This window comes from Streptomyces aurantiacus JA 4570 (assembly GCF_000414115.1).
In the GTDB taxonomy this organism is placed as follows: Bacteria; Actinomycetota; Actinomycetes; order Streptomycetales; family Streptomycetaceae; genus Streptomyces; species Streptomyces aurantiacus_A.
Map to the genome: position 1 here is coordinate 1 of NZ_AOPZ01000412.1, position 103,069 is coordinate 103,069.

Annotated in this window: 94 protein-coding genes; 50 read left to right on the forward strand and 44 right to left on the reverse strand. The window is 70.4% G+C overall.

What is annotated here, in order from left to right:
* On the forward strand, nucleotides 1–867 hold an 867-nt coding region (locus tag STRAU_RS31995), incomplete at its 5' end, for a M24B family metallopeptidase (protein WP_037663314.1).
* 21 nt (nucleotides 868–888) lie between these two features.
* Here STRAU_RS31995 and STRAU_RS32000 read toward each other — a convergent pair.
* The gene (locus STRAU_RS32000) at nucleotides 889–1,416 is read right to left on the reverse strand and encodes a carboxymuconolactone decarboxylase family protein (RefSeq protein WP_397893144.1); all 528 of its coding nucleotides are present in this window, start codon (nucleotides 1,414–1,416) and stop codon (nucleotides 889–891) included.
* Between the two features lie 47 nt (nucleotides 1,417–1,463).
* Between STRAU_RS32000 and pdxR the strand changes: the two genes are divergently transcribed.
* Nucleotides 1,464–2,948 (forward strand): MocR-like pyridoxine biosynthesis transcription factor PdxR, encoded by a 1,485-nt coding sequence (gene pdxR, locus STRAU_RS32005; RefSeq protein ID WP_016644560.1) that lies wholly within the window; start codon nucleotides 1,464–1,466, stop codon nucleotides 2,946–2,948.
* Between the two features lie 25 nt (nucleotides 2,949–2,973).
* On the opposite strand, the gene STRAU_RS32010 is transcribed toward pdxR, so the two are convergent.
* The gene (locus STRAU_RS32010; RefSeq protein ID WP_016644561.1) at nucleotides 2,974–3,417 is read right to left on the reverse strand and encodes a winged helix-turn-helix transcriptional regulator; all 444 of its coding nucleotides are present in this window, start codon (nucleotides 3,415–3,417) and stop codon (nucleotides 2,974–2,976) included.
* A gap of 107 nt (nucleotides 3,418–3,524) precedes the next feature.
* On the opposite strand from STRAU_RS32010, the gene STRAU_RS32015 reads away from it, so the two are divergent.
* The gene (locus STRAU_RS32015; RefSeq protein ID WP_016644562.1) at nucleotides 3,525–4,346 is read left to right on the forward strand and encodes an NAD(P)H-binding protein; all 822 of its coding nucleotides are present in this window, start codon (nucleotides 3,525–3,527) and stop codon (nucleotides 4,344–4,346) included.
* Between the two features lie 24 nt (nucleotides 4,347–4,370).
* On the opposite strand, the gene STRAU_RS32020 is transcribed toward STRAU_RS32015, so the two are convergent.
* Nucleotides 4,371–4,889 carry an ATP-binding protein gene (locus STRAU_RS32020; protein WP_037663317.1) on the reverse strand — a complete coding sequence of 173 codons (519 nt, stop codon included), beginning with the start codon at nucleotides 4,887–4,889 and terminating at the stop codon, nucleotides 4,371–4,373.
* A gap of 239 nt (nucleotides 4,890–5,128) precedes the next feature.
* Here STRAU_RS32020 and STRAU_RS32025 point away from each other — a divergent pair, with 239 nt between their 5' ends.
* The 9 genes from STRAU_RS32025 to STRAU_RS32065 all read left to right on the forward strand — a co-directional run bounded on the left by STRAU_RS32025 (nucleotide 5,129) and on the right by STRAU_RS32065 (nucleotide 15,391).
* Nucleotides 5,129–5,983 (forward strand): hypothetical protein, encoded by an 855-nt coding sequence (locus tag STRAU_RS32025; protein WP_016644564.1) that lies wholly within the window; start codon nucleotides 5,129–5,131, stop codon nucleotides 5,981–5,983.
* A gap of 205 nt (nucleotides 5,984–6,188) precedes the next feature.
* Entirely contained in the window at nucleotides 6,189–6,923 is a 735-nt protein-coding gene (locus STRAU_RS32030) for a YcnI family copper-binding membrane protein (protein ID WP_016644565.1), read from the forward strand.
* Nucleotides 6,924–6,995: 72 nt separating this feature from the next.
* Nucleotides 6,996–7,691, forward strand: coding sequence for an SCO family protein (locus STRAU_RS32035; RefSeq protein WP_016644566.1), 696 nt, complete (start codon nucleotides 6,996–6,998; stop codon nucleotides 7,689–7,691).
* Complete coding sequence (locus STRAU_RS32040) at nucleotides 7,688–8,284, forward strand: copper chaperone PCu(A)C (RefSeq protein ID WP_016644567.1); 597 nt, start codon at nucleotides 7,688–7,690, stop codon at nucleotides 8,282–8,284. Before STRAU_RS32035 ends, STRAU_RS32040 begins: the two co-directional genes overlap by 4 nt.
* A gap of 16 nt (nucleotides 8,285–8,300) precedes the next feature.
* Nucleotides 8,301–10,310: a copper resistance CopC/CopD family protein gene (locus STRAU_RS32045; protein ID WP_016644568.1), complete on the forward strand. Its 2,010-nt coding sequence runs from the start codon at nucleotides 8,301–8,303 to the stop codon at nucleotides 10,308–10,310.
* A gap of 5 nt (nucleotides 10,311–10,315) precedes the next feature.
* Nucleotides 10,316–11,575, forward strand: a complete 1,260-nt coding sequence (efeB, locus tag STRAU_RS32050; protein ID WP_016644569.1) for an iron uptake transporter deferrochelatase/peroxidase subunit — start codon at nucleotides 10,316–10,318, stop codon at nucleotides 11,573–11,575.
* Nucleotides 11,576–11,652: 77 nt separating this feature from the next.
* On the forward strand, nucleotides 11,653–12,588 hold the full coding sequence (gene pheA, locus STRAU_RS32055) for a prephenate dehydratase (protein ID WP_016644570.1): 936 nt from the start codon (nucleotides 11,653–11,655) through the stop codon (nucleotides 12,586–12,588).
* A 668-nt stretch (nucleotides 12,589–13,256) separates the two neighbouring features.
* Nucleotides 13,257–14,546, forward strand: coding sequence for a serine--tRNA ligase (serS, locus tag STRAU_RS32060; RefSeq protein ID WP_016644571.1), 1,290 nt, complete (start codon nucleotides 13,257–13,259; stop codon nucleotides 14,544–14,546).
* Nucleotides 14,543–15,391 carry an HAD family hydrolase gene (locus STRAU_RS32065; protein ID WP_016644572.1) on the forward strand — a complete coding sequence of 283 codons (849 nt, stop codon included), beginning with the start codon at nucleotides 14,543–14,545 and terminating at the stop codon, nucleotides 15,389–15,391. Before serS ends, STRAU_RS32065 begins: the two co-directional genes overlap by 4 nt.
* 479 nt (nucleotides 15,392–15,870) lie before the next feature.
* Here the strand turns inward: STRAU_RS32065 and STRAU_RS32070 are convergent, their stop codons facing one another.
* From STRAU_RS32070 to STRAU_RS32090, 5 genes are all read right to left on the reverse strand, one after another.
* Entirely contained in the window at nucleotides 15,871–16,119 is a 249-nt protein-coding gene (locus STRAU_RS32070; protein ID WP_037663354.1) for an SGM_3592 family protein, read from the reverse strand.
* Nucleotides 16,120–16,208: 89 nt separating this feature from the next.
* Nucleotides 16,209–16,931, reverse strand: a complete 723-nt coding sequence (locus STRAU_RS32075; protein ID WP_016644574.1) for an ABC transporter permease — start codon at nucleotides 16,929–16,931, stop codon at nucleotides 16,209–16,211.
* Between the two features lie 11 nt (nucleotides 16,932–16,942).
* Nucleotides 16,943–17,854 carry an ABC transporter ATP-binding protein gene (locus tag STRAU_RS32080; protein ID WP_016644575.1) on the reverse strand — a complete coding sequence of 304 codons (912 nt, stop codon included), beginning with the start codon at nucleotides 17,852–17,854 and terminating at the stop codon, nucleotides 16,943–16,945.
* A 2-nt stretch (nucleotides 17,855–17,856) separates the two neighbouring features.
* A complete protein-coding gene (locus STRAU_RS32085; protein ID WP_016644576.1) occupies nucleotides 17,857–18,738 on the reverse strand; it encodes an ABC transporter permease in 882 nt (293 codons plus the stop codon).
* Nucleotides 18,728–19,771: an ABC transporter ATP-binding protein gene (locus STRAU_RS32090; RefSeq protein WP_016644577.1), complete on the reverse strand. Its 1,044-nt coding sequence runs from the start codon at nucleotides 19,769–19,771 to the stop codon at nucleotides 18,728–18,730. Before STRAU_RS32090 ends, STRAU_RS32085 begins: the two co-directional genes overlap by 11 nt.
* 304 nt (nucleotides 19,772–20,075) lie before the next feature.
* Here STRAU_RS32090 and STRAU_RS32095 point away from each other — a divergent pair, with 304 nt between their 5' ends.
* The 8 genes from STRAU_RS32095 to STRAU_RS32130 all read left to right on the forward strand — a co-directional run bounded on the left by STRAU_RS32095 (nucleotide 20,076) and on the right by STRAU_RS32130 (nucleotide 27,878).
* Nucleotides 20,076–20,927: a M24 family metallopeptidase gene (locus tag STRAU_RS32095; RefSeq protein ID WP_037663319.1), complete on the forward strand. Its 852-nt coding sequence runs from the start codon at nucleotides 20,076–20,078 to the stop codon at nucleotides 20,925–20,927.
* Nucleotides 20,924–22,705 (forward strand): SDR family oxidoreductase, encoded by a 1,782-nt coding sequence (locus STRAU_RS32100; RefSeq protein WP_016644579.1) that lies wholly within the window; start codon nucleotides 20,924–20,926, stop codon nucleotides 22,703–22,705. The genes STRAU_RS32095 and STRAU_RS32100 overlap by 4 nt, the downstream gene beginning before the upstream one ends.
* The gene (locus tag STRAU_RS32105; protein ID WP_016644580.1) at nucleotides 22,702–23,631 is read left to right on the forward strand and encodes a metal-dependent hydrolase; all 930 of its coding nucleotides are present in this window, start codon (nucleotides 22,702–22,704) and stop codon (nucleotides 23,629–23,631) included. Before STRAU_RS32100 ends, STRAU_RS32105 begins: the two co-directional genes overlap by 4 nt.
* Before the next feature lie 29 nt (nucleotides 23,632–23,660).
* Nucleotides 23,661–24,647 (forward strand): MerR family transcriptional regulator, encoded by a 987-nt coding sequence (locus STRAU_RS32110; RefSeq protein ID WP_016644581.1) that lies wholly within the window; start codon nucleotides 23,661–23,663, stop codon nucleotides 24,645–24,647.
* Nucleotides 24,648–24,826: 179 nt separating this feature from the next.
* Entirely contained in the window at nucleotides 24,827–25,375 is a 549-nt protein-coding gene (locus STRAU_RS32115) for an RNA 2'-phosphotransferase (protein WP_016644582.1), read from the forward strand.
* 28 nt (nucleotides 25,376–25,403) lie between these two features.
* Nucleotides 25,404–25,850, forward strand: a complete 447-nt coding sequence (locus STRAU_RS32120) for a hypothetical protein (RefSeq protein WP_016644583.1) — start codon at nucleotides 25,404–25,406, stop codon at nucleotides 25,848–25,850.
* Between the two features lie 119 nt (nucleotides 25,851–25,969).
* The gene (locus tag STRAU_RS32125) at nucleotides 25,970–26,872 is read left to right on the forward strand and encodes an LLM class flavin-dependent oxidoreductase (protein ID WP_016644584.1); all 903 of its coding nucleotides are present in this window, start codon (nucleotides 25,970–25,972) and stop codon (nucleotides 26,870–26,872) included.
* A gap of 139 nt (nucleotides 26,873–27,011) precedes the next feature.
* Nucleotides 27,012–27,878, forward strand: coding sequence for an HAD hydrolase family protein (locus STRAU_RS32130; protein WP_016644585.1), 867 nt, complete (start codon nucleotides 27,012–27,014; stop codon nucleotides 27,876–27,878).
* Between the two features lie 96 nt (nucleotides 27,879–27,974).
* Here the strand turns inward: STRAU_RS32130 and STRAU_RS32135 are convergent, their stop codons facing one another.
* The 6 genes from STRAU_RS32135 to hisC all read right to left on the reverse strand — a co-directional run bounded on the left by STRAU_RS32135 (nucleotide 27,975) and on the right by hisC (nucleotide 38,786).
* A complete protein-coding gene (locus tag STRAU_RS32135) occupies nucleotides 27,975–29,039 on the reverse strand; it encodes a M23 family metallopeptidase (protein WP_037663322.1) in 1,065 nt (354 codons plus the stop codon).
* Between the two features lie 141 nt (nucleotides 29,040–29,180).
* A complete protein-coding gene (locus STRAU_RS32140; protein ID WP_016644588.1) occupies nucleotides 29,181–30,995 on the reverse strand; it encodes a GAF domain-containing sensor histidine kinase in 1,815 nt (604 codons plus the stop codon).
* Nucleotides 30,996–31,128: 133 nt separating this feature from the next.
* Nucleotides 31,129–34,725, reverse strand: a complete 3,597-nt coding sequence (cydD, locus tag STRAU_RS32145) for a thiol reductant ABC exporter subunit CydD (protein WP_016644589.1) — start codon at nucleotides 34,723–34,725, stop codon at nucleotides 31,129–31,131.
* A 45-nt stretch (nucleotides 34,726–34,770) separates the two neighbouring features.
* Complete coding sequence (gene cydB, locus STRAU_RS32150; protein WP_016644590.1) at nucleotides 34,771–35,775, reverse strand: cytochrome d ubiquinol oxidase subunit II; 1,005 nt, start codon at nucleotides 35,773–35,775, stop codon at nucleotides 34,771–34,773.
* A gap of 15 nt (nucleotides 35,776–35,790) precedes the next feature.
* Nucleotides 35,791–37,335, reverse strand: a complete 1,545-nt coding sequence (locus STRAU_RS32155) for a cytochrome ubiquinol oxidase subunit I (protein ID WP_016644591.1) — start codon at nucleotides 37,333–37,335, stop codon at nucleotides 35,791–35,793.
* A gap of 362 nt (nucleotides 37,336–37,697) precedes the next feature.
* A complete protein-coding gene (gene hisC, locus STRAU_RS32160; protein ID WP_016644592.1) occupies nucleotides 37,698–38,786 on the reverse strand; it encodes a histidinol-phosphate transaminase in 1,089 nt (362 codons plus the stop codon).
* 495 nt (nucleotides 38,787–39,281) lie between these two features.
* Between hisC and STRAU_RS32165 the strand changes: the two genes are divergently transcribed.
* The 3 genes from STRAU_RS32165 to STRAU_RS32175 all read left to right on the forward strand — a co-directional run bounded on the left by STRAU_RS32165 (nucleotide 39,282) and on the right by STRAU_RS32175 (nucleotide 43,298).
* Nucleotides 39,282–40,403 carry a LacI family DNA-binding transcriptional regulator gene (locus STRAU_RS32165; protein WP_037663325.1) on the forward strand — a complete coding sequence of 374 codons (1,122 nt, stop codon included), beginning with the start codon at nucleotides 39,282–39,284 and terminating at the stop codon, nucleotides 40,401–40,403.
* 601 nt (nucleotides 40,404–41,004) lie between these two features.
* Nucleotides 41,005–42,195: a metallophosphoesterase gene (locus STRAU_RS44125; RefSeq protein WP_397893177.1), complete on the forward strand. Its 1,191-nt coding sequence runs from the start codon at nucleotides 41,005–41,007 to the stop codon at nucleotides 42,193–42,195.
* A gap of 212 nt (nucleotides 42,196–42,407) precedes the next feature.
* Nucleotides 42,408–43,298 (forward strand): hypothetical protein, encoded by an 891-nt coding sequence (locus STRAU_RS32175; protein WP_016644596.1) that lies wholly within the window; start codon nucleotides 42,408–42,410, stop codon nucleotides 43,296–43,298.
* Between the two features lie 171 nt (nucleotides 43,299–43,469).
* Here STRAU_RS32175 and STRAU_RS44990 read toward each other — a convergent pair whose 3' ends face one another.
* The 3 genes from STRAU_RS44990 to thiC all read right to left on the reverse strand — a co-directional run bounded on the left by STRAU_RS44990 (nucleotide 43,470) and on the right by thiC (nucleotide 46,883).
* A complete protein-coding gene (locus STRAU_RS44990; protein ID WP_472980061.1) occupies nucleotides 43,470–44,201 on the reverse strand; it encodes a vWA domain-containing protein in 732 nt (243 codons plus the stop codon).
* A gap of 29 nt (nucleotides 44,202–44,230) precedes the next feature.
* Entirely contained in the window at nucleotides 44,231–44,974 is a 744-nt protein-coding gene (locus tag STRAU_RS44995; RefSeq protein WP_016644598.1) for a TerD family protein, read from the reverse strand.
* A gap of 121 nt (nucleotides 44,975–45,095) precedes the next feature.
* Nucleotides 45,096–46,883: a phosphomethylpyrimidine synthase ThiC gene (thiC, locus tag STRAU_RS32185; protein WP_037663328.1), complete on the reverse strand. Its 1,788-nt coding sequence runs from the start codon at nucleotides 46,881–46,883 to the stop codon at nucleotides 45,096–45,098.
* 218 nt (nucleotides 46,884–47,101) lie between these two features.
* On the opposite strand from thiC, the gene STRAU_RS32190 reads away from it, so the two are divergent.
* Nucleotides 47,102–48,493 carry a YibE/F family protein gene (locus tag STRAU_RS32190; protein WP_052029380.1) on the forward strand — a complete coding sequence of 464 codons (1,392 nt, stop codon included), beginning with the start codon at nucleotides 47,102–47,104 and terminating at the stop codon, nucleotides 48,491–48,493.
* A gap of 114 nt (nucleotides 48,494–48,607) precedes the next feature.
* Here the strand turns inward: STRAU_RS32190 and STRAU_RS32195 are convergent, their stop codons facing one another.
* From STRAU_RS32195 to STRAU_RS32210, 4 genes are all read right to left on the reverse strand, one after another.
* Nucleotides 48,608–49,042, reverse strand: coding sequence for an SsgA family sporulation/cell division regulator (locus STRAU_RS32195; RefSeq protein WP_037663329.1), 435 nt, complete (start codon nucleotides 49,040–49,042; stop codon nucleotides 48,608–48,610).
* A gap of 101 nt (nucleotides 49,043–49,143) precedes the next feature.
* Nucleotides 49,144–49,857, reverse strand: coding sequence for an IclR family transcriptional regulator (locus STRAU_RS32200; RefSeq protein ID WP_016644603.1), 714 nt, complete (start codon nucleotides 49,855–49,857; stop codon nucleotides 49,144–49,146).
* Nucleotides 49,858–50,199: 342 nt separating this feature from the next.
* A complete protein-coding gene (locus STRAU_RS32205) occupies nucleotides 50,200–50,415 on the reverse strand; it encodes a DUF5326 family protein (RefSeq protein WP_016644604.1) in 216 nt (71 codons plus the stop codon).
* A 205-nt stretch (nucleotides 50,416–50,620) separates the two neighbouring features.
* A complete protein-coding gene (locus tag STRAU_RS32210) occupies nucleotides 50,621–50,938 on the reverse strand; it encodes a cupin domain-containing protein (RefSeq protein WP_016644605.1) in 318 nt (105 codons plus the stop codon).
* Between the two features lie 71 nt (nucleotides 50,939–51,009).
* Here STRAU_RS32210 and STRAU_RS32215 point away from each other — a divergent pair, with 71 nt between their 5' ends.
* The 5 genes from STRAU_RS32215 (at nucleotide 51,010) to STRAU_RS32235 (ending at nucleotide 54,825) form a co-directional block, all read left to right on the forward strand.
* Nucleotides 51,010–51,390 carry a phage holin family protein gene (locus STRAU_RS32215; protein WP_016644606.1) on the forward strand — a complete coding sequence of 127 codons (381 nt, stop codon included), beginning with the start codon at nucleotides 51,010–51,012 and terminating at the stop codon, nucleotides 51,388–51,390.
* A gap of 8 nt (nucleotides 51,391–51,398) precedes the next feature.
* The gene (locus STRAU_RS32220; RefSeq protein ID WP_016644607.1) at nucleotides 51,399–51,935 is read left to right on the forward strand and encodes a low molecular weight protein-tyrosine-phosphatase; all 537 of its coding nucleotides are present in this window, start codon (nucleotides 51,399–51,401) and stop codon (nucleotides 51,933–51,935) included.
* Entirely contained in the window at nucleotides 51,932–53,161 is a 1,230-nt protein-coding gene (locus STRAU_RS32225; RefSeq protein WP_016644608.1) for a cystathionine gamma-lyase, read from the forward strand. The genes STRAU_RS32220 and STRAU_RS32225 overlap by 4 nt, the downstream gene beginning before the upstream one ends.
* 216 nt (nucleotides 53,162–53,377) lie before the next feature.
* Nucleotides 53,378–54,283, forward strand: coding sequence for a LysR family transcriptional regulator (locus tag STRAU_RS32230; RefSeq protein WP_016644609.1), 906 nt, complete (start codon nucleotides 53,378–53,380; stop codon nucleotides 54,281–54,283).
* A 59-nt stretch (nucleotides 54,284–54,342) separates the two neighbouring features.
* Nucleotides 54,343–54,825: an NUDIX domain-containing protein gene (locus tag STRAU_RS32235; protein WP_016644610.1), complete on the forward strand. Its 483-nt coding sequence runs from the start codon at nucleotides 54,343–54,345 to the stop codon at nucleotides 54,823–54,825.
* A gap of 37 nt (nucleotides 54,826–54,862) precedes the next feature.
* Here the strand turns inward: STRAU_RS32235 and STRAU_RS32240 are convergent, their stop codons facing one another.
* Nucleotides 54,863–56,536, reverse strand: a complete 1,674-nt coding sequence (locus STRAU_RS32240; RefSeq protein ID WP_259300040.1) for a globin domain-containing protein — start codon at nucleotides 56,534–56,536, stop codon at nucleotides 54,863–54,865.
* Nucleotides 56,537–56,910: 374 nt separating this feature from the next.
* Nucleotides 56,911–57,582, reverse strand: a complete 672-nt coding sequence (locus STRAU_RS32245) for an HAD family hydrolase (protein ID WP_016644613.1) — start codon at nucleotides 57,580–57,582, stop codon at nucleotides 56,911–56,913.
* A 76-nt stretch (nucleotides 57,583–57,658) separates the two neighbouring features.
* Here STRAU_RS32245 and STRAU_RS32250 point away from each other — a divergent pair, with 76 nt between their 5' ends.
* Both STRAU_RS32250 and STRAU_RS32255 read left to right on the forward strand, forming a co-directional pair.
* On the forward strand, nucleotides 57,659–58,240 hold the full coding sequence (locus STRAU_RS32250) for a hypothetical protein (protein ID WP_016644614.1): 582 nt from the start codon (nucleotides 57,659–57,661) through the stop codon (nucleotides 58,238–58,240).
* 5 nt (nucleotides 58,241–58,245) lie between these two features.
* Nucleotides 58,246–59,124 (forward strand): GNAT family N-acetyltransferase, encoded by an 879-nt coding sequence (locus STRAU_RS32255; protein ID WP_016644615.1) that lies wholly within the window; start codon nucleotides 58,246–58,248, stop codon nucleotides 59,122–59,124.
* Between the two features lie 183 nt (nucleotides 59,125–59,307).
* On the opposite strand, the gene STRAU_RS32260 is transcribed toward STRAU_RS32255, so the two are convergent.
* Together STRAU_RS32260 and STRAU_RS32265 are read right to left on the reverse strand one after the other, a co-directional pair.
* Nucleotides 59,308–59,736 (reverse strand): GlcG/HbpS family heme-binding protein, encoded by a 429-nt coding sequence (locus STRAU_RS32260; protein ID WP_016644616.1) that lies wholly within the window; start codon nucleotides 59,734–59,736, stop codon nucleotides 59,308–59,310.
* A gap of 57 nt (nucleotides 59,737–59,793) precedes the next feature.
* A complete protein-coding gene (locus tag STRAU_RS32265) occupies nucleotides 59,794–61,005 on the reverse strand; it encodes an MFS transporter (protein ID WP_016644617.1) in 1,212 nt (403 codons plus the stop codon).
* Nucleotides 61,006–61,196: 191 nt separating this feature from the next.
* On the opposite strand from STRAU_RS32265, the gene STRAU_RS32270 reads away from it, so the two are divergent.
* Nucleotides 61,197–61,655 (forward strand): MarR family winged helix-turn-helix transcriptional regulator, encoded by a 459-nt coding sequence (locus tag STRAU_RS32270; RefSeq protein ID WP_016644618.1) that lies wholly within the window; start codon nucleotides 61,197–61,199, stop codon nucleotides 61,653–61,655.
* Between the two features lie 42 nt (nucleotides 61,656–61,697).
* Complete coding sequence (locus STRAU_RS32275; RefSeq protein WP_016644619.1) at nucleotides 61,698–62,150, forward strand: GNAT family N-acetyltransferase; 453 nt, start codon at nucleotides 61,698–61,700, stop codon at nucleotides 62,148–62,150.
* Between the two features lie 96 nt (nucleotides 62,151–62,246).
* Here the strand turns inward: STRAU_RS32275 and STRAU_RS32280 are convergent, their stop codons facing one another.
* Together STRAU_RS32280 and STRAU_RS32285 are read right to left on the reverse strand one after the other, a co-directional pair.
* Entirely contained in the window at nucleotides 62,247–63,620 is a 1,374-nt protein-coding gene (locus tag STRAU_RS32280) for a serine hydrolase domain-containing protein (RefSeq protein ID WP_016644620.1), read from the reverse strand.
* A 199-nt stretch (nucleotides 63,621–63,819) separates the two neighbouring features.
* Complete coding sequence (locus tag STRAU_RS32285) at nucleotides 63,820–64,794, reverse strand: helix-turn-helix transcriptional regulator (protein ID WP_016644622.1); 975 nt, start codon at nucleotides 64,792–64,794, stop codon at nucleotides 63,820–63,822.
* 158 nt (nucleotides 64,795–64,952) lie between these two features.
* On the opposite strand from STRAU_RS32285, the gene STRAU_RS32290 reads away from it, so the two are divergent.
* Nucleotides 64,953–65,348: a RidA family protein gene (locus tag STRAU_RS32290; RefSeq protein WP_016644623.1), complete on the forward strand. Its 396-nt coding sequence runs from the start codon at nucleotides 64,953–64,955 to the stop codon at nucleotides 65,346–65,348.
* 62 nt (nucleotides 65,349–65,410) lie between these two features.
* Here the strand turns inward: STRAU_RS32290 and dnaB are convergent, their stop codons facing one another.
* Nucleotides 65,411–66,886 carry a replicative DNA helicase gene (gene dnaB / locus STRAU_RS32295; RefSeq protein WP_037663332.1) on the reverse strand — a complete coding sequence of 492 codons (1,476 nt, stop codon included), beginning with the start codon at nucleotides 66,884–66,886 and terminating at the stop codon, nucleotides 65,411–65,413.
* Between the two features lie 460 nt (nucleotides 66,887–67,346).
* Here dnaB and STRAU_RS32300 point away from each other — a divergent pair, with 460 nt between their 5' ends.
* Entirely contained in the window at nucleotides 67,347–68,684 is a 1,338-nt protein-coding gene (locus STRAU_RS32300; protein WP_037663367.1) for an MATE family efflux transporter, read from the forward strand.
* Nucleotides 68,685–68,835: 151 nt separating this feature from the next.
* On the opposite strand, the gene rplI is transcribed toward STRAU_RS32300, so the two are convergent.
* The 4 genes from rplI to rpsF all read right to left on the reverse strand — a co-directional run bounded on the left by rplI (nucleotide 68,836) and on the right by rpsF (nucleotide 70,595).
* On the reverse strand, nucleotides 68,836–69,282 hold the full coding sequence (gene rplI / locus STRAU_RS32305) for a 50S ribosomal protein L9 (protein ID WP_016644626.1): 447 nt from the start codon (nucleotides 69,280–69,282) through the stop codon (nucleotides 68,836–68,838).
* 18 nt (nucleotides 69,283–69,300) lie between these two features.
* Nucleotides 69,301–69,537: a 30S ribosomal protein S18 gene (gene rpsR / locus STRAU_RS32310; RefSeq protein WP_003949403.1), complete on the reverse strand. Its 237-nt coding sequence runs from the start codon at nucleotides 69,535–69,537 to the stop codon at nucleotides 69,301–69,303.
* Nucleotides 69,538–69,608: 71 nt separating this feature from the next.
* Nucleotides 69,609–70,205, reverse strand: coding sequence for a single-stranded DNA-binding protein (locus tag STRAU_RS32315; RefSeq protein WP_016644627.1), 597 nt, complete (start codon nucleotides 70,203–70,205; stop codon nucleotides 69,609–69,611).
* A 99-nt stretch (nucleotides 70,206–70,304) separates the two neighbouring features.
* Nucleotides 70,305–70,595 carry a 30S ribosomal protein S6 gene (gene rpsF, locus STRAU_RS32320; RefSeq protein WP_016644628.1) on the reverse strand — a complete coding sequence of 97 codons (291 nt, stop codon included), beginning with the start codon at nucleotides 70,593–70,595 and terminating at the stop codon, nucleotides 70,305–70,307.
* Between the two features lie 265 nt (nucleotides 70,596–70,860).
* On the opposite strand from rpsF, the gene STRAU_RS32325 reads away from it, so the two are divergent.
* The 3 genes from STRAU_RS32325 to STRAU_RS32335 all read left to right on the forward strand — a co-directional run bounded on the left by STRAU_RS32325 (nucleotide 70,861) and on the right by STRAU_RS32335 (nucleotide 73,575).
* Nucleotides 70,861–71,172: a hypothetical protein gene (locus STRAU_RS32325; RefSeq protein WP_037663335.1), complete on the forward strand. Its 312-nt coding sequence runs from the start codon at nucleotides 70,861–70,863 to the stop codon at nucleotides 71,170–71,172.
* A 170-nt stretch (nucleotides 71,173–71,342) separates the two neighbouring features.
* Nucleotides 71,343–72,464 carry a lipid II:glycine glycyltransferase FemX gene (locus STRAU_RS32330; protein WP_037663337.1) on the forward strand — a complete coding sequence of 374 codons (1,122 nt, stop codon included), beginning with the start codon at nucleotides 71,343–71,345 and terminating at the stop codon, nucleotides 72,462–72,464.
* Nucleotides 72,465–72,543: 79 nt separating this feature from the next.
* A complete protein-coding gene (locus tag STRAU_RS32335; RefSeq protein ID WP_016644631.1) occupies nucleotides 72,544–73,575 on the forward strand; it encodes an alanine racemase in 1,032 nt (343 codons plus the stop codon).
* Between the two features lie 128 nt (nucleotides 73,576–73,703).
* Here the strand turns inward: STRAU_RS32335 and STRAU_RS32340 are convergent, their stop codons facing one another.
* A complete protein-coding gene (locus STRAU_RS32340) occupies nucleotides 73,704–75,257 on the reverse strand; it encodes a glycosyltransferase family 87 protein (protein ID WP_078621666.1) in 1,554 nt (517 codons plus the stop codon).
* Between the two features lie 142 nt (nucleotides 75,258–75,399).
* The gene (locus tag STRAU_RS32345) at nucleotides 75,400–78,111 is read right to left on the reverse strand and encodes a transglycosylase domain-containing protein (RefSeq protein WP_078621668.1); all 2,712 of its coding nucleotides are present in this window, start codon (nucleotides 78,109–78,111) and stop codon (nucleotides 75,400–75,402) included.
* 375 nt (nucleotides 78,112–78,486) lie between these two features.
* On the opposite strand from STRAU_RS32345, the gene STRAU_RS32350 reads away from it, so the two are divergent.
* From STRAU_RS32350 to STRAU_RS32365, 4 genes are all read left to right on the forward strand, one after another.
* Nucleotides 78,487–79,173 (forward strand): PadR family transcriptional regulator, encoded by a 687-nt coding sequence (locus STRAU_RS32350; RefSeq protein ID WP_016644635.1) that lies wholly within the window; start codon nucleotides 78,487–78,489, stop codon nucleotides 79,171–79,173.
* A gap of 59 nt (nucleotides 79,174–79,232) precedes the next feature.
* On the forward strand, nucleotides 79,233–80,315 hold the full coding sequence (locus tag STRAU_RS32355) for an inositol-3-phosphate synthase (protein WP_016644636.1): 1,083 nt from the start codon (nucleotides 79,233–79,235) through the stop codon (nucleotides 80,313–80,315).
* Nucleotides 80,316–80,430: 115 nt separating this feature from the next.
* Entirely contained in the window at nucleotides 80,431–81,687 is a 1,257-nt protein-coding gene (locus STRAU_RS32360; protein WP_016644637.1) for an MFS transporter, read from the forward strand.
* Nucleotides 81,688–81,818: 131 nt separating this feature from the next.
* Nucleotides 81,819–82,313 (forward strand): LppU/SCO3897 family protein, encoded by a 495-nt coding sequence (locus STRAU_RS32365; RefSeq protein ID WP_016644638.1) that lies wholly within the window; start codon nucleotides 81,819–81,821, stop codon nucleotides 82,311–82,313.
* Nucleotides 82,314–82,463: 150 nt separating this feature from the next.
* On the opposite strand, the gene STRAU_RS32370 is transcribed toward STRAU_RS32365, so the two are convergent.
* Nucleotides 82,464–83,939: a CCA tRNA nucleotidyltransferase gene (locus STRAU_RS32370; RefSeq protein ID WP_016644639.1), complete on the reverse strand. Its 1,476-nt coding sequence runs from the start codon at nucleotides 83,937–83,939 to the stop codon at nucleotides 82,464–82,466.
* A gap of 226 nt (nucleotides 83,940–84,165) precedes the next feature.
* Here STRAU_RS32370 and STRAU_RS32375 point away from each other — a divergent pair, with 226 nt between their 5' ends.
* The 7 genes from STRAU_RS32375 to trxA all read left to right on the forward strand — a co-directional run bounded on the left by STRAU_RS32375 (nucleotide 84,166) and on the right by trxA (nucleotide 94,662).
* Nucleotides 84,166–86,607, forward strand: coding sequence for a DUF6049 family protein (locus STRAU_RS32375; RefSeq protein ID WP_016644640.1), 2,442 nt, complete (start codon nucleotides 84,166–84,168; stop codon nucleotides 86,605–86,607).
* Between the two features lie 47 nt (nucleotides 86,608–86,654).
* Entirely contained in the window at nucleotides 86,655–89,426 is a 2,772-nt protein-coding gene (murJ, locus tag STRAU_RS40900) for a murein biosynthesis integral membrane protein MurJ (protein WP_016644641.1), read from the forward strand.
* Between the two features lie 118 nt (nucleotides 89,427–89,544).
* A complete protein-coding gene (locus tag STRAU_RS32385) occupies nucleotides 89,545–91,257 on the forward strand; it encodes a protein kinase family protein (protein ID WP_016644642.1) in 1,713 nt (570 codons plus the stop codon).
* Nucleotides 91,258–91,299: 42 nt separating this feature from the next.
* Entirely contained in the window at nucleotides 91,300–92,064 is a 765-nt protein-coding gene (sigM, locus tag STRAU_RS32390; RefSeq protein WP_016644643.1) for an RNA polymerase sigma factor SigM, read from the forward strand.
* On the forward strand, nucleotides 92,061–93,149 hold the full coding sequence (locus STRAU_RS32395; RefSeq protein ID WP_016644644.1) for an anti-sigma factor family protein: 1,089 nt from the start codon (nucleotides 92,061–92,063) through the stop codon (nucleotides 93,147–93,149). Before sigM ends, STRAU_RS32395 begins: the two co-directional genes overlap by 4 nt.
* 166 nt (nucleotides 93,150–93,315) lie before the next feature.
* A complete protein-coding gene (gene trxB, locus STRAU_RS32400; protein ID WP_016644645.1) occupies nucleotides 93,316–94,281 on the forward strand; it encodes a thioredoxin-disulfide reductase in 966 nt (321 codons plus the stop codon).
* A gap of 48 nt (nucleotides 94,282–94,329) precedes the next feature.
* Complete coding sequence (trxA, locus tag STRAU_RS32405) at nucleotides 94,330–94,662, forward strand: thioredoxin (protein ID WP_016644646.1); 333 nt, start codon at nucleotides 94,330–94,332, stop codon at nucleotides 94,660–94,662.
* Nucleotides 94,663–94,758: 96 nt separating this feature from the next.
* Here the strand turns inward: trxA and STRAU_RS32410 are convergent, their stop codons facing one another.
* The 9 genes from STRAU_RS32410 to rpmH all read right to left on the reverse strand — a co-directional run bounded on the left by STRAU_RS32410 (nucleotide 94,759) and on the right by rpmH (nucleotide 101,775).
* Nucleotides 94,759–95,376, reverse strand: a complete 618-nt coding sequence (locus STRAU_RS32410) for a GNAT family N-acetyltransferase (RefSeq protein WP_016644647.1) — start codon at nucleotides 95,374–95,376, stop codon at nucleotides 94,759–94,761.
* A gap of 347 nt (nucleotides 95,377–95,723) precedes the next feature.
* A complete protein-coding gene (locus STRAU_RS32415; protein ID WP_037663343.1) occupies nucleotides 95,724–96,842 on the reverse strand; it encodes a ParB/RepB/Spo0J family partition protein in 1,119 nt (372 codons plus the stop codon).
* A complete protein-coding gene (locus STRAU_RS32420; RefSeq protein WP_078621670.1) occupies nucleotides 96,839–97,915 on the reverse strand; it encodes a ParA family protein in 1,077 nt (358 codons plus the stop codon). The genes STRAU_RS32415 and STRAU_RS32420 overlap by 4 nt, the downstream gene beginning before the upstream one ends.
* A gap of 296 nt (nucleotides 97,916–98,211) precedes the next feature.
* Entirely contained in the window at nucleotides 98,212–98,928 is a 717-nt protein-coding gene (gene rsmG / locus STRAU_RS32425) for a 16S rRNA (guanine(527)-N(7))-methyltransferase RsmG (RefSeq protein ID WP_016644650.1), read from the reverse strand.
* Between the two features lie 98 nt (nucleotides 98,929–99,026).
* Nucleotides 99,027–99,542, reverse strand: coding sequence for a Jag family protein (locus STRAU_RS32430; RefSeq protein ID WP_016644651.1), 516 nt, complete (start codon nucleotides 99,540–99,542; stop codon nucleotides 99,027–99,029).
* A 14-nt stretch (nucleotides 99,543–99,556) separates the two neighbouring features.
* A complete protein-coding gene (gene yidC / locus STRAU_RS32435) occupies nucleotides 99,557–100,885 on the reverse strand; it encodes a membrane protein insertase YidC (RefSeq protein WP_016644652.1) in 1,329 nt (442 codons plus the stop codon).
* A gap of 3 nt (nucleotides 100,886–100,888) precedes the next feature.
* Nucleotides 100,889–101,248 carry a membrane protein insertion efficiency factor YidD gene (gene yidD / locus STRAU_RS32440; protein WP_016644653.1) on the reverse strand — a complete coding sequence of 120 codons (360 nt, stop codon included), beginning with the start codon at nucleotides 101,246–101,248 and terminating at the stop codon, nucleotides 100,889–100,891.
* A complete protein-coding gene (gene rnpA, locus STRAU_RS40905) occupies nucleotides 101,245–101,616 on the reverse strand; it encodes a ribonuclease P protein component (protein ID WP_078621672.1) in 372 nt (123 codons plus the stop codon). Before rnpA ends, yidD begins: the two co-directional genes overlap by 4 nt.
* 21 nt (nucleotides 101,617–101,637) lie before the next feature.
* Complete coding sequence (rpmH, locus tag STRAU_RS32450; RefSeq protein ID WP_016644655.1) at nucleotides 101,638–101,775, reverse strand: 50S ribosomal protein L34; 138 nt, start codon at nucleotides 101,773–101,775, stop codon at nucleotides 101,638–101,640.
* Nucleotides 101,776–102,152: 377 nt separating this feature from the next.
* Here rpmH and STRAU_RS32455 point away from each other — a divergent pair.
* Nucleotides 102,153–103,069, forward strand: a 917-nt coding sequence (locus STRAU_RS32455) for a chromosomal replication initiator protein DnaA (RefSeq protein WP_472980060.1), incomplete at its 3' end; no start/stop codon positions are given.

The following is a 103,069-nucleotide window of genomic DNA, read 5'->3' on the forward strand; positions in this document are numbered from 1 at the left end:
GTCACCGCCGAGCGCGACGAGGAGCTGCGCGTCTTCCTCTCCGAGGCCCGTCTCGTCAAGGACGAGTTCGAGGTCGGCGAGCTGCAGAAGGCCGTGGACTCCACGGTGCGCGGCTTCGAGGACGTGGTGAAGGTCCTCGACAAGGCCGAGGCCACCTCCGAGCGCTACATCGAAGGCACCTTCTTCCTGCGCGCCCGCGTCGAGGGCAACGACATCGGCTACGGCTCCATCTGCGCCGCGGGCCCGCACGCGACCACCCTGCACTGGGTGCGCAACGACGGCGCCGTGCGCTCCGGCGAGCTGCTCCTGCTCGACGCGGGCGTGGAGACGCACACGTACTACACGGCGGACGTCACCCGCACGCTGCCGATCAACGGCCGCTTCAACGAGTTGCAGAAGAAGATCTACGACGCCGTGTACGAGGCCCAGGAGGCCGGCATCGCGGCGGTCAAGCCGGGCGGCAAGTTCCGTGACTTCCACGACGCCGCGCAGCGCGTGCTCGCCGAGAAGCTGGTCGAGTGGGGGCTCGTCGAGGGCCCGGTCGAGCGCGTCCTGGAGCTGGGGCTGCAGCGCCGCTGGACGCTGCACGGCACCGGCCACATGCTCGGCATGGACGTGCACGACTGCGCGGCCGCCCGCCGCGAGTCGTACGCCGACGGCACCCTGGAGCCCGGCATGTGCCTGACCGTCGAGCCCGGTCTGTACTTCCAGGCGGACGACCTGACCGTGCCGGAGGAGTACCGCGGCATCGGCGTGCGCATCGAGGACGACATCCTCGTCACGGAGGACGGCAACCGGAACCTTTCCGCCGCGCTGCCCCGGCGGTCCGACGAGGTCGAGCTTTGGATGGCCCGCCTGAAGGGTTGATGTCGGCCGGGTGCGCCGGGGCTAGCCCTGGCGCTCGTCCGTCCCGGCGACCTTCGCGGTGCTCAGGGCGATGCGGTTCCAGGTGTTGATGGCAAGGATCAGGCCGAGGACATGGCCCAGCTCGGTCTCGTCGAACTGGGCGGCGGCCTCCGCGTACACCCCGTCGGAGACGCCCGCGTCGGCGACAAGAGTGACCGCGTCCGTCAGGGCGAGAGCAGCCTGCTCCTTGGCGGTGAAGAAGTTCCTGGCCTCGCGCCAGACGGCCACCATGTGCAGCCGGTCCTCGCTCTCGCCCGCCTTGCGGGCGTCGTTGGTGTGCATGTGCAGGCAGTACGCGCAGCCGTTGAGGTGCGAGGCGCGGATCTGGATCAGCTCGACCAGGGCCGGGTCGAGGCCCGTGCGGGCGGCGGCGTCCAGGCCGATGACGGCCTTGAAGACCTTCGGGGCGGCCTTGGCGAAGTCGATGCGGGCGGTGGCCTCGGTGGCCTCGGCGTGCGTGGTGTGCGTGGAGTGCGTCGTGTGCGTCGTGTGCGTCTCGGTGTTCGTCATGACCATGAATCTAGGCGCCGGAAAGACCTTGGGTAGGGTGCATTTCCATGGCGGAATCATGGGTCAATTCGGCAGACGCGGCGGATGAGACGGCGTCGGCGGAGCGCGTCGGCAGTGATCTGCATCTGGAGCTCAGCGGCGAGGGCAGCCGCCGGGCCGCCCTGATCCGCGCGCTGCGGGCGGCGGTCCAGGACGGCCGCCTGGCCCCCGGCACCCGGCTGCCCCCGTACCGCTCCCTGGCCGCCGACCTCGGCGTCGCCCGCAACACCGTCGCCGACGCCTACGCCGAACTGGTCGCCGAAGGCTGGCTGACCGCCCGGCAGGGCTCGGGCACCCGCGTCGCCGACCGCGCCGCGCCCCCACCGCGCGCCCGCATCCCCAAGCGCTCCCCCCACACCCCCGCGCGCCCCGCCCACAACCTCGTCCAGGGCCAGCCGGACGCCGGCTCCTTCCCGCGTGCCGCCTGGCTGGCGGCCGCCCGGCGCGCCCTCACCGCCGCGCCCAACGAGGCGTTCGGGCCGGGCGATCCACAGGGCCGTATCGAGCTGCGCCGCGCGCTCGCCGGATATCTGGCGCGCGTCCGCGGCGTACGGACCGACCCGGACCGGATCGTGGTGTGCTCCGGCTTCGCGCACGCGCTGCGGCTGCTGTTCGGCGGGCCCGGTGGCGGCGCGGGCGGCGGGGTGCTGCGCGGCCCGGTCGCGGTGGAGGCGTACGGACTCGGCTTCCACCGCTCGCTCCTGGACGCCGCCAAGGTACGTACGGTGCCGCTGTCCCTGGACGAACACGGCGCTCGGGTGGAGGAGTTGGCCCAGGTGGCGGGCCCGGTCCGGGCGCTGCTGCTCACCCCCGCGCACCAGTTCCCGACCGGCGGCCCGCTGCACCCCGCGCGCCGCGCCGCCGCCGTCGACTGGGCCCGCACGCGCGACGGCCTGATCCTGGAGGACGACTACGACGGGGAGTTCCGCTACGACCGCGAACCCGTCGGCGCCGTCCAGGGACTGGACCCCGAACGCGTCGTGTACATCGGCTCGGTGAGCAAGAGCCTGTCGCCCGCCGTCCGGCTCGGCTGGATGGTGCTGCCGGAGCACCTGGTCGGCGCCGCCGTCACCGCCAAGGGCCAACGGGAGGCATGGGTGAGCGTGCCCGACCAGCTCACCCTCGCCGACCTCGTCGACTCCGGCCACTACGACCGGCACGTCCGCCGCATGCGCCAGCGCTACCGGCGCCGCCGCGACCACCTCGTCGCCGCCCTCGCCGAACGCGCCCCGCACATCACCGTCACCGGCATCGCGGCCGGCCTGCACGCCGTGCTCCGCCTTCCGCCCGGCACGGAGGCGTCCGCGGTGAAGGCCGCCGCGTGGCAGGGGGTCGGCCTGGAGGGCCTGTCGGACTACCGGCACCCGGCCGCGGCCACGCACGCGCCGGACGGCCTCGTGGTCGGGTACGCGACACCGCCCGAGCACGCGTACGCGGCGGCCGTGGACGCTCTGTGCCGGGTGCTGCCGCCTTCGGGGGAGGGGGAGTTGTGAGGCGTACGGCCGCGCGTGCGGGCGCTCAGCGGGTGGCGCCGGCCTCCGCCTGAGCGGCGCGCCCGTCGTACGCCCTGCGTGCCGCCGCGATGTCCGGGCGGTGGGCGATCGACCAGTCCGCCAGGGTCTTCACCAGGTGGGTGAGGCTGTGGCCCAGCTCCGTCAGTTCGTACTCGACCTGCGGCGGGACGGTGGGGTGCACCGTGCGCTTCACCAGGCCGTCGCGCTCCAGGCGACGCACCGTCAGGGTGAGCATGCGCTGCGAGATGCCGCCGTGGATGCGGCGCTGGAGCTCCTTGAACCGCAGGACTCCGGAGGCGAGTTCGACGACTACGTAGACCGACCATTTGTCGCCGAGCCGGTCGAGCACGTCCCGGACGCCGCACTCGTCCTGCGGTGTCTCGCAACTGATCACCGGCTCGCCCTCGGCCGCGCCGGGGGTGGTTATCGCCGTGTGCCCTGCTGACATCAGAGTGCCTCCTTACGTGATCGTCCGCGGGTGATCACGATGGTGGTGGGCCCGGCGAGCACCGCCGCCCGCTCCCATGGAACCCAGAACGACGGGGGAACGTTCCCATGCTCATGATCACCGGCGCCACCGGCGCGCTCGGCAAGCTCGTCACCGCGCGCCTCTCGGACCGCGAGGACGTCGTGGTCGGCACCCGCACGCCCGGGCCCGGCGGGCGGCGCGTCGACTTCGACGACCCGTCGTCCCTGGACTTCACCGGCGTCGACACCCTGCTCGTCATCTCGGCGGGCGCGGCCGAGGACGACGTCGTCACCACCCGGCACGAGGCCGTGATCTCCGCCGCCGAGAAGGCGGGCGTCGGCCACCTCGTCTACACCAGCCTGAGCGGCGACGGCGACCACCTCACGTACGCCCTCGCGCACCGCTGGACCGAACGCCGTCTGCGCCGCTCCACGCTGAACTGGACGGTGCTGCGCAACGGTCTGTACGCGGAGTTCCTCGCCGCCGTCGCCGCGCCGGGCCCGGACGGCACGATCGCCGCGCCGCTCGGCGACGGCCGCCTCGCCGCGGTGGCCCGCGAGGACCTCGCCGACGTCGCCGTCCGCGTGGCCACGGACCCGGCTCCGCACGCGGGCCGCACCTACGAACTCGTCGGCGAACACCCCCTGGGCGGCACCGACCTGGCCCACGCCGTCGGCGGCCACTACGAACCCGGCACCCTCGCCGCGACCCGCGAGGCGATCACGGCGGCCGGTCAGGCCCTGCCCTTCCAGATCCCGATGCTCCTGAGCACGTACTCCGCGATAGCGGGCGGCTTCCTGGACGGCACGAGCATCGAGAACAACCAGCTCCGCACACTGCTGGGCAGAGCACCGCGTCCCGCACTCGACGTCTACGTGGAGGAAGTTTTGAGCCCGTCCGGCGTTTGAGGACGAGCAGGCCGCAGGCCGCGATCAAACGGCGAGCGGCGCCCCCTCACGCCACTTGAGAACCTTGTCGAAACTGATCACCGCGCCGCCGCGCCCAGGCTTGTTGCCGACGTCCACATGGTCGGCGAGCTCCCGGATGAGACACAGGCCGCGCCCGCTCTCGGCGTTCTCCGAAGGCATCGCGGGCATCGAGGGCGCGAGGGCCGCGGGGACCGGGCGCCGGGCGCGGCGGCGCCCCCGGCCCCGGCGGGTCGACATGACGACGCGGCCCGGGGGGAACCCGGGGCCGGAGTCGGCGACCTCGATGCGGCACTTCTCGCCGTCCAGATACGCCGTGACCCGATACGCGCCGCCGGGCGCACCGGGGGCGGCCGCCCCACCGTGCTCCACGGCGTTGGCGCATGCCTCGGTGAGCGCGAGCGACAGGTCGTAGGAGACGTCGGGGTGCACCCCCGCGCTCTCCATCGTGCCGATCAGCAGGCGCCGGGCGAGCGGAACGCTCGCAGCTTCGCGCCGCAAATGGAGTGACCACCAGATGCTCATGCTCCAGCCTCCTGGCTGCGGCTCGACATACCGATACGTATTGCCGCGCCTGCTCGCGAATAAGCGCCCACTTGACGTGATGCCGCCCATACGGCGGACGCGGCGGCGGGCCCGTCCGGTGTAGACGAGTACCCCTCGTGAAGGGGCGGAACCGGGCGGAACGGCGCGGACCGGCCGGGGCGGGACCTTGCGGACCTGCCGTAGGTGACGGGTAAGCCTGGTGCGATGATGGCCCCGCCATGACTGCCCCCCACGAGCGCCAGGCGCGCACCGGAGCCGACCTCCGGCTGCTGCGGGCCGCGATGTTCGCCGCGGTCTGCGTCGTGCTGTCCGCGGGGGGCCATGTACTCGCCTCGTGTGCCGCCGTCCCCCTGTGGACGCTGGCCGTGGCCTTCCTCGCCGTGCTCGCCGTCGCCGCGCCCCTCGCCGGGCGCGAGCGGTCGCTGCCGGGCATCGCGGGGGCACTCGCCGCCGGTCAGCTCGCCCTGCACGCCCTGTTCGGCCTCGGCCAGCAGCACGGCACGGCCATGGCGTCGGCCAGCGCGGGCGGTTCGGACGCCGCCTCGCTCGTCGAGCGCGCGGCCCGGATCGCGTGCGGCGCGAGCGCGGCGACGATCACTCCCGTCCAGGCCCGGCAAATCCTCCGGGGCGCCGGTCTCGAACCCTCGGGCGGCGCCCACGCGGCCCACGGCCACGCCGGGAGCGAGGCCGCGGGGCACGCCGCGACGGGCTCGATGCCGGGGATGGACCCGGCGGCCTCGCTCCTTCCGACCCTGCCGATGCTGCTCGCGCACGTCCTCGCGGCGCTCGCCGCGGGCTGGCTGCTGCGCCGCGGCGACCTCGCGCTGGCCCGTCTGGTGCGGCTCTCGGCCCAGGGGGCGTATGGAGTCGCCGAGGCCGCGCTCGTACGTTCCCTGCGTGCGGCCCTCGCTCTGGTACGAGTGCTGCGCGCCGGGCTCCCCGGCGCACCCCTGGCGGGCCCGGTGCGCGCCGCCCGCACCCTCGTACCGTCCCGGCTCCGCACCGCCACGCTCCAGGACACGGTGATCCGGCGCGGTCCGCCCGCGCCCGCCGACCTCGCGCTCGCCGCCTGACGCGGACCGCTCCCGTTCCCAGGGGAGCGGGTGCCGCGTGGCGCACCCGCACGCACGCGCGCGTGGCCGCACGGCCCGCCGCACCGCGTCCCCTTTCCGAACACCACAGTGCGTACGGCCGTATCACCGTTCACCGCGGGCACGCCGCCCGTGTCACCACGGGCACGACCGCCGTGCCCGCCTGCCGAAACTGGAGCATTCCGCCATGAAGTCCCTGACCCGCGCCTCCGTCGTCGCCGGCACCGCCGCCTCCGCCGTCCTGCTGCTCTCCGCCGTCCCGGCCTTCGCGCACGTCAGCGTGAGCCCCGAGGGCGAGGCCGCCAAGGGCGGCTACGCGACCGTCAACTTCAAGGTCCCCAATGAGCGCGACGACGCCTCCACCACCAAGCTGGAGGTCACCTTCCCCGCCGACCAGCCGCTCGCGTCGGTGATGACGGCGCCGGTCCCCGGCTGGAAGGCGAAGATCACCAAGACCAAGCTGAAGAAGCCGATCGAGATCCACGGCGAGAAGATCGACGAGGCCGTCTCCAAGGTCGTGTGGACCGCCGACGGCAAGGGCATCGAGCCCGGCACCTTCCAGAAGTTCCCGCTGTCCCTCGGTCAGCTCCCCGAGGACGCCGACCAGATGGTCTTCAAGGCCCTCCAGACGTACAGCAACAAGGAAGTCGTGCGCTGGATCGAGCCGCAGCAGAAGGGCGCGGAGGAGCCGGAGTTCCCGGCGCCCGCCCTCGCGCTGACCGCCGCGTCCGAGGACCACCACGGCGGGGCCGCGTCCGACGACAAGGCCAAGGCCGACGCGAAGTCCGGCGGCAAGGAAGAGAGCGCCTCCGACAGCGACAGCAGCGACACCACCGCCCGCACCCTCGGCATCGTCGGCATCGTCGTCGGCGCCGCGGGCGTGGCCTTCGGCGTGCTCGCGGGCCGCCGCCGCAACGCCTGAGCCGCCCGCGGGACGCGCCGTCGGCCCCGGCCCCGGCGCGTCCCGGCCTCCTCACATCTGGGACATTTTCGTATGCGCAAGTTGAGCAAGCAGACCACGAAGACGCTCACCGCCGCCGCGCTCCTGACCGCGGCCGCCCTCACGCTCACCGCGTGCGGTTCGGACGGCGGCGACAGCAAGAAGAAGGTCGCCGACGTGTCGGTGGAGCCCGGATCGGACAAGGCCGCGACGGTCATCGACCAGCCGTTCAAGAAGCCGGACCTGGTCCTGACGGACACCCACGGCAAGAAGTACGACCTGCGCGAGCAGACCAAGGGCAAGCCGGTGCTCCTCTACTACGGCTACACCAACTGCCCGGACGTGTGCCCGCTGACGATGAGCAACATCGCGGTCGCCAAGAAGAGCCTTCTACAGAAGAAGGCCGTTTCGAAGGCGGAGCTCGACAAGCTCCAGGTCGTCTTCGTCACCACCGACCCCGAGCGGGACACCTCGAAGGAACTGGGCAAGTGGCTCAAGGCCCAGGACCCCGAGTTCATCGGCCTGACCGGTGACTTCCCGACCATCCAGGGCAGCGGCCGCACCGTCGGCATCAACATCGAACCGTCCAAGAAGCTCAAGAACGGCAAGATCGAGTCGATGCACGGCACGCAGGTCATCGCCTTCTCGCCGAAGTCCGACGCCGGCTATGTCGTCTACAACGGCAAGGACGCCACGTCCAAGGACTACGAGCAGGACCTCCCCAAGATCCTCAAGGGACAGAACCCGTGAACCACCGCACCACCCGCCGCCGTCGCCTCCTGACCGGCGGCGCCATAGCGCTCACCGCGGGTCTCGTCCTCGCGGGCTGCGGCGACGACGACTCCAGCAAGGCCGACAAGCCCGAGCAGGTCTCCTCCGGGGACGCCGCCAAGAAGCCCGAACTGTCGGTCGGCGGCGCCTACATCCCCGCCCCGGCGATGGCCGACATGGCCGGCGGCTTCTTCACGGTCACCAACAAGGGCGGCGCGGACAAGCTCGTCGGCGCCTCAAGCCCGCTCGCGGGCAGCGTCACCCTGCACGCCACCGTCGGCTCCACGATGAAGGAGCGGAAGTCCTTCGACGTGCCCGCGAACGGCAAGCTCGCCTTCGCCCGCGGCGGCAACCACATCATGCTCGAAAAGCTCAAGCACAAGCCGGAGCAGGGCGACAAGGTGGAGGTCACCCTCCGCTTCGAGAAGTCGAAGCCGATCACCGTCCAGGTGCCGGTGAAGGCCGCGACGTACAACCCGGAGAGCGCCTCGGACCAGCGGTCCGAGGGCTCCGAGCACGACACGAGCAACACGAAGCCCCACTCCACCACCGACAAGCACTCGTCGCACTGAGGGGACTGAAGAGTTGATGCGGACCACCGCTCCCCGCCCGGGGCCGGTTTCCCTGACCGGGTACGGGCGCCTGCTGCTCGTCGCCGTCGCCCTGATCGGCGCCGTCCTCGGCTCCGTGCTCGCCGCCGCGGCGCCCGCCGGCGCGCACGCCGCGCTGACCGGGAGCGACCCCAGGCAGGGAGCGGTGGTCGACAAGGCACCCGCGCAGGTGTCGCTGACCTTCTCCGAGAAGGTCGCCATGTCCGACGGCTCGGTACGCGTCCTCGACCCTGCGGGCAAGCGCGTCGACACCGGCAAGACCAGCGACCTCGGCTCGAACAGTTACGGCGTGAAGCTGAAGCCGGGCCTGCCCGACGGCACCTTCACCGTCGCCTACCAGGTCGTCTCCGCCGACAGCCACCCCATCTCCGGGGCCTTCACCTTCTCCATCGGCGCGCCCTCCGACACCAAGGTGTCGCTGTCCGACCAGGAGGTCGGCGGCGGAGTCGTCGGCGCGCTCTACGGCATCGCGCGCTACGTCTCGTACGCCGGATTCACCGTCGTCGTCGGCGGTGCCGCGTTCGTGCTCGCGTGCTGGCAGCGCGGCGCGGGGGTGCGGCCGCTGCAGCGGCTCGTGGTCGGCGGGTGGCTCGCGCTCACCGGGGCCACGCTGGTGATGCTGCTGCTGCGGGCGCCGTACACCGGGTCGGGCAAGCTCGGCGACGCCTTCGACCTGGCCAAGCTCGGCGACGTACTCCAGACCAAGACCGGCGCCGCGCTCGTCTCACGGCTGCTCCTTCTCGCGGCCGCCGCGCTGTTCATCGCGGTGCTCTTCGGGGCGTACGAGCGGCGCGAGGACGCCAAGGAGAAGCGGGACCTCGCCTTCGGCCTGGCGATCGGCGGCAGCGTCGTCGCCATCGGCATCGCGGCGACCTGGGCGCTCGCCGAGCACGCCTCGACCGGCATCCAGGCCGGCATCGCGATGCCCGTCGACGTCCTGCATCTGCTGGCCGTCGCGGCCTGGCTCGGCGGGCTCGCGGCACTGCTGCTGTGCCTGTACCGCGCGCCGCTGATCGACGCCGCTGCCGTACGCCGTTTCTCGCGCGTCGCGTTCGCCAGTGTGGTGACGCTGGCGGCGACCGGCCTCTACCAGTCGTGGCGGCAGGTCGGCTCGTGGACCGCGCTCGTCGAGACCCGGTACGGGCAGTTGCTGCTCGTCAAGATCGGGCTCGTCGCCGTCCTCGTGGGCGTCGCGTCGGTGTCGCGGCGCTGGACCGGCCGGATCGCGGGGGAGGCCGGTGGGCTGACGCCCGAGGCGGCGGCCGCGGCGGTCGTCGAACAGCGGAAGGGCACCGCCACCCCCGCGCGTACGGCCGGTTCGGCCGGGTCGACCAAGAAGAAGAAGCCGGTCGCCGTGGCGCACGCCTCCAAGACCGGGGCGTCGGCGGACACCGGCGGCCCGGGCGCCGACGACGGGAAGAGGTCCGCGCAGCTCGCCCGGCAGCAGGCCGCCATGGACTCCGCCCGCCAGAAGCGGATCCGCGACGCCGACCCGCACCGCTCGGGCCTGCGCCGCTCGGTGTTCACCGAGGCGGGCGTCGCCGTCGTCCTGCTCGCCGTCACCACGATCCTGACCAGCACCGAGCCCGGTCGCACCGAGGAAGAGGCCAAGAACGCCTCGTCCGCGTCGGCGCAGCGGCCCGCGGGCCCCGTCAAGATCAAGATCCCGTTCGACACCGGCGGCCAGGACGGCAAGGGCGACGTGCGCCTGGAGCTCACGCCCGGCCGTACCGGCAGCAACGACCTGCACGTCTTCGCGAACCGGCCCAACGGCAGCGGCTTCGACATCCCCGAGGTGAAGGTCTCCTTCACCCTCAAGTCCAAGGACGTCGGCCCGCTGCCGGTCGCCCCCGACCGCATCGCGACCGGACACTGGAGCGCGAGCGGCGTGCAGATCCCGATGGCCGGCAAGTGGCAGGTCAAGGTGACCGTGCGCACCTCCGACATCGACCAAGTGACCCTCGACAAGAACGTGCAGATCGGCTGACCCTCATGGCGGACCACACCATTTCGCGACGGCGCCTGCTCGGCACGGCGGGCGCCACCGGCCTCGCCCTCGGCGCGGCGGGCAGCGCCGCCGGATACGCGGTCGCGTCCTCGGACTCGGCCGACGGCTCCGGCGCTTCCGGGGCGGCCCTGACGACCCTCGGCACGGACGAGGTGATGTTTCACGGGAAACATCAGCCGGGGATCACCACCCCCGTGCAGTCCCGCGGTCACCTGATCGCCTTCGACCTCGCGGCGGGCGCCGGGCGCAAGGAGGCGGCGGCGCTGCTGCGCCGCTGGTCGACCGCGGCCGCGCGGCTGATGGCGGGCAAGCCGGTGGACGGCGCGGGCCCGGACACCGACATCGCGCGCGACGCGGGCCCCTCCGCGCTCACCGTCACCTTCGGCTTCGGCCACGGCTTCTTCGGCCGCACCGGCCTGGAGAAGCAGCGCCCGGCCGCCCTCGACCCGCTGCCCGACTTCTCCTCCGACCGCCTCGACAAGTCCCGCAGCAACGGCGACCTGTGGGTGCAGATCGGCGCGAACGACCCGCTCGTCGCCTTCCACGCGCTGCGCGCGCTGCAGAAGGAGGCCGGTTCGGCGGCGAAGGTGCGCTGGCAGATGAACGGCTTCAACCGCTCGCCCGGCGCCACCGCCCGCCCCATGACGACCCGCAATCTGATGGGCCAGATCGACGGCACCAACAACCCGAAGCCGTCCGACGACGACTTCAACAAGCGGATCTTCGTGCCCGAGAAGCCGGACGGCGCCGACCCCGCCTGGATGGCCGGCGGTTCCTACGCCGTCGTACGCCGCATCCGGATGCTGCTCGACGACTGGGAGCGGCTCGCCACCAAGGCCCAGGAAGACGTCATCGGCCGCCGCAAGACCGACGGCGCGCCGCTGACCGGCGGCACGGAGACCACCGAGATGGAGCTGGAGAAGACCGGCGCCGACGGCAAGCTCGTGGTCCCCCTCAACGCCCACGCCCGCATCACGCGCCCCGATCAGAACGGCGGTGCCGCGATGCTGCGCCGCCCGTTCTCGTACCACGACGGCTTCGACGCCAAGGGCGAGCCGGACGCGGGGCTGCTCTTCGTCTGCTGGCAGGCGGATCCGCTGCGGGGCTTCGTGCCGGTGCAGCGCAAGCTCGACCGCGGGGACGCGCTCTCGGAGTTCATCCGGCACGAGGCGAGCGGGTTGTTCGCGGTGCCGGGGGGCGCGGGGGCCGGGGAGTACGTGGGGCAGCGGCTGCTGGAAGGGTGAGCCGGGGCGGGTACGGCGCGGGCTTCGCTCCGTGAGACGCGTGAGCCGCGTCTCACGCCGCGCATTAGGGTGACGGTATGTCGGCGACGCGCTACACCTACCTCGGCCCCGAGGGCACCTTCACCGAAGCGGCCCTGCGCACCCTGCCCGAGGCGGCCACCCGGGAGCTGGTCCCGATGGTGTCCGTCCCGGCGACGCTGGACGCGGTGCGCTCCGGCGAGGCCGCGGCGGCGCTGGTGCCGATCGAGAACTCGGTGGAGGGCGGCGTCACCACGACCGTCGACGAGCTCGCCAAGGGCGAGCCGCTGATGATCTACCGCGAGGTCGTCCTTCCGATCGCCTTCGCGCTGCTGGTGCGCCCCGGCACCCAGCTCAAGGACATCAAGACGGTGACCGGCCACCCGGTGGCCCAGCCGCAGGTGCGCAACTGGCTCGGCGCCCATCTGCCGGACGCGCTGTGGGAGTCGGCGGCGTCGAACGCCGACGGCGCGCGGCTTGTGCAGGAGGGGCGGTTCGACGCGGCGTTCGCGGGCGAGTTCGCCGCGGCGACGTACGGCCTGGAGCCACTGGTCACCGAGATCCACGACGCGGCCAACGCCGCGACCCGGTTCGTGCTCGTGGGCCGGCCGGCCCGGCCCGCTGCGCCCACCGGCGCGGACAAGACCTCCCTGGTGATCTGGCTCGGCGACGACCACCCCGGTGCGCTGCTCGAACTGCTCCAGGAGTTCGCGGTGCGCGGCGTCAACCTGATGCGGATCGAGTCCCGGCCGACCGGGCAGGGCATCGGCAACTACTGCTTCAGCGTGGACGCCGAGGGCCACATCACCGACCGCCGCGTGGGCGAGGCGCTGATGGGCCTGAAGCGGATCTGCCCGAAGGTGCGCTTCCTCGGGTCCTATCCGCGCGCGGGCGTGGCGTCCGAGGACGTCCGGCCGCAGCGGCCGGGGACCACCGACGCGGAATTCATGGCGGCGTCGGACTGGCTGGCGCGCTGCCAGGACGGCCGGTTCTGAGCGTTCACCGGCACTTCAGATCGTTCGCCGACGCTTCATCTGCCCTCTCCCGGAGGTTCTCCGGGGCTCCCGACGGTCTTCGGCGTGGCCGAAACCCCGGTACTACCTGCAGATTTACGTTGTCCACAGAAGTTATCCACAGGTGCCCTTCTCGATCTGGGGACAAGTCGACAACGAAGCGCGACATCGTCGACAAAGCGGCTCTCAGCGCTCAAGTACGTCCACAGCCCCGCACGTCACCCCTGTCCACTCTTTTCCATTGATCAACTCTTTGGAGTTAACCATTTCCACTCGAAAGTTGGCTCGGAGAGGGTTTGGGGCAGGAATCCGCCGACGTACGGAGGAGATTCAGAGCGGCCTCTTCCGGCATCCACAGATCTTTCGCACAGCCTGTGGATAACTTTCCGGTAGAACCCATTCCTGTGGACAACCGGGTCCCCAAGTCCCGTTTCCCACAAGGGGATCGAGTCAAGGCGGCTGGATAGTTCTGCCCCGTTTCGGGGAATCGTGTCCGCTTTATTGACCCTCCGAACGGGCGGCGCTCTCCGGCCACCCGGACGTCATCCCGGCGTCACTCCAAGGAATTCCCATTCCGACAAAACGGGCATAACGCCTGCATGGTGAATATCAAGTCGTGGGCCGGAACCGGGCGACGGTAGCCTTGAGGGGTGATTGACCTTCGCCTGCTCCGTGAGGACCCCGACCGTGTCCGCGCTTCTCAGCGCGCCCGTGGAGAGGACGTCGGCCTCGTCGACGCCCTGCTCTCCGCCGACGAGCGGCGCAGGTCGTCCGGCCTCAGCTTCGACGAGCTCCGCTCCGAGCAGAAGGCGCTTGGCAAGCTCATCCCCAAGGCGTCCGGCGACGAGAAGGCCGAGCTCCTGAAGAAGGCCGGCGAGCTGGCCGCCGCGGTCAAGGCCGCGAACGCCGCGCAGGACGAGGCCGACGAGGAGACCAAGCGCCTCCTCCTCCAGCTCGGCAACCTCGTGCACGAGGACGTGCCGGTGGGCGGCGAGGAGGACTTCGTCGTCCTGGAGACGCACGGCACCATCCGCGACTTCGGCGCCGAGGGCTTCGAGCCCAAGGACCACCTGGAGATCGGCGAGGCGCTCGGCGCCATCGACGTCGAGCGCGGCGCGAAGGTCTCGGGCTCCCGTTTCTACTACCTGACGGGCGTCGGCGCGCTGCTCGAACTGGCACTGGTCAACGCGGCGATCGCGCAGGCCACGGAGGCCGGCTTCATCCCGATGCTGACCCCCGCCCTGGTGCGCCCGCGCGCCATGGAGGGCACCGGCTTCCTCGGCCAGGCCGCCGAGAACGTGTACCACCTGGAGAAGGACGACTACTACCTGGTCGGCACCTCCGAGGTCCCGCTCGCGGCGTATCACATGGACGAGATCATCGACGCCGACAAGCTCCCCCTGCGGTACGCCGGGTTCTCACCCTGCTTCCGCCGCGAGGCCGGCACCTACGGCAAGGACACCCGCGGCATCTTCCGGGTGCACCAGTTCGACAAGGTCGAGATGTTCTCGTACGTCGCCCCGGAGGACGCCGAGAACGAGCACAAGCGGCTCCTCGACTGGGAGAAGCAGTGGCTGACCGGCCTGGAGCTGCCCTTCCAGGTGATCGACGTCGCCTCCGCCGACCTGGGCGCCTCGGCCTCCCGCAAGTTCGACTGCGAGGCGTGGATCCCCACCCAGGGCAAGTATCGCGAGCTGACGTCCGCGTCGAACTGCGACAGCTTCCAGGCCCGCCGCCTGTCCGTGCGCATGCGCGAGGAGCAGGGCGGCAAGAAGGCCGTCCAGCCCCTCGCGACGCTGAACGGCACGCTGTGCGCGGTGCCGCGCACGATCGTGGCGATCCTGGAGAACCACCAGCTCGCCGACGGTTCCGTGCGCGTGCCGGAGGTTCTGCGGCCGTATCTGGGCGGACGAGAGATCCTGGAGCCCCTCGCCAAGTGAGCACCGTCTCCCCCGTCGGAACCGGCCCGTCCGAGAGCGGCCGCCCGGCCTTCCCGTACCCCCTCGTGGCGACCGACCTCGACGGGACGCTCCTGTCGCCCGACGACACGGTCTCGACGCGCACCCGTGCCGCGCTCACCGCGGTCACCGCGGCGGGCGCGGCCCACATCGTCGTCACCGGCCGCTCCGTCGCCTGGACCCGGCACATCCTGGACGACCTCGGCTACGACGGTCTTGCGGTGTGCGGCCAGGGCGCGCAGGTGTACCACGCGGGCGAGCACCGGCTGCTGACCTCCGTCACCCTCGACCGGCAGCTCGCGGGCCTGGCCCTCGCCAAGATCGAGGCGGAGATCGGCCCGCTGGCGCTCGCCGCGAGCCGCGACGGCCTGGAGGGCGAGGTCCTGGTCGGCCCCGGGTACGTGGTCCAGGACGGCCCGCTCCCGGTCATCCCGTTCACGGACGTCGCGGACCTGTGGGCGGCGCCGCTCAACAAGGTGTACGTCCAGCATCCCGGGCTCGGCGACGACGCGCTGGCGGCCGTGGCGCGGGAGGTCGCGGGCGATCTCGTCGGCGTGACGATGGCGGGCGAGGGCATAGTGGAACTCCTGCCGCTCGGCCTGACGAAGGCGACGGGCCTGTCCCTCGCCGCACGCCGCATCGGCGCGAAGGCCGTGGACACGATCGCCTTCGGCGACATGCCCAACGACATCCCGATGTTCGCCTGGTGCGCCCACGGCGTGGCCATGGCCAACGCCCATGAGGACCTCAAGGCGGTCGCGGACGAGGTGACGGCCTCCAACGAGGAGGACGGGATCGCGGTGGTGTTGGAGCGGTTGCTGGCCTAGGGCCTTGAGCGGGTCCCGCCGCGGGCAGTACGCGTAGCCGCTGTGGGCAGCCGGACCCGTCACCGTCGGCCGCTACCGCTGTGGGCAATCGTCCCGCAGGGCGGGACGGGTGGGCACAGCCCCGGCCTACAGCCACTGTCCCGTGGACGTACACAAAGGCCGGACCCAAGGGCACGGGAATGTTCCCGTAACCCCCAGGCCCGGCCCAGTGCAACGTTGGGTGGGCGGCCCGCGCAGCGAAATGTGCGCGCTCGAAGCGGCCGCCCCGGGCGGTCCCCCGTGGCGCGGCTCAAACGGAGTGCGGTGACTACTCCGGAGCCTGCCGCGGTTCGCCCTGCCGGGAGCACGACGGACTGTTCATGAACAACGCCGGCTCCTCTCCCAGAAGGTGAGCGCCGGGACGGACCCGGCGCGCGGTGACTTCTCCACTCTGCCGAGCACCGGCGCCGTACGCCACCGAATTTCCCGGGGGGCCGGGCCTACTTGCGGCGCCGCCTCTTCCTGCGCCGGCTGAAGAACCACCCGGCGGGCGGCTCGTCGGATCGCCAGGGCTGGGGCTCGGGCGCCCGGTCCCGCCAGCGGGCGGAGAGCATGCGGGCCCGGGCGGACGGCTCGGCGGCCTCGGCGGAACGTATGAAGTCGTCGTCGAGAACCACCTCGTCCCAGGCCCCGTCCCCGGCGCCCTCCGCGCCCGCGGGCTCCTCGTCCCGACCGTCGTCCGATGCCATCGCGGCACCTCCCAGCCACTGCTGAAGCATCCCCCTCCCACCAGTGTCCTGGTGGGAGGGGGAAGACGCCGTCAAGACGGCAGGACGGCCTACTCCTCGCCGGCCAGCGTCAGCGTCCGCAGCTTCTGCCCGGCGAACCAGGTGGTCCCGGCCGTCACGACGATCAGCAGGATCACCGCGACGGGCAGGCCGACGTCGGAGGTGACCAGGTCACCGCCGTCCGCGGCCTTGTGGGCGACGGCCAGCGACCACTGCTGGACGCTGAGCGTGCGCGCCCCGGAGACCAGCGACCCGAAGAGCGCCTCCCACACGAGGGCGTACACGAGGCCGAAGACCACCGCGTGCCGCGTGATGGTGCCGAGGAGCAGGAAGATCGCCGCGTACGCGATCGAGGAGACAAGGGCGGCGATGGTGTAGGCGACGGCGACCTGCTGGCCGTTGCCGTTCAGGATCATGCCCGCGATGAACGTCGGGACCGCCGAGAACGCCATGGTGACGGCGATGGCGACGGTGAGCTTGGTGACGATGATCGTGGGCCGTTTGACCGGCTTGGACAGCAGGTAGAGCACCGAGCCGTCGTCGATCTCGGGGCCGATCGCACCGGTGCCGGCGATGACGCCGATGATCGGCACCATGGTGGCAAGCGCGAAGCCGCCGAGCAGGTCGGAGGCGACCTGGTCGTCGGCGCCGCTGAGGGCGCGTACCGCCGCGGAGATGACGATCAGCAGCAGCGGCAGGGCGAAGAGGATCAGTGCCCGGCGGCGGCCGAGCAGGGCCCGGTAGGTGAGCCGGGCGACAGTGGGGTCGTACACGGTGGCTCCCTTCAGGCCGCGACGAGATAGGAGAAGACCGACTCGAGCGACTCGTCCGAGGGCGAGACGGTCATCAGCCGGATGTCGTGTTCGCGGGCGATGCGTGGCAACAGGGTGGTGAAGCGACCGAAGTCGACGGCCTGGATGCGCAACGCGCCCTCCTTGAGGTCGACTTCGATGCCCGCGGTCGACGGGTCGGCGATCAGCGCGGCCGCGAGTGCGCGGTCGTCGCTGGAGCGCACCAGGTAGCGGTGCGGCCGGTCCGTCATCAGGCGGCGGATCTTGCGGAAGTCGCCGCTGGCCGCGTGGCGCCCGGCGACGATCACCTCGATGTGCGAGGCGAGCTGTTCGACCTCTTCGAGGATGTGCGACGAGAACAGGACGGTGCGTCCTTCGTCGCCCATCTTGCGCAGCAGCTCCATGAGTTGCATGCGCTGGCGCGGGTCCATGCCGTTGAAGGGCTCGTCGAGCAGCAGCACGGACGGCTCGTGGACGAGCGCGGAGGCCATCTTCACGCGCTGCTTCATGCCCTTGGAGTACGTCGAGATCTTGCGGTCCTGCGCGTACTCCATCTCGACCGTGGCGAGGGCCTTCTGGGCGGCCTTCTTGCCCAGGCCGTGCAACTCGGCGTTGGCGACGACGAATTCGCGGCCGGTGAGGAAGTCGTACATCCCCTCGCGCTCGGGGACGATGCCCAGGTGCTTGTAGATGGTCTCGTTGCGCCAGGTGGGCTTGTCGTCGAGCGTGACGGTGCCGGTCGAGGGGGCGAGGAAGCCGCCCATCATGCTGATGAGGGTGGACTTCCCGGCGCCGTTCGGGCCGAGCAGGCCGGTGACTCCGGGGCTGATCGTCATCGTGATGTCGTTGACCGCCACCACGTTGCCGAACCAGCGGGATACGTGGTCGATGCTGAGGGACGTCATTTTCAGAGCCCGGCCTTTCGGTAGCGGCGCAGCAGGGCGGCGTAGCTGCCCGCGATGAGGGCGAGGACGACGAGGACGTAGACGGCGCCCGCGCCGGCCGAGGGGCCTTCCTTGCCGGGGAAGGCCGAGGTGGCGCCCAGGAAGGCGGTCTGTATGCCGTCGATGAGCGTGATCGGCGAGAACAGGCCGAGCCAGCTGATGGCTTCGGAGCTGCCCTGTTCGTGCGCGATGGCCTGGACGGTGGACACCGCTCCGTAGGAGATGGTCAGGACGGCGATGACGGCGGCGATGCCGAAGCCGCGGCGCGGGGTGACCGCCGAGATGACCAGCGCGATCCCGGAGAAGAGGACGGAAAGCAGTGCTACGGAGACCAGTCCTTGGGCGAAGCCCTTCGTCTGGTCCGCGAAGTCAAGTTTGGCGAGCAGTGCTCCTACGTAGAGCACGACCAGCGGGACGGCCGTCAGGATGAACAGCGCGCTGGAGAGTGCCGCGAACTTCGCGCGTACGTAGTCGACGCGTTCGATGGGGCGCGAGAAGTACAGCGGCACGGTCTGGAACCGCAGGTCCCTGGAGACGGTCTGCGGGGCCTGGGCGGCCAGGTAGAGGCTGATGACGGCCTGGAGCACTATGGCGTAGCGCGTGTAGTCGATCGGCAGGTCGTTGGCCTTGGTGGCCACGGCGACCGCGACCATGATCAGCGCGGGGGCGCACATCACCCCGAAGAGGATCATCGGCAGGACCTTGGACTTGGCCGAGCGGCCGAGGCCGTAGGCGCCGCGCAGGCTCTGCGAGAACAGCGACCGGGTGGCGTACGCGCGGCCCAGGCGCGGTCCTTCGTAGTGCCGGTAGCCGATGTTGTGGATCTGGGTGGAGTCAGCGGGCATCGCGGGCGCCTCCTGTCTGCTCGGCGGCGGCCGCGGTGGCCGCCCAGGCGGCGGCGCGCTCGGAGGGCGCCTCGTGGCCCGGGGCCGGCTCACCCTGTTGTTCGTCGTTGCTGCGGAAGACCTCCGCGATGTGGTGCCTGCGCTGTTCCATGCGGACCAGGCCGAGGCCGAGATCGGCGACCACGTCGCGTACGAGGTCGTACGTCTCCTCGCCCTCTGCTTCGAGCAGCACGGTGTGCCCGGCGCCGGGCAGGCCGCCGCCGTCGTCCTGGGTGGCCACGCCGCGGCCCTGCAGCGCCTTGCGCAACGCGCCGGTGCCGTCGGGGTGTTCGTCGCTGTCGGTGACCTCGACGGCGAGGGTCGTCGTGGTCTGGGTGAAGTCCGTGGTGGAGCTGGAGCGCAGGAGCTTGCCGCCGTCGATGACGACGACGTGGTCGCAGGTGCGTTCCAGTTCGCCCAGGAGGTGCGAGGTGACCAGGACGGAGATGCCGAAGTCGGTGTGCACGCGCCGGATCAGGCCCAGCATCTCGTCGCGGCCGACCGGGTCGAGGCCGTTGGTCGGCTCGTCGAGGAAGACCAGCTGCGGGTCGTGCACCAGCGCCTGGGCGAGCTTCACGCGCTGCTTCATGCCGGTCGAATAGCCGCCGATGGGGCGATAGCGCTCTTCGTAGAGCCCGACATGGCGCAGGGTGTCCGCGGTGCGTTCGCGCGCGGCGGCAGGCGGCAGGCCCGACATGCGCGCCATGTGGACGACGAACTCGGTGGCCGAGACGTCCGGCGGCAGGCAGTCGTGCTCCGGCATGTAGCCGACGCGCTCGCGGATCTCGCCGCCGCTGGTGGCGACATCGAGGCCGAGCACGGCGGCGCGGCCCTCCGTGGCGGGGGACAGACCCAGCAGGATCTTGATCAGTGTGGACTTGCCGGCTCCGTTGGCTCCGACGAGTCCGGTCACACCGGGCCCGATATCCATGGAGAGCCGGTCAAGCGCGGTCACCCTCGGGTACCGCTTGCTCAGGCTTTCGGTCGCGATCACAGTCACGGTTCGAACGTAGTGGCGCGGACCACACCGGGGCGTCAGCCCTGAGGCTCGATCGCCGTCACTCTCGAGTATTACGGGCCCGTAGGGGTCGTCCGGAAGTCGACCCCTGAGGGTTCCCCCGGCTGCCCCCTCGGGGAACTTCCGGACCTGTCCCGGACGGTCGTGCAGAACTATTGACGCAGCCGCCATGCATTGTCACATTCATCAGTGTCAAGTTACGAGCGCGTACGGCGATGGTGCGGTGACTCCCGCTGCGGGCGGGGGCTGCCGGGCCGGCGGACACGGGACGGACGGTGGCATGACCTCAGCAGTGAAGGGTGAACTCTCCGCGGAGCTGCGGGGGTTCCAGCAGGTGCAGGCCCTCGCGTACGAATGCGCGGAAGCGGTCGCCGCCCAGCTCAGGCCGGGGGTGACGGAGCGCGGGGCGGCGCGGATGCAGCGGGAGTGGCTGCGGGCGCGGGGGGTGCGGGACTGGTTCCATCTGCCCTTCGCCTGGTTCGGGGACCGCACGGCGTTCGTGAACTTCCGGATACCGCTGCAGTTCTTCCCCACCAACCGCCGCCTCGAGCCGGGGATGCCCTTCATCCTCGACATGGCCCCGGTCTTCAAGGGATATACGGCCGACATCGGATATTCGGGCTGTCTCGGCCTCAACCCCGTGCACGACAAGCTGCTCGCCGACCTGGAGGCGCACCGCGAGCTGATCCTGCGCGAGGTGCGCGAGCGCCGCCCGCTCCGCGAGATCTACGAGAGCGTGGACCGCCTCATGGTCCGCCAGGGGTATGCCAACCGCCACCGCGCGTATCCCTTCGGCGTGATCGCGCACAAGGTCGGCCGGGTCAGGGAGCGCCGCCTGTCCCCGCACGTCTTCGGGTTCGGCACGCAGTCCCTGAAGGGCCTCGCGAGCGACGCGCTGCACGGCCACCGGGACGGCTGGTCCCCCCTGTGGTCGCCGTACAAGTTCTCCGACCACCCGCCGCAGCCGGGCCTGTGGGCGGTCGAGCCGCATCTGGGCTTCCGCGGCACGGGCGCGAAGTTCGAGGAGATCCTGGTCGTCACCGACTCCAGGGACCCGGACGAGAGCGCCTTCTGGCTGGACGACGATCTGCCGCATGTGCGGCGCTGGGCCGAGGAAAGGGCTGCCGCATGACCACCGTGGATCTCTTGGGCGCGCGTGAGCGCTGGGTGCGCACGGGCGACGTGGAGCTGTGCGTCGCCGAGCTGGGTGACGCCGGGCGGCCCACGGTGCTGCTCGTGCACGGCTATCCGGACTCCAAGGAGGTGTGGTCCGAGGTCGCCGCGCGCCTGGCGGAGCGCTTCCACGTGGTGGTGTACGACGTGCGCGGGCACGGCAGGTCGACGGCGCCCAAACCGCTGCGCGGCGGCTTCACGCTGGAGAAGCTCACCGACGACTTCCTCGCGGTCGCGGACGCGGTCAGCCCGGACAAGCCGGTGCACCTGGTGGGGCACGACTGGGGCTCGGTGCAGGCATGGGAGTTCGTGACGGTCCGGCGCACCCAGGGCCGCATCGCGTCCTTCACCTCGATGTCAGGACCGTCCCTTGACCACTTCGGGCACTGGATCAAGAAGCGCATGACCAGGCCCACGCCCCGGCGCGCGGCCCAACTGGCGGGCCAGGGCGCCAAGTCCTGGTACGTGTACATGCTGCACACCCCCGTCCTGCCCGAGCTGGCCTGGCGCGGCCCGCTCGGCAAGCGCTGGCCGAAGATCCTCCAGCGCCTGGAGAAGGTCCCCGCCGACGGCTATCCCACGCTGTCGCTGCCCTCGGACGCCGCGCACGGCGCCTGGCTCTACCGCGACAACGTCCGCGCCCGCCTGCGCAGGCCCCGCGAGGACGCGTACGCCCACGCCCCGGTGCAGCTGATAACGCCCACCGGCGACATCTTCCTCTCCGAGAGCCTCTACGACGACTTGGAGCTGTGGGCCCCGCAGTTGACCCGGCGCAAGCTTCCGGCCAAGCACTGGGTGCCGCGCACCCGCCCGGACCAACTGGCCGCGTGGATCACAGAGTTCGTGACGACCCACGAGGACGGCGGTCCGACGGCCCTGGCGAGCGCGGCGGCCCCGGCCCCGGGGAAGTACGCCGAGCGGTTCTCGGGCCAGCTCGTCCTGGTCACGGGCGCGGGCAGCGGCATCGGGCGGGCCACGGCCTTCGCGTTCGCCGAGGCGGGCGCGCGGGTGATCGCCGTCGACCGGGACGCGGAGGGCGCGGCGCGCACGGCGGAGCTGTCCCGTCTCGTCGGCGCCCCGGCGGCCTGGGCCGAGACGGTCGACGTGAGCGACGAGCAGGCCATGGAGAAGCTCGCCGAGAAGGTCGCCACGGAGTACGGCGTGGTGGACGTCCTGGTGAACAACGCCGGCATCGGCCTCTCCGGCTCCTTCCTCGACACCAGCGCCGAGGACTGGAAGAAGGTCCTCGACGTCAACCTGTGGGGCGTCATCCACGGCTGCCGCCTCTTCGGCAAGCAGATGGCCGAGCGCGGCCAGGGCGGGCACATCGTGAACACCGCGTCCGCGGCGGCCTATCAGCCCTCCAAGGCCCTCCCGGCGTACAGCACGTCGAAGGCCGCCGTCCTCATGCTCAGCGAGTGCCTGCGCGCGGAGCTGGCGGGCCAGGGCATCGGGGTCTCCGCGATCTGCCCGGGCTTCGTGAACACGAACATCACGGCGACGGCCCGCTTCGCCGGAGTCTCCGCCGACGAGGAGAAGCGCCGCCAGAAGAAGTCCGCCCGCCTGTACGGCCTGCGGAACTACCCGCCGGAGAAGGTCGCCGACGCCGTGCTGCGCGCCGTAGTCCGCAATCAGGCCGTCGTGCCGGTCACCCCGGAGGCGCGCGGCGCCCACCTCATGTCCCGCTTCACGCCCAAGGCCCTGCGTGCGATAGCCCGATTGGAGCCGCCGCTGTGAGCACGGAGAACGACACCGCACCCCCCGAGGAGCACTACGCGATCGTGCCGCGCCGGGTCTCGTTCGACTGGGACAGGACACCGCTGCACTGGATACCGGACGAGCCCACCGCCACACACGTCATCAACGTCCTGCACCTGCTGCTCCCGGCGGGGGAGCGGTGGTTCGTGAAGGTCTTCAAGGAGGGCCTGCCGCTGATCACCGACCCGGTGCTCCTGAAGGACGTCAAGGGCTTCATGGGGCAGGAGGCCACGCACAGCGTGCAGCACGCGCACGTGCTCGACCACCTGGCGGCGCAGCGCCTGGACACGGCCGACTTCACGAAGTACGTCGACCTCCTCTTCGAGAAGCTCCTGGGCGAGGAGCCGCCGCTGGGAGCGCCGATCCCGACGCAGGAGTGGCTGCGCTTCCGGCTCGCGATCGTCGCCGCCATCGAGCAGTTCACGGCGGTGCTCGGCGACTGGGTGCTGGACGCCGACGGGCTCGACCGGGCCGGGGCGGACGAGGTCATGCTCGACCTGCTGCGCTGGCACGGCGCGGAGGAGGTGGAGCACCGCTCGGTCGCCTTCGACATGTACCAGCACTGCGGCGGCTCGGGAGCGTCGCGGTACGCCCGCCGGATCACGGCCATGGGGATCACGGCGCCCGTGATGCTCTATCTGTGGATCTGGGGCAGCGCGTATCTCATCCGGCGCGATCCGCAGCTCGCGGGCCGGTTGCGGCTCTCCCTCGGCGAGTTCAACCGGGCGATCGGGAAGGGCCTGCTGCCCGGCTGGCGGGAGCTCGGCGCGGCCGTACCCCGCTATCTGCGGCGGTCGTACCATCCGTCGCAGGAAGGCTCGCTGCGCAAGGCCGTCGCGTATCTGGCGGAGTCGCCCGCGGCGCGGGCCGCCGCGGCGGTGGCGGCACGCGCGGCCATCGCCTAGTAGGCAGCGTCGGCGTCAGGAGGGGGAGCGTGGAGGACAGGTCGGCCACGGAGCCGCACAGCACAGAGCGGCGCGCGGAGTACCGCATAGAGGACCTCGCCCACCACAGCGGGGCCACGGTGCGGACGATCCGGGCCTATCAGGACCGCGGCCTGCTCCCCCGGCCGGAGCGCCGCGGCCGGTCCAATGTGTACGGGGACGCCCATCTGGCCCGGCTGCACCAGATCGCCGACCTGCTCGACCGGGGGTACACCCTGGCGTCCATCAAGGAGCTCCTGGAGGCGTGGGACGCGGGGCGCGGCCTGGGCGGTGTGCTCGGCCTGGTCGCGGAGGTCGACGGCCCCTGGACGGACGAGAAGGCCGACCGGATCACGCGGGCCGAGCTGGACGCGGCGTTCGGCGGCACCCCGGACGACGTGGCGGTGGCGGACGCGATCGCGCTCGGAGTGCTCGAACCGCTGCCGGGCCGCGACGACGAATTCCTGGTGCCGAGCCCGCAAGAGCTGGCGGTGGCCGCAGAGTTGCACGCGGCGGGCGTGCCGCTGTCGGCCATCTCCGGGCATCTGCGGGAGTTGAGGGGACAGGTCGAGCACATCGCGGCGCGTTTCCTGGAGTTCACCAATGAGCATGTCTTCGCGCGCTATCTCGGCCATCACCCGCCGAGCGAGGCGGACGCGGCGGAGGCGGCCGCGCTCGTCCGGCGCCTGCGGCCGCTGGCCCAGAAGTCGGTCGACGCCGAACTGGCCCGCGCGATGCGGATGTTCGCCACCCGGCATCTGCGCCGCCACCTCGACGCGGAGGAACCTCTCCAGCACGGAACCCAGGGCGCCGAGCCGCAGCACGTGGCGCTGCCCGCCGACACAATGCGGGCAGTTCAGGAGCTGGTTGGGCGGGAGAACGCCGCCGCGTTCATCGCCGCGGCCGCCGAACGGGAGGTACAGAGCAGGACATTGGACGCATTGGCCTCAAGTCACCTTGAAGACAAACAAATTGCCCAAATACCGCCGACGGACTGAGAGTTGTCCACAGAATTGTCAACGAGCCTGTGGATAACCGGACTTGGCTGTGGATCAAACCTGTGGGCCGGATTTCCTCGATGAAAAGTCGGCACCCGGGCGGTGGCAGAAAAACAAGTGCGCGGAGAACGGCGGACCGCGACGCTGAGGAGATGCAAGAAGCACACCCGCCGGGCGGAATGGACGACCGGCGCACCGTGAAGGTGTCGAAATACCTGTCGAAGCACCTGCGCCATCAGCCCGAGCGGATCGGGATCACGCTCGACGACGGCGGATGGGTGGACATCGGCACGCTCATCGCGGCCGCCGCGGCGCACGGTTTCCGCTTCACCCGCGCCGAGCTCGACCACGTGGTGGCCGTGAACGACAAGCGGCGCTTCGCGGTCGAGGGCGACCGGATCCGCGCGAGCCAGGGCCACTCCGTCGAGGTGGACCTCCACCTGCCGGCGGCGACCCCGCCCGCGTACCTCTACCACGGCACGGTCGCCCGCCACCTGCCCGCGATCCGCGCCGAGGGGCTGCGCCCCATGAACCGGCACGCCGTGCACCTCTCGCCCGACCGGGACACGGCGACGCGGGTGGGGGCCCGGCGCGGGCGGCCGGTCGTGCTGTCCGTCGACGCGGGCGCGATGCACCGCGACGGCCACCTGTTCCAGGTCAGCGCCAACGGCGTCTGGCTCAGCGCCGCCGTACCACCTGGCTATCTGCGCTTTCCCGAATCCCGCTGAACCTCGCGGCCAGGCATGATCGGGAGCCATGGAGCATCTGCACAGCACCGAGGCCGCCGTCGGCGCGCTGCGCGCGATCGCGGGCGAGTACGAGCGGGAGATCACCGTCGCCCATGACATAGGCGCCGACCGGACCTCCCGCCGGAGTGCCGCGGGCGTGGGCGTGACGACCGACGCGGACGGCTCGCTGCCGCACGAGGCGTTCGTGGAGCTCGGCGGCTCACCGCGGATCTCCGTCCGCCTCTATCCGGACGACGACGCGTTGATCGCCGTCGAAGGCGTCGAGTGCCACGACGTGCCGCGCGACTCGGTGCCCGCGTTCGTGCGGTCGGTCCTCGGCGGCCTCGCGTACGTCAAGGGGCGCCGCTTCCCGCCGGGCTACTGGCTGATCGTGCCGCTGCCCGGGGACGAGACGTACAAGGAGCTGATCCCCATGATCTCGCTCACGCCGTGGCTGAACGCCAGGGTGCGCTGAGCCCGGGGCGGGCGGTGGGCGGGTCCCCGCCGAGCGGTGGGCGGGGTGACCGGCTCCCGGGCACCCCACCGGGCGGTGGGCGGGACGGTCGGCTCCCGGGCCCCCGTACGCTCGATGGCATGAGTCTGCGTCTGAGCACCGTGATCCTGCCCGTCCGCCGCTGGCACGAAGGCGGCAAGGAGCGCTGGCAGCGCGCGGAGGATCTTGGCTTCCACACCGCCTACACCTACGACCACCTCTCCTGGCGGACCTTCCGCGACGGCCCCTGGTTCGGCGCGGTGCCCACGCTGACGGCCGCCGCGGCCGCGACCGAGCGGATCCGGCTCGGCACGCTCGTCACCTCGCCGAACTTCCGGCACCCGGTGACGCTCGCCAAGGAACTGATCACCCTCGACGACGTGTCGAACGGCCGCGTCACGCTGGGGATAGGCGCGGGCGGCAACGGCTTCGACGCCGCCACGCTGCGCCGCGCCGACGAGGAACCCTGGACACCCCGTGAACGCGCGGACCACTTCGGAGAGTTCCTGCCGCTGCTCGACCGGCTGCTCACCGAGGACTCGGTGACGTACGAGGGCGAGCGCTACGCGGCGTACGAGGCGCGGAACATCCCCGGCTGTGTGCAGCGCCCGCGGCTGCCGTTCGCCGTGGCCGCCACCGGCCCGCGCGGTCTGCGGCTCGCCGCGCGGCACGGGCAGGCGTGGGTCACGACGGGCGACCCGAAGGTCTCGGAATCGGGCACCCCGGAGCAGTCCCTCGAGGCCATCCGCGGCCAGGTCGGCAAGCTCGGCGCGGCCTGTGCCGAGATCGGCCGCGACGTCGACGGGCTCGGCAAAGTGCTGCTCACCGGCTTCACCCCGGACCGCCCCCTCGACTCCTTCGACGCCTTCGTCGACTTCGCGGGCAGCCACGCGGAGCTGGGCTTCGACGAGATCGTCCTGCACTGGCCGCTGCCCGGCACGGACTTCGCGGCGGACGAGAAGGTCTTCGAGCGCATCGCGACGGAAGCGCTCGCTCAGCTCTGAGGGCGAGGTGCGCCGCGGCTGTCCTGACCAGGGCAGCCGCGGGTAGCCCGGGGTGCGGCAGGGGCGCACGGGTGTGTGACGCACTCAGATGTGCGCCCCGCCACACACCCGTGCGCGCATATGCGGGACAATCGCGTACGTGACCTCAACCACCCCTCGGCCCCGGACCCCGGCCTCCTCCGTCCCGCCCCGGCTGATCGCCACGGACCTGGACGGCACCCTGCTGCGCGACGACAAGTCCGTCTCGGAACGCACCGTCGCCGCGCTCGCCGCCGCCGAGGCAGCCGGTATCGAGGTCTTCTTCGTGACCGGGCGCCCGGCCCGCTGGATGGACGTCGTCAGCGACCACGTGCACGGCCACGGCCTGGCGATCTGCGGGAACGGCGCCGCGGTGGTCGACCTGCACGGCGGGCCCGGCGGGCACCGCTTCGTGAAGGTGCGGGACCTGTCGCCCGCGACCGCCCTCGACGTCGTCGGCATCCTGCGCGCGGCCGCGCCCGGTACGTCGTTCGCGATCGAGCGGACCGGCGGGGTGCACCACGAACCCGCCTATCCGCCGCTGCACCTGGACCCCGCGGTCGGCGTGGCGCCCGCCGAGAAGCTCCTCACGGCCGAGTCCGACGGCGCCGACCAGCCCATCCTGAAGGTCCTCGCCCACCACCCCGACATCCCGCCGGACGCCTTCCTGACGCTGGCCCGGGTGGCCGTGGGCGCGCGCGTGGAGATCACCCGGTCCAGCCCGACCGCGCTCCTTGAGATCAGCGGCCCCGGTGTCTCCAAGGCCAGCACGCTCGCCCTGTGCTGCGCCGAGCGCGGCATCAGCCACGAGGAAGTCGTCGCCTTCGGAGACATGCCGAACGACGTCGAGATGCTCACCTGGGCCGGCGTCTCGTACGCGATGGGCAACGCCCACGCGGACGTCGTCGCCGCCGCGTCCGGCCGCACCGTCGCCAACAACGAGGACGGCGTGGCGGTGGTCATCGAACGAATACTGGCGCAGCGCTGAGCGCTTCGCTGGATGTGCGGTGATGACCCCTGCGGGCCGGTGGGGGCTGGTCGCGCCCACGCGGCGGAGCCGCACATAGGCAGAGCCCCACACCCCTCAGAGGTCGACTCCCCGCTCCGCCAGCCACTTCACCGGATCCACGCCCGAACCCAGGTCCGGGGTGACGCGTGCTTCGAAGTGCAGGTGCGGGCCCGACGAGTTGCCGGTGGTGCCCGCCTGGCCGACCCACTGTCCGGCGCGCACCCGCTCCCCCTGGTCGACGGCGGCCGACGCGAGGTGCGCGTACTGCGTGTAATAGCCGTCCTCGTGGCGCACCACGACCTCGATGCCGAAGCCGCCGCCGCACGCCACCCGCTCCACCCGCCCGGCGCCCACCGACCGCACCGGGGCGCCGATGTCGACGGCGAAGTCCTGCCCGGTGTGCCGGCCCGCCCAGCGCTCGCCCGCGCTGTCGAAGCCCGCGGACAGGTCGTACGTCTCCAGGGGTGACACCCACGCGCGCGTGGACGACGATTTCGGCCGCGCGAGCCGCACGGCGCCCCGGCACCGACCCGCCGCGACCGACTGGTCGGCCTCGCCCTGCAGCGTCCACCGCGCCGTCTCCAGCTTCTCCTCGATGCCCCGCTTCAGGCTCGCGAGCCGCGCCGTGTGCCGGTCGAGCACGCCCCGGGCACGCTCGGCGGACCGCCTGGCGGTGTCGAGCCTGGCCGCGGCCCGCCGGGTCCGGTCGACGGCGTTGGTGACGGCGAGGTCCGCCTGCCCCAGGAGGCGCCTGCCGCGCAGCAGTTCGTCGGGGTCGTCCGCGAGCAGCAGCCGCGCGGTGAGCGGCATCCCGCCGCCGGTGCGGTACTGGGCGCCGGCCATCCGGCCCAGATCCTTGTGCAGCACGGCGACCTGGCCCTGCTCCTTGGTGAGCAGCCGGTCGAGGCGCGCGACGCGGGCGCGCTGCACGTCGGCCGCCCGCTGCCCGGCCTCGTACCGCAGGGCGGCCGTCTGCGCCTCCTCGTAGAGCCGCGCCACGTCGGCGCCCACGCTGTGGCCGTCGGGGCCCGCTCCGGGGTTCCCGTCGCCCTCCTCGGCGGCGACGGACCGGGGCGCGGAGAGGGCGACGACGGCGCACAGCAGGACCGGCACTACGAGCGGGCGGCGGGACAGACGCATGTCCCGGATCGTTGCCCCCACGCGCGCGGCACGCCCGGAGAACTCGTACGCGTGGGGGGCCGGGTGACCCGTACGGGGCACGGGGATACCGCCGAACAGGGCCCCCGGAACCCCGGCCCCTCAACGAGCGTCCCCCGGACCTCAGTACGGCGCCTGCCACACCACCGTCGTACCGCCGCCGTCCTCGCCGATGCCGGGCCCGTACCAACTGTCGCCGCCCAGCGACTCCGCGCGCCGTTTGAGGTTCTTCAGGCCGCTGCGGCGACCGCCCTCCGCGATGCCGACGCCGTCGTCGGCGACGGTCAGGCGTACGCCCCGCTCGCCGTCCGGCAGGATCAGCGTGGAGTCGACGACGACGTCGATGCGGGCGGCCTGCGCGTGCCGGAAGGCGTTCGACAGGGCCTCGCGCAGCGCCGCGATGAGGTTCTTGCCGGTGAGCTCCCCGACGACCGTGTCGACGGGGCCCACGAAGTGGTGCGAGGGCTTGAAGCCGAGCGGCACGGCCGCCATGTTGATCTCGCGCAGGACGCGGGTGCGCAGCCCCGCGGGCGCCTCGGCGGGCCCCTGCTGGAGCGCGAAGATCGCCGTGCGGATCTCCTGGATCGTCACGTCCAGCTCGTCGACTGCCTTGCCGACGCCCCGCTGCACCTCCGGCACGACGGACCTCCGCTGGGCGCTCTCCAGCATCATCCCGGTGGCGAAGAGCCGCTGGATGACGAGGTCGTGCAGGTCGCGGGCGATGCGGTCGCGGTCTTCGTAGACGGCGAGCCGTTCCCGGTCGCGCTGTGCCTCGGCCATCATCAGCGCAAGGGCGGCCTGCGAGGCGAACTGGGCGGCGAGGGTCCGCTCGGCCTCCGTGAAGGGGCGTGCCCCGCGCGCGCGGGGCGTGACGAGCGTCCCCAGGACCCGGCCGTCGCTCTGCAGGGGCAGCAACATGGCGGGTCCGTAGCTCCGCGCGAGGTCGGTCATGATGCGCGGGTCGGTGGCCGCGTCGTCGATGAACACGGCCTGCCCGTCGAGGAGATCGGCGATGATGCGGCTCTCCGGAGGCACCGCCACGCCGAGCGCCCCGATGGGCTCGTCCGAGGACACGGCGACGATCTCCATGCCGCCCTCCTCGTCGGGCAGCAGCACGATCCCGGCCGCCGAGTCGGCCAGATGCCGCGCCTGCTCGGCGACGACCGCGAGCGCGTCCTCCGCGTCGGAGCCGGAGAGCAGCGCCGTGGTGACCGCCACGGAGCCGTCGATCCACCGCTCGCGCTGCTTGGCGGCCTCGTACAGGCGCGCGTTGCCGATCGCGATGCCGGCCTCCGTGGCGAGCACGCGCACCATGTGCACGTCGTAGTCGCTGAACTCGCCCCCGCCGCGCTTCTCGGTGAGATACAGGTTGCCGAAGATCTCCCCCTGGACCCGGATCGGCACCCCCAGGAAGCTGCGCATCGGCGGGTGGTGGGCGGGGAAGCCGCAGGAGCGCGGGTCGGTGGCGAGGTCGGCGAGGCGCAGGGCCTCCGGCTGGTGGATGAGCGCGCCGAGCAGCCCGCGGTGGCCGTCGGGGAGGCGTCCGATGCGGGTGGCGGTGGCCTCGTCGATGCCGGTGTAGACGAAGTCGGAGAGCCCGTTGCCGTCTTCGGAGACGACGCCGATCGCCGCGTAGCGGGCGTCCGTGAGCTCGGCCGCGGTCTCGCAGATGCGGTCCAGGGTGGTGTGCAGTTCGAGCCCGGTGCCGACGGAACGCATCGCCTCCAGGAGCTGCGGTACGCGCGCGGTCAGCTCGGTGGAAAGACCCTGGAGGCTGCGGGTCGCCCGTGCCGCCGCCTCCGCCGAGTCCGGGGCGGCCTCCGCGCCCGGAACGCGGCCGGCGCCCGACGGGCCCTTGAGGGTGCCTTCCGCTCCCGGGACGACCTCAGGGGTGCCTTCGGGGCGCGGGACGGGAGCGGAGGCCGGGGGGACGGGCATGCCCCGAGCGTAGTTAGTCCGATTTGCCAGGGAAAGTCGAGCCTTCACGGGGCCCCGGGGAGCGCGGCGGGCCGCGGCGCCGTCGTGGACCATCCGCCTCAGCCGCCCGCCGCGCTCCCCGGGGCCGCCGTCGTCAGCCTCCGACCCCGGTCAGCAGATCCGCCGCCGACTCCCGCTCCCGCATCCGCCGCAGCGGCCCGTCGACGGCCACCAGCTCCGCGTACGTACCGCGCTGCGCCACCCGCCCCTCGTCCAGGACGAGCACCTCGTCAACTTTGTCGAGTCCGGCCAGACGGTGCGTGATGAGCACCGTCGTACGGCCTTCGGTGGCCGCGAGCAGGTCGGCGGTGAGGGCGTCGGCCGTCGGCAGGTCGAGGTGTTCGGCGGGCTCGTCGAGTACGAGGACGGGGAAGTCGGCGAGCAGCGCGCGGGCCAGCGCGAGCCGCTGCCGCTGGCCTCCGGAGAGGCGTGCTCCGTGCTCGCCGACGAGCGTGTCGAGCCCGTCGGGCAGGGTCCGGACCCAGCCGTCGAGCCGTGCCTCCGCGAGCGCGCCGTACAGCTCGTCGTCGCCCGCGCCCTTCCGCGCGAGCAGCAGGTTCTCGCGCAGGGAGCTGTCGAAGACGTGCGCGTCCTGCGCGCACAGCCCGACGAAGCGGCGCACGGTGTCGCCGTCGAGCGCCGACACGTCCGTGCCGCCCAGCGTGTACGTCCCCTCGTGCGCGCCCAGGAAGCGCAGCAGGACGTGGGCGAGCGTCGTCTTGCCGGACCCGGACGGGCCGACGACGGCGACGCGGCGGCCGCGCTCCAGGGTGAGGGTGACGTCCGCGAGGGCGTCCCGCTCCTGGCCCTCGTAGCGGGCCCGCAGTGCCTCCAGGCGCAGCGGGAAGGGCGTCCGCGGGGGCTCCGCGAGCGCGGCGGGGGCCGGGACGGGTTCGGCTGCGTCCAGGACCTCGTGGACCCGCTCGGCGCTCTTCTTGACGCGCTGGCGGTACTGCACGGCGAGCGGCAGCCCCATCACCGCCTCGAACGCGGCGAGCGGGGTGAGGACGACGACGGCAAGCGCGACGCCGCCGAGCCGGCCGTCGTGCACGCCCTGGACGCCGACGAGCGCGGCCGCGGCCACGGTGAGGCCGGTGGCGAGCGCGGTGAGGCCGTCGCCGAGCGCGGTGGCGCTGGCCGTGCGGGAGGCGATCCGGGTCAGCTCGGCGTCGGCCTCCTTCGCCTTGTCGGTACGTCGCCGCAGGGCGCCCGCGACCGTCAACTCGGCCGTGCCCGTGAGCAGATCGGCCACCCTGGTGGCGAGCACCCCGCGCGCGGGGGCCAGCTTTCGCTCCGCCCTGCGGGCCACGGCACCGCTCACCAGGGGCACGCCGACGCCCGCGGCGAGCAGGCCGACGGCCAGGACGGCGCCCGCCTCCGGGAGCAGCCAGGCGGTGAACCCGACGGCTCCGGCACTGACGACGGCCGCGGCGCCGGCCGGAAGGAGCCAGCGCAGCCAGTAGTCCTGGAGCGCGTCCACGTCGGCGACGAGGCGGGAGAGCAGGTCGCCGCGGCGGGTGCCGCGCAGGCCCGCGGGGGCGAGGCGTTCCAGACGCCGGAACACGGCGACCCTGGTGTCGGCCAGCATCCGCAGGACCGCGTCGTGCGACACCAGGCGCTCGGCGTAGCGGAAGCAGGCCCTTCCGATGCCGAAGGCGCGGGTCGCCGTGACGGCGATCATCAGGTACATCACCGGGGGCTGCTCCGACGCCCGCGAGATCAGCCACCCGGACGTGGCCATGAGCCCCACGGCACACCCCAGCGCGAGGCTGCCGAGCAGCAGGGCCAACGCGAGCCTCCCCCGACGCTCCCGCGCCGCAGCCCTGACCCGGGCCAACACCCCGCCCTCCGGGCGGGTTTCCCCCCACCCGCCTGCCCGTTCACTCGCTACGGCACGGTCACCGAGCGATGCCTTGTCCTGGTCGACGGCAACTGTCCGACTAACCCTGTGGGCAGCTGGGCCGCCCAGGGGGCGAGTGGGGCCTCCCCTGCTCGAGCGAAGCCGAGAGCTTGGGGAAGGGTGGGCACAGCCCACGCCTGCGGCACCCTCCGCTGCAACCTCCACCCGCACCACCCGGTCGGCCACGTCCAGCAAAGCGGGCCGGTGCACCACCAACACCACAGTCCGGCCGACAGCCAGCCTCCGCACCGCCTCGACAACGCCCGCCTCCGTCTCCCCGTCCAACGCGGCGGTGGGCTCGTCAAGCAGCACCACAGGCCGGTCGGCCAGAAACGCCCGCGCGAGAGCAACCCGCTGCCGCTGCCCGGCGGAGAGCCCGCCTCCGTCCTCCCCCAGGAGGGTCTCCACGCCGAGCGGCAGCCCGGCCACGAACTCCCATGCCCCAGCCGCACGCAGCGCGTCCACCACGGCCGCGTCATCCGCCCCGGGCCGGGCAAGCCGCACATTCTCAGCAATGCTCCCGGCAAAGAGATGCGGCCGCTGCGGCACCCAGGCGACCCGCTCCCGCCACTCCTCCAGGGAAACCTCGGCCAGCTCGGCCCCGCCGACCAGCACCCGCCCCTCCGTAGGCGGCACAAAGCCCAACAACACGTTCAGCAGCGTCGACTTGCCGGATCCGCTCGGCCCCACCAGGGCCACCGTCTCCCCGGGCTCGACGGCGAACGACGCCCCGGAAACGGCGTCGGCCTCCCGCCCGGGGTAACGAACCGTCACCCCCTCCACGGCCACGCCCACCGCACCGCCGCCAGGCAGGGCCCCCGACCCCCCGGCCGGAACCGGGGTCTCAAGGACCGCGAAGATCTCCTCCGCCGCAGCAAGCCCCTCCGCCGCCGCGTGGTACCGCGCCCCCACCTGCCGCAGCGGCAAGTACGCCTCGGGCGCGAGGATCAGGATCACCAGGCCGTCGTACAGCTCCATGTCGCCGTGGACGAGCCGCATGCCGATGGTGACGGCGACCAGCGCCACCGAGATCGTGGCGAGCAGCTCCAGGGCGAACGACGACAGGAACGCGATACGCAGCGTCCGCATCGTCGCCCGCCGGTACTCACCGGTGATCTTCCGGATCGACTCGGCCTGCGCCTTGGCGCGGCCGAACACCTTCAGCGTCGGCAACCCCGCGACGACGTCGAGGAAGTGGCCGGACAGCCGGGAGAGGAGCTGCCACTGCCGGTCCATGCGGGCCTGCGTGGCCCAGCCGATCAGCATCATGAAGACCGGGATGAGCGGCAGCGTCCCCACGATGATCGCCGCCGACACCCAGTCCTCGGTGACCACACGCAGCAGCACCGCGGCCGGCACCACCACCGCGAGCCCCAACTGCGGCAGATAGCGCGAGAAGTAGTCGTCGAGCGCGTCCACACCCCGCGTGGCCAGGGTGATGAGGGATCCGGTCCGCTGGCCGGTCAGCCACCCGGGACCGAGCGCCCCCGCCCGCTCCAACAGGCGCCCCCGCAGCTCCGACTTGACCGCCGCGCTCGCCCGGTGCGCGGCGAGTTCGGTCAGCCAGGCCACCACCGCCCTGCCCACGGCCACGACCGCGAGCAGGACCAGCGGCGTCCCCAAGTCGCCGACGGCGAAACCGCGCTGGAAGCCGCCCACCACGATCTCGGCGATCAGCATGGCCTGGGCGACGACCAACCCCGCTCCGGCCAGGCCGAGAACCACCACGGCCGCCAGGAAGAAGCGGGTGGCGCGGGCGTACCGGAACAGGCGCGGGTCGATCGGTTTCACGTGAAACACACCTTCCCAAGGACCATGGGCGTACGGAGAGTTGGTTCAGTGCGCGGCGTCGGCGATGTGCTGCGTACCGATCCGCTTGCGGAACACCCAGTAGGTCCACGACTGGTAGAGCAGCACGATCGGCGTGGCGACGCCCGCGCACCAGGTCATGATCTTCAGGGTGTAGGGCGTGGACGAGGCGTTGGTGACCGTGAGGCTCCACTCCTCGTTCAGCGAGGACGGCATGACGTTCGGGAAGAGCGACAGGAAGAGCATCGCGACGGCGGCGACGATGGTCAGACCCGAGAGCGCGAATGACCAGCCCTCGCGCCCGAGTTTGATCGCCACGATGGCCGCTGCCAGGGCCACCACCGCCACGAGCATCGCGACCAGGCTCTTGCCGTCACCGTTGTCGGCCTGGGTCCAGATCAGGAAACCGAGCGCGAGCACCGCCGTGATCAGCCCCAGGGCGAGCGCCAGCTTGCGCGCCCGCATCCGGATGTCGCCCACGGTCTTCAGCGCGGTGAACACCGTGCCGTGGAAGGTGAAGAGGGTGAGGGTGACCAGGCCGCCCAGGAGCGAGTACGGGTTGAGCAGGTCCCAGAAGTTGCCCACGTACTCCTTGTGCGCGTCGATCTTCACGCCGCGCACGATGTTGCCGAAGGCCACGCCCCACAGCAGCGCCGGGATCAGCGAGGTCCAGAAGATCGCGTGCTCCCAGTTGGTCTGCCAGCGCTCCTCGGGCCGCTTCGCCCGGTACTCGAAGGCGACACCGCGGATGATCAGGCAGAGCAGGATGATCAGCAGCGGCAGATAGAAGCCGGAGAACAGCGTCGCGTACCACTCGGGGAAGGCCGCGAAGGTCGCGCCGCCCGCGGTGAGCAGCCACACCTCGTTGCCGTCCCACACGGGTCCGATGGTGTTGATCAGGACCCGCTTCTCGGTCCGGTCACGGGCGAGCAGCTTGGTGAGGACCCCGACCCCGAAGTCGAAGCCTTCGAGGAAGAAGTAGCCGGTCCACAGGACGGCGATGAGGACGAACCAGACGTCGTGAAGTTCCATGTGCGTCTACCTCCTTCAGTACGAGAAGGCCATGGGCCGGTCGGCCTCGGCTTCGGGATCGGTGTCCGCGCTCGCCCCGCCGGGCGGCCCGCCGATCTTGGTGGGCGGGTTGAGGTCGGCCTCGGTCAGCTCCGGCGGACCCTTGCGGACGTACTTGAGCAGCAGCCGGACCTCGATGACGGCGAGGATCGCGTAGATGAGCGTGAAGACGATCAGTGAGGTGAGCACCTCGCCCTGCGAGACGCCGGGGGAGACCGCGTCCTCGGTCTTCAGGACGCCATAGACCACCCAGGGCTGGCGGCCCGTCTCGGTGAAGATCCAGCCCCAGGCGGTGCCGATGAGCGGGAAGATCAGCGTCCACTGGGACAGCCGCCACCACCAGGTCCCGAGCCTCGGGGCCAGCTCCCGGTTCTTGGTGAGCATCAGCTTCGGTACGTCGTCCTCGCCGGTGCGGTGCTCGGGGGCGAGCCAGAACTTGCGCCGGGTGAGCCAGAGTCCGGCGGTGCACAGGATCATGGAGACCCCGCCGAAGCCGATCATCCAGCGGTAGGACCAGTACGCGGTGGGGATGTTGGGCCGGTAGTCGCCGGGCCCGAACTTGTCCTGCGCTTCCTTGTTGAGGTCGTTGATGCCGGGGATCTCCGCGCTGAAGTTGTTCTTGGCGAGGAAGGAAAGCACCCCGGGGATCTCTATGGCGACCTCGTTGTGGCCCTTGGCGACGTCGCCGTACGCGAAGAGCGAGAACGGGGCGGGCTTCTCGGATTCCCACAGGGCCTCGGCGGCCGACATCTTCATCGGCTGCTGCTCGTACATGACCTTGCCGAGGGTGTCGGCGCTGATCACGGTGAGCAGGGTGCCGACGAACGCGGTGACCAGGCCGACCCGCAGCGACATCCGCATGGTGCGGGTGTGCTGCTTCTTGCGCAGGTGGAAGATCGCGATGCCGGTCATGAAGGCGCCGCCGACCAGGATCGACGCCGCGATGACATGGAAGAAGTTGACGAGCGTCGTCTCCTGGAAGAGCACCTTGGCGAAGTCGGTGAGCTCGGCGCGCTTCACCCCGTCCCGCTCCGCGATCTTGTAGCCGACCGGGTGCTGCATGAAGGCGTTCGCCGCGATGATGAAGTACGCCGACAGGACGGTTCCGATGGAGACCATCCAGATCGTCGCGCAGTGCAGCTTCTTCGGGAGCTTGTCCCATCCGAAGATCCACAGGCCGATGAAGGTCGACTCGAAGAAGAAGGCGATCAGGGCCTCGAAGGCCAGCGGGGCGCCGAAGACGTCGCCGACGAAGCGCGAGTAGTCGGACCAGTTCATGCCGAACTGGAACTCCTGCACGATGCCGGTGACGACGCCCATCGCGATGTTGATCAGGAACAGCTTGCCCCAGAACTTGGTCGCTCTGAGGTAGTGCTCCTTGCCCGTCCGTACCCAGGCCGTCTCAAGGATCGCCGTGAGGGCGGCCAGGGAGATCGTCAGGGGGACGAAGAGGAAGTGGTAGACGGTGGTGATACCGAACTGCCATCGCGCCAGTGTTTCCGGCGCCAGAGCCAGGTCCACGTCGACTTCTCCTTACGGCCGTGTTCATAGCGGGCAGTTTGCCCCTTATGTCACAGACATCCCTGGAGCAACTGGGACACGCTTGTGAACGCGTTCACATTCACAAGCATTATGGCGCACGGACTGTCGAGGGTCGAAAGGGGGGTCCCCTTACCCCGGGGAACGGGGCATTTCGGGGGCGCGCGGGGGGCAGATCGCCGCCTGGACGTGGGGGCCGTCGCGCCCCTGCGCGGAGCGTGCGGGGCCACACCGGTCTCGCGAGGCGACGAGTGCCGCCTCGCGAGTCCGTGCCATGTGCTCGACCGGGGTCGACGGGGATCCGGTCGACCTGGCCGGTCGGCCGACCCGGCCGACCGCGGAGGCTAGAGCTCCTTGCGGAAGCCCTCGGCCGTCTTGAGGAAGATGTCGTTGGCCTCGGTCTCGCCGATGGTGACGCGCACGCCCTCGCCGGGGTAGGGCCGCACGATCACGCCGGCCTGCTCGCAGACGGTGGCGAAGTCGACCGTCCGGTCACCGAGACGCAGCCACACGAAGTTCGCCTGCGTCTCGGGCACGGTCCAGCCCTGCTCCCGCAGCGCGTCCTGCACCCGCGTGCGCTCGCCGAGCAACGCGCCGACCCGGCCGAGCAGTTCGTCCTCCGACCGTAGCGACTCCACCGCGGCGTCCTGCGCGAGCTGGTTCACGCCGAAGGGCACCACCGTCTTGCGCAGCGCCGCGGCCACCGGCTCGTGGGCGATGGCGAAGCCGACACGCAGGCCGGCCAGGCCGTACGCCTTGGAGAAGGTGCGCAGGACGCAGACGTTCGGCCGGTCCCGGTACAGATCCAGGCCGTTCGGCGTCTCGGGGTCGCGGACGAACTCCACGTACGCCTCGTCGATCACGACCAGGATGTCCTTCGGCACCCGGTCCAGGAACCGCACCAGGTCGGCCTTCTTGACCACGGTGCCGGTCGGGTTGTTCGGGTTGCAGACGAAGATCAGGCGGGTGCGGTCGGTGATCGCGTCGGCCATCGCGTCGAGGTCGTGCACCTCCCCCGGCGTCAGCGGCACCATCACGGACTTTCCGCCGCCGACCGTGGTGACCACCGGGTACCCCTCGAAGGACCGCCAGGCGTAGAGCACTTCGTCGCCCGGCGTGACCGTCGCCATGACCAGCTGCTGCGAGAGGCCGACCGAACCCACGCCGACGGCGACGTGCGGGACGGGCACCCCGAAGCGGTCCGCGATCTCGTTCAGGAGGCGGTCGCAGCCGTAGTCCGGGTAGCGGTTGAAGGACCCGGCCGCCGCGACCGCGCGCTCCATCACACCGGGGAGCGGCGGGTAGGGGTTCTCGTTGGAGGACAGCTTGTACACGACAGGGCCGCCGCCCTCGCCGCTCTCGGCGTTCCTGCCCGGCTTGTAGGCGGGGATACCCTCCAGCTCGGCGCGCAGCCTCGGGCTCGTCTCGCTCACCGCGGTCCTCCTAGTGATCTTCGTAAATCCCAGTGATCATCCGCACTTCAATGATTCTCACCTTATGAGGATTCGGCGCCGCTGCGAATGGGGTGACGGCTTCGGTCCTGGCGGGCGGCGGCGCAGGGCGAGCGGAAGCCGCGGCCCGCGCGGCCCCCTGCCACCGTACGCACCGCCGCCCGAGGACGTACACGGGCAGCCGTCACCCGGGGGGGCGGCAGCGCCCGGACCCGGGGGGAGCGCTCCCCGCCCCGGCACGCGCCGGTGGCTCGCTCCGTGGCGCGCGTCCCCCGTAGAGGTGAGTTGAGACCTCTTCGAGACCTCGGTCAATTGGCAGGCCCCCGCGCGACGACAAGGGAGCGATGCCTTACTTGGCGCCCAACTCTCTTTGTTTCCAAGGTCATTGACGGCCTTCCACCATGCAGAAACGTGCCTGTCAACGGGTGCATATGCGTCCGCACTACCCACCCCCATGAGCCCTACTATCGGCTCGCCATGACAGCAGCAGGGAAGCACCAGGTGAGCCGAGCGGAGACCTCCCGCCGGGGCAACCGGCAGAGCCGAGCAGGCATCAGAGACGTCGCCGCCGCAGCCGGTGTCTCCATCACGACTGTCTCCGACGCGCTCAACGGCAAGGGGCGATTGCCCGATGCCACGCGACGCCATGTCCGCGAGGTCGCCGACCGCCTGGGTTATCGCCCATCGGCCGCGGCCCGAACCCTCCGTACCGGAAAGTCGGGCCTCATCGGCCTCACCGTGACGACGTACGGGGATGAACCTTTCACCTTCACGGAATTCGCGTACTTCGCGGAGATGGCGAGAGCCGCCACCTCGGCCGCCCTCGCCCGGGGCTACGCCCTGGTCATCCTCCCCGCGACCTCGCGCCGCAGCCCGGTCGACGTGTGGTCCAACGTCGCCCTCGACGGCACAGTCGTCGTCGACCCGTCCGACCACGACCCGGTGGTCAGCGAGCTGGTGCGGCAGGGGCTCCCGGTCGTCTCGGACGGGCGGCCCGCCGGGTCGCTGCCGGTCACGGCCTGGGTGGACAACGACCACGAGGCCGCGGTCCTGGAGATCCTGGAGCATCTGGCGGCGGCCGGAGCCCGCCGCATCGGCCTGCTCACGGGCACCACCACGGACACGTACACCCATCTCTCCACGACCGCCTATCTGCGCTGGTGCGAGCGCGTGGGGCAGGATCCGGTGTACGAGTCCTACCCCGCGCACGACCCGTGCGCGGGCGCCGTCGCCGCCGACCGGCTGCTCGCCAGGCCCGACCGGCCGGACGCCGTCTACGGCCTGTTCGATCCGAACGGCACCGACCTGCTCGCCGCGGCCCGCCGCTACGGCCTGCGCGTACCGGACGATCTGCTCCTGGTGTGCTGCAGCGAGTCGACCGTGTACGCCACCACCGAACCGCCGATCACCACGCTCTCGCTGAAGCCCCGGCGCATCGGCACCGCCGTCGTCCAGCTCCTCATCGACGCCATCGAGGGCCTCGACGCGGGCCGGCCCATCGAGCAGGTGATACCGACCGAACTGATCGTGCGCACCTCGTCCGAGCGACGTCCGCCACGTACGACGGTCAGCCCGCCCCGCTCGCCGGGTCACGGCTGACCTACCCACCGATCGGCCCGGGGCCCCCGACCTGCGGATAAACCTGGGGAAACCTCGGGCCAATTCGGGAGAAAACCGCAGTGAACTGGGGCTCCGCACCGATTCACCACCCCTGGTGCACCACACAGCGACAGCCGCATTCCTATGATGGGCGGACGACACCGGGGGCCGCTGCGACCAGGCAGTCCGATCCCGGTGCAGATGCGGCGCAATGGTGGTGGAGGGGTCGATGACTCAGGGGGCCGGTCAGGGACCCGAGGTGCGGACGGCGACGCTGCGCGACTTCCGCGTGCCCGCGTACGTCTATGAAGGCGTCCGTGAGACCGGCCGGGCCGCCGCGCAGGCTCAGGAGCAGGATGCTGCGCAGGCCCACGAGCAGGATGCCGCGCACGCTCAGGAGCAGGGCGCCGCGCAGGCCCAGGAGCAGGCCCCTGCCCAGGCTCACGTCCGGCGGCAGGACGCGGCCCCGGCGCCCGTGTCCGGGCAGAACCTGGGTGCGCCCCAGGCGTCCGGGCCCGCCCCTCAGGGGCCCGCCCAGGGCGCCCCGGTGGAGCACGCGGCTCGGCCCGAGCAGTCCCACCCCGCCGCGTCCGTGCGGCCGCTGCAGGCTTCCGTACAGCAGCAGCCCCCCGTAGCCCCGCAGCCCGCCGTACAGCAGCCGACTGCCGCACAGCAGCCGCTGGAGCAGCAAGCCCCCGTCCAGCCGCAGACCCCCGCACAACCGCAGCCCCCCGCGCAGCCGCAGGCCGTCGCACAGCCGCAGACCCCCGCGCAGTCGCAGCACCCCTCCGCCCCGGCCGCCCCCGGCCCCGTGGTGCGGAACGCCGCCGCCCACCCCGGGTCCGCCGGTGAGGCCCCGGAGGGATACACGCCCACCGAGCGGGACCTGCCGGTCATCAACCGCGGCGACACCGTGCAGGTCGAGGTGCGCGAGATGCCCGAGCCGCCGCCCGCCCCGGACCCCGGCGGCATGGGCCCGCTGTACGTCGTCGGCGACGTGCACGGCTACCTGGACGAACTCGTCGCCGCCCTCGCCGCCGAGGGGCTGATCGACGCGGACGGCAACTGGTCCGCGGGCAACACGCGGCTGTGGTTCCTCGGCGACTTCACCGACCGCGGGCCCGACGGCATCGGCGTCATCGACCTGGTGATGCGCCTGTCCGCCGAGGCCGCGGCCGCCGGCGGCTACTGCAAGGCCCTCATGGGCAACCACGAGCTGCTGCTCATCGGCGCCAAGAAGTTCGGCGACACCCCGGTCAACTCCGGCGCCGGCACCGCCACGTTCCAGGCCGCCTGGCTCCTCAACGGCGGTCAGAAGACCGACATGGAGCGCCTGGAGGACCACCACCTGCAGTGGATGGCCCGCCTCGACGCCATCGAGGAGGAGGACGGGCACCTGCTCGTGCACTCCGACACCACCGCCTACCTCGACTACGGCGACTCGATCGAAGAAGTCAACGACACCATCCGCGAGGCGCTCACGCGCAACGACGCCGACGAATACTGGGACCTGTTCCGCAAGTTCACCAAGCGCTTCGCCTTCCGCGACGACTCCGGCCCCGCCGCCGTACGCGAACTCCTCGACGTCTACGGCGGCAGCCGCATCGTCCACGGCCACAGCCCCATCCCGTACCTCCTCGGCGAAGTCGGCTCCGAGTACGACGGCGACGAGGACGGCCGCCCGGTCATCGAAGGCCCGCACATCTACGCCGACGGCCTCGCCATCGCCATGGACGGCGGCGTGACCATGGCCGGAAAGCTGCTGGTCTGCCAACTCCCGCTGGACCGCTGACACGTTCGGACGCTTCGGAACGTTCGCGGCGAACGTTCACGGGGCACGTGCCCCTATACAGGATCTCGCTGGCCAGGGGGCCAATTCTGGTTAACCCCTGTCACCGCGTGCCGTCACCGCTCTACCATCGGCTTATCCGTAGCAGGCTCCCCTCCGTTTCTGCCCGACGGCTCGTAGCCATGCGAGCCCCAAGCCCTACGGAGCATCGGGGGATGCACATGAACAGCGCTCCACATCTGCTCAATGAGGACCGCCCCCAATACGAGCGGGTCCTCGATGAGGCGCTGCGCACCGCACCGAACCACCCGGAGCTGGCCGCGGTGGGCCAGCGACTCAACCCCGAGCAGCTGCGCACGATGGCTCTCAACGCCACCGCACTGATCACGGCCGCCGCCGCGGCCGAGTATCACCACTATGTGAAGGTCCGTGAGGAAGGACGCGACCCCGGACCCTCATCGTCGTCCTCGTCGATCCGTGAAGGGAGCGGATCAAGCTCCAGCTCGACCGAATCCGGAACCGGCGGCGTCAGCCTCGCCACCACCATGGGCGAGGTCACCGAAACCGCGGGCGCCGGACTGGTCGCCGTGATCGCGGTGCTCGCGCCCGTCCTCGCCGGGACGGCCGCCGCGATCTTCCTGCTCGTCGGCTACATCCTGAAGATGCTCGACCCCGAGCCCGCCTTCGCGGACACCCTGCTCACCGCCGGGTGGCTGTTCGGCGCGCTCACGGCGGGCGCCATCCTGGTCGCCGCGGTCGGCCTGCTCCTGACCGCCCTGCGCAACGGCTCCACCTCCCTCCAGGCAGGCTCGCACCATGAGCGGAGCGAGGAAGTGGACCGGGCCAGGGAAGCCTGGTGCCAGGCGCTCCTGGAGCGTGGCGTCCTGCCCTTCCTGCGCGAGGCACTCGCGGATCCGGACGCGACGAAGGCGCCCGCGACCCGCGCGTCATCGCCCGGACCGGCCGGGCGCATGCCCCAACTCGGCTATCACCGACCGGGCTTCAGCAGCCCGGACGGCGGCTCGACCACGGGTACGCGCCCGAGCTACAGCAGCCCGGACTTCTCCAGTCCGGACTACGGAGGGCCCGAGCACCCGCCGGAGTAGTCCCACACCGAACGGGGGCTTTGGCGCGCCGCCAACGGCGGATGGCGGCGCGAAGGCCCGGCCTCGGGCTGTCCGGACTGGACGGGCTGTTCGGACTGGTCGGGCTGGTCGGGCTGGTCGGGCTGGTCGGGCTGGTCGGGCTGGTCGGGCTGGTTCGTGGTGCCGCCCGGCTCAGAGAATTCCCGCCTGGCGTGCGGCGGTCATCCAGTCGGGGAACTCGGACAACAGCCGGTCGTACAACTCCGGGTCCGGGACCGTACTGATGTCGTCCACCGCGAAGAAGCCGACATTGTCGACGCGGCGGCCCGGCAGCGTGTCGAACCGCTCCAGGACTCCGTAGTTGGACTGCCCCAGGCCCACGAACTGCCAGAAGATCGGCTCCTCCACCGCGTCCCTGAGCTCCCGCTCGATCTCCGTGTTGCGGTAGACACCGCCGTCCGAGAAGAACAGCACCAGCGTGGGGGCCGCGGTCGGGTTCTCCCGTACGTACGCCCGGACCTGGGCGATCACCTTCTGTTCCTCGTTCTGGATGCCCACCGACCGCATGTCGATCTGATCGTCCCGTAGGCCCTTCTTCCGCTTGCCGGGACGGTAGAAGAGGCCCACCTCACCGACCCGGACGTGCAGCCGCAGCCAGTCGGGCAGGTCGCCGATGGTCAGATCGGGCAGCCGGGCCGGATGCGAGGCGAACGTCCACGCCTGCATCTCGCCGTCGTCGTCCAACTGCGCGGCCACGGCGGCCATGCGCTCCACCACATCGGCCACGATGCCCTTCGAGTACAGGAACGACATGGACCCGGAGGCGTCGAGTACGAGGATGACGCGCGCCGTGACCCCCTCCGCGCCATGCTTGCGCAGGCTGACCGCCACCTGCTCCTTGCGCAGCGACAGTCGCTTGCGCATGTCCACGGGGAGCTGGTCCTCGCCCTTGATCAGGCGGGGGCCGGGGGGTGGGGCGGGGGCGGCGGGTGCGGCTGGTGCTGCGGGCCCGGTGGGCGCGGCGGGCGGTCGTGCGGCGGCCGGGGCGGTCGTGCGGCGGCCGGAGCCGCAGGGGGCGCCGGAGCCGCGGGGGTTGCTGGAGCCGCAGGGGTTGCTGGAGCCGCCGGAGCCGCCGGAGCGTCGTCCACCGTGATCCCGAAGTCCGTGGCCAGTCCGGCGAGTCCGGAAGCGTATCCCTGCCCCACCGCGCGGAACTTCCACTGCCCGCCACGCAGATACAACTCGCCGCCTATGAACGCCGTCTCCGTCGACGCGGTCATGTCGAAACGCGCGAGCTCGGCCTGTGTCCCCGCGTCCAGCAGCCGCAGCGTGAGCCCGGCCATCTGCCCGAACGTGCCGCCGTCGGCCGAGGCGCACAGCAACACCCGCTCGACCGCGGGCTCCAGCGCGTGCAGCTCCACCTCGACCGTGTCCGTCGTGACCCCGGCGGCACTCTGTTTGCCCAGGTGCCGCACGGTGTCGGAGGTGTGCCGCGGCTGGTTGTAGAAGACGAAGTCCGGGTGGTTGTAGAAGACGAAGTCGCCGTCGTCACGCACGCGTCCGGCCGCGGTGAGCAGCAACGCCGAGGCATCCGCGGCGGGCACGCCCGGCCCCTCGGACCAGGCGAGCTCGGCACGTACCGCGGAAGAGCCGACGGGGATGTTGGCACCCTTGCTCAGGGAACTACTGGCTGTCATACGGCCAGTCTGCCGAGCCCGGTGCCACAGGACCACCGTCCAAGGCCGCCCGTTCCTTCCGCAACCGGCTGTGCCCGTACGTCCGAACAAGCTCGGGGCACAGCCGGATGGCGGGACGGACTCACTCGGCCAAAGGCAGGTAGACCCGGTTTCCCGCCGCGGCGAACTCCTTGGACTTCTGCTCCATGCCCTCCTCGATCTCCGTCTGCGTCGTGCCGTGTTCACGCCGGATGTCCTGCGAGATCTTCATCGAGCAGAACTTCGGCCCGCACATCGAGCAGAAGTGGGCCGTCTTCGCGGGCTCCGCCGGCAGCGTCTCGTCGTGGAACTCCCGCGCCGTGACCGGGTCCAGGGCCAGGTTGAACTGGTCCTCCCAGCGGAACTCGAAGCGCGCGTCCGACAGCGCGTCGTCCCAGTCCTGCGCGCCCGGGTGCCCCTTGGCGAGGTCCGCCGCGTGCGCCGCGATCTTGTACGTGATGACGCCGGTCTTCACGTCGTCGCGGTTGGGCAGGCCCAGGTGCTCCTTCGGCGTCACGTAACAGAGCATCGCCGTGCCCCACCAGCCGATCATCGCGGCACCGATACCGGAGGTGATGTGGTCGTACGCGGGCGCGATGTCCGTGGTCAGCGGGCCGAGCGTGTAGAACGGCGCCTCCTCGCAGATCTCCTGCTGGAGGTCGATGTTCTCCTTGATCTTGTGCATCGGGACGTGCCCGGGGCCCTCGATCATCGTCTGTACGTTGTGACGCTTGGCGATCTGATTGAGTTCCCCGAGCGTGTGCAACTCCGCGAACTGCGCCTCGTCATTGGCGTCCGCGATCGACCCGGGCCGCAGGCCGTCGCCGAGCGAATACGTCACGTCGTACGCCGCGAGGATCTCGCACAGCTCCTCGAAGTGCTCGTACAGGAAGCTCTCCTTGTGGTGCGCGAGGCACCACGCCGCCATGATCGAGCCACCGCGCGAGACGATGCCGGTCTTCCGGTTCGCGGTCAGCGGGACGTACGGCAGGCGCACACCCGCGTGCACCGTCATGTAGTCCACGCCCTGCTCGGCCTGCTCGACGACCGTGTCCTTGTAGATCTCCCAGCTCAGCTCCTCGGCCTTGCCGTCGACCTTCTCCAGGGCCTGGTAGAGCGGCACCGTGCCGATCGGCACGGGGGAGTTGCGAAGGACCCACTCGCGGGTCGTGTGGATGTTCCGGCCGGTGGACAGGTCCATGACCGTGTCCGCGCCCCACTGGGTCGCCCACGTCATCTTGTCCACCTCCTCCTCGATGGAGGAGGTGACCGCGGAGTTTCCGATGTTGGCGTTGACCTTCACCAGGAACTTCTTGCCGATGATCATCGGCTCGATCTCCGGGTGGTTCACGTTCGCGGGCAGCACGGCGCGGCCCGCCGCGATCTCGTCCCGTACGACCTCGGGCGCCATGTTCTCCCGGATGGCCACGTACTCCATCTCCGGCGTGATCTCCCCGCGCCGCGCGTACGCGAGCTGCGTCACGGCCTGGCCCGCGCGGCCCCGGCGCGGCTGGCGCGGGCGGCCGGGGAAGACCGCGTCGAGGTTCCTGAGGCCCCCGCGCGGCGAGGTGTGCTTGATGCCGTCGTCCTCGGGGCGGACCGGGCGGCCCGCGTACTCCTCGGTGTCGCCGCGGGCGATGATCCAGTTCTCCCGGAGCGGCGCGAGGCCCCTGCGGACGTCGGTGTCGATGGCGGGGTCGGTGTACGGCCCCGACGTGTCGTACAGCGTCACGGCCTTGCCGTTGGTGAGGTGCACCTGGCGGACCGGCACACGAAGGTCCGAGCGCGAGCCCTCCGGGCCCGTCACATACGCCTTGTGCCAGCCGATGGACTTCCCGCCCTCAGCACCCTCGGTGCTGGAGGCAGGCGTGCGTGCGTCCGATGTGGTCATGAGACCTACTCCCTACGCCGGCATTACCCGGTAACAGGTTCGGCGGTCGACGCAGCGGTTTCCGTACGGTCCGAACCGGTTCCTGCCCGTTCGTACGGAGGTCAGCGCCCTCTCAGCCCGGTGCTCCGAGCTCCCGCGATTGCAAAGGTGCCTCCACGCTAGCGTCATATCGGGCGCGGTGAACAGAGGGCCCCGGCCGTTCTTGCGATGATCGGGCCGTGACCACCACACCGCCGCCCACCGGGCCCCCCACCCCGGAGCCGCACGGCCATACGCACAGCCACGGCCCTGCCGCCCCCGTGTCCCAGCACCTGCGCAAGGTCATCGCCGCCGTCCTCATCCCCTTCGCCACCGCCGTCCTCGTCGGCCTCGTGGTGCTGTGGCCCGGCGGCGCCCCGGACCACGAACGCACCGGTGTCGGCTTCGACCGGCAGACCCAGTCGGCCACCGTCGCGAAGCTGGAGAAGCTCCCCTGCAAGGACCTGAACGCCTCGCAGACCCCACCGAACGGCGACACCTCCACCCCCGAGGGCCAGTCCGCGCAGTCCCGCGCGGAGGGCACGTGCGGGAAGGCCACGATCAAGGTCACCAGCGGCCCGGACAAGGGCCGCACCTTCACCGAGGTCGTCCAGCCGGACTCGCCCCGGCAACTGCGCGAGGGCCAGGGCGTGGTGGTCGCCTACGAGCCCAAGGCCCCCGAGGGCCTGCAGTACTCGGTCACCGACGTGAACCGCAAGTTCCCCATGGCCCTGCTCGCCGGCATCTTCGCCCTCGCGGTCGTCGTGGTGGGCCGACTGCGCGGCGTCATGGCCCTCGTCGCCCTCGCGGTGAGCTTCCTCGTCCTGACCTTCTTCATCCTCCCGGCGATCCTCCAGGGCTCGAACCCCCTGGTCGTCGCCGTGATCGGCGCGAGCGCCATCATGCTGTGCGCGCTCTATATGTGCCACGGCCTGACCGCGCGCACCTCCGTCGCCGTGCTCGGCACCCTGATCTCCCTCCTGCTCATCGGCCTGCTCGGCTCCCTGTTCATCGGCTGGGCCTCCCTGACCGGCAACACGGACGACAACACCGGCCTGATCCACGGTCTTTATCCCGACATCGACATGAGCGGCCTGCTGCTCGCCGGCGTCATCATCGGCTCCCTCGGCGTGCTCGACGACGTCACCGTCACCCAGACCTCCGCCGTCTGGGAACTCCACCAGGCCAACCCGACGATGGGCTGGCGCGGCCTGTACCGCGCGGGCATCCGCATCGGCCGCGACCACATCGCCTCGGTCGTCAACACCCTCGTCCTCGCCTACGCGGGCGCCGCCCTGCCCCTTCTGCTGCTCTTCTCCATCGCCCAGAGCAGCGTCGGCACCGTCGCCAACAGCGAGCTCGTGGCCGAGGAGATCGTGCGCACCCTCATCGGCTCCATCGGCCTCGTCGCCTCCGTCCCCGTCACCACCGCGCTCGCGGCCCTGGTCGTCTCCGCCGACCGCTCCGGCCCCGCCCTCACGCCGGCACCCGCCCCTCCGGCCCCGTCGGGCCCCACGCCTCCCGCCCCCTCCGGCCGACCCGCTCCCCGCCGCCCCTCCCTGGGCGGAAAGGGCCGCCGCCGCAAGACCTGAACCCGCGTGGCCGTCGCCAACGCACGCCACACGTCACGCACCGCACGCCTCACGCCGATGCCATGAAATGCCCTGATCCGCCGACATCCAGGGCCCGTTGCACCCCCGGCCGGGTCAGCCCGCGCTCTGCTCCGCGAGAATCCGGTCCAGGGCCTCGTCGAGATGCGTCTCGAAGTCGACCAGGGTCCGCTCCTGTCCCAGCGGCACCAGCTTGTCCGTCCGGTCGAGGAAGGCGAGCAACGGTGGAATGCCCACCCTGAACAGCGCCTGATCCTGACCCACTTGCAGCCGGATCAGCGCCTCGTCCAACTGCTGGGGATCCGTGGGGGCGATGCGCACATCCCCGTCCCCGCAGGCCCTGCCCACCCCGTCCACCAAGAGCTCCCGCCCGAAGGCCCAGGTCACCGGGACATCGCCGGGGAGGTGGAAGGTCAGCCGCACGGCATAGGGATCGCGCGTCTCGTACCGCAGTTCCACCGGGATGCGGAACGACAGCTCCTCCGACACAAGGAAGCTCATCATGACCTCTGCCTGGACCGACTCTCGCATCGCCGCCTACCCCGTCACTAGCCATTTGGTGGCAGGAACCAACTCCCTGGCACTCATGGCATCTTGCTTAAAGTACACACCAGATCACAAGGAGTGAGTTTTCAGATGCTGATAGAGAAGGCGAGTGTCCTTAGTAGCTTTCCGATCTCCTCCTGCAACAGGCGCGTCGCGGGCAGCAATCGGTCCGCCTGGGAGGAGGGAACGGAGATGGCCATCGTGGCCGCAGTGCTGCCCACGGTGATGGGAATGGCCGCGCAGACCGTCCCGAGTGCGTACTCCTGATACTCCACCACCGGCGTCATTCGGCCCAGTTTGTCCAGCCGCCGCAGCAGTGCCCGATCGTCACGCACCGTGTTCGGCGTGAGGGAGCGCACCGGGTGGCGGTCCAGGTGGTCCCGCCGCGCCTCGTCGTCGAGTTGGGCGAGCAGGCACTGACCGATCGCGTGGGCATGACCGGTCTCGCGGAAGTCGGCCCACTCCTCGACGGCCGGATTACCGGCGGTGTCGGCGATGGCCACGATCTCGATCTCGCCGTCCCGGTAGATGGCGAAGTACACCGGAACGCCGATGACATCGCGCCAGTGCGCCAGAGTTTCACCGATCATGAGGCGACGGTGTTGCTCCGCCGCTCCCGTACTCAGCCGCTCGGCCGCCTCGCCGAGCACGAACACCCCTTTCTCCCGGCGCAGATAGCCTTCGTGGTTCAGCGTCCGCAGCAGGTGGTACGCCGTCGGGAGCGCGAGGCCCGCCTCGCGGGCCAGCTGCTTCGCGGGGGCACCGGCCGGGTGCGAGGCGGCCGCCTCGAGCAGGCGCATCGCCCGTTGCACGGAGCCGATGAGGGTGGGGCCGACAGGTGCGGGGCCGTCGGGCGTGTGGCCAACGCCCGCCGAGGGGGCGCCGGTTGACGGGCCCTCGCCCGAAGGTGCCTCGCTCGGGGGGACGGTGGGCTGGACGTCAGCGGGGGCGTCGTCAACCGAGGCCATGGGTCACTCCCGAAGCACATGGTGGTCCATCCGCGCCCGGAGGCCACGGGTGGGGCAGTGGGCCCGCCGGCGGGGAATCCCCCGCGTCGGTTTTCGGACTCTAACCCTTGGCCACCGGTGCCATGCGCCCTGGGCGGAAACTTCCCCCTGGGGAGGGAACCCTTGCTTCCGCTCTCACCAGTCGCTACGTGACGAGGACGAGCCGGATATGAACTTCCGTACGACGTAGACCAGTCCGCCGATCAAGGCCACGAAGAGGAGCAGCTTGAAGAGCAGGCCGAAGACGAAGCCGATCACGCTCGCTATCAGGCCGCCGAAGACGACCAGGGCGACGACCGGCACCGCGATCCACTTCACCCACCACGGCATACCCGCGAAGATCTCTCGCATAGCCCTCGCCCTTACCTTTCTCGCTGACTCGGGGAACTCCGCTTCCGTGCAGATTTCCCCTCTCACACATTCGATGCTAGGTCGGAAAAAGCCAGTTCGGGGCCGTGCGATCCCTTGTACTCCCCTGACTCGTCCCCTAGGGAACCCCGAGGCCGTTCACGTCGCCCACTCCGGGTGGGGCGACGGTGCGCGCCGTCGAGCCACGTCATCGCTCCGGCGGGGAGAAGACGACCAGGACCCGCAGATCCTCGCTGATGTGGTGGAACTTGTGGGGCACCCCGGCCGGCACGTACACGACACTGCCGCGCGCGACCTCCGTCGTCTCCATCCCCACCGTGATCGACGCACGGCCGCTGACAACCATGTACACCTCATCCTGCCGGTGCGGCTGCTGCGGATCGCTCGCGCCCGCGTCCAGCGCGTAGAGCCCGACCGACATGTTCCGCTCCCGCAGGAACTGCAGATACGCGCCGTCGTTGGCGGCCCGCTCCGCCTCCAGCTCGTCCAGTCGGAATGCCTTCATCGCTCGTGTACGCCCCTTGCCCCAGGTCGTGGACCGACCACTGTTTCCTCACGTCTGCCACGATCAGACACATGAAGAATTTCGTAGTCAAGACGATCGCCAACGCAGTGGCCCTGGCTGTCGCCGTGTGGCTGCTTGACAAGATCACGCTCACCGGCGACGGCACGGGCGAGAAGACCCTCACGCTACTCGTGGTCGCTCTGCTCTTCGGTCTGGTGAACTTCCTGGTCAAGCCCGTAGTGCAGGTCCTGACGTTCCCCTTGTTCATCCTGACGCTCGGCCTGATCACCTTGGTGGTCAACGCCCTGATGCTGCTGCTCACATCCTGGCTGGCGGACAAACTGGACGTCAGCTTCCATGTCGAGGGGTTCTGGACCGCCGTACTGGGCGGCCTGATCATCTCGATCGTGTCCTGGGCGCTGAACGTCGCCCTCCCCGACCACAAGGACTGACCTCATCCATGCCCCGCGCCTCCTCGTCCGCGCCGTCCACCGCGTCCGCCCGGGCGCCGTTCGCCGTGTGCTTCGTATGCACCGGCAACATCTGCCGCTCGCCCATGGCCGCGTCGGTCCTCCGCGCGCGGGTCCGTGACGCGGGCCTCGACGGGCTCGTCGTGGTGGACAGCGCGGGCACGGACGGCTGGCACGAGGGCGACGGGGCCGACCCGCGCACCGTCGCCGTCCTGGAGGCCGCCGGCTTCGACACCGACCACCTGGCCCGCCACTTCCGGGCGGACTGGTTCGCCCGGCTCGACCTGGTCATCGCCCTGGACCGCGGCCACCAGCGCTCCCTGCGCCGCCTGGCCCCGACCCCCGCGGACGCGGACAAGGTGCGTCTGCTGCGCTCGTACGACCCCATGGCGTACGGCGACCTGGACGTGCCCGACCCGTACTACGGGGACGCCGACGGGTTCGAGGAGTGTCTGACAATGGTGGAGGCGGCGAGCGAGGGCCTGCTCGACGCGGTACGGGACGCGGTGGAAGGACGAGCGGCATGACGGACGCGGAGCACATACCGGAGCCTGCGACTGACCCCACGCGGTCCGGCGAGGCGACCCCGGCGCCGCCGACCGGCGACGGCACCCGCGCGGTGCGGGCCGGGCTCCCCGAGCCCGCGAAGTACGAGCCGACGCTGCCGGGCCCCGTGTTCGCGGCCCACTTCCACCTCCCCGGCGAGCCGACAGGCCCGTACACGTACGGCCGCGACGAGAACCCGACCTGGACGCACCTGGAGCGTGCCATCGGGGAGCTCGAACTCCCGGCGGAGGCGGGCGGCCTCCAGGGAGCGGGCGAGACGGGCCCCGCGCCCGTGGAGACGCTGGTCTTCGCGTCCGGAATGGCCGCGATCTCCGCCGTGCTCTTCTCCCAGTTGCGCGCGGGCGACGCCGTGGTGCTGCCGGACGACGGCTACCAGGCGCTGCCTCTGGTGCGCGAGCAGCTCACGGCGTACGGCATCGAGGTCCGCACCGCGCCCACCGGCGGGGACGCGCAGCTCGACGCACTCGACGGCGCCCGCCTCCTGTGGATCGAGACACCCTCCAACCCCGGTCTCGACGTGTGCGACGTCCGCCGCCTCGCCGACGCCGCCCACGCGCGCGGCGCCCTGGTCGCCGTCGACAACACCCTCGCCACCCCGCTCGGCCAGCGTCCGCTGGAACTCGGCGCCGACTTCTCCGTGGCCAGCGGCACCAAGCAGCTCACCGGCCACGGCGATCTGCTCCTCGGTTACGTGGCCTGCCGCGACGCCGGGCTGACGGCCGCCGTGCGGCGCTGGCGCAAGATCGTCGGGGCCGTTCCGGGGCCCATGGAGGCATGGCTCGCCCACCGCTCGCTCGCCACGCTCCAGCTCCGCGTCGACCGGCAGAACGCCAACGCCCTCGCCCTCGCCGAGGCGCTGCGCGAGCGCCCCGAGGTGACCGGCCTGCGCTATCCGGGGCTGCCCGACGACCCCTCGTACAAGGTCGCGCGGCGGCAGATGCGGCGCTTCGGGTGCGTGGTGTCGTTCGAACTGCCTTCACGCGCGCGTGCCGAGCGTTTTCTCGCGGCGCTGCGGCTCGTGGACGACGCGACCAGCTTCGGCGGCGTACGGTCCACGGCCGAGCGGCGCGGGCGGTGGGGCGGCGACGCGGTGGCGGAGGGCTTCATCCGCTTCTCCGCCGGCGCGGAGGACGCCGAGGATCTGGTGGCGGATGTGCTGCGCGCGCTGGACGAGACGGCGCACTGATCCCCCAACGACCGCGTACGGGAACCGTCTACGCACAACGGACGGTCCGAGCCTCCCCCCTCGTGGCTCGGACCGCCCCGGTTCCGCGCGCGAAGAACCGTGCAAACAAGGCTAGTTGACTCTGTGTCAGTGTCCAATCACAGTAGCGACAGCAACCTATCGACAAATTTATAGTTGGGCGGGCGCCGGGGGCCGACTGAAGAAGAGGGTGGCGACATGGATCTGGCCCTGCTGCGCACATTCGTGACCGTGCACCGGGCTGGGTCCTTCACGCGCGCGGCAGCCCTGCTCGGTCTGTCCCAGCCCGCGGTGACCTCGCAGATCCGCACGCTGGAGCGGCAGCTCGGCCGCCCGCTCTTCCTGCGCCAGGCCCGCGGCGTGACCCCCACGACCATGGGCGACGAGCTCGCCCACAAGGCCGCCCCGCACCTCGACGCGCTCGTCGAGATCGCCGAGGCCGGGCTCGACGAGGACTCGTCGATCCGTACGCTCCATCTGGCCGGGCCGCCGGAGTTCACGGCCGAACGCGCCCTGCCGGCTCTCACCGCTCTGACCGGCCACGACGGGCAGGGGTTCGCGCTCCGCGCGTCGTTCGGCAACGCCGAGGAGGTCCTGGAAGGACTCGCCGCCGGGCACCACGACCTGGCCATCACCACAGCCCGCCCACGCGGCGCGCTGCTCACCGCGACGCCCCTGTGCGACGAGGAGCACGTGCTGGTCGCCGCACCCCGCTGGGCCGCCCGGATCGGCCCCGGCAAACTGCGCCGCAAAGGCGCGGTCACCGTGGAGAACCTGCCGGTGGTGGAGGTGCACGAATCGCTGCCGCTCGTCTCGCGCTACTGGGCCGCCGTCTTCGACTCCCGCCCGGCTGCGTCCGGCGCCGTGATCGTGCCCGACCTGCGAGCAGTGCTCGCCTGTGTGACCACGGGGGCGGGGCTCGCCGTGCTGCCCCGCTATCTGTGCGCCCCCGCCCTGGAGCGCGGCGACGTCGTGGCGCTGCTCGATCCTGCGGTGCCACCGCTGCGGACGTACTTCCTCGTCGTACGCACCGGCACACTCGCCATGCCGCATATCGCGCGGGCGCACGAGTGGCTGCTGCGCGCTGCCGCCGACTGGGCCTGACGACGGCCACAGCAGGCCCGCGATGTTTCACGTGGAACAGTCCGGGCCACATTTCTCCCATGACCGTCCGACCCGTGGTCAAGCGCACCGCACGCGCCGTCCTCCTCGACGGGGACAACCTGATCCTGATCAAGCGGACCAAGCCCGGTGTGGATCCGTACTGGGTCACTCCGGGCGGTGGTGTCGAGGTGGAGGACGCGACCGTCATCGACGCCCTCCACCGGGAAGTGCACGAGGAGCTCGGCGCCAAGATCACCGACGTGGTGCCGTGCTTCGTGGACACGGTCGAGCACATCGGCGAGGACGGCGGCGCAACCGGCGTGAAGGTGCAGCACTTCTTCGTCTGCCGCCTGGAGTCCATGGACACGGCGCAGCGGCACGGGCCCGAAGTCGAGGACCCCGCCGGTGAGTACGAGATCGTGCGGGTGCCGTTCACCCGGGTCGGGATTGCCTCGGTCCATCTCGTGCCGCTGTCGCTGCGGCACTATCTGGACGGCAACATCGAGGGCGTACGCGCGATGCATGCGCCTGACCTGGGCTGAGGACTGAGCGGCGCCGCGCCGACCCATCGGACAGCCCCTAGTCGCCCGCCGCGACCAGTTCCTCCACCGAGTCGTGCCGGATGCGGCCGGCCGGTATGCCCACGTCCCGCAGCGCGTCCACGCCGCTGCGGATCATCCCGGGCGGACCCGAGAGATACGCGTCGTACTCGTTCCACGGCCCGTACTCCCGCACCGCGTCGGGCAGTTGGGCCCGGTTGTCGACGACGGGGCGGACGGCCAGCCAGGGGTGGGTCTGCTGCAGGTGCAGCATCGTGTCGATGTCGTACAGGTCGTGATCGGTGCGCGCGCCGTAGAACACCTCGACCGGGCGCCGCCTGCCGTGCTCGGCGACGTCCTCTACAAGCGCCTTGATGGGCGCGATGCCCGTTCCGCCGCCCAGGCAGAGCAGTCCGCTGTCGGTCGAGTGGTCCACCGTCATGGAGCCGGCCGGCGGGCCGAGCCGGACCACGTCACCGGGCCGGGCGTGGTGCACCAGTGCGTTGGAGACCCAGCCGGCCGGGATCGCCTTCACATGGAAGGAGAGCAGCCCGTCGGAGCGGGGCGCCGAAGCGAAGGAGTAGTGCCGCCAGATGCGCGGCCACCAGGGCGTCTCCAGGCTCGTGTACTGGCCCGCCAGGAACGGGTAGGGCTGGTCGGGGCGGACGGTGATGACAGCGATGTCGGGCGTCCTGAGGTCGTGCGAGACGACCTCCGCGTACCACCAGGCAGGGGCGCGCAGTTCGTCCTCGGCGGCCGCGTCGATCATGACCTGGGAGATCGTCGTGTACGTCCGGACCCAGGCGGCCTCGGTCTCGTCGTCCCAGACCGCGCTCGCGTACCGGCTCAACGCGCCGATCAGGCACTCGCCGACGGCCGGATAGTGCTCCGCCTGGGTGCCGTACTTGCGGTGGCCACGGCCGAGGTTGCGCAGATAGGTGACGAGTACGTCGGTGCGGTCGATGTTCTCCGCGGCGGTCAGCAGTGCCTTGAGCAGCCGGTCGCGCTGGGTGTCCATCGCGGCGGGGAACAGGCCGCGCAGATCCGGGTGGCGGGTGAACAGGAGCGCGTAGAAGTACGAGGTGACCTTGTCGGAGACTGGTGCGATCTCGGCCATCGTGCGCTGGACGCGGACGGCGTCGGGGGAGGCGTCGGGGCGATGGGGGGCGGGCTTGGGCGGCTCGCCGGGGGCGTCGGGGGCAGTGCTGGCCACGGCCTCGGCGGCATTGGCGTGGACGTTGGCTTCGTAGCCCTTTGCCGCGGTCGCGTTGTCGGCGTCGCTGTGGTCTTCGGCGTCGGCGGCTTCGACGGCGTCCCCGTGGACGACTTCAGGCCGGACGGCTTCGAAGGGCTGCGCGGGCTCGGCAGGCTCCTCCAGGAGCCTGGCCTCGGGGTCGACCTCGTCCTCGGCCACCGCGTGCGTGACGTCCTCGTCCGTGGCCTGTATTCGTTCTTCCCCCGGCTCCGCGCCGCTCCCCGCCCCCGACCTGCCCAAGGGCCGTATCGCCGACACCCGGCGTCCCGCCGCCGACTCCCGCTGCCCGCCGCCGAGTTCGGCAGCCGATTCCGCCCCGGGCTCAGCCTGCTCCGCCGCGCGAGGCGGCTCCGCCCCCTCCTGGCTCCTCGGCGGCCTGCGCGGCGTGAACCAGCCGCCAGAGCCGCCGTTGTCCCCGGAAGTGCCGTTGCCCGCCGACGTGGTGGTCGGAGCGTCCATGCTGTGCCTCGCCTCGAACATCTCTCAGTCGGTCCGTGCACTTCCTGACCGGAAGGTGCGTGCTTTCCCCGCTCTGCCCCGGCAGCCCATGTCGGGCACATTGAACCCTGATGCCCCAAGCCCTACGGACAAGTAGGGAAAGAATGTGACATTGGCCGCAGTCACCTCACCCGCAGCGTCGCAGCCGCGCCCCTCGCGCGGAGCGCAAAGCCGGAAGTACGAGTTCTCGATCTCTCTACCCCGTTAAGCTTTGTTGATCTGCGTCCGCGCCCCTTGGGTGCGCCTCCCACGCCCCCGGCTCGAACCTTCTCCACCCCTGGCTTGAACCGGAGTCGACCATACCGGCCGCCGTCCTGCGCACAAGTACCCTTCCTTCACTCGGAATTCAAGGGTCCACCCCCGTCAATTGCCTCGATTACCGGCGTGCGCACCAATTCGTACGCCTTCCACAAATCGCGCCCGACATACGCATGCGTGGCCAGGTCGACCAGCCGCGGATCCGCGTTGATCGCGACCGAAACGGGCAGGGCGGCGAACAGGTCCAGGTCGGACAGCGAGTCTCCGTACGCCACGCAATCGGCCCGCCCCACCCCGAACTCTTCACAGAGCCGGTTCGCGATCTCCACCTTGGCCGCCGCGTTGAGAATGCCCGCCGGATTCACGGGCTCGACGAACGGCACAGCCGGGAAACGCGAGCCGTACGCGGCATGGGCGCCCCACTCCAGCAGCCGCTCCACGAAGAACGACGGTGAGAGCGAGACAACGGCGCAATAGTCGCCGTTCGCACGGATCTCGGCCCAGGTGTCCCGTATGCCGGCCAGCCAAGGAGCCCCGTCGAAGGCCGCCGTCACATGGGCATCGGTGAGGCCCGCCCAGAGGCCATGCACCCGCACCGCGTACTCACCCGAGTCAATACGCCCCGCGACGAAGTCCCGCTCCAGCTCCGCGATCTCCTGATCCAGGCCGAGCTGACGGGAGATCTCCACGGGCGCGGCGGTCCCGTACAGCAGCGTCCCGTCCAGGTCGAAGAGATGTAGGCGCGCCATGTACGCCGAGGCTAGTACCCGGGGTTACTCCCGCTGTCAGACGCCCCGGACCGCTTCTCCCGGCACCGTGTTTCACGTGAAACTACGCCGCCCCGCACGCCGGGCCACCCTTGTCGTCCATGTCGCAGCCGCCGCCGGCTGGCTCGGGCTCACGCTCGGACTTGTCGCACTCGCCGCGGCCGCGATCACCACCGATTCCGCCCCGACCATCGAGGCATCCGTCCGCGGGATGAAGGTCTTCACCGACTGGCTCGTACTCCCCCTGGCGTTCCTCACCCTGCTGAGCGGTCTGCTGCTCTCGCTGGGTACGTCCTGGGGGCTCGCGCGGCACCGCTGGGTCTATACGAAGTTCTGGCTGACCCTGGCCACCACCGTCGCGTCGACCTTCGCGCTGCGCCCGGGTATCAACGACAACGTCGCGACCGTGGCCGCCGGAGAACCGCTGGCCAGCACGACCGACCTCATCGCCGGGCCCATCGTCTCGCTGAGCGCCTACCTCTTCATGACGGTCATCTCGGTCCTCAAGCCCTGGGGCCTGACCCGGCGCGGCCGACGTCTGCGCGCCGCTCACCAGTCCGACCAGAAACAACTTGGCCAAAAGCAACGTGCTTCTACCCACAAAAAGGTGGACGCCGAGGTCATGCGTCAGACAGCCTGACCGGCGTGTCGACACCTACCCTCTCCGCACTGCCCATCCGCAGGCTGACTCCCCGCGATCTCGCGGCCTGCGCCGATCTGTCCGAGGACCGCGGCTGGCCCCGCGAAGAACACAAATGGGGCCTGCTGCTCTCGGCCGGAACGGGCTACGGCATCGACGACCCCGACGGCCCCGGCCTGATCGCCGCGTGCGTCGTGACCCAGTACGGCCCCCTTGAAAACCCCGGACTCTCGGCGATCGGCATGGTGCTGGTCGCCGAGCGCCATGCCCGCAAGGGCATCGGACGCCATCTGATGCGCTACGTCACCGAGTCCGCGGGCACCACCCCGCTCACCCTGCACGCGACACCGAACGGCCGCCCCCTCTACGAAGAGCTCGGCTTCAAGACGACCGGCCGCGCCGAAATGGTCAGCGGCCGATTCAGGCCCGAGGCCGCTGCCGACGAGGCTCCCGGCGTCACCACCCGGGCGGCGACCGCGGAGGACCTGCCCACCCTCATCAGGCTCGACACCGAGGTCTTCGGCCTGGACCGCACGCACATGCTCACCCGCCTGCCGGCCTTCACCGACCAGCTCAGGGTCGCGGAGGCGAACGGCGAGATCATCGGCTACGCGGGCGCGTGGCCGAACATGGACACCCATGTCGTCGGCCCCCTCATCGCCCGCGACACCGAGACGGCGAAGGCGCTCATCGCGTCGCTCGGCGCCCGCACCGACCGCCCGCTGCGCACCGACATCGATGTACGCCAGGAGGCGCTGCTGACCTGGGCGAAGGAGCGCGGCTTGGAGCCTGTCGCCTTCAACGCCGTGATGACGTACGGCATCCAGGAACTGCCCGGCGACTGGACCCGCCGATTCGCTCCGCTGACGGTGGCCGCGGGCTGATGCCGCTGACGGTGGCCGCGGGCTGATGCCTCTGGCCGTGGCGGCGGGCTGGGCAGCCGCCCACCGCCGAGGGCCTCGGTGGGCCCACGGTCGACGCGTCGAAGCCCGCCCCTCCAAGTGCCGTGTTTCTTCTGACACTTGGAGGGGCGGGCTTCTCTTTCTTCTGCCGGGTGGCTGACCGCGCTACGCGAGGGCCTTCGCCGCCGCCGTGGCGAACTCGTGGTCCTGCTCCGGGGCACCGCCGCCGACGCCGATCGCGCCGATGAGGCGGCCGCCGCGGTGGACGGGCACGCCCCCCGCGATGAACAGGAGCGGCCGGTCGAGTGCCGTGGGCAGAGTGTGGAACGGACCGCCGGGCTGCACCGCGTCGACGAGGTCGGCGGTCGGTGCGTTCAGCTGGAGCGCGGTGAACGCCTTGCGGGTGCTGGTCTCCCCGGAGATCAGTACGGCCCGGTCGTCGCGCCGGAAGGCCAGGAGGTGGCCGCCCGCGTCGAGGACGGTGACGCTGACCGTGACGTCCGCGGCTTCGGCGGCGCGGCGGGCGGCGGTCACGAGGGCCTCGGCGTCGCCGGTGGACAGCGGGGTGACGGCGGGGGCGGGGGTGGTGCTCATGAGGGGTTTCTCCTTGGTGGATCTGGCCGGGTGGCGGTCAGGGGTGCGGGGAAGTGGTCAGTGGTGCGCGGGCGCCGGGATCTCGGCCGTGGGCGCGGCACCGGCGACGACCTTGCTGGGGGCGGTGGACCGGCGCTCCAGGTAGGCCGAGAGGACGGCCAGGCCGAGGGCGGAACCGGCGAGGGCGGCGCCCACCCAGTTCGGGGCGGTGTAGCCGAGCTCGGCGGAGATCACGATCCCGCCGAGCCAGGCCGCGAGCGCGTTGCCCAGGTTGAAGGCGCCGATGTTGGCGGCGGACGCGAGCGTCGGGGCCGCGGATGCCTGGTCGAGGACCCGCTTCTGCAACGGCGGCACGGTGGCGAAGCCGAGCGCGCCGATCAGCGTGACGGAGACGGCGGCCGCGACCTTGTCGTGCGCGGTGACCGTGAACAGGGCGAGGACGACGGCGAGGGCACCCAGCGAGATGAACAGCATCGGCATCAGGGCGCGGTCGGCGAACCTGCCGCCGATCAGGTTGCCGCCGACCATGCCGAGGCCGAAGAGGACGAGCAGCCAGGTCACGGAGGAGTCCGCGTAACCCGCGACGTCCGTCATCATCGGCGTGATGTAGGTGATGGCCGCGAAGACGCCACCGAAGCCGAGGACGGTCATCGCCATGGCGAGGAGCACCTGGACGTTGCGGAAGGCACCGATCTCGTCGCGCAGACGTACACCTTCGGGCTTGGGCAGATCCGGTACGAGCTTCACGATTCCGGCGAGGCCGATCACGCCGAGGGCCGCGACGATGACGAAGGTGATGCGCCAGCCGATGGCCTGGCCGACGAACGTGCCGAGCGGCACACCGACCACATTGGCCACGGTCAGACCGGTGAACATCATGGCGATCGCGCCGGCCTTCTTCTCCGGGGCGACGAGCTCGGCCGCGACGACCGAACCGATCCCGAAGAAGGCACCGTGGGCGAGCGAGGCGACGACCCGGCCGGCGAGCATCACCCCGAAGGCCGGGGCCACGGCGGAGAGCAGATTGCCCGCGATGAACAGCCCCATCAGGAGCATCAGCATCCGCTTGCGGGAGATCCGCTGGCCGAGAACGGTCATGAGCGGGGCGCCGGCGACGACACCGAGGGCATAGCCGGTGACGAGCAGGCCGGCGGTGGGGATGGGGACGTCGAAGTCACCCGCGACCTCGGGCAGCAACCCCATGATCACGAACTCGGTGGTGCCGATTCCGAAGGCCCCGATCGCGAGGGCCAGAAGCGCGAGAGGCATGGCGATACCTTCCAGACGGTTGCAGGTGCGCTTAACGTGCGTCCACAATAATTGCACACGCGGGATAATTGCAAGCGCCGGATATTGCAGCGGTGGACTATCCTGGACGGAGCCGCTCGGAGACGCGGCAGGACGCAGCCGCTCAGGGCCCCGGGAAGACATCAGGGACGCCGGAAGACGGAGGAACAGTCATGACAGCGACAGACCCGGCACTCACCGCCCTCGCCCAGGGCTGGTGCGCTCTCTCCCTGCTCCACGGGAAGATCGAGGCCCATGTCGAGCGGGCCCTCCAGGCCAAGCACGGCCTGAGCGTGCGGGAGTACAGCCTGCTCGACGTCCTCAACCGCCAGCACGACGGCGAGGGCGGTCATCTGCAGATGAAGCAGGTCGCCGACGCGGTTGTCCTCAGTCAGAGCGCTACCACACGCCTGGTGACCCGCCTCGAGGAGCGCGGCCTCCTGGGGCGCTATCTGTGCCCCACCGACCGGCGCGGCATCTACACGGAAGTCACCGAGGACGGAGCCAAGCTCCTCGCCGAGGCGCGCCCCACCAATGACACGGCGCTGCGCGAGTCCCTGGACGAGGCCGCCAAGAACCCCGAGCTCGCCCCGCTGGTCAAGGCGGTCGAGGCGGTCCGCACCCCCGCGTAGCAGGGTCGTACGCCCCGGTCGGGGGCCGCATAGGCTGCGGCCATGGGAGATCTTGAGATACGACCCGCCGCAGCCGATGACATTCCCGCGATCGTGGCGATGCTCGCCGACGACCCCTTGGGCGCCCAGCGGGAGTCCCTGGACGACCTCTCGCCCTATCTGCCGGCGTTCGAGCGGCTCGCCGCGGACCCCAACCAGCATCTGGTCGTCGCCGTACGCGAAGGCCGCGTGGTGGGCACGCTCCAGCTCACGATCGTGCCGGGGCTCTCACGGAAGGGCGCGACTCGGTCGATCATCGAAGCCGTTCGCGTGCACGCGGACGAGCGGGGCAGCGGGCTCGGCACCCGCTTCATCGAGTGGGCCGTCGACGAGTCCCGGCGCCAGGGCTGCCAGCTCGTGCAATTGACGTCCGACGCGACGCGTACGGACGCGCACCGCTTCTACGAGCGCCTCGGCTTCACCGCTTCGCACGTGGGCTTCAAGATGCAGCTCTGACCAAGCGGGCTCGCGGGTCGCCGCTGCGAGGCGACCCGCGTTGGCGGCCTGTTTGCTGGGGTGTCCCGTTTCACGTGAAACGGGACACCCCAGCTTCTACGCGAGTCCCCGCCAGCCCTCCGGGTCCACTCCACCTGGCACCGGCGCCGCCACGTCGTACGGCTCGCGGGTGAAGACGAACGACGCCAGGTCGAGATGGCTCACCGAGCCGTCCGCCCGGCGCACGGCCTCCAGCCGCTCTCCCGCGAAGTATCCGTCCAGCCCCGTCCACGTCCCGTCCCCGTTGGGCCGGAACCGTGAACCGCGTCCCGCCCCCGCCAGCGGCCCCAGTTCGACCGCACCCTCGGCCGCGAGGCGCAGCACATACGCGCTCGTCCCCCAGTACCAGGGCCCCGCCAGCTCCAGTACCGCCTGGTCGACCTCCGGCAGCGGCCGCCACGGTTCGGGAATGCGCGGCTCGGCCTCGGCCACGATCTGCAGGAGCTCCGCGGCCACCAAAGCCACCGGCGGACCGGATGTGCAGTTGGCCAGGGTCACCGCTGCCAACCCGTCCTTCTCACTGATCCACAGCGACGCGATGAACCCGGGCAAGGAACCCGAGTGGCCGGCCAGCGTGTATCCCTTCCCTCCGGCCAGAACGACTCCCAGCCCGTACGTCATCTCCCACTCCCCGGGCTCCGCAGGTGCCGCCGGCCGCTTCATCTCGCCGACCGAGTCCACGCCCAGCACCCGGTCGTCGCCCTCCATCAGGAAGACGGCAAAGCGGGCCAAGTCGGCTGCTGTGGACCACAGTTGCCCGGCCGGGGCCATCAGGCCCAGATCCTCGGCGGGTTCGGGCAGCAGCACGTCCGCCCAGGGGTGCACCGCCCAGCCACCGGCGTGCGGGGCCTGTGGCTGCCCGCTGGTACGACGCATACCGAGCGGCTCCAGGACCTCACGGCGCAGGACGACCTCCCACGGTTCACCGCGCACCGCCTCGATCAGCGAACCGAGCAGCGTGTAGCCGGGGTTGGAGTAGTGGTGCCGCCGTCCGACGGGGTGCTTGAAGGGCTGTTCGCCGAGCACATCACGCAGTTCCGGGCGCAGCGACGCCGAACTGCGCTCCCACCACTCACCCGGCGTCTCCGCTCCCAACCCTCCTGTGTGCGAGAGGAGTTCCGCGATGGTGACCTCGCCCACGCCGGTGCCCGGCAGGTGCTTCTCCAACGGGTCCGTGAGATCGATCAGGCCCTCGTCACGCAAGCGCATCACGAGGACCGCGGTGAACGTCTTGGTGATCGACCCAATGCGGTACTGAACGTTTTCGTCGGGCGCGTGGCCTGCCACTGAGGTGCGGGCTCCGGTCCACACCAGCTCGCCGTCCCGAACGACCGCGGCGACCAGTGACGGGGCTCGTCCCTCCGCCTGGGCAGTGGCGATGCGATGGGTCAGGGACCGGCGCGTGCTGGGAAGCAGCTCTTCATGACTCATGGAGCCAGTTCATACGGGTGGATGCCGTGCGTCGAGCGAATTCCGATGCCGGATGCCCTGACCTGCCGAGGTGTTTCACGTGAAACACCAGACCGTGCGCGTGACCGCGGTCGGCGGACAGCCGCGCGGGCCGGGCGTGGCCACCGGCGAAGGTCCGGTGTGAGCCTCGGCGTTCAAGGGCACTCACGCGTGAGCACTCTCAGGCCGAGTCTCCGTAGCGAGTGGCAATCGCGGCGGCGCGGGCGCGCAGGGAGGTGCGCAACGACTGCGGGGCCAGGGCTTCCGCGTCCGTACTGAGCTGCCACAGGGCCCATTCGGCGTGTCGTGAATCTTGGAAGGTCACCTCAAGGCGCAGCCAGCCGTCGGCCTCGGGTTCCTCCGCGCGGACGGCCACGGCAGTGTCCAGCAGTTCCTCCCGCCGCGCCGGGTTCACCCGGAGAAGCACGGTGATGTGGTCACCGCCGGAGAGAAACTGCGCGGAGCGTTCCCGCCAGATCCGGTCCAGGTCGACCCGGTTGGGTCGCTCTGCCGCCTCGGGGAGTTCCTCGGCGGCCAACACCCGCGACAGCCGGTAGGTACGGTCCGCACCGGCTCTGGTGGCCAGCAAGTAGCCCTTGTCTCGGACGGTGACCAGGCCGATCGGGTCCACCGTGCGCCACTGTGGTGCCTGGCCGGTGGCCTCGTAGCGGATGCGCAGCTTGTGCCCGGCGAGCACCGCCCGCCGGACCTCGATCATGGTGGTGTCGGGTACCTCCTCAGCGACCAGCCGACGTGAGAGCAGGTCGGCCTCAGGGTCGACGAGAAATCGCTGGGCCGCGTCGCTCGCGGTGGCCCGGTGGCTTTCGGGCAGCGCGTCGACCACTTTCCGCATGGCCGAGGCGAGCGCCGAGCCGAGGCCGAACACCTGCTCGCCACGCCCCGATCCGGCGGCCAGCAAGGCAAGGGCCTCGTCGTGGTTCAGACCGGTGAGCTCGGTCCGGAAACCGGGCGACAACACGAAACCGCCGTACCGGCCGCGTTCGGCGTAGACCGGGACGCCGGCCGCGGACAGCGCCTCGATGTCGCGCAGCACGGTGCGGGTGGATACCTCAAGCTCGTGGGCCAGCGTGTCCGCGGTCAGACGACCGCGCTGACGCAGCAGCAGCACCAGCGAGACCAACCGGTCGGCGCGCATGCGAGAACTCTATCGAGATACATGACTAAGGATGTCGTGATTCGTTGCGAGGCTCGTCCACACGGCGTCGAGCCGACGGCTACCGAGCCGATGGACGTACGCGCTCCCCGTGAACGGACGCGCGTACCGCCAATGAATCGAATGGAGCGGACGTGGCAGTGGAAAGAACCGCGGTCAACCCGGTGTCCTGGTCGGTGGAGATGGGATTCAACCAGGGCGAGGTCGTCTCCGGGCACACCCGGACCCTGTACATCTCTGGACAGACCGCGATGAGCGACGACGGCAAGCCCCAGCACGACGGTGACATGGCGGCGCAGTTGGCGCTGTGCGTCGACAACCTGGAGGCTGTGCTCGGCGAGGCCGACATGTCGCTCGCGAACCTCGTCCGGCTCAACGTCTACACGACGGACGTCGATCTGCTGTTCCAGCACTACGGCGTGCTGGCGGGGCGGTTGGGCGCGGCCAGGGTGGCGCCGACCACCACGATGCTCGGGGTGACGCGGCTGGCGATCCCCGGCCAGATGATCGAGCTCGACGGAACAGCCGTCGCGTGACGCGACCCCGCCGCCTCCGCTGCTGGTGCCGACTGAACCGGCACCAGCAGCAGGCAGTTGGACTACGTCTGCGCCATGTCCACGAAGCGTGAGTAGTGGCCCTGGAACGCGACGGTGATCGTGGCCGTCGGGCCGTTACGGTGCTTGCCCACGATGATGTCCGCTTCGCCGGCGCGCGGTGACTCCTTCTCGTACGCGTCCTCGCGGTGCAGCAGGATCACCATGTCCGCGTCCTGCTCGATGGAGCCGGACTCACGCAGGTCGGAGACCTGGGGCTTCTTGTCCGTGCGCTGCTCGGGGCCACGGTTGAGCTGCGAGAGCGCGATGACCGGGACTTCAAGCTCCTTGGCGAGCAGCTTCAGGTTTCGCGACATGTCCGAGACTTCCTGCTGACGGCTCTCGGCGCGCTTCGAACCACCGGACTGCATGAGCTGCAGATAGTCGATGATCACGAGCTTGATGTCGCTGCGCTGCTTGAGCCGTCGGCACTTCGCGCGGATCTCCATCATCGACAGGTTCGGGGAGTCGTCGATGTAGAGCGGGGCCGCGGAGACCTCGGGCATCCTGCGGGCGAGCCGCGTCCAGTCCTCGTCCGTCATCGTGCCCGAGCGCATGTGATGCAGCGCCACACGTGCCTCGGCGGAGAGCAGACGCATCGCGATCTCGTTGCGCCCCATTTCCAGGGAGAAGATCACGCTGGGCAGGTTGTGCTTGATGGAGGCGGCGCGCGCGAAGTCGAGCGCCAAGGTGGACTTACCCATGGCGGGGCGGGCCGCGATGACGACCATCTGGCCGGGGTGCAGGCCGTTGGTGAGCGAGTCGAAGTCGGTGAAGCCCGTCGGCACGCCCGTCATCTCACCGCTGCGTGAGCCGATCGCCTCGATCTCGTCGAGCGCGCCCTCCATGATGTCGCCCAGCGGCAGATAGTCCTCGCTGGTGCGCTGCTCGGTGACGGCGTAGATCTCGGCCTGGGCGCTGTTGACGATCTCGTCGACGTCGCCGTCGGCCGCGTATCCCATCTGTGTGATGCGCGTGCCGGCCTCGACCAGGCGACGCAGGACGGCGCGCTCGTGGACGATCTCCGCGTAGTACTCGGCGTTCGCCGCCGTCGGGACCGTCTGGACGAGCGAGTGCAGATACGAGGCGCCGCCGACCTTGGTGATCTCACCGCGCTTGGTGAGCTCGGCGGCGACGGTGATGGGGTCGGCCGGCTCGCCCTTCGCGTACAGGTCGAGGATCGCGATGAAGATCGTCTCGTGCGCCGGGCGGTAGAAGTCATGGCCCTTGAGCACCTCCACGACGTCCGCGATGGCGTCCTTGGAGAGCAGCATGCCGCCGAGCACGGACTGCTCCGCGTCGAGATCCTGCGGCGGAACACGCTCGAACGAGGTCCCGCCGCCGTCCCAGGAGCTCTCCCGTCCCCGGTCGTGCTGCTCCTCGCGGCCCCGGCCGCCGTCGCGGCGCGGGCGGGAGACAGGCAGACGGTCCCCTGGACCGCTGTCGGCCCACGGGTCGTCCAAGGGCTCGGAAATGCTCACCGGGCCACCTCCTCCCGTCCGCCGCGCGGACCTCGCCGTGCCCCTCTTTCTTACGGCACGACACTGACAAATAAGGGGGCCCAACTCCGCTTCTGACGCGTCGGATTTGCGGGGTTTCCACGGTGGCAGGACGAGGCGGGCGCCGGTCCACGGTAGGCCCGCGGCCACCGTCAGCCAATCTGGTTATCCACAGGCGGTGTGGATGACGGGCGCGATGCTGTGGAGAACCCCGCGAAACCTGTGCACGGCTCGGTGGACAGCCCTGTGAACAAGCCCTCAGCCCACTTTTCACACCCCATCTGACCTGCACATTTCCCGTCCACCGGCTGTGCAGAAGAAAAACTTCCCCAGTCGGCCCAAGATCTTGGCGAAGCACGCCCGGCCCGATGCGCACACCCGACCCAAGTAAGGGTCCTAAGGCGATTGCATCTCTTACCTGTGGAAGATTAGATTGGTGCTCATGACACAGGCTCCCGCGGCGCCCAAGGCCGCCCGGCGACAGCACGACCGAGAGATCGTCGCCCTCGCCGTTCCCGCCTTCGGCGCACTCGTGGCCGAGCCCCTCTTCCTCATGGCCGACAGCGCCATCGTCGGCCACCTCGGCACCGCCCAGCTCGCCGGTCTCGGTATCGCCTCGGCCCTCCTGACGACGGCCGTCAGCGTCTTCGTCTTCCTCGCGTACGCCACCACGGCGGCCGTCGCCCGCCGGGTCGGCGCCGGAGACCTCCAGGCCGCCATCCGCCAGGGCATGGACGGCATCTGGCTCGCCCTGCTCCTCGGCGCGGGCGTCATCGCCCTAGCCCTGCCCACCGCGCCCGCACTCGTCGATCTCTTCGGAGCCTCCGAGGCGGCGACCCCGTACGCGGTCACCTACCTGCGCATATCCATACTCGGCATACCGGCGATGCTCGTCGTGCTCGCCGCCACCGGTGTGCTGCGCGGCCTACAGGACACCAAGACTCCCCTGTACGTAGCCGTCGGCGGCTTCGTCGCCAACGGCGCGCTGAACGTACTCCTCGTGTACGGAGCGGGCCTCGGCATCGCAGGTTCCGCCTGGGGCACCGTGCTGGCCCAGTGGGGCATGGCCGCCGTCTACCTCTACGTCGTCGTCCGCGGCGCCAGACGCCACGGCGCCTCCCTGCGCCCCGACGCCGCCGGTATCAGGGCCTGCGCCCAGGCCGGCGTTCCGCTTCTGGCCCGCACACTGGCGCTCCGGGCGATCGCGCTGATCGCGACAGCCGTGGCCGCCCGCCTGGGCGACGCCGAGGTGGCCGCCCACCAGATCGTCCTGTCTCTGTGGAACCTGCTCTCCTTCGCCCTCGATGCCATCGCGATAGCCGGGCAGGCCATCATCGCCCGGTACCTGGGCGCCGACGATCCACAAGGCGCTCGCAATGTCTGCCGCCGCATGATCCAGTGGGGCTTCGTCTCGGGCGCCGCTCTGGGCCTGCTGGTGGTCGCGGCCCGGCCCGTGTTCGTTCCGCTGTTCTCCGGCGACGCCGCCGTTCAGGACACGGCGCTGCCCGCACTCATGGTGATAGCCCTCGCCCAGCCCATCTGCGGCATCGTCTACGTCCTCGATGGCGTCCTGATGGGCGCAGGGGACGGGCCCTACCTGGCCTGGGCCATGCTCGCCACGCTCGCGGTGTTCGCTCCCGCGGCGCTCCTCGTCCCCACCCTCGGTGGCGGCCTGACCGCCCTGTGGGCGGCGATGACCCTCATGATGACCGTGCGCGCGCTCACCCTGTGGTTGCGGTCCCGCTCGGGCCGGTGGGTCGTCACGGGCGCTACGCGCTGACGTTCCGGGCTGGAGCTGAGCAACCGCCCCACGCCATGTTTCACGTGAAACACGGCACATCGACCAAGTCCGAGCGCCCGGCTACACGGCAAAGGGGCCGCACCCGTAGGTGCGGCCCCTTCACTCAGTCCTGCGAGCGCAACGCTGCCGCTCAGGCAGAGACGACCTCGACGTTGACCTTGGCGGCCACCTCGGGGTGCAGACGCACGGACGTCGCGTGGGCGCCCAGCGTCTTGATCGGCGCGCCCAGCTCGACACGACGCTTGTCGATCTTCGGGCCACCGGCGGACTCGATCGCCGAAGCGACGTCGGCCGGGGTGACGGAGCCGAAGAGACGACCGGCGTCGCCGGAGCGGACGGCCAGACGGACCTTGACGGCCTCGAGCCGGGCCTTGATCTCGTTGGCCTGCTCGATGGTCGCGATCTCGTGGATCTTGCGAGCACGACGGATCTGCTCGACGTCCTTCTCGCCACCCTTGGTCCAGCGGATAGCGAACTTCCGCGGGATCAGGTAGTTGCGGGCGTAGCCGTCCTTGACGTCTACGACCTCGCCGGCGGCGCCGAGGCCGGAGACCTCGTGGGTGAGGATGATCTTCATGTGTCGGTCACCCTTCCCTTATCGCGCGGTGGACGTGTAGGGCAGCAGCGCCATCTCACGGCTGTTCTTCACGGCCGTGGCGACGTCACGCTGGTGCTGCGTGCAGTTGCCGGTCACGCGGCGGGCACGGATCTTGCCGCGGTCGGAAATGAACTTCCGCAGCATGTTCGTGTCCTTGTAGTCCACGTACGTGACCTTGTCCTTGCAGAAAGCGCAGACCTTCTTCTTAGGCTTGCGCACAGGCGGCTTCGCCATGGTGTTTCTCCTGTGTGATCAAGAAGTTTGGGTACGACCCGCCTTCTCGCCCTGGGCCTTCGGCCCGAGGCTCAGAAGGGGGGCTCGTCCGAGTAGCCGCCGCCGGATCCGCCGGAGCTTCCGCCCCAGCCGCCACCGCCGCCGCCCTGCTGCTGCTGGCCGCCGCCGGCCGGCGCACCGGTCGCCCAGGGGTCGTCGGCGGGAGCACCGCCGCCGCCCTGCTGCTGACCGCCGCCGGAGCCGCCGCCCCAGCCGCCGCCCTGCTGGCCGCCACCGCCGCCGTACCCGCCCTGGCCGCCGCGACCGGTGGTCTTGGTGACCTTGGCCGTGGCGTTCTTCAGGCTGGCGCCGACTTCCTCGACGTCCAGCTCGTAGACCGTGCGCTTGATGCCCTCACGGTCCTCGTAGGACCGCTGCTTCAGCCGGCCCTGCACGATGACGCGCATGCCTCGCTGGAGCGACTCGGCGACGTTCTCCGCCGCCTGCCGCCAGACCGAGCAGGTGAGGAACAGGCTCTCGCCGTCCTTCCACTCATTGGTCTGCCGGTCGAAGGTGCGGGGAGTGGACGCGACACGGAACTTCGCGACCGCCGCACCGGACGGGGTGAAGCGCAGCTCGGGGTCGTCGACAAGATTGCCGACGACCGTGATGACGGTCTCGCCTGCCATTGGGGGAACCTCTCGGCGGGTTTGCTGCTGGCTGCTTTGCTGCTACTCGGATCCCGAGTGCCGTCGAGCACCAGGCTCAACGGGACTGAGCCGGACGGCTCAGTGCATCTCGGGGCGGAGGACCTTGGTCCGGAGGACCGACTCGTTCAGGTTCATCTGGCGGTCGAGCTCCTTGACGACCGCAGGCTCGGCCTGCAGGTCGATGACCGAGTAGATGCCCTCGGGCTTCTTCTTGATCTCGTACGAGAGACGACGACGGCCCCAGGTGTCGACCTTCTCGACCTTTCCGTTGCCCTCACGGACGACGGAGAGGAAGTTCTCGATCAGCGGGGAGACAGCGCGCTCCTCGAGATCGGGGTCGAGGATGACCATCACCTCGTAGTGACGCATGTGGAACCCACCTCCTTTGGACTCAGCGGCCACGGTCGTTCCGTGGCAGGAGGGTCGTGATGCGTACGCAACGGTATCGGCCGCCACTGACAATCGGCTCCCGCGAGCGGGGGCTCTTGCTGTGGCCTGGGCAGACACCGGTGCAGACGGTACAGAGTACCCGCACCGAGGCTTCCGGTTGAAATCCGGCGGGGGGCGGGCAGAATCTGTACACATCGGGTGTGTATGGCGCTACGATGCGCCGTCTTCCGCAGGAGGTGCCTCCATGGCACAGGCAATGCGACGCGACACCGCCGGCTCCCTCTTGGCCACCGACGGCAAACCCCATCCGCTCCAGGACACGCTGCTCGGCGTGACGCTGGTGCTAGGAGCCATCGCCTTCGTGACGGCGATGTTCCACAACCTGCACCTGCTCAGTTCCTGGACCGGCCTCGTCGGGATCTTCACGGGGGCGTACGGCCAGTTCATCTCGGTGACGACCCGCGAGCGCTTCTTCCTGATCCTCGGGCTCGGCGCCTCGGCGGTCGGTTTCTTCCTGGGCATGGCCCACGGCGGACTCTTCGGCGGACTCTGGTGACCCCCCGGCGGACCTGCCGCTGAGGGGCCACCACCACCCCTGGTCAGAGCCCGGCCGGGGGTGAAGGTCCGATACGCCCAGACGGGGCGCTCGCAGGGCGCAGTAGGCTTCGGCGCGAGAGCCGGAGCCCCTGAACCCATGGGGACACACCAGCCCGAGGAGCGCCGCGAATGAGCCTGACCCTGAGGACCATCAGCCGAGAGCAACATCTGGCGTACATCCAGAGCCTGCCGTCGGCGAGTCATTGCCAGGTCCCGGCATGGGCAGACGTGAAGAGCGAATGGCGCTCGGAGAACCTGGGCTGGTTCGACGACAGGACCGGCCAGCTGGTGGGCGCGGGCCTGGTGCTCTACCGCCAGTTGCCGAAGGTCAAGCGCTATCTCGCGTATCTGCCCGAGGGTCCGGTCATCAACTGGTACGCCCCGAACCTGGACGAGTGGCTCCAGCCGATGCTGGCGCACCTGAAGAAGCAGGGCGCCTTCTCCGTGAAGATGGGCCCGCCGGTCGTCATCCGCCGCTGGAACGCGGCCGCGATCAAGGCCGGCATCCAGAACCCGGACGTGAAGCGGCTGCGCGACGTGGAGGCCACGACCATCGAGCCGCGCGCCTTCGAGGTGTCGGACAAGCTGCGCCGCATGGGCTGGCAGCAGGGCGAGGACGGCGGCGCCGGCTTCGGCGACGTGCAGCCCCGCTATGTGTTCCAGGTGCCGCTGGCCAACCGCGCCCTGGACGACGTGCTCAAGAACTTCAACCAGCTCTGGCGCCGCAACATCAAGAAGGCCGAGAAGGCCGGTGTCGAGGTCGTCCAGGGCGGTTACCAGGACCTGCCCGAGTGGCAGCGGCTGTACGAGATCACGGCGATCCGTGACAAGTTCCGGCCCCGGCCGCTGAGTTACTTCGAGCAGCAGTGGCGGGCCCTCAACTCCGAGGACCCCAACCGCATGCGGCTGTACTTCGCGCGGCACAACGGCGTGAACCTTTCGGCGGCGACGATGCTCGTCGTCGGGGGGCACGTCTGGTACTCCTACGGCGCGTCCGACAACATCGGCCGTGAGGTCCGGCCCTCGAACGCCATGCAGTGGCGGATGCTGCGCGACGCCTACGCGCTGGGTGCGTCCGTCTACGACCTGCGGGGCATCTCCGACTCGCTCGACGAGACGGACCACCTCTTCGGCCTGATCCAGTTCAAGGTCGGCACCGGCGGCGAGGCCGTGGAGTACGTCGGTGAGTGGGACTTCCCGCTGAACAAGCTGCTGCACAAGGCCCTCGACATCTACATGTCGCGCCGCTGATCCGCCGCGGCTTTCCGTCCGCATCTCCTGCCACACCTCTGTCACACCGCAGACACCAGAAAGGTTCCGGGATCCAGCCATGGCGCTCACGCTCTATGTCGACACCGCGCGCTGGCGGGCACATCAGAAGCACATGCTGGAGCAGTTCCCGGGCATCGTCCCGGTCTGCAAGGGCAACGGCTACGGCTTCGGTCATGAGCGGCTCGCGGAGGAGGCCACGCGCTTCGGCTCCGACGTGCTCGCCGTCGGCACGACCTACGAAGCCGCCCGGATCAAGGACTGGTTCAGCGGTGATCTGCTGGTCCTGACTCCGTTCCGGCGAGGCGAAGAGCCCGTGCCGCTGCCCGACCGCGTCATCCGCTCCGTGTCGTCGCTCGACGGCGTGCACGGTCTCGTGGGCGCCCGCGTCGTCATCGAGGTCATGTCCTCGATGAAGCGGCACGGCATCAGCGAGCAGGACCTGCCCCATCTGCACGCCGCCATCGAGGACGTACGCCTCGAAGGCTTCGCGATCCACCTGCCCCTGGACCGCACCGACGGCTCGGACGCCGTCGAGGAGGTCATCGGCTGGATGGACCGGCTGCGCGCGGCCCGCCTGCCCCTGCACACGATGTTCGTCAGCCATCTGAAGGCCGGCGAACTCGTCCGCCTCCAGCAGCAGTTCCCGCAGACCCGCTTCCGCGCGCGGATCGGTACGCAGCTCTGGCTGGGCGACCACCACGCGACCGAGTACCGGGGCGCCATCCTGGACGTCACGCAGGTCGCGAAGGGTGACCGCTTCGGCTACCGCCAGCAGAAGACCGCGTCCGACGGCTGGCTGGTCGTCGTCGCGGGCGGCACCTCGCACGGGGTCGGCCTGGAGGCACCGAAGGCGCTGCACGGCATGATGCCGCGGGCGAAGGGCGTGGCCCGCGCGGGCCTCGCGACCGTCAACCGCAATCTGTCGCCGTTCGTCTGGGGCGGCAAGCAGCGCTGGTTCGCCGAGCCGCCGCACATGCAGGTCTCGCTGCTCTTCGTACCGTCGGACGCGCCCGAGCCGAAGGTGGGCGAGGAACTGGTGGCCCATCTGCGGCACACGACCACGCAGTTCGACCGCATCGTCGACCGCTGAGCCGAGCCCTGCGGAGGCGTACGAGTCGTACGCCTGTAGGCGATAGCACCGTCATAAGCCGAAGGGCCGGTACGCACCACGTGCGCGTACCGGCCCTTCGGCTTGCCCCCCAGGTCGGGGGTGTTCGCTCAGAGTGAACCGTCGCTCGCCGTCCCCCACGTCACGTACGTGCCGGACCCGTCCTGCACGGCTCGCCGCGGCGGATGCGCGGCCGGGCCGAGCACGAACGCGTCCGACGCGCCGTCCAGGACCCCGCCGGAGGGGTCGTCCTCCCCGGTCCGTCGCACCACGTCCCGCTCCGGCATGAGGATGTCGCGTACGACCACGGCGCACAGGTACAGCGTCCCCAACAGGTGCACGGCGATGACCAGTTGATAGCCCTCGGTGGGCAGCCCCTTGTGCGCGTCCCCGCTCGTCGTGAACGCGAGGTACATCCAGATCCCCAGGAAGTACGCGACCTCGCACGCCTGCCAGATGAGGAAGTCCCGCCAGCGCGGCCGGGCCAGCGCGGCGAGCGGAATCAGCCACAGCACGTACTGCGGTGAGTAGACCTTGTTGGTGAGGACGAAGGCGGCGACCACCAGGAAGGCCAACTGTGCGAATCGCGGGCGGCGCGGCGCGGTGAGGCCGAGCGCGGCCACCCCCAGGCAGCAGAGCAACATCAGCGCGGTCGCGAGCGTGTTCACCGTGTCCGTGGACAGCGGGTCGTCCATGCGCTGGGAGAGGATCAGCCAGAACGAGCCGAAGTCGACGCCGCGCTCCTGGCTGAACGTATAGAACTTCGCCCATCCCTCCCGGATGTGGAAGCCCGCCTCGTCGTGGCTGACCATCACCGGCACATTCACCACCAGCCAAGCACCCAGCGCGCTCGTGGCGGTCATCCAGAAGGCCCGCCAGCGCCCCGCCCGCCAGCACAGTACGAGCAGCGGCCCGAGGAGCAACGCCGGGTAGAGCTTCGCGGCGGCAGCGAGGCCGATGAGGATGCCCGCGGCGAACGGCCGCTCACGCGACCACATCAGCATCGCCATGGCCGTGAGGGCCACCGCGAACAGGTCCCAGTTGATGGTGGCCGTCAGCGCGAAGGCCGGGGCCAGGGCGACGAGCAGGGCGTCCCAGGGGCGGCGCCGGTGGATGCGGGCCACGCAGACCGCGATGACGACGGCACAGACCATCAGCATCCCGGCATTGACCATCCAGTAGAACTTCTCCTGGTGCTGGATGCTCCCGCCGTCCGGCGTCAGCCACGCGGCCACCTGCATGAACAGGCCAGTCAGCACCGGATACTCGAGGTACTCCATGCCCACGTTGTCGGGCAGCCTGTCGAAGTACGGCACAAGCCCGTCGGCGAAGCCGCGCCCCTGGTACAGGTGGGGGATGTCGGAGTAGCAGGCGTGTGTGTACTGCGAGCTCGCTCCGACGAACCAGGCGCCGTTGTAGCAGGGCGCCTTCTGCACCATGCCGAGTGCGAACATTCCGATGGTGACCAGGGCGATGACGCGCACGGGAGTCAGCCGGGTCGTCGCCAGCAGGGCTCTGCGGCCGATCGGCCCGCCGATCAGCTCACTGCCGGATGCGGCGACCTCGTCCTGTTTCGTGGGGAACACAGGCTGCGGCGCCTCTTCGGTTGGGGACTGATGCGCGCGTGTGGGGGGCATCTTCTCTGCGCTGGGCATGGCGCACATCCTGCCGTACGGGTCTAAGAACTCCCGAGGACGTGCCCGAGAACCTGAGGACACGGCGAGGCCGCCGCACCCTCGCTCGGTGCGGCGGCCTTGTTTCACGTGAAACACGCCGTTTCACGTGAAACGACGAGCGGAGCGCGGCTCAGCCGGTCGGACCGGCGAAGAGCCCTCCGCCGTTGTCGTTGCCGTTGCTGCCGCCGTTGCCATTGCCGCCGTTCGGCTCCCCAGTGGGTGGTGGCGACTCACCACCGGGATCACCGTTGGCACCACCGTCCTCGGCTCCACCGTCCGCCGCGCCACCGTTGTCTTCGCACCTCGGGTCCCAGACATTGCACGTCTCGGTCGGGTCCGGGGTCTCCGACGGCGACGGCGACGGGGAGGACTCGGTCTCGGACGGCGTCGGCGACGGGGAGTCGCTCGGCTCGGGCTCCTTGCTCGGCGTCGGGGAGGGCGGCGGGGCGTCTCCGACGACCTCGCCGATCGGCTGCGGCAGCGGGAACTTCAGAGCGGGCTTCCCTTGGAGCGCCTCCGCCATGTAGTCCTGCCAGATCCGCGCGGGGAACGAGGCTCCGTGGATCTTCTTCTCGCCACCCGTGCCGAACATCTCCAAGAACTCGCGCTTGGTGTTGTTCTCGTCGTCGTCGAGCCGGTACATGCTGATCGCCGTCGACAGCTGCGGGGTGTAGCCGACGAACCAGGCGGATTTGTTGCCGTCGGTCGTACCGGTCTTGCCCGCCACCTGGCGGCCGGGGAGCTGCGCGGAGCTTCCGGTGCCCTTGTCGACGACGGTCCGCAGGACGTCGGTGACGTTGTCCGCCACCGTGGGGGAGAAGGGGCTCTTGGTCAGGACCTCCTTGGTGTAGACCGTCTCGCCCTCCTTCTCGATCTCCTTGACCGAGTACGGGTCACGCTGCTTGCCGCTGGCGGCGAAGGTCGCGTACGCACCGGCCATACGGATCGCGCTCGGCGACGAGGTGCCCAGGGAGAAGGACGGGTAGGTGGCGCCCGCCATGGACTTGTCGTCCTTGAGGCCGGCGTCCATCGCCGCCCGCTTCACCTTGTCGAGTCCTACGTCCATGCCGAGCTGGACGTAGGCCGAGTTGACCGACTCGCGCATCGCCTCACGCAGGTCGATCTTGTAGGTCGGCGGGTTGTACGACTGGTTGCCGTCGTTGGTCTGCAACCACTCCTTGCCGTTCTTGTCCTGCCAGACCGTGCCGTCGTAGTTCTCGATCTTGAGCTTGTTCTTGCCGCTGTACAGGCTCTTCGGGTTGATCACGGTGCGCTGGCCGTCAGGCTGGACCTCGCCGCCCGTCTTGGAGCGGATGCCGTTCTTGAAGGCCGCCGCCAGCACGAAGGGCTTGTACGTCGAGCCGACCTGGGCACCGGTGGTGTCCGCGTTGTTGGTGAAGTGCTTCGTCGCGTCCTCACCGCCGTAGATGGCCTCGATCGCCCCGGTCTTCGGGTTGACGGAGGCACCACCGAACTGGACGTGCGTGTCCTTGTCCGGCCGCAGCTTGGGCTTGATCTTGGCCTTGCGGACCTTCTCCACCGCGTCTTCGAGCTGCGTGACCTTCCTCTTGTCGAAGGTCGTGTGGATCTCGTAGCCGCCCCGTTCGAGCTGACCCGCGGTGATGTCCGTGTTGTTGATGACGTACGCCTTGGCGAGCGACACCAGGTAGCCGATCTGGCCGCTCAGCTTGACGTTGGAGCGCGGGCTCTCCAGCTTCGGGAACTTGGTGTACTTGGCGCGGGTCTCGGCGCTCAGACGGCCGTCCTTGACTTCCTCGTCGAGGATCCACCTCCAGCGCTTCTCGGCCCGCGCCCGGTTGGCCTTGGGGCTGGCCGCGGAGTCGATCTCGGGGTAGCCGGCCGGGTCGTAGTACGTGGCGCCCTTCAGGACCGTCGCGAGGAGAGCGCACTCGCTCGGGTCCAGTTTCTCCGCGTCCTTGCCGAAGTAGGCACGCGCGGCGGCCTGGATGCCGTACGCGTTGCGGCCGTAGTAGGCGGTGTTCAGGTAGCCCGCCATGATGTCTTCCTTGCTCACCTCCCGGCCGACCTTTATGGAGATGAACAGTTCCTTGAACTTACGGGTGAACGTCTGCGACTGGTCGTCGAGGCGGGCGTTCTTCACGTACTGCTGCGTGATGGTCGACCCGCCCTGGGTCTGACCGCCCTTCGCCATGTTGACGAAAGCGCGGGCGATACCCATCGGGTCGACGCCCTTGTCCTTGTTGAAGGTCTTGTTCTCCGCCGAGATGACGGCGTTGCGCATCGCCTTCGGGATGTCGGCGTACTTGATGATCTGCCGGTTGGTCTCACCACCGGTCGCGACCATCTGCGAGCCGTCGGCCCAGTAGTAGACGTTGTTCTGGGCCCTGGCCGCCTTCGCGACCTCCGGCACCTCCACCAGGGCGTACGCGATACCGGCGACCGCCATCAGACTCCCGAGGAACCCGATGAACAGGCCGGTGATGAGACGCCACGACGGGATCCACCGCTTCGGCCCGTGCTTGCCCGCGCGCGGGTAGTCGATGAAGCGCTTCTTGACGGGCTCGTTGCCACGCCCTCTGCCGCGTCCCCGTGCGCCGCTCTCCACCGCCCGGCGACGGCCACCACCACCGCCGCCACCGACGGAGCCGTTGCGGGCGGCGCGCCGGGCCTCGGCACGGCCGCCATAGGGTCGCTCCTCGCCCTCGGCAGCGCCGGGCGCGTGCGACGGAGGCGCCGGCGGCGATCCATTGGCGCCACGCGGTGCTGCGCGACGTCCCGACGGCGCGCCGGATGCGCCACGCCTGGCCGCGGCGCGTCCGCCGCCCTGCGGCTGCGGCGGTTTGCGACGGTGCTCGCTCATCGAACGACTACTCCTCGGGCAGGCGCGGATCTCCGCGCCTGGAAACGGCGGCTGGTTTCCGGTCCCCCCGATATGCGGACGGGCCCGTTCCGGCACTCGTCCGCACTGCACCGGGGACGACGACGCCACCTCGCGTCACTTGGTTCCCGGCGGTATGCATGGCGCACAGACTACGCACCGTCAAAACCCTCTTAGAGCTGAAGTTCACCCCAAAACAGGCAAGTTACTTCCTACGAATCGGTGATGTGATGCCGTTCACCGTGCCCCCTCTTGTCCCAGGCGTGACCTCGTTCTATCGTCGTGATGTATCGAGCCGATACATCAGCTCGGCATAAAGGGCCGCGGCCGACAGATCGGGACAGACAGGAGGCGACGATGAGCAGACGCTCCGGCATCCTCGAGTTCGCCGTGCTCGGTCTGCTCCGCGAGTCCCCGATGCACGGCTATGAGCTGCGCAAGCGGCTCAACACCTCACTGGGTGTGTTCCGCGCCTTCAGCTACGGGTCGCTCTACCCGTGCCTCAAGACGCTGGTCGCGAACGGCTGGTTGATCGAGGAATCGGGCGCCGCCACCGGAGAGGCCCTGACGGCTCCCCTGGCGGGACGCCGCGCCAAGATCGTCTATCGGCTGACGGCGGAAGGTAAGGAACACTTCGAGGAACTGCTCTCGCAGACCGGCCCCGATGCGTACGAGGACGAGCACTTCGCCGCCCGCTTCGCCTTCTTCGGGCAGACCTCGCGGGACGTGCGGATGCGGGTGCTCGAGGGCCGCCGCAGCCGCCTGGAGGAGCGCCTCGAGAAGATGCGCGCTTCCCTGGCCCGCACCCGGGAGCGCCTCGACGACTACACGCTTGAGCTGCAGCGGCACGGGATGGAGTCCGTGGAGCGCGAAGTGCGCTGGCTGAACGAGCTCATCGAGAGCGAGCGCGCGGGACGCGACCAGCAACGGTCCGCCCCCGAAGGCTCCGCTCAGCAGAACAGCACATCTGGGGAGTCGGGCGTCCTGCCCCGGCGGCGGGGCAGCACCCCGCCGCCGGATGCGTCCGACGACACCACCAAGTGAGGCCCCGCACTCCGCGGGGTCTCATCCGGAATACCGAGATCACACAGGGAGCAACCGGAATGGGTTCGGTTCGCGTAGCCATCGTCGGCGTGGGCAACTGCGCCGCCTCGCTGGTCCAGGGCGTCGAGTACTACAAGGACGCCGACCCGGACACCAAGGTCCCGGGCCTGATGCACGTCCAGTTCGGCGACTACCACGTCGGTGACGTCGAGTTCGTCGCCGCCTTCGACGTCGACGCGAAGAAGGTGGGCCTCGACCTCGCGGACGCCATCGGCGCCAGCGAGAACAACACCATCAAGATCTGCGACGTGCCGAACACCGGCGTGACCGTCCAGCGCGGCCACACCCACGACGGCCTGGGCAAGTACTACCGCGAGACCATCGAGGAGTCCGCCGAGGCCCCGGTCGACGTCGTCCAGATCCTCAAGGACAAGCAGGTCGACGTCCTGGTCTGCTACCTGCCGGTCGGTTCCGAGGACGCGGCGAAGTTCTACGCCCAGTGCGCCATCGACGCCAAGGTCGCCTTCGTCAACGCTCTCCCGGTCTTCATCGCCGGCACCAAGGAGTGGGCGGACAAGTTCACCGAGGCGGGCGTGCCGATCGTCGGTGACGACATCAAGTCCCAGGTCGGCGCCACCATCACGCACCGCGTCATGGCGAAGCTGTTCGAGGACCGCGGTGTCCGTCTTGAGCGCACCATGCAGCTCAACGTCGGCGGCAACATGGACTTCAAGAACATGCTCGAGCGCGACCGCCTCGAGTCCAAGAAGATCTCGAAGACGCAGGCCGTCACCTCGCAGATCCCCGACCGCGAGCTGGGCGAGAAGAACGTCCACATCGGCCCGTCGGACTACGTCGCGTGGCTCGACGACCGCAAGTGGGCGTACGTCCGCCTCGAGGGCCGCGCCTTCGGCGACGTCCCGCTGAACCTGGAGTACAAGCTCGAGGTCTGGGACTCCCCGAACTCCGCGGGTGTCATCATCGACGCGCTGCGCGCCGCGAAGATCGCCAAGGACCGCGGCATCGGCGGCCCGATCCTGTCGGCGTCCTCGTACTTCATGAAGTCCCCGCCGGTGCAGTACTTCGACGACGAGGCTTTCGAGAACGTCGAGAAGTTCATCAAGGGCGAGGTCGAGCGCTGAGTCGCCGCCCAGCCGGCCATCGGCTCGGCCGCTGAGTCGGCCGCTCCGTTCGGCAGTTGAGGGTCCCCGGGTCGTACGTGCCCGGGGACCCTGCTCGTATGTGAGGCTGTGCCCCATGGCTGTCGTCGGTGACCTGCGCGTTCTGCTGCGACTGCGGGACTTCCGGCGGCTGCTCGCCGTACGGCTTGTGTCCCAGGGCGCGGACGGCGTCTATCAGGTGGCGCTCGCCGCGTACGTCGTCTTCTCACCGGAGAAGGAGACCTCCCCCGCCGCGATCGCCTCGGCCATGGCGGTGCTGCTCCTGCCGTACTCCCTCGTCGGTCCGTTCGCGGGCGTCCTGCTCGACCGCTGGCGGCGGCGCCAGGTCCTCCTCTACGGCAATGTGCTGCGGGCCGCGCTCGCCTCCGTGACAGCCGTGCTGATCCTCAGCGGGACGCCGGACTGGCTCTTCTACGCCTCCGCGCTGTGCGTCACCGCCGTCAACCGCTTCGTCCTGGCCGGACTCTCGGCGGCGCTGCCGCGCGTCGTGGACGCCGAGCGGCTGGTCATCGCCAACTCCCTCTCCCCGACCGCCGGAACGCTCGCGGCCACCGCGGGCGGCGGGCTCGCCTTCGCGGTACGCATCGTGGCGGCGGACTCGGACGCCGTGGTCGTTCTCCTGGGAGCCGCGCTCTACCTGTGCTCGGCGCTCGCCTCCCTGCGCATGTCCCGGGAACTGCTCGGGCCCGAGCCGGAGTTGGTGCAGCCGCGCCTGGGAACGGCGCTCGCGGGGACCGCACGCGGTCTCCTTGCGGGCGTACGCCACCTCTCCGAGCGCCGGCCGGCCGCACACGCGCTGATCTCGATGACGTTGATGCGGTTCTGCTTCGGCGCGCTCACGGTCATGGTCCTCATGCTGTGCCGGTACGCGTGGGCGTCGACGGAGGACGACGGGCTCGCGCTGCTCGGGGTCGCCGTGGGGGTATCCGGTGCCGGGTTCTTCGCGGCCGCCGTGGTGACGCCGTGGGCGGCCGGGCGATTCGGTCCGCGCGGCTGGCTCATGGTCTGCGCGGGGGCCGCGGCCGTCCTCGAACCCGCCTTGGGGCTGCCGTTCGCGCCGGCACCGATGCTCATCGCCGCCTTCGTCCTGGGGCTGGTCACCCAGGGCGCGAAGATCGCCACGGACACGGTCGTCCAAGCAGCCGTGGACGACGGCTTCCGCGGCCGGATCTTCTCTCTGTACGACGTGTTGTTCAATGTCGCCTTCGTCGGCGCGGCAGGAGTGGCGGCCCTGATGCTGCCCCCTGACGGCAAATCGGTCCCGTTGGTTGTCACGGTGGCGGTCATCTACGCGGCGATTGCTGTGGCTATGGCCAGGTTTGACGACCAGTAAGTGTCACATCAGTGCCACAGAGCCTTGTCTGGCTTCATTCCAGCCACGAGGGCCGGATAACTTACGAGAGTCATTTCGCGCCGCCGCGCAACCAACCCACATGCCTTGTGCTCTCTTCTAGGGGGATCCCCGTGTCCACTCCGCCGCCCCAGGGCCAGAACCCGTTCGCCCAGGGCCAGCAGCCCTACGGTCAGCCGCAGGGTGGTGCGCCGTACGGCCAGCCCCAGGGCGGCGGCGCGCCGTACCCGCCCCAGCCGGGCGCTCCGCAGCAGCCGGGTGTGCCCTTCTACCAGGGCGGCCCCGACTCGATGACTCCGCCCAAGAAGAGCAAGAAGAAGTTCATATTCATCGGCGCGGCCGTCGTCGTCGCCCTGATCGTGGGTGGCGCCCTGTACGCGAGCAAGGACGCCCCGTCCACAGCCGCGGTCGGTGACTGCATGAGCATCGGCAACCCGACGAGCGCCACCGACCCGGACCTGAAGGTCGTGGACTGCGGCGACTCCAAGGCCGCGTACAAGGTCGCGGAGAAGAAGGACAGCGGAACCTGCAACCTCAGGAAGTACTCCCAGTACCGGGAGACGGGTGGCGGCGACGACTTCACGCTCTGCTTGGAGAAGCTGAAGTAAGCGATCCCGCACGCACCGAGGGGCGATGTTTCACGTGAAACATCGCCCCTCGGCGTACGTCCAGGGGGCGCTGTGTTTCACGTGAAACACAGCGCCCCTTCGCGTTGCCAGCTCCCCGAATCCGCGCGGTGGGCTCCGCAAACCTCCGCCTCAGCCCTCCGGCTGCTCTCCGGCCCACCACTCCTTGAGCGCCGCCACCGCCGCGTCCCGCTCCATCGGTCCGTTCTCCAGGCGCAGCTCAAGCAGGAACTTGTACGCCTTGCCGATCACCGGCCCGGAGCCCACGTCCAGGATCTGCATGATCTCGTTGCCGTCGAGGTCGGGGCGGATGGAGTCCAGCTCCTCCTGCTCCTGGAGGCGGGCGATGCGCTCCTCCAGGCCGTCGTACGCGCGCGAGAGCGCGGTGGCCTTGCGCTTGTTGCGGGTCGTGCAGTCGGAGCGGGTCAGCTTGTGCAGGCGGTCGAGCAGGGGACCCGCGTCGCGCACGTAACGGCGTACCGCCGAGTCCGTCCACTCGCCCGTGCCGTATCCGTGGAAGCGCAGGTGCAGCTCGACCAGGCGTGAAACGTCCTTGATGAGCTCATTCGAGTACTTGAGGGCCGTCATGCGTTTCTTGGTCATCTTCGCGCCGACCACTTCGTGGTGGTGGAAGGAGACCCGGCCGTCCTTCTCGAAGCGACGCGTCTTCGGCTTGCCGATGTCGTGCAGCAGGGCGGCGAGCCGCAGCGTCAGGTCCGGGCCGTCCGTCTCCAGGGCCATCGCCTGCTCGAGGACGATCAGAGTGTGGTCGTAGACGTCCTTGTGCCGGTGGTGCTCGTCGCGCTCAAGCCGCAGCGCCGGAAGCTCGGGCAGGACGTAGTCGGCCAGGCCCGTGTCGACGAGCAGCGCGAGACCCTTGGCCGGGTGCGGGGACAGGATCAGCTTGTTCAGCTCGTCCCGGACGCGCTCGGCGGAGACGATCTCGATGCGCCCGGCCATCGCCTTCATCGCGGCGACGACCTCCGGGGCCACCTCGAAGTCGAGCTGCGCGGCGAAGCGGGCGGCGCGCATCATCCGCAGCGGGTCGTCCGAGAAGGACTCCTCGGGGGTGCCGGGCGTCCGCAGGGCCCGCTCCGCCAGGTCGTCGAGGCCGCCGTGCGGGTCGATGAAGTCCTTCTCCGGGAGCGCCACGGCCATCGCGTTCACGGTGAAGTCGCGGCGGACGAGGTCATCCTCGATCGAGTCGCCGTACGACACCTCGGGCTTGCGCGAGGTCCTGTCGTACGCCTCCGATCGATATGTCGTCACCTCGACCTGGAAGCACTGCTCGGCGCCGTCCACACGAGCGTTCTTCTGGCAGCCCACCGTGCCGAAGGCGATCCCGACCTCCCACACGGCGTCCGCCCACGGCCGGACGATCTTCAGTACGTCCTCGGGGCGGGCGTCCGTCGTGAAGTCCAGGTCGTTGCCGAGCCGGCCCAGGAGCGCGTCCCGGACCGATCCGCCGACCAGGGCGAGCGAGAACCCGGCCTCCTGGAAACGGCGGGCGAGGTCGTCCGCGACAGGGGAGACGCGCAGCAGCTCGCTCACGGCGCGGTGCTGCGCCTGGCTCAGGGCACGGGGATTGTCTTCGTTGGCGTTCGGCACAACAGAAAAGGGTACGTGCCCCGGCCGCGGGCGGCCGCCCGGATTTCCGCTGCGTAGGTCGGGGCCGTTCACGGCGCTCACCACGGCCCTCGCGGGCGCGGCAGTCAGTTGTTGCGATCTTGTGGAGCGGTCCGCGGCACTTAGCCCCCGCGCACCTCGTTACCATGCGTGGACGCAGCGAACGACAACCACCGACACACCTGACGACGACGAGGACGGGCAACGCGTGGCCGAGGCGGCAGACTTCCCGGGGACCAGCCCCTCACCTGCCCGCCGGTGGCTCCGGCGCACAGCGACACTGCTGGCCGGGGCTCCCCTGCTGGCCGGTCTGCTGCACGTGCCCGCGAGCGCGTCCGCGTACACGGCATCCCCAGAGGTGACGGCGAACACGTCGAGCGCCACGCGTGCGGCCACCGGCACCACGAGCGCGCAGACGGCCGCCTCCCGCCCGAAAGCCGCCGCCACCGGCTCCCGCACCGTGAATGTCTCCCTGAACGCGCTCACGCCCAGCGCGCCGCGCGAGGGCGACACCGTCACCGTGTCGGGCACGGTCACCAACGACGGCAGCCAGGCGGTCACCGACGCCCAGGTGGGCCTGCGCGTGGGCACCGCCCTCGGCGGCCGTACGGAGATCGACAGCGCCGCGAAGCGCACCGCGTACCAGCCGGGGGCCGACGGCAGCGAGGTCGGCGGAAAGTACGTCCAGAAGATCTCCCGGCTCGCCCCTGGCGTCCGGCACGACTTCAGCATCTCCGTGCCCGTGAGCGCCCTGGACCTCGGCATGGACGGCGTCTACCAGCTCGCCGTCACGCTCACCGGCCAGACCGCGGCCCAGCCCTTCCCCCAGGTGCTCGGGATCGAGCGGACCTTCCTGCCGTGGCAGGACGGGGCCGCCGCGACGAAGACCAAGACCACCTACCTGTGGCCGCTCGTCTCCACCACGCACCTCACCGCGAGGACGCGCTCGGACGAGCAGCAGACGCCGCTCTTCAAGGACGAGAGCCTGGCCAAGGAGCTCCAGCCGGGCGGCCGCCTGCAGCAGCTCCTGACGCTCGGCAGCCAGCTCGACGTCACCTGGGTCATGGATCCGGACCTGCTGGTCTCGGTCGAGGCGATGACGACGAGCTACGACGTCGAGGGCCCCGACGGCACGACCGTCCCGGGCAGGCACCAGGCAGTCGCGAAGCAGTGGCTCAACCAGCTCCAGAAGGCCGTGAAGGGCAAGAAGGTCGTCGCGTTGCCGTTCGCCGACCCCGACCTCGCCTCGCTCGCCCACACCGGCAAGTCCGTCACCGGCTCGCTCGGCCACCTCAAGGAAGCCACCGAAGTCAGCGCCAAGGCCGTGCACGACATCCTCATGGTCAAGCCGAGCTCGGACTTCGCCTGGCCCGCGGAGGGCGCCGTCGACCCGTCGGTCGTCGACGTCGCCACCTCGGCCGGCGCCCACTCGGTGATCGCCCGCAGCGACAGCCTGCGCGAGACGGGCGGGCTGCCGTACACGCCCAGCGCGGCGCGTCCCATCGGCGGCGGCACGACCGCGGTGGTCGCGGACGCCCGCCTGTCCACCGCCTTCCGCGGCGACATGACGGGCGCCGAGAACTCCACGCTCGCCGTCCAGGAGTTCCTCGCCCAGAGCCTCATGGTCACGCTGCAGGATCCCGGCAAGCAGCGCAGCATCGTGGTCGCACCGCAGCGCATGCCGACCGCCAGCCAGGCCCAGTCGATGGCCAAGGCGCTGACCGCCCTCGACGACAAGCGCTGGTCGCAGCCGCAGGACCTGGCGTCCGCCGCGAAGGCCAAGCCGGACCCGGGCGCCACCACGCAGGTCCCGTCCGTCGGCGCCTACCCGGCGTCCCTGCGCAGGCAGGAACTGCCCCGCTCGGCGTTCCTGGAGGTCCAGGCCACCCAGGGCAAGCTCGACCGCTTCCAGGAGATCCTCTCCGCGCCGGAGCGCGTCATCACCCCCTTCGGCCGGGCGATGGACCGCGAGATGTCCACGTCGTGGCGCGGCCGCCCGGCGGAGGCGGGGACCTTCCGCAAGGGAGTACAGGGGTATCTGACCAGCCTCACCGAACAGGTGAAGTTGATCAACAAGTCCGACGTGAAGCTTTCGGGTCGCAGCGCGACCATCCCGGTCACGGTGCAGAACAACCTGGTCCAGGGCGTCGACCACCTCGTCCTGCGCCTGACGTCGACCAACCCCACCCGCCTGAAGGTCGGCGACGGCCTCTACGAGGAGCTGCCGGTCAAGATCACCGGCGGCGGTCACACCCAGTCCGTGAAGTTCACCACCACGGCCAACGCCAACGGCCCCGTCACGGTCTCCGCCCAGCTCTACACCGAGGACGGGCAGCCCTACGGCTCCGAGGTCCGCTTCGACGTCAACGTCACCGAGTTCACCTCCACGGTGATGCTGGTCATCGGCGGCGGCGTCCTGCTCCTCGTCCTCGCCGGGTTCCGCATGTACACCCAGCGCAAGCGCGCGGCCCGCCAGCGGGCGGAGGCTGGCCCGGACGGCGGCCCCGACGAGGACTCCGACGCCGCCCCTGACCCCGCCCCCGGCCCCGACCCGGGCGCGGACGATCCCGAGCAGCCGAGTGACCCGACACCGGACACCGCTCCCGAAAGCACCGAGCCGTCGCACCCGGGTGAGAGAGTGGACCGTTGAGCGATGTCGTGGCCGGTGGGCCCGGGGACCATGAGGTGGGGTAAACCATGAACGCGCCGTACGACGGTGAGCGCGGCGAGGGCACGGGCAGCTCCGGCGCGGCCGGGGGCCCGCCTCCCGGCACCCCTGAGGACGGTCAGGTGCCGCCGCAGCACGCGCCGGACGCCTACCTCCAGGACGCGTACGCCCAGGACCCCTACCGGGCTCAGGACCTCTCGGCCCAGGATCCGGTGGCCGAGGCGCTCTACGACCGCGCGGCGCACCCCCCGCCGCCCCCCGGCAGCTACCCCGACCCGCAGCAGCTCTACGCCCAGCCGCCCTCGTCGCAGTACCAGCCGGACCCCCGCGTCTGGGCCCAGACCCCGCCCCCGGAGCCGGAGGGCCCGACCCGGCATCTCCCGTACGGCGACGACCCGCGCACGACGCAGTACGTGGGCGTGGACGACCTCGTCACCCAGGCCGGCGAGGAGCGGCACCAGCCGGACGCCTTCGCCCACCTCTTCCGGGACCAGCAGGCCGGCTACCAGGACCCGCGGGCGGGCGGCTACGGCAACCAGCAGGCCCCCGACCCGCGCGCCCAGCAGGCATCCGGGTACGAAGGCCAGCAGCACGGCGGGTACCAGGGCCAGCAGCCCTCGGAGTACCAGGGCGGGCAGCCCGCCCAGGGCGCCGGGCATCAAGGCCGGCACGCCGCCGACCACCAGGGACAGCCCGCCGCCGGGTACCAGGACCAGCAGGGCGGCGGCGCGTACCCGTACCAGCAGCAGCCCGGCCAGGCGCCCTACGCGGACCCTCAGCAGCCGGGCGCCGGGTACGCCGACCAGCACGGCCAATACGACCAATACGGCCAGCAGCACGCCGCCGGATACGCCGCCCAGCAGCAGCCCGGGGCCGCATACCCCGATCAGCAGGGCGCGCCGTACGCGTACCCGCAGAACGACGCCGCCTACGGCGACCAGCACCACGCCCAGTACGCACAGCAGGGCACGCCGTACGCCGCGCAGCAGGCCGGCGGCTACTACCAGGACCCCAGTCAGTACCCGGACCCCAACCAGGGCGGCTACTACCAGGACCCGCAGTACGACAGTGCACGCCCGCCGACAGAGCCGGAGCCATCGGCGCCTCCGGCCGTCCCGGCGCCCGCCAAGCCCTCCACGCCCGCACCGGCGACGCCCGCGGGGAAGTCCGGCGGCCGCGCGGCCAGCCTGCTGAAGTCGAGCGCGGTGATGGCCGCGGGCACGATGGTGTCCCGCCTCACCGGCTTCGTCCGCTCGGCAATGATCGTCTCCGCCCTGGGCATCGGCCTCCTCGGCGACACCTTCACGGTCGCCTACCAGCTGCCGACGATGATCTACATCCTCACCGTCGGCGGCGGCCTCAACTCGGTGTTCGTGCCGCAGCTCGTGCGCGCCCAGAAGAACGACGCGGACGGCGGCCAGGCGTACGCCAACCGGCTCCTGACGCTCGTCATGGTGGCGCTGGGCATCCTCACCGTGCTCGGCTGGCTGGCGGCGCCGCTGCTGGTCCACGCGCTCTCCACGCCGGTCGCCAGCGACCCGGACGCCAACGAAGTCGCCGTCACCTTCGTCCGCTACTTCCTGCCCTCGATCTTCTTCATGGGCATCCACGTCGTGATGGGGCAGATCCTCAACGCGCGCGGGAAGTTCGGCGCGATGATGTGGACCCCGGTCCTCAACAACATCGTCATCATCGCGACGCTCGGCATGTTCCTGTGGGTGTACGGCACCTCCGAGAAGTCCGGGATGCGCGTCACCTCGATCCCCGACGACGGGGTGCGCCTGCTCGGCGCCGGCGTTCTGCTCGGGCTCGTCGTCCAGTCGCTCGCGATGTTCCCCTACCTGCGCGAGACCGGCTTCAAGCTGCGTCTGCGCTTCGACTGGAAGGGCCAGGGCCTCGGCAAGGCCGCCAAGCTGGCCAAGTGGACGATGCTCTTCGTCCTCGCCAACCAGGCGGGCGCGATCGTCGTGACCCAGCTCGGCACCGCGGCGGTCAAGCACTCCGGCATGGACGGCACGGGCTTCTCCGCCTACGCCAACGCCCAGCTCATCTGGGGCCTCCCGCAGGCCATCATCACGGTCTCCCTGATGGCCGCCCTGCTGCCGAGGCTGTCCCGCTCGGCCCACGAGGGCGACACCGGGGCCGTCCGCGACGACATCTCCCAGGGCCTGCGCACCTCGGCCGTCGCGATCGTGCCGATCGCCTTCAGCTTCCTCGCGCTCGGCATCCCGATGTGCACGCTGATGTTCGGCTCGTCCGGCGTCAACGCCGCGACCCGCATGGGCTACATGCTGATGGCCTTCGGCCTCGGCCTCATCCCGTACTCGGTGCAGTACGTCGTCCTGCGCGCCTTCTACGCGTACGAGGACACCCGCACCCCCTTCTACAACACGGTCGTCGTGGCCGCCTTCAACGCCGCCGCCTCCGGGGTCTGCTACCTGGTACTGCCCGCGCGCTGGGCCGTGGCGGGCATGGCGCTCTCGTACGGCGCCGCCTACGCGATCGGCGTGGGCGTCGCCTGGCAGCGGCTGCGCAAGCGGCTGGGGGGCGACCTGGACGGCGCGAACGTGATCCGTACGTACGCCCGCCTCGCGCTGGCGTCCGCACCGGGGGCGATTCTCGGCGCCGGGATCGGGTACGCGATCACGAAGGCGCTCGGCCAGGGTGTCATCGGCTCGCTGGCAGCGCTGGTCGTCGGCTGTGCGGTGCTCTTCGGGGTCTTCTTCGTGGCCGCGCGACGCATGCGGATCCAGGAGCTGAACTCGCTGGTCGGTATGGTGCGCGGACGACTCGGGCGCTGATGTGAAGGAGTCCGCACAACCATCGTCGGCCACCGCGTGTCGTGCATAGCGCTGGACTGTGGGCACAATTGGCTTTGGCGTCTGACGAAGCGCAACGGATGGGGAGGCAGGAACGACGGTGGCGGAACGGAGCACGGCTGCCGTCGACGTGGCAGACAACAGCGGCGACAAGCCGCTGACCGCGCAGGCGGAGCAGTCCACGGCCGACGGGGTGGCCCAGACCCGGGAGCGGGACACGGCGGACGACGGCACAGCCAAGACGAATGAACCCACCAGTCCGCCCGGGGCGACGACGCCCCCGGAACTGCACAGCGGCCACAAACTCGCCAGACGCTATCGTCTCGAGGAGTGCGTCACCCGTCTGGACGGTTTCAGCAGCTGGCGTGCCGTGGACGAGAAACTCCGCCGGGCCGTGGGTGTGCACCTGCTCCCGGCCGACCATCCCCGCGCCCGCTCGGTGCTCGCCGCGGCCCGCTCCGCGGCGCTGCTCGGCGACCCCCGGTTCGTCCAGGTCCTGGACGCGGTCGAGGAGAACGACCTCGTCTACGTCGTGCACGAGTGGCTGCCGGACGCCACGGAACTGACCGCGCTGCTCGCGGCGGGACCGCTCGAGGCCCACGACGCCTACCAGCTCGTCGGCCAGGTCGGCCAGGCCATGGCCGCCGCCCACCGCGAGGGCCTCGCGCATCTGCGGCTCACCCCGAGCGCCGTCCTGCGCACGTCGTCGGGCCAGTACCGCATCCGCGGCCTCGCGGTGAACGCCGCGCTGCGCGGCATCAGCTCCGAGACCCCCCAGCGCGCCGACACCGAGGCGATCGGCGCCCTCCTGTACGCCTCGCTGACCCAGCGCTGGCCGTACGACAACGACGCCTACGGCCTGTCCGGCCTGCCCAAGGGCGTCGGTCTGCTCCCGCCGGACCAGGTCCGTGCCGGGGTGCACCGCGGCCTGTCCGAGCTCGCCATGCGCGCACTCGTCAACGACGGCGCGACGGCGTCCCGCCAGGAACCCGCGTGCACCACGCCGGACGACCTGGTGAAGGCGATCGCCGAGCTGCCCCGCATCCGTCCCCCGGAGCCCGCCTTCACGGCGCCGCCGGAGTACCAGCGCACGACCTACCAGCAGGGCAACTACGGCCGCGGCTCGCAGCCCCCCGGGGCCACGCAGCCCGTTCCGACACCGCCGCCCCCGCTGCAGAGCCGCACCGGCAGGGCCCTCAAGTGGGCCGTCTCCGCGCTGCTCATCGCCGCGCTCGGCCTGGGCAGCTGGCAGCTCGCGGACGCCCTGATGGACCAGAACAAGAACGGTGACTCCGGTACGTCGAAGACGACGGACGGCGACGACAAGAACCAGCCGAAGCCGCCGAAGCCGATCGCCGTCCAGGACGCCCAGGAGTCTCTGCTCGGCGGCAAGGCCCAGGACCCGGAGAACGTCCCGAAGACGTACGACGGCGACACCTCTACGCTCTGGCGTACCAAGTCGTACGTGGACGGCCCTCGGCTGGCCCCGTACCGCTCAGGCGTCGGCATCGTCTACAACCTCGGCTCCGCGAAGAACGTCTCGGCTGCGTCGATCGCCCTCAGGTACCCGGGCGCCGACACGAAGGCGGCGCTGTACGCGGCCGACTCGATGTCGCCGTCCGGGCCGGTCAGCTCAATGAAGAAGATCGGTGACGCCACGACCACCGGCGTCAACCTGAAGATCAAGTCCGACAAGCCGGTCAAGACGCAGTACGTGCTTCTCTGGATGACGCACGTACCGAAGTCCGGCACGGACGGTTACTACAGCCAGGGTTTCAAGCAGGGCATCACGGACGTGAAGTTCAAGGGCTGACCGGTCCGGCGGACGCCAGGGGCGAGGGGAGGGGGTTCCACGGTGGACGGCACCGAGCTCGGAGAGCTGAGCGACCACGACCTTCTGACCCGCCATGTCGACGGCGACAAGGACGCCTTCGGTGAGATCGTCCGCCGTCACCGCGACCGGCTGTGGGCGGTGGCCCTGCGCACGCTGGGAGACCGCGAGGAGGCGGCGGACGCCGTCCAGGACGCCCTGGTGTCCGCCTACCGCGCCGCGCACACCTTCCGCGGCCAGTCCGCCGTGACGACCTGGCTGCACCGCATCACCGTGAACGCCTGTCTCGACCGAGCGCGCAAGGTGGCGTCCCGGAAGACCTCCCCCGTCGACGACACGGAACGCCTGGAACAGCTCCTCGAACCGCACGAGTCGGCTGCGGCGCCCGTCGAACGCGGGGATCTGCACCGGGAGCTCCTGGAGGCGCTCGGCACCCTTCCGGCCGACCAGCGGGCCTGCCTCGTCCTGGTGGACATGCAGGGCTATCCCGTGGCCGAGGCAGCCCGGGTGCTCGACATCCCGACCGGCACCGTGAAGAGCCGCTGCGCACGCGGCAGAGCCAGGCTCCTGCCCCTCCTCACGCATCTGCGGACGGAGGCGCCGCCTCGACGCGAGGGCGGCGGTGGCAGCGGGAGTGGCCGGGACGACACCAGAAACTCTGCTCCGGGACGGAACCGGACGCAGGGGACAACCGTCCCACCGGCAGCGGAACCTCAGGACGCGGGGCCTCCTGCGGATGCGGGACCCAGCGACTCAGCGGCAGTGAAGGGCGGAGGTGGGCGAGCGTGACCACGACGACAGACTCGGCTGGGCACCCGGACGTCTCCGAGATCTCCGACCTCACCGAGGGCCTGCTCTCCCCGTCCCGCACGCTCGATGTGCGCCGGCACCTGGACGACTGCCCTCTCTGTACCGACGTCTACGAATCCCTCGAAGAGATCCGCGGCATGCTCGGCACACTGCCGGGGCCGCCGAGGATGCCCACCGATGTCGCGGAGCGCATCGACGCGGCCCTCGCGGCGGAGGCGCTGCTGGACGCGACGGCTGTCGTCGCCGCGGCCGCGGCAGAGCCCACAGCCGCCGCCACAGCTCCTGCCACAGACGGATCCGCAGAGGGGTTCACAGACGGATCGGCAGACGACGACGCTGCCGCTGCTGCCTCCCGCCGTGAAACCGTCGTGGAGCCTGCCGCGCATGTTTCACGTGAAACATCGACCGCGACCTCGGCCACGCCGACCGCTGCGGCCTCCGCTTCGGGAGCCTCATCAGCAGGAGCCACGCACAACTCCGACGCCCGCGGCCCCGCCGGGCACCCGCGCGCGGCCACCGGCCCGGGCCGCAGCAGCCGTCTGCGCAACCGCCGTCGTACGGCCGTACTCGGCGCCGTCTTCACCGCGGCCGCCCTCGGCCTGGGCACGTTGCTCATCCAGCCCTGGAGCAGTGACTCGAAGGAGTCCTCCAACTCGGCGTCGACGGGGAACGACAGCACGTTCGCGAAGGGCAAGCTCGGAGGCCAAGTCTCCGACCTCCTCGCCGGGGAGCAGGCGGCAGCCGGCACGGACGGCGGGTCCTCGAAGCCGTCCTACGACGTGCGGTCCAGCCCGGGGGAGGGACCCTCAAAGGGCTCCAAGATGCGCGGCGAGAGCTACACCGAGGTACCGGCCTGCGTCGAGAAGGGCCTCGGCGGCCGTACGCCGCTGGCTGCCGACAAGGGCACGTACGAGGGGAAGATCGCTTACCTGGTGGTCGTGCCGCACGACTCCGACAGTGCGAAGGTCTCCGCGTATGTCGTCGACGGCACCTGCGTGGACGCCTCCGCGGCGCCCGACGCCACCGGCAAGGTGCTGCTCACAGAGTCCTACGCCCGGCCGTGAGGTTCTGGGGCCGTCGCTGATCTCCCGCACCTGGGCACGTGCCGCTTCCGTGTGCTCGGACACGTTGGGAATGCTCGCCCCGTAGGATCCGTTGGGTGGGGTGAGAGTCCTGAGACAGGCACTCACCGGCAGTACGCAGCAGTCCCCAGAGACGAGGAATCAAGCCGTGACCGACGTCCGTAACGTGATCATCATCGGCTCCGGGCCCGCCGGCTACACGGCGGCGCTCTACACCGCGCGCGCCTCGCTGAAGCCCTTGGTGTTCGAGGGCGCCGTCACCGCGGGCGGCGCGCTGATGAACACCACCGATGTGGAGAACTTCCCGGGCTTCCGGGACGGCATCATGGGCCCCGACCTCATGGACAACATGCGCGCTCAGGCCGAGCGTTTCGGCGCCGAGCTCGTCCCCGACGACGTGGTCTCCGTGGACCTCACCGGGGAGATCAAGACGGTCACGGACACGGCGGGAACGGTGCACCGCGCGAAGACGGTCATCGTCACGACGGGCTCGCAGCACCGCAAGCTGGGCCTGCCGCGGGAGGACGCCCTCTCCGGACGCGGCGTCTCCTGGTGCGCCACGTGCGACGGGTTCTTCTTCAAGGACCAGGACATCGCGGTGATCGGCGGCGGTGACACGGCGATGGAGGAGGCCACCTTCCTCTCCCGGTTCGCCAAGTCCGTGACCGTGGTCCACCGCCGCGACAGCCTGCGCGCCTCGAAGGCCATGCAGGAGCGCGCCTTCGCCGACCCGAAGATCAAGTTCATCTGGGACAGTGAGGTCGCCGAGATCCAGGGCGACCAGAAGCTCTCCGGACTCACCCTGCGCAACATCAAGACGGGTGAGACCTCGGAGCTGCCGGTGACCGGTCTGTTCATCGCGATCGGCCACGACCCGCGCACCGAGCTCTTCAAGGGCCAGTTGGTGCTGGACGACGAGGGTTACCTGAAGGTCGACGCGCCGTCGACCCGCACGAACGTGCCGGGCGTCTTCGCCGCCGGTGACGTCGTCGACCACACGTACCGCCAGGCGATCACGGCGGCCGGCACGGGCTGCTCCGCCGCTCTCGACGCCGAGCGTTTCCTCGCTGCCGCCGTGGACACCGAGACCGCTGCCGCTGCTGCCACCGTCTGACCCACTGCCCCCACCAGCCTCACCGCACCACCAAGATAGGAGCCCACCGTGGCCGGAACCGTGAAGCACGTTACTGACGACTCCTTCGAGCAGGACGTGCTCAAGAGCGACAAGCCCGTACTGGTCGACTTCTGGGCCGAATGGTGCGGCCCGTGCCGCCAGATCGCGCCGTCCCTCGAGGCCATCGCCGCCGAGCACGGCGACAAGATCGAGATCGTCAAGCTCAACATCGACCAGAACCCCGCCACCGCCGCCAAGTACGGCGTCATGTCGATCCCGACGCTGAACGTCTACCAGAACGGCGAGGTCACCAAGACCATCGTCGGTGCCAAGCCGAAGGCCGCCCTCGAGCGCGACCTGGAGGACTTCATCTCCGAGTAGTCCCCGCGCGCCGCTACGGCGGCGAGCGATGTTTCACGTGAAACACGAATGGGCCAACCCTCGCGGGGGTTGGCCCATTCGGCGTTTCGGCAGCTCTTACAGCGGCCGCAGCGCCGGTTCCTTCTGGACCGCCCCCAGGAGCCGGTCGAGGGCGAGCTCGACGTCTTCCTTCCAGGAGAGGGTCGTCCGCAGCTCCAGTCGCAGCCGGGGATAGGCGGGGTGCGGGCGGACCGTCTTGAAGCCCACCGCCAGCAGATGGTCGGCCGGCAGAACACAGGCGGGCTTCTCCCAGCGGGCGTCGCCGAACGCCTCGATGGCCTTGAACCCTCGCCGCAGCAGATCCTTCGCGACGGTCTGCACGATGACACGGCCCAGACCCTGCCCCTGATAGCCCGGCATGATCCAGGCCGTCATGAGCTGCACGGCGTCCGGCGAGACGGGGCTCGTGGGGAAGGCGGTGGAGCGCGGCACATACGCAGGCGGCGCGTAGAGCACGAAGCCCACTGGCACATCGTCCACATAGACCACGCGTCCGCAGGACCCCCACTCCAGCAGGACCGCGGAGATCCACGCCTCCTTCTCCAGCTCCGGGGTGCCTGCCTTTACCGCGGCTTGGCCGCTGACCGGGTCCAGCTCCCAGAAGACACACGTGCGGCAACGCTTGGGAAGGTCCGGAAGGTTGTCCAGCGTGAGCGGTACGAGCCGTCGCCCCATGAAGGCGGTTCCTCACTTCCTTCGTCCGCGACGCCACGAGCGGCTGTCAGCGCGCTCCGTTCCCTGAGCAGGCTGCCGACGAACCCGCCGACCGCGCCGAGGCCGAGCCCGGCGGTCACCAGTCCTGTGCGGCTCACCGATCGCATGGCCCCCGCCTCCCCTAAGAGGTGCTGTCAGGTGGATGCGCCATACCTGATCGCATCGTATCCACGATGGGATTGCCTCGATACCGTAAGAAAGGAAAGAGCAGGCCGTGTTCCGGCACACACCGGACACGACCTGCTCTCACGGACGCTCACGGGACTCGGTCCGCGGATCGCGGGGACTGCCCGGGCAACGCGGGGGACTCAGTCCCGCTCGTCCTCCGTGCTGCCCTCGGCCTCAGCCTCTGCTTCGGCGAGCCCGTTCCTGAGGACCGGGCCCTCCTCCGGGGCGAGCGTGGCGAGGATGCGCTCCAGGTCCTCCAGCGAGGCGAAGTCGACGACGATCTTGCCCTTCTTCTGGCCCAGGTCGACCCGTACCCGCGTCTCGAACCGGTCGGAGAGGCGCGTAGCGAGACCGGTCAGCGCCGGGGAAACGATCGTGCCGGCCCGCGGGCCCTTCGCCTTCGGCTTGCTCTGCGGACGCGACCCCATGAGGGTCACGATCTCCTCCACGGCACGCACCGAGAGGCCCTCGGCCACGATGCGGTGGGCGAGCCGGTCCTGCTCCTCCGCGTCCTCCACGGACAGCAGCGCACGGGCGTGGCCCGCGGAGAGGACACCGGCGGCGACCCTCCGCTGCACCGTCGCCGAAAGCTTCAGCAGCCGCAGCGTGTTGGAGACCTGCGGACGCGAGCGCCCGATGCGGTCTGCCAACTGGTCGTGCGTGCAGTTGAAGTCCTTGAGCAGCTGGTCGTATGCCGCGGCTTCTTCGAGCGGGTTCAGCTGGGCGCGGTGCAGGTTCTCCAGGAGCGCGTCCAGGAGGAGCTTGTCGTCCTCCGTGGCGCGCACGATGGCCGGGATGCGCTCCAGGCCCGCCTCACGGCAGGCGCGCCAGCGCCGCTCGCCCATGATGAGCTCGTAGCGCGCGGGCCCCAACTGCCGTACGACGACGGGCTGGAGGAGGCCGACCTCCTTGATAGAGGTCACCAACTCCGCGAGGGCGTCCTCGTCGAACACCTCACGCGGCTGGCGCGGGTTGGGCGTGATGGAGTCGAGGGGAAGCTCCGCGAAGTGCGCGCCGGCCGGGCTCGTCGGCTCCTGCACCGCGACGCCGTTCACCGGCTCCTCCGTTTCATGTGAAACGGGGTTCTGCGGGAGGGACGCCACCTTCGCGGCCGCCACACCCCGCTCGGCGGTGAGCAACGGCACGGACGAGGGCGAGGTGGAGGCTCCGCCCGCGGCCTGGGCAGCCGACTTCTCTGTAGGAGCCGCAGGGATCAGAGCGCCGAGCCCACGGCCCAGCCCTCTCCGTCGGTCGCTCACTGGATCCCCTCCGTCAGGTTCTGCTGTTCGTTCTGGTTGCCCGCGTGGGCGTGCTGCACGTCGTAGTGCACGCCGACTCCGCGGAGCGCGATCTCCCGTGCCGCCTCGAAGTACGACAGGGCACCGCTGGAGCCCGGATCATAGGTCAGCACGGTCTGGCCGTAGCTCGGCGCCTCAGAGATGCGCACCGAGCGCGGGATGCTCGTGCGCAGCACCTCGTCGCCGAAGTGGTTGCGCACCTCGTCCGCCACCTGTGATGCCAGCCGGGTCCGGCCGTCGTACATGGTGAGCAGGATGGTCGACACGCGCAGGAGCGGGTTGAGGTGCCCCCGGACCAGGTCGACGTTGCGCAGAAGCTGGCCGAGGCCCTCCAGCGCGTAGTACTCGCACTGGATCGGGATCAGCACCTCCGCACCGGCCACCAGGGCATTGACCGTCAGCAGCCCCAGCGACGGCGGGCAGTCGATGAGGATGTAGTCCAAGGGCTGGTCATACGCCTGGATCGCCCGCTGCAGTCGGCTCTCCCGTGCCACCAGCGACACCAGCTCGATCTCCGCGCCGGCGAGGTCGATGGTCGCCGGGGCACAGAAGAGTCCCTCGACGTCCGGCACCGGCTGGACGACCTCGGAGAGAGGCTTGCTCTCGACCAACACGTCGTAGATGGACGGGACTTCGGCGTGATGGTCGATACCGAGGGCCGTGGAGGCGTTGCCCTGCGGATCGAGGTCGACCACCAGGACACGCGCGCCGTGCAGGGCGAGCGAGGCGGCAAGGTTGACGGTTGTCGTCGTCTTGCCCACTCCGCCCTTCTGGTTGGCGACCACCATGACTCGGGTCTGCTCCGGTCGCGGCAGCCCTTCGCCGGCACGGCCAAGGGCTTCCACCGCCAACTGGGCGGCGCGACCGATGGGGGTGTCGTCCATCGGGCTCGGTGTTTCACGTGAAACATCCTCCCCCGCCGACTCGGTACGGGGACCGGGGACCGGATCGGTCATCGGTCCCGCGATGTTGGCGTCGGACCGCAAGGATTCACTCTCCTCGACTTCAGGCTCGCAATGAACAGAGCCTCCCATGCTTTCGGGGTCGTGAACCAGCGAGGCCCGGTCTTCTGTGGACGAATCCCCCTCTGTGGACAACTCCGTGCCCTTGTCGAGGGAGCCGAGTGGCCGACGTTCGCGAGGTTCCGCAGCGCGGCCGCGACTGATGATGCCATGCAGCAGTGAGCGACGTTTCACGTGAAACACGATGCACGGCGACCGGGGTGCCGCTGGTGCGACACCCCGGTATGCGTACGTTTGGCAGCTTTTGTGGAGTACGGCTCGTCGTCAGGACGGATCAGCGACGGGGCCGCTCGATCCCACGATGGCGATCAGCGACGGCGTCGAGTCCGTCCCGTCCGGGCGGCCTTGGCGCGCTTGGCCGCGAACCGCACACCGCCCGGGCTCTCGCCGACCTCGACCCGCACCACCGTGGACAGGGGTTCCACCACGCCCTCGCCCACGTGCACGACAGAGACGGACTCCGCACCGAGCTTGCTCAGGGCCGCTCCGGCCGCCTTGACCTCTTCCTCGGCGGTGTCGCCCTTGAGGGCCAGCATCTCCCCGTACGGACGCAGCAGCGGTACGCCCCAGCCCGCGAGCCGGTCCAGCGGGGCCACGGCCCGTGCCGTCACGACATGAACGGGCGGCAGCTTGCCCAGGACTTCCTCGGCGCGACCGCGGACGACCGTCACATGGTCGAGCCCGAGCAGCTCGACGACCTCGTTCAGGAAGTTCGTACGCCGCAGCAGTGGCTCAAGGAGAGTGATCTTCAGGTCGTCACGGACGAGGGCGAGCGGGATGCCGGGCAGCCCGGCACCGGAGCCGACGTCGCACACCGTCACGCCCTGGGGCACCACCTCGGACAGCACCGCGCAGTTCAGCAGGTGCCGCTCCCACAGCCGGGGGACCTCACGAGGGCCGATCAGGCCGCGCTGCACCCCCGTCTCGGCCAGCAGCTCCGCGTACCGGACCGCGTCCGGGAACCGCTCACCGAAAACTGTCCGCGCCTGCTCCGGCGCCGGGGGGAGCTCCGCTGCCTCCGTCACGGGGACCGTCCTTCCGTACCGCACTGGATCGCTGACTATCAGGCTGACAAAGACCGGCCCCGCCTGCGAACAGACGGGGCCGGGGGCAACGCGTGTGATCAGGCGGGGAGTACCACGACGAAGCGCTGCGGCTCCTCGCCCTCGGACTCGCTGCTCAAGCCGGCGGCCTTGACCGCATCATGCACGACCTTGCGCTCGAAGGGCGTCATCGGCTTGAGCTTGACCGGCTCACCGGAGCTCTTCGCGTCGGCTGCGGCCTTGGCGCCCAGCTCGGACAGCTCCTCACGCTTCTTCGCGCGGTAGCCCCCGATGTCCAGCATCAGGCGGCTGCGGTCGCCGGTCTCGCGGTGCACCGCGAGGCGGGTGAGCTCCTGGAGCGCCTCCAGGACCTCACCGTCACGGCCGACCAGCTTCTGCAGATCGCGGCTGCCGGCGTCGCTGATGATCGACACCGCGGCGCGGTCGGCCTCGACGTCCATGTCGATGTCGCCGTCGAGGTCGGCGATGTCCAGCAGACCTTCGAGGTAGTCCGCCGCGATCTCACCCTCCTGCTCGAGGCGGGTCAGGGTGTCGCCGACCTCGGCAGCGGCGGAGGTGGTGGTGCCTTCCGTCACGGGATGGACTCCTTCTACTTCTTGGACGGGTGCTTGGGCCGCTGCTGGCCCTTGCGTCCGGACTTGGCTTTGCTGCGGGTGCCCTGGCCGGGCTGGCCGCCGGAGGCTCCGGACTTGCCCTTGCTCTCGGTGCCCTTCTTCGTGGCGTCCTGAGGCTCGGCTGCCTTGCCCTCGGCCTTGTCCGCGGGCTCGTCCTCGGACTTGGTCAGCGATGTCTTCGAGCCCGCGTCCGTCTTTGCGGCCGCCGTGGTCGGGGCGGCCTGACGCTTGGACTTGCTCTGCCGCTTGGGCTGCTGCCGCTTGGGCGCGCCACCGGCGGCCGGAGCGCCGTCCTCGGTGGTGGTTGCGACGGTCTCGCTGACGATGACCGTGCCGTCGGCCTGGGCCGCGAGGCCGGCCTTGTTCAGGCCGTTGATGAACTTGCGCTCGTACTCGTTGCGGTCGCGGCCCTTGGCGACGATGGCCTTGACGGCGCGGACCTGGCCACGGCTGCGGGTCTTCTTGGTGTCCGTGATGTGCTTCTGCAGACGCTCCAGGTACGCGGCCTGGGCCTTGGAGCCCGGGGTCGGGTTCTGGCGGATCACGTACATCTGCTGACCCATGGTCCACACGTTGGTGGTCAGCCAGTAGACGAGGACACCGACCGGGAAGTTGATGCCGAAGACGGCGAACATGACGGGGAAGACGTACATCAGCATCTTCTGCTGCTGCATGAACGGCGTCTTCACCGTCGTGTCCACGTTCTTCGTCATCAGCTGGCGCTGGGTGAAGAACTGCGACGCCGACATCAGGATGATCATGAGGGCGGTCACGACGCGCACATCGGTCATCGAGGCGCCCAGGGAGGCGACCTTGTCAGCGCTGTCCGTGAACTTCACCGCGAGCGGGGCACCGAAGATGTGGGCGTCACGTGCGCTGTCCAGCAGCTGCTGGTCGATGACGCCGACCTTCTTGTTCGACGCGATGCCGTTGAGCACGTGGTACAGCGCGAAGAAGAACGGCGACTGCGCCAGGATGGGAAGGCACGAGGAGAGCGGGTTGGTGCCCGTCTCCTTGTACAGCTTCATCATCTCTTCGGACTGACGCTGCTTGTCGCTCTTGTAGCGTTCCTGGATCTTCTTCATCTCGGGCTGCAGCGTCTGCATGGCCCGGGTCGCCTTGATCTGCTTCACGAAGAGCGGAATCAGGCAGATGCGGATCAGGATCACCAGCGACACGATCGACAGGCCCCAGGCCCAGCCCGTATCCGGGCCGAAGATCGCACCGTACAGCTTGTGGAACTGCACGATGACCCAGGAGACGGGTGTCGTGATGAAGCTGAAGAAACCGGCAATCGTGTCCACTAATCAAGCTCCTTGAGCATGGGACGGGGTCTCGGCGGCCGGGCTCACGGGAGCCGGGGGGAGGTCTCCCGACGGCACGCCAGCGGCGGAGGGCCCGCCCTTGCGTTCGCGCCAGGCGGCGCGCAGCATCTCGTGCCACCGCGGGCGCTTGCGCGGCGGTACATGATCGACACCGCCGAGCGACCACGGGTTGCACCGCAGGATGCGCCAGGCAGTGAGCGCTGTGCCCTTGATCGCGCCGTGCCGATCGATGGACAGATAGCCGTAGTGGGAGCACGACGGGTAGTACTTGCAGACTGGGCCGAGGAGTGGACTGATCGTCCACTGGTACAGCTTGATCAGCGCCAGCAGCGGGTACTTCATCGCGCGCCCCCTCCCAGCAGCCGCTCCAGAGCGGCGTCCAGGTCTCGGGCCAGCTGTGCATGGTCGGCGTCACCCGCGCCGGGCAACGCTCGTACGACTACCAGGCTACCGGGGGGCAGCAGGGCCAGTCGGTCGCGCATGAGGTGGCGAAGTCTGCGCTTGACCGCATTGCGGACCACGGCTCCACCCACGGCCTTGCTCACGACGAAACCCGCACGTGTCGGGGGAACACTCTCCCCCGGCACGTGCGGGTCCGTTGCACCGCTGCGTAGATGGACGACGAGAAGCGGGCGGCCAGCCCGACGACCCCGTCGTACCGCGGTCGCGAAGTCTTCGCGCCGCCTCAGCCGATGCTCGGTAGGCAGCACGACGTCATGACCTAATTGCGCTTAGGCGGACAGGCGGGCGCGACCCTTGCTACGGCGGGACGCCAGGACGGCGCGGCCGGCACGGGTGCGCATACGCAGCCGGAAGCCGTGGGTCTTCGCGCGACGACGGTTGTTCGGCTGGAAGGTGCGCTTGCTCACTCGGGGGCTCCAGAAATGATGTGTGTGATGGCGGGGCATCGCCTGGCTGTCACCGTGCGCCCACGAGAAGCTCGCGTATACGCACCGAGTGCACCGCTTCACAATCACAGATCGTGATCTTTGCCCATCGGAGGCAGGCGGCAGCAGCCATCGACAACTCGACCTGGTTACGGTACGCGGGGCTACGCCATCCGGTCAAACCAGCGGCCTTCGAGAGACACTGTGCACAGCCTGTGGACAACAACTTGAACCGCACCCGTCGCCCTGACTACCGTGGCTGAACTCCGAGTCGTTCCCTTCCCTCTGCCCCTCCCGACTTCCGTCACTATCCGTCCCAAGAACCACACCTTCGTGGGACCCATGAGAGAGCGTGCCCTGTGGCTGACGTACCTGCCGATCTTGCCGCAGTGTGGCCACGGGTTCTGGAACAACTTCTGGGAGAGGGGCGAGGGCAGGGCGTCGAGGCGAAGGACGAGCACTGGATCAAGCGCTGCCAGCCGCTGGCGCTCGTCGCCGACACCGCACTGCTCGCCGTGCCGAACGAGTTCGCCAAGGGCGTCCTGGAGGGCAGGCTCGCCCCCGTCGTCAGCGAGACGCTGAGCCGGGAGTGCGGCCGCCCGATCCGCATCGCGATCACGGTCGACGACTCCGTGGGCGAGCCCCCGGCCCCGCCCGCGCCGCCGGTCCAGCAGCAGCCGCGGTACGGCGACTACGACGACCAGCAGTCCCGGTACGAGGACCAGTCGTCGCGGTACGAGGAACACCCGCCGCGCTACGAGGAGCCCGAACAGTCCTCCTCCGGTCAGGGGCATGACACGTACGACGGTTATGGCCGCCGCCCGGGGGACGAGCACGGCGGGCGCCCCGACGGACGCCCCGACCAGCTGCCGACGGCCCGCCCCGCCTATCCGGACTACCAGCGCCCCGGCGCCTGGCCCCAGCAGCCCCAGGACGACTACGGCTGGCAGCAGCCCCGCCTCGGCTTCCCGGACCGCGACCCGTACGCGAACCCGCCCCAGCAGCCGCAGCACGACTACCGCTCGCAGCCGCCGCAGGAGCGCGGGCCCTACGACCAGCACTCGGACCGGCAGTCGCACGACCGGCAGGACCGTCACGACCGGCATGAGCGCCCCGACCGTCACGACCGCCGGGACCGGCACGAGCTGCCCGAGTCGTCCGGCAGCGCCGGCTCCGGCGGCCGCACCGGCCCGGGAGGCCCCGGAGGCCCGGGCGGCCACGGCGGCCAAGGAAGCCACGGCGGACCGGGCGGCCCCGTGGGCCGTGGCGGCACCCC

Excerpts from the sequence above, each read along its gene's own strand:
- STRAU_RS32335 (WP_016644631.1), top strand. The coding sequence starts at position 72,544 with ATGGCGCTCACGCTCTATGTCGACACCGCGCGCTGGCGGGCACATCAG.
- STRAU_RS32265 (WP_016644617.1), bottom strand. The coding sequence starts at position 61,005 with ATGCCTCTCGCGCTTCTGGCCCTCGCGATCGGGGCCTTCGGAATCGGC.
- thiC (WP_037663328.1), bottom strand. The coding sequence starts at position 46,883 with ATGACCACATCGGACGCACGCACGCCTGCCTCCAGCACCGAGGGTGCT.
- cydB (WP_016644590.1), bottom strand. The coding sequence starts at position 35,775 with ATGGAACTTCACGACGTCTGGTTCGTCCTCATCGCCGTCCTGTGGACC.
- STRAU_RS32010 (WP_016644561.1), bottom strand. The coding sequence starts at position 3,417 with ATGTCAGCAGGGCACACGGCGATAACCACCCCCGGCGCGGCCGAGGGC.
- STRAU_RS32030 (WP_016644565.1), top strand. The coding sequence starts at position 6,189 with ATGAAGTCCCTGACCCGCGCCTCCGTCGTCGCCGGCACCGCCGCCTCC.
- STRAU_RS44995 (WP_016644598.1), bottom strand. The coding sequence starts at position 44,974 with ATGACAGCCAGTAGTTCCCTGAGCAAGGGTGCCAACATCCCCGTCGGC.
- STRAU_RS44990 (WP_472980061.1), bottom strand. The coding sequence starts at position 44,201 with ATGCGCAAGCGACTGTCGCTGCGCAAGGAGCAGGTGGCGGTCAGCCTG.
- STRAU_RS32325 (WP_037663335.1), top strand. The coding sequence starts at position 70,861 with ATGGCACAGGCAATGCGACGCGACACCGCCGGCTCCCTCTTGGCCACC.
- STRAU_RS32125 (WP_016644584.1), top strand. The coding sequence starts at position 25,970 with ATGAGTCTGCGTCTGAGCACCGTGATCCTGCCCGTCCGCCGCTGGCAC.
- STRAU_RS32115 (WP_016644582.1), top strand. The coding sequence starts at position 24,827 with ATGGACGACCGGCGCACCGTGAAGGTGTCGAAATACCTGTCGAAGCAC.
- STRAU_RS32000 (WP_397893144.1), bottom strand. The coding sequence starts at position 1,416 with ATGACGAACACCGAGACGCACACGACGCACACGACGCACTCCACGCAC.
- STRAU_RS32230 (WP_016644609.1), top strand. The coding sequence starts at position 53,378 with ATGGATCTGGCCCTGCTGCGCACATTCGTGACCGTGCACCGGGCTGGG.
- STRAU_RS32070 (WP_037663354.1), bottom strand. The coding sequence starts at position 16,119 with ATGGCATCGGACGACGGTCGGGACGAGGAGCCCGCGGGCGCGGAGGGC.
- STRAU_RS32205 (WP_016644604.1), bottom strand. The coding sequence starts at position 50,415 with ATGCGAGAGATCTTCGCGGGTATGCCGTGGTGGGTGAAGTGGATCGCG.
- STRAU_RS32225 (WP_016644608.1), top strand. The coding sequence starts at position 51,932 with ATGACGGACGCGGAGCACATACCGGAGCCTGCGACTGACCCCACGCGG.
- rpsF (WP_016644628.1), bottom strand. The coding sequence starts at position 70,595 with ATGCGTCACTACGAGGTGATGGTCATCCTCGACCCCGATCTCGAGGAG.
- STRAU_RS32420 (WP_078621670.1), bottom strand. The coding sequence starts at position 97,915 with ATGGGAGGCTCTGTTCATTGCGAGCCTGAAGTCGAGGAGAGTGAATCC.
- STRAU_RS32200 (WP_016644603.1), bottom strand. The coding sequence starts at position 49,857 with ATGCGCCTGCTCGAGGCGGCCGCCTCGCACCCGGCCGGTGCCCCCGCG.
- STRAU_RS32240 (WP_259300040.1), bottom strand. The coding sequence starts at position 56,536 with ATGGACGCTCCGACCACCACGTCGGCGGGCAACGGCACTTCCGGGGAC.
- STRAU_RS32275 (WP_016644619.1), top strand. The coding sequence starts at position 61,698 with ATGGGAGATCTTGAGATACGACCCGCCGCAGCCGATGACATTCCCGCG.
- STRAU_RS32280 (WP_016644620.1), bottom strand. The coding sequence starts at position 63,620 with ATGAGTCATGAAGAGCTGCTTCCCAGCACGCGCCGGTCCCTGACCCAT.
- STRAU_RS32245 (WP_016644613.1), bottom strand. The coding sequence starts at position 57,582 with ATGGCGCGCCTACATCTCTTCGACCTGGACGGGACGCTGCTGTACGGG.
- STRAU_RS32285 (WP_016644622.1), bottom strand. The coding sequence starts at position 64,794 with ATGCGCGCCGACCGGTTGGTCTCGCTGGTGCTGCTGCTGCGTCAGCGC.
- yidD (WP_016644653.1), bottom strand. The coding sequence starts at position 101,248 with ATGAAGTACCCGCTGCTGGCGCTGATCAAGCTGTACCAGTGGACGATC.
- STRAU_RS32270 (WP_016644618.1), top strand. The coding sequence starts at position 61,197 with ATGACAGCGACAGACCCGGCACTCACCGCCCTCGCCCAGGGCTGGTGC.
- STRAU_RS32175 (WP_016644596.1), top strand. The coding sequence starts at position 42,408 with ATGCACATGAACAGCGCTCCACATCTGCTCAATGAGGACCGCCCCCAA.
- STRAU_RS32140 (WP_016644588.1), bottom strand. The coding sequence starts at position 30,995 with ATGCCCGTCCCCCCGGCCTCCGCTCCCGTCCCGCGCCCCGAAGGCACC.
- STRAU_RS32025 (WP_016644564.1), top strand. The coding sequence starts at position 5,129 with ATGACTGCCCCCCACGAGCGCCAGGCGCGCACCGGAGCCGACCTCCGG.
- murJ (WP_016644641.1), top strand. The coding sequence starts at position 86,655 with ATGAACGCGCCGTACGACGGTGAGCGCGGCGAGGGCACGGGCAGCTCC.
- pheA (WP_016644570.1), top strand. The coding sequence starts at position 11,653 with ATGTCGGCGACGCGCTACACCTACCTCGGCCCCGAGGGCACCTTCACC.
- STRAU_RS32020 (WP_037663317.1), bottom strand. The coding sequence starts at position 4,889 with ATGAGCATCTGGTGGTCACTCCATTTGCGGCGCGAAGCTGCGAGCGTT.
- efeB (WP_016644569.1), top strand. The coding sequence starts at position 10,316 with ATGGCGGACCACACCATTTCGCGACGGCGCCTGCTCGGCACGGCGGGC.
- STRAU_RS32355 (WP_016644636.1), top strand. The coding sequence starts at position 79,233 with ATGGGTTCGGTTCGCGTAGCCATCGTCGGCGTGGGCAACTGCGCCGCC.
- STRAU_RS32220 (WP_016644607.1), top strand. The coding sequence starts at position 51,399 with ATGCCCCGCGCCTCCTCGTCCGCGCCGTCCACCGCGTCCGCCCGGGCG.
- STRAU_RS32235 (WP_016644610.1), top strand. The coding sequence starts at position 54,343 with ATGACCGTCCGACCCGTGGTCAAGCGCACCGCACGCGCCGTCCTCCTC.
- STRAU_RS32215 (WP_016644606.1), top strand. The coding sequence starts at position 51,010 with ATGAAGAATTTCGTAGTCAAGACGATCGCCAACGCAGTGGCCCTGGCT.
- pdxR (WP_016644560.1), top strand. The coding sequence starts at position 1,464 with ATGGCGGAATCATGGGTCAATTCGGCAGACGCGGCGGATGAGACGGCG.
- STRAU_RS32300 (WP_037663367.1), top strand. The coding sequence starts at position 67,347 with ATGACACAGGCTCCCGCGGCGCCCAAGGCCGCCCGGCGACAGCACGAC.
- STRAU_RS32095 (WP_037663319.1), top strand. The coding sequence starts at position 20,076 with ATGACCTCAGCAGTGAAGGGTGAACTCTCCGCGGAGCTGCGGGGGTTC.
- STRAU_RS32350 (WP_016644635.1), top strand. The coding sequence starts at position 78,487 with ATGAGCAGACGCTCCGGCATCCTCGAGTTCGCCGTGCTCGGTCTGCTC.
- STRAU_RS32080 (WP_016644575.1), bottom strand. The coding sequence starts at position 17,854 with ATGACGTCCCTCAGCATCGACCACGTATCCCGCTGGTTCGGCAACGTG.
- STRAU_RS32165 (WP_037663325.1), top strand. The coding sequence starts at position 39,282 with ATGACAGCAGCAGGGAAGCACCAGGTGAGCCGAGCGGAGACCTCCCGC.
- STRAU_RS32015 (WP_016644562.1), top strand. The coding sequence starts at position 3,525 with ATGCTCATGATCACCGGCGCCACCGGCGCGCTCGGCAAGCTCGTCACC.
- STRAU_RS32035 (WP_016644566.1), top strand. The coding sequence starts at position 6,996 with ATGCGCAAGTTGAGCAAGCAGACCACGAAGACGCTCACCGCCGCCGCG.
- STRAU_RS32210 (WP_016644605.1), bottom strand. The coding sequence starts at position 50,938 with ATGAAGGCATTCCGACTGGACGAGCTGGAGGCGGAGCGGGCCGCCAAC.
- STRAU_RS32120 (WP_016644583.1), top strand. The coding sequence starts at position 25,404 with ATGGAGCATCTGCACAGCACCGAGGCCGCCGTCGGCGCGCTGCGCGCG.
- STRAU_RS32045 (WP_016644568.1), top strand. The coding sequence starts at position 8,301 with ATGCGGACCACCGCTCCCCGCCCGGGGCCGGTTTCCCTGACCGGGTAC.
- STRAU_RS32135 (WP_037663322.1), bottom strand. The coding sequence starts at position 29,039 with ATGCGTCTGTCCCGCCGCCCGCTCGTAGTGCCGGTCCTGCTGTGCGCC.
- rplI (WP_016644626.1), bottom strand. The coding sequence starts at position 69,282 with ATGAAGATCATCCTCACCCACGAGGTCTCCGGCCTCGGCGCCGCCGGC.
- rpsR (WP_003949403.1), bottom strand. The coding sequence starts at position 69,537 with ATGGCGAAGCCGCCTGTGCGCAAGCCTAAGAAGAAGGTCTGCGCTTTC.
- STRAU_RS32100 (WP_016644579.1), top strand. The coding sequence starts at position 20,924 with ATGACCACCGTGGATCTCTTGGGCGCGCGTGAGCGCTGGGTGCGCACG.
- STRAU_RS32260 (WP_016644616.1), bottom strand. The coding sequence starts at position 59,736 with ATGAGCACCACCCCCGCCCCCGCCGTCACCCCGCTGTCCACCGGCGAC.
- STRAU_RS32360 (WP_016644637.1), top strand. The coding sequence starts at position 80,431 with ATGGCTGTCGTCGGTGACCTGCGCGTTCTGCTGCGACTGCGGGACTTC.
- STRAU_RS32330 (WP_037663337.1), top strand. The coding sequence starts at position 71,343 with ATGAGCCTGACCCTGAGGACCATCAGCCGAGAGCAACATCTGGCGTAC.
- STRAU_RS32085 (WP_016644576.1), bottom strand. The coding sequence starts at position 18,738 with ATGCCCGCTGACTCCACCCAGATCCACAACATCGGCTACCGGCACTAC.
- STRAU_RS32195 (WP_037663329.1), bottom strand. The coding sequence starts at position 49,042 with ATGCGAGAGTCGGTCCAGGCAGAGGTCATGATGAGCTTCCTTGTGTCG.
- STRAU_RS32345 (WP_078621668.1), bottom strand. The coding sequence starts at position 78,111 with ATGAGCGAGCACCGTCGCAAACCGCCGCAGCCGCAGGGCGGCGGACGC.
- STRAU_RS32410 (WP_016644647.1), bottom strand. The coding sequence starts at position 95,376 with ATGGGGCGACGGCTCGTACCGCTCACGCTGGACAACCTTCCGGACCTT.
- STRAU_RS32340 (WP_078621666.1), bottom strand. The coding sequence starts at position 75,257 with ATGTGCGCCATGCCCAGCGCAGAGAAGATGCCCCCCACACGCGCGCAT.
- STRAU_RS32315 (WP_016644627.1), bottom strand. The coding sequence starts at position 70,205 with ATGGCAGGCGAGACCGTCATCACGGTCGTCGGCAATCTTGTCGACGAC.